Origin of the sequence: Pseudomonas sp. TMP9 (genome assembly GCF_037943105.1) — a bacterium.
Taxonomy (GTDB): Bacteria; Pseudomonadota; Gammaproteobacteria; order Pseudomonadales; family Pseudomonadaceae; genus Aquipseudomonas.
This window is the reverse complement of the sequence record NZ_CP149803.1, coordinates 3,059,232-3,174,574: the sequence shown is the minus strand read 5'-3', so window position 1 is coordinate 3,174,574 and position 115,343 is coordinate 3,059,232. Positions and strand designations below refer to the sequence as shown.

Below are 115,343 nucleotides of genomic sequence, written 5' to 3'. Positions count from 1 at the left end.
CGCAAGCTGTTTATCGACGATACCGCTGGCATCTCGCCCTCAGAGATGCGTGCGCGCACGCGGCGCTTGGCTCGCGAGCACGGCGAGATCGGCATGATCATGGTCGACTATCTGCAATTGATGCAGATCCCCGGTTCCAGCAGCGACAGCCGAGTGAACGAGATTTCTGAAATCTCCCGCTCGCTAAAGGCCTTGGCCAAAGAATTCAATTGCCCCGTGGTGGCGCTGTCGCAGCTGAACCGCGGCCTCGAGCAGCGCCCGAACAAACGCCCAATCAACTCTGACTTGCGTGAGTCCGGGGCTATCGAGCAAGACGCCGACATCATCATGTTCGTGTACCGGGATGAGGTGTATCACCCGGAAACCGAATACAAGGGCGTTGCCGAGATCATCATCGGCAAACAGCGTAATGGCCCGATCGGCACCACGCGTTTGGCCTTCTTGGGCAAGTATTCGCGATTCGAAAATCTGGCGCCGGGCAGCTATCAGTTCGACGAAGACTAACGTTGCGCCATGGCGCGCTTTTTACCGCGCCAGATCAATAAAAACGGGCAGCCAGTGGTTAAACTGGCCGCCCGTTTTTTTAGGATATTGCTCCCATGCGCCCGCTTGTTGCCACGATTGATTTGTCTGCGATTGCTCACAACTATGCCGTGGCCAAGCGCTGTGCGCCGGGGCGGCAGGCATTTGCGGTGGTCAAGGCAAACGCCTATGGGCACGGCGTGCGTGAGGTGGTGACGGCCCTGCATGATGTGGCCGATGGCTTTGCCGTGGCCAGCTTGGAAGAAGCCGCAGAGGTCCGGGCTTTGCACGGTGAGGCGCGAATTTTGCTGCTGGAAGGGTGCTTTGCAGCAGATGAATATCAGTTTGCCGCGCAGCTGGGCCTGGATGTGGTGGTACACACTGCGCTGCAGGCCCAACAGCTTCTCGCCGCCACGTTGCGCCGGCCTTTAGCCGTCTGGTTGAAGCTTGACAGCGGCATGCATCGGCTAGGTTTCAATGCCGCCGCGTTGCGCGATTGGTTCGGGCATTTGCACGGTGCCGCGCACGTCGGCGAGCTGAATCTACTCAGCCACTTTGCCTGCGCCGATGAGCGCGGCAGTGACGTCAGCGAAGGCCAACTTGAGCAGTTTCTTGATCTGTTGGATTTAGATTTCGCCCAGCGTTCGCTGGCCAACTCAGCGGCGATACTGACCATTCCGGCGGCGCATATGGATTGGTTGCGCCCCGGCATTATGCTCTACGGAGCCACGCCTTTTGCTGACTTGGGCGTCGAAGAGCTGGGTTTGCGCCCGGCCATGAGCCTGACGGCGCAACTGATCGCGTGTCGCGATATCGACGTTGGTGACGCGGTCGGCTATGGCGGTGCTTGGCGCGCCGCGCGACCGTCGCGTATTGGTACGGTCAGTTGTGGTTATGCCGATGGTTACCCACGGCATGCGCCCGCAGGTACACCGGTTATTGTGCGGGGGCAGCGCGTGGCGCTGGTTGGGCGAGTGTCCATGGACATGCTGACGGTTGATCTGACCGATGTGCCTGAGGCGACCGAAGGCGATGCCGTTGAATTATGGGGCGCGCAATTGCCAGTGGATGAGGTGGCGCAGGCCGCCGGCACCATCGGCTATGAATTGCTGAGCAAGGTCACCGCACGCGTGCCGCGCCGCTATCGAACGGGCTGAAGCAGGGCGCTTATGGCCCGAAATCAGTAAGGCGAGAGGCGTATGGGGTGGAGTGTATTTCAGCCATAAAACCCAGCGTTTGAGTCGGGTTTGGTTAAATTTTGTGCTATATTCCGCGGCCGCGATTTACCCTCCCTGTTCGCTACCGCCGGTCACTTTCCATGTCCATGCAAGCCGCCAAGCCGTTATTCGATTATCCAAAGTACTGGGCCGAGTGTTTCGGGCCTGCACCTTTCCTGCCGATGAGCCGGGAAGAGATGGATCAGCTTGGCTGGGACAGCTGCGACATCATCATCGTTACCGGTGATGCCTATGTTGATCATCCGTCTTTCGGCATGGCGATTATTGGCCGGCTACTGGAGTCGCAAGGCTTTCGCGTGGGCATTATCGCCCAGCCGAACTGGCAGTCGAAAGACGACTTTATGAAGCTCGGCGAGCCGAACCTGTTCTTCGGTGTGGCGGCCGGCAACATGGACTCGATGATCAACCGCTACACCGCCGATAAAAAAATCCGTTCGGATGATGCCTACACCCCTGGCGGTATGGCCGGTAAGCGCCCTGATCGCGCCAGCCTGGTGTACAGCCAGCGCTGTAAAGAAGCCTATAAAAACGTGCCGATTGTGCTGGGCGGTATCGAAGCGTCGTTGCGCCGCATCGCTCATTACGATTACTGGCAGGACAAAGTGCGCAACTCGATCCTGATCGACGCCAGCGCCGACATCCTGCTCTATGGCAACGCCGAGCGGGCCATTGTCGAAGTCGCTCAACGCTTGTCCTACGGCCATAAGATCGAAGACATCACCGACGTGCGTGGCACGGTCTTTATCCGCCGTGATACGCCGCAAGGCTGGTACGAAGTCGATTCCACGCGTATCGATCGACCGGGCAAGGTCGACAAGATCATCAACCCGTACGTGAATACCCAAGACACCGAAGCCTGCGCCATTGAACAGAACAAGGCTCCGGTGGAAGACCCGAACGAGCCGCAGGTTGTGCAGTTGCTCGACAGTCCGCGAATGACCCGCGACAAAACGGTAATCCGCCTGCCGTCGATGGAAAAAGTACGCGCCGACGCGGTGCTGTATGCCCACGCTAACCGTGTACTGCACCTGGAAACCAACCCAGGCAACGCCCGTGCGCTGGTGCAAAAACACGGCGACGTGGATGTGTGGTTCAATCCGCCGCCCATCCCCATGAGCACCGAAGAGATGGATTACGTGTTCGGCATGCCCTACGCGCGCGTTCCGCACCCGGTGTATGGCAAAGAGAAAATCCCGGCTTACGACATGATTCGCTTCTCGGTGAACATCATGCGCGGCTGCTTCGGTGGCTGTACCTTCTGTTCGATCACTGAGCACGAAGGCCGCATTATCCAGAACCGTTCGGAAGAGTCGATCATCCGCGAGATCGAAGAAATCCGCGACAAGGTGCCAGGGTTTACCGGGGTGATTTCCGACCTCGGCGGGCCAACCGCGAACATGTACCGCATTGCCTGCAAGAGCCCGGAAATTGAATCGGCGTGCCGTAAGCCGTCCTGCGTGTTCCCCGGCATCTGCCCGAACCTGAACACCGATCACTCGGCCTTGATTCAGCTCTATCGCAGCGCTCGCGCGTTGCCGGGCGTGAAGAAAATTCTGATTGCCTCTGGCCTGCGTTACGACCTGGCGGTTGAGTCGCCGGAGTATGTCAAGGAGCTGGTCACCCACCATGTCGGCGGCTACCTGAAAATCGCCCCGGAGCACACCGAGGAAGGCCCGCTGAATCAGATGATGAAGCCGGGCATTGGTAGCTACGACAAGTTCAAGCGTATGTTCGAGAAGTACTCCAAAGAAGCGGGTAAAGAGCAGTACCTGATCCCGTACTTTATCGCGGCGCATCCGGGCACCACGGATGAGGACATGATGAACCTCGCCTTGTGGCTGAAAAGCAGCGGCTTTCGCGCTGATCAGGTGCAGGCCTTCTACCCCTCGCCGATGGCTACTGCCACCGCCATGTACCACTCGGGCAAGAACCCGCTGCGCAAGGTCAGCTATAAGAGCGACAGCGTGGCCATCGTCAAAAGCGAAGAGCAGCGTCGTCTGCACAAGGCGTTCTTGCGATACCACGATCCCAAAGGCTGGCCGATGCTGCGCGAAGCGCTGACTCGGATGGGCCGCGCCGACTTGATCGGGCCGGGCAAGAACCAGCTGATTCCGCTGCACCAACCGGCTACCGAGGGTTACCAGAGCGCGCGTCGGAAGAACTCGACGCCAGCGGGCAGCAAAAAAGTTGCCGGTGCCGCTGCTGCTAAGAGTAAGCCGATGCTAACCCAGCACACCGGCTTGCCGCCGCGGGACACCGGCGCGGCGGCCGGCAACCCTTGGGACAAGCGCGAGCAAGCCAAGGCCGCCGCTCAAGTGCGTAATCAACAGGCGGCTAAAGAACGTTCTGACGCCGCGAAAGGCAAAGGCAAGAAGCCGGTGAAGAAGCCGGCTGTACCGCGCTGATTTTGCGCAGATAAAAACGCCAGCGTTGAGCTGGCGTTTTTTATGGTGCAGATAAGGGCTGCGGATCAACTGTGTAGGGTGGATGACGCCGTTCTCATCCACCACAGTGCAGCTGATGGCGGATGGATACAACGTCATCCACCCTACGGCTTAATAACTGCCGTAACGCTTCATCGCCTCAATAGCCAAGCCGCTGCCGATGCTGCCGAAGGTGTTGCCTTCAACGTGGCGGGCATTGGGTAGCATCGCCGCGACGCTCTGGCGCAATGCGGGAATGCCACTGGAGCCGCCGGTAAAGAACACGGTATCGATCTGCTCAATGCCAACGCCGGCATCGCTGAGCAGCTGCGTGACGCTGGCATGTATGCGCTGTAGCAGCGGTTCGATGGCGTCTTCAAACAGCGCGCGGGTCAACTCGGCGACCAACCCCGACTCAAGACGGCCGAGGTCGATGGGGCGAGCATCCTGCTCGGTGAGGGCGATCTTGCTGTCTTCAACTTGCATGGCCAGCCAGTGACCATCGCGGCGCTCGATCAGCTGGAATAAGCGGTCGATGCCGGTGGGGTCGATGATGTCGTAGCGCATGCTTTGCAGCTGGCGTTGCGATTGCGCGGAATAGACCGCATTGATGGTGTGCCAGGTGGCCAAATTGAGGTGCGTACTGGTGGGCATCGGCGCGGCGCTTTTCATCCGGCTGCCATAGCCAAACAGCGGCATCACTCCGGCCAGCGATAGCTGCTTGTCAAAATCAGTACCGCCGATATGCACGCCCCCGGTGGCGAGAATATCGGTGTGGCGGTCAGCTAAGTTGCGCCGTTCCGGGGCCAGGCGCACCAGGGAGAAGTCCGAGGTGCCGCCGCCGATATCGACGATCAGCACCAGTTCTTCCCGGCTGATGCCCGACTCATAGTCAAACGCAGCGGCAATGGGTTCGTATTGGAATGACACGTCCTTAAAACCGAGCTTATGCGCCACTGCCACCAGGGTGTTTTGTGCCTCCAAGTCTGCGATCGGATCATCGTCAACGAAGAACACCGGCCGACCCAGCACCACGTCTTCAAACGGCCGGCCGGAGGTGGCCTCGGCACGCTTTTTCAGCTCGCCTATATAAAAGCCTAGCAGGTCTTTGAAGGGCAGGGCGCTGCCCAGCACCGTGGTTTCGCTTTTCAGTAGCTTTGAGCCGAGCAGGCTTTTCAGCGAGCGCATCAGGCGGCCTTCGTACCCCTCTAGGTATTCCTGCAGGGCCAGACGACCGTAAACGGGGCGGCGTTCTTCCATATTGAAAAACACCACTGAGGGCAGGGTGATCTTACCGTCTTCTAGGGGGATCAGCGGGTCGACGCCCGGCCGCAGCCAGCCGACAGTGGAGTTGGAGGTGCCGAAGTCGATGCCGCAGGCGCGGGCTGGAGTGGTGAGGGTCATGCGGCGCGCTGTTCCTGAAAAGTTACCGGGGGTTGTGGCCGTTTAAGAGCACCGCTCTTAAGCGCTTGCGCATAAAGGACCGAGCAGCAAAAACGGCCGCGCATTCTATGCGAGTGCGCGGCGTAATGCTGCTGCAGATATCTGCAGGGTTGGGTGTTTTAGTGCGGGGTGGCGCTGTTGCTGTCTTTATGGCGGCTCTGCCACTGCGTCCATTCGAAACCCAGCACTATCAGCAGGGACAGGGCTAACGGCAGCAGCAGGTAAAAGCCGCGAAAGACGATCAGTGCCGCGAGGACGTCTGCTGTCGGTAATTCGGGCATGGCCGCCAGAAAGGTCACTTCGAGTACGCCTAAGCCGCCGGGCGCGTGGGATAAAAGCGCCAGTGAGAACGAGGCCAGGAATACGCCGAACACCACGAAGTACCCCGGGTTATGTTCCGTCGGCAGGGCGAAGTAAATGATCGCTGCCGCACAGGCCAGCTCAATCGGCCCGGCTAGCAGCTGCCGGCCGACAATTCGCAGTCGTGGGTATTCAATATGCAGCTTGCCCCAATGCAAGGGTTTAAATTGCCGCCAAGAGCCCAGCACGTAGAGCGCCACCAACACCAGCAGGAGCGCACCGATCGTCTCTGATACCCGTGGGCTGACATCGGCGACGCGATGAATCAGCTGCGGCTCTAGCAGCAACACGCAGCCGCTGGCGAGCAGGGTGCCGAGGGCAAAGGTAAAGGAGCAGAAGACGATCAGGATGCCGATTTCCGCTGGCGTCATGCCCCTGCTGCGGTAGGCGCGGTAGCGCACCAGTGCGCCAGAGAACACCGACGCGCCAATATTGTGCGCCAGTGCGTAGGTGGTGAAGGCGCACAGGCTGACAAAGCGCCAAGGGATCTGTTTACCCAAATGCGCCAAGGCAATGCGGTCATACCATGCCAGGGCAGCATAAGCGCCCAAGGTTGCACCGGCCGCGAGTAACCAATGCAGGCGTGTAATGGCGCCCAGGCTGTCAGCGATTTCATCCAGAGAAATCGTGCGCACTTGCTGGTAGAGCAAGTAGCCCGACAGTCCAACGGCGCACAGGCCCACCAGGGTCCAGATCAGCTCACTTCTTTTCATAACGGCTGCAGCACCACGGTGATCACTCCTTCGTTCTGGGGTTGGGCTTGTGCGCGGCCTGGGCGGTGGCGGCGCAGTATCGCGGAGGCCTGGCAGATGCTCAACCTTTGCGCGCGCCCAGCGCCCTGAGCGTACCAATGCGGTGCCTGTCGCCGCCGTGCTTGCTTAGGCCCAGTTGAGGGTCAACGCAGCCAGCAGCGCGTAACGGGCTGTTTTCGCCAAACCGACGATCAACAGGAAAATCCATAGGCGTTCGCGCATCACCCCCGCCACCAAGGTCAGTGGGTCACCGATAATCGGCACCCAGCTGAGCAGTAACGACCAGCGGCCATAGCGGGCGTAACCGCGCTGCGCTTGCTGCAGGCGCGCGGCACTGACCGGGAACCATGTTTTATGGCGAAAGTGTTCAAGGTAGCGGCCGAGCAACCAGTTAAGCAGCGCGCCGAGAATATTACCGACGCTGGCCACCGCCAGCAGTGCCCAAGGCGAATAAGCCTGGCTGAGAAGTAAGGCTACCAGCACGCTTTCCGATTGCAGCGGCAGCAGTGTGGCGGCGCCTAGGGCCGAGATAAACAGACTCAGATAAGCTGAAAAGGTCAGCATCGGTTGGCGGCTGGGCGGCGCTGTTTAGGGCTGTTTTTCGTGCTCAGCATTGGCCATCACATCTTCCAGCTTAAGGCCTGTGAGGCCGTGGATGGTGCGCCACAGGTAATAGAAGAGGCCCATCAGCATGATCATCGACGGGATCGCGATCATTGGATAGCTGAGCAGATTCATCCGCCCCAGTTCAGCATTGAAGGCCTCGCTGCCGGCCGGGCTGATCACAATCCACTTGGCCAGCGCGTAATTCATCGCCGAGGAAAAGAAGAACGTGCCACTGAGCAAGTAAGTGGCCCTGAGCAGGCGCGCCTCGAATTGCTCGGTGTTGCCGGCTTGTTCCAAGCGCTGGTGAATCTTGTCTACGTTAAGCACGTTTTTGTTGAACAACATAGTGCGGATCAGCGGGTAGCGCGTGTAGGTTGAGACCAGCACGGCGATGCCGATTACCCCTGGAATTGCGGCCTCTTTAATCGCCAGCCACTGATTGTCCAGCTTAAGCAGGCCGATGCCGCCGGTAAGCAGCACGCTGACCAAGCCAAGCAGGGCGATAAAGTTGAATTTGCGGTACTTGAGCAGCTCAAAGCTGCCCCAACCCAGCGGGAACGCTAAGGCCAGCATCAGCGCGCCGTCAGCACCGAGCTTGGCTTCACTGCTGAGCTTCATCAAAATCACAGAGGGAATCACGATGCTGACTAGCAAATCGATCAGCGGGCGAGGTTTGTGCGTGGCCTGAGTGCTTGGCGTGGTATCGGTCATGGTATTCAAGGTGCGGGAATGAGGCGCGATCATCGCCTGCTTGGGCGGCGGCTACCAGCCCGGCCGTCGTCTGGAGTGTGAAAAAGTATGAGTGATGGGTCGACTGGGTCTTCACGCTGTGGGCGAAGTCAGCCTGTTGCCGTTTTGCAAAAAAACAGCGTGGGCCGTTGCAGGGGCGTAAGTCGCGCTGCAAGGCCTGCTAATCTGGCGCCTGTTGCGGGTTGCCACCCGCCATTTGATTGAGTCTGGTCATGCCCACACCGCGTTCTGCCTTGCTTGATCTTGCCGCACGCGCTCAGTTGTTCGCGCATCTGGCCGCGATGGAAAAGGCCGGTGTGCCGGTTGAGCGGGCGTTGCTCAGCCTGCAGTTGCCGAAAAGGGCACGCGCCGCACTGGCCGGCCTGCACACACAGATCGCCGCAGGCAGCAATATCGCCAGCGCCGGATTGCGCAGCGGGTTGTTCAGCCAGCTGGATGGCAGCGTGTTGCGCGCCGCCCAAGCCAGTGGTTGCCTGGCCACGGTCTATCAGCGTCTGGCCCAGCGTTACACGCGGCAGGCCCGTCAGGCCGCCACCGTGAAATCACGCCTGCTGTTGCCGGCTGTCGTGTTGCTGTTAGCCCTTTTTATTCAGCCGCTGCCGGCGCTGGTGGGTGGCCAGTTAAGCATTGCCGGTTATCTATGGGGCGTGCTGGCGCCGCTGCTGGTGCTGAGTTCGCTCTATGGTGTGGGGCGCAAGCTTTATCTGCGGCGCGCTGACGCGACAAGCAGTCGCGCTTCATTCCTAGATGATTGGCTGGCAAGGCTGCCGGTGTTCGGCCCGGCGCTGCAAAGGCGCAGCGTGCGTGATTTTTTCGACAGCCTTGGGCTGATGCTGGAAGCCGGCATGCCCATGCTGGAGGCCCTTCCTAAAGCCTGCGCAGTGATCAGCGATGCACCGCTGCGCCAGCGCTTCAGTCGCGTGCAACAGGCCATTCAGCATGGCCAGTCCTTGGCTGAGGCATTGGCGACACTGGACTTTCCTGGGCACGGCTTGGCACTTGGCTTGATCCGCACGGGCGAGGCCAGCGGCACCCTGCCGGCCAGTTTGCTCAACTATGCCAAGGTAGAAACCCAGAAGCTGGATAGCCTGACTGAGCAACTGGCCACCTGGATTCCGCGTTTACTCTATGTTGCGGTGATGCTGTGGGTGGCTTATGGGCTGCTCACGGGCGCGGGCTTTGGCCCGCGGTTGCCGGCTGAATTAGGTTGATACACGCCCAAGCGGCCGCAGGCAGTGAAGGTGGGCGTATGGTCGCTGGCTGATTTTGTAGTTTTACTACATATTTGCACGCCTAAAGCCTACTCCTGACTGATGGTGCATTCCCATGCAAAGAGCCTCGCATCACGACCTTCGCGCGCTTCTCGGGTCAAATAGCTGCTATCACACGGCCTCTGTGTTTGATCCGATGGCGGCGCGCATCGCTGCCGATCTCGGTTTTGAGGTGGGCATTTTGGGTGGTTCTGTAGCTTCACTACAAGTTCTGGCGGCCCCAGACTTCGCGTTGATTACCCTGAGCGAGTTTGTTGAGCAGGCTACCCGAATTGGCCGTGTAAGCCGCCTGCCGGTCATTGCGGATGCTGACCACGGCTACGGTAACGCGCTGAATGTGATGCGCACGGTGGTCGAGTTAGAGCGTGCCGGGATCGCTGCACTGACCATTGAAGACACCTTATTGCCGGCGCAGTTTGGGCGCAAATCCACCGACCTGATCAGCATCGACGAGGGCGTCGGCAAAATTCGCGCAGCACTGGAGGCGCGGGTCGATCCGGATTTGGCGATTATCGCGCGCACCCATGCCGGCGTGTTGGAGGCCAGCGAGCTGATTCGTCGTATTCAGGCATATCAAACAGCCGGTGCCGACGCGATTTGCCTGGTTGGCGTCGAAGACTTTGACCATCTGCAGCAATTTGCAGCGGCGCTGAGCATCCCGCTGATGTTGGTCACCTACGGCAACCCCAAGCTGCGTGATAACGCGCGCTTAGCGAGCCTGGGTGTGCGCATTGTGGTCAACGGCCACGCGGCCTATTTCGCCGCGATCAAAGCCACCTATGACTGCCTGCGCGAGCAGCGCGGCGCCCAACTCTGCGACCTCAATGCCACCGAACTGACCCACACGTACACCCAGCCCGAGGATTACATCGTTTGGGCCCGCGAATTTATGGAGGTTAAGGAATAAATAGCGCGACCTGTGGGCTTGAGATGCGCCGGGCGTGCGCTTATGCGGAGCCTTCCAGACTGAGTCGGATCGGGAGAAGGCCAACTTCGGCGGCTAAACCGGCGGGCCGCAAGGGCACCCAGTCACGTTAGCCAATGTGCTTGCCTACTGCACATTGAACCCTGCGCTGCATGAATAGCGCAGCTACTATGCTGAGTATGTGTACCTCTGGGCGGTCTGATCGCTATGTCCTTTATATCTGCACGAAGTGGCTTATTGGCTGTGTGCTTGGTGTTGCTCTACGGGCAGCTCTGCTTCGCTGTTGAGTTGCGCCTGTACACCGAGGAAAACCCACCGCTGAATATCAGTCGTGCCGGTCAGGTGAGTGGTTTTTCCACGGAGATCATCAAGGAGTTGGCGATCCGCACGGGGGATAGTACAGATATTGAGCTAGGACCCTGGACGCGCGGCTATGCCAAGGCACAAGTTGATGCCAATGCGGTCGTTTTTACCACCGCGCGCATTCCAGCCCGTGAAAAGTTGTTTCAGTGGGTAGGGCCCCTTACCCACACGCGCAGTCGCTTCTACACGCTCAAGAGCTCTGGCATTCGTATCACCAGCCTTGAAGAGGCGGCGGCTGCTGGGGTGTTAGTCCTGCCGCGTCAGTGGTACAGCTACGAGTACCTGCAGACTAAGGGCTTCAATAATATCTACACGGTGACCGCTCCGGACATAATGATGCAAATGTTCAGTGCTGGACGAGCCGATGTGCTGGCGGTCAGTGAGATGGCCTTACCCGGAATGCTGGCCATGGTGGGCATGACGCCGGAGCAGGTCGAGCCTCAGTTCGTTTTTCTCCAGCACCAGTCTTATCTAGCGTTTTCCCTGAAGACTGACCCGCAAGTGGTCGAGCGCTGGCAGCGCGCCCTTGATGAGACCAAACGCGACGGCAGCTTTACCTCGACTTTCCAGCACTGGTTTCCCGGCCAGCAGGTGCCGGATGAGTTACTGCAGATCGAGGTAGGTCGTTAGCCGGGTCATCCCCGTGGCTTTGCTAAAAGAGGAAATAGCGCTGCGCCATCGGCAGCACCTCGGCGGGTTCGCACCAGAGCAGCTGGCCATCGGCTTTAACCTGATAGTTCTGCGCGTCGACCTCGATGTTCGGCAGGTAATCGTTGTGGATCAAATCGCTCTTTTTTAAGGTGCGGCAGCCTTTGACCACGCCAATTTTCTTCTGCAAGCCCAGCTGCTCAGGCACGCCGGCGTCAAATGCAGCTTGGCTGATAAAGGTGAAGCAGGTGGCGTGACGGCTGCCACCGTAGCTGGCAAACATCGGTCGGTAATGCACCGGCTGCGGGGTGGGGATCGAGGCGTTGGCGTCGCCCATCAGGCTGGCGGCAATCGCGCCCCCTTTCAAAATCAGCGTCGGTTTCACGCCAAAGAATGCCGGGCGCCAGAGCACTAAATCCGCCCATTTACCCACTTCAATCGAGCCGACTTCGTGGCTGATGCCGTGAGTGATGGCTGGGTTGATGGTGTACTTGGCGATGTAGCGTTTAACCCGGAAGTTGCTGTTGCCGGGGCCATCGCCTTCCAGCGGGCCGCGTTGTTTGTGCATCTTGTCGGCGGTCTGCCAGGTGCGGGTGATCACCTCGCCGACACGGCCCATGGCCTGGCTGTCGGAGCTGATCATGCTGAACGCGCCGAGGTCATGCAGGATGTCCTCGGCGGCGATGGTTTCACGGCGGATGCGGCTTTCGGCAAAGGCCACGTCCTCGGCGATGCTTGGGTCGAGGTGATGGCAGACCATAAGCATGTCCAGGTGTTCGTCGATGGTGTTCTTGGTGAACGGCCGGGTCGGGTTGGTCGAGCTGGGCAGCACGTTGGGGAAGCCGCAGGCCTTGATGATGTCTGGCGCGTGACCGCCACCGGCGCCTTCGGTGTGGTAGGTGTGGATGGTGCGGCCCTTGAACGCGCCGAGGGTGGTTTCGACGAAGCCGGATTCATTCAGCGTGTCGGTGTGAATCGCCACCTGCACATCAAATTGGTCGGCTACATTCAGGCAATTATCGATAGCCGCCGGGGTGGTGCCCCAGTCTTCATGCAGCTTGAGGCCGATGGCGCCAGCCTTAACCTGCTCGATCAAAGGCTCTGGCAAAGAGGCGTTGCCCTTGCCGGTAAAGCCCATGTTCATCGGGAAGGCATCGGCGGCCTGCAGCATGCGCGCCATGTGCCAAGGGCCGGAGGTGCAAGTGGTGGCGTTGGTGCCGGTGGCCGGTCCCGTACCGCCACCGATCATGGTGGTGACGCCGCTCATCAACGCCTCTTCGATCTGTTGTGGGCAGATAAAGTGGATATGGCTGTCGATGCCGCCAGCGGTGAGGATCATGCCTTCACCGGCGATCACTTCAGTGCCGGCGCCGATGGCGATGGTCACGTCGGGTTGGATGTCCGGGTTGCCAGCCTTACCGATGGCGGCGATGCGGCCGTCTTTGAGGCCTACGTCAGCTTTGACGATGCCCCAGTGGTCGATGATCAGCGCGTTGGTGATCAGGGTGTCGACCACATCCGCGGCGCAGAGTTGGCCTTGGCCCATGCCGTCGCGGATCACTTTGCCGCCGCCGAATTTCACTTCCTCGCCGTAGGTGGTGAAGTCTTTTTCCACCTCGATCCACAACTCGGTATCGGCCAGGCGCACTTTATCGCCGACGGTGGGGCCGAACATATCGGCATAGGCTTGGCGGGAGATTTTCATGCTGTGAGTCCTGTCCGTAGGATGGGTTAGACGCAACGCGGCGTAACCCATCAATGCTTGGTTCGGTTTTGGCGATGGGTATCGCTTGCTCCACCCATCCTACCCAGGCTGTTCGTGGCGCTCACTTTCGCGGGCAAGCCCGCTCCTACAGGTGAACGCATTTCCATTTGGGCGGGTTTAATCCAACTTGCCCATTACGCGCCCGGCAAAGCCGAACACGCGGCGGTGGCCAGCCAGGTCGACCAACTCCACCTCGCGGCTCTGCCCGGGCTCGAAGCGCACCGCGGTGCCGGCTGGGATATTCAGGCGCATGCCGCGCGTGGCAGCGCGGTCGAAGGTCAGCGCGTCGTTGCTTTCAAAAAAATGGTAGTGCGAGCCGACCTGAATCGGCCGGTCACCGCTGTTGGCCACCGTCAGTGTGTGGGTGCGGCGTCCGACGTTGAGCTCGATGTCGCCGTCCTGGATCTGGTATTCACCGGGGATCATTGCGCTATTGCTCCAGCATCAATTGCATAAAGGTCAGATCAAGCCAACGGCCAAATTTGCGACCGACTTGCGGCATCTGGCCGGTGGTGACAAAGCCTGCGCGCTGGTGCAGGCGGATCGAGGCGCTGTTGCCGCTCTCGATGGCCGCGACCATGACGTGCAGGCCTGCCTGCTTTGCGCGCTCGATCAGTGCGTGCATCAATTGTGGGCCCAGGCCCTGGCCGCGTTGGTCACTGCGCACATACACCGAGTGTTCGACGGTGTGACGAAAGCCCTCGATGGCGCGCCAGGTGCCATAGCTAGCGTAACCAAGTACCTCCCCCGCGTCGCTACGAGACACCAATACCGGGAAGCCCGCGGCGGTTCGCTCGGCTAGCCAGGCCTGACGGTTGGCTAAGTCGACTTGGGTTTCGTTCCAGATGGCTGTGGTGGCTTCAACCGCCTCGTTGTAAATGGCCAGGATGGCGGGCAGGTCGGCGTGAGTGGCGTCATAAATAGGCATGCTGATTACGCAATGGGTTGGTGGACGGTGACCAGCTTGGTGCCATCCGGGAAGGTGGCTTCAACCTGGATATCCGGGATCATTTCCGGGATGCCTTGCATCACTTGGTCGCGGCTCAGCAGTGTGGTGCCGAAGTGCATCAGGTCGGCCACGGTCTGGCCGTCGCGAGCGCCTTCGAGTAGAGCGGCCGAGATGTAGGCGATGGCTTCCGGGTAGTTGAGTTTCACCCCTCGCGCCAAGCGGCGCTCGGCCACCAGGCCAGCGGTGAAGATCAGCAGTTTGTCTTTTTCGCGGGGCGTTAGGTCCATCAGTCAGGTACTCCAGATTCTTGGGGGGACGGTATCGCGTCCGAGCAATTCAGGGCGCAATAAGCGCCAAAGTTCGATTAGCCAGTCGCGGGCATGCAGCGCTTCACTGGCTAGGCAACGGGCCACCAGCAGGCCCGGTAGTTGAGTTAGGTTGCCGCGTACCGGTGTGGTCAGATTGCGGCAGCGTTCCAGCAATTCGCTGTCGATTTCGCCAGTGATCAGCAGGGTGGCGAAAACCGGTTTGCCGTCCAGGCCGATGGGCGAATCGAGCAAGCCATCGCCGCCGACTACACGCTGGCGTTCATGCCAGAGCAACTGGCCGTCGCGGCGGATATTCAGTTCGGCTTGGAAGTGGCCAGCATCGAAGCGTTCGCCACTGGCTGGGCGGCCGAGAGCGACGGTATCCCAATAGAGCAGCTTGGCATCGCCGAACAGTGCAATCTCGGTGCTCAGTTCAGCCTGGGCGGCGGCGTAGACGATGGTTTCTTGCGGCAGCCATTCCAGGGTGGCGCCGGCTTCGACACGCAGCCGGAGGTGCTGATAGGCCGGGCCGGCCGCACGGTACCACTTGGCTGCACCGGGGCTTGTCAGCTGGGCCCAGGCGTTGGCGCCGACCGTGGCCGAGATATCCAGACGGTCACCACCGGCGATGCCACCTGGCGGGTGCACGATAATGTGCTGGCATACCTCGGGACCTTCGGCATACAGATGCTTTTGCACCCGCAGCGGGCCTTTATGGCGACGTAGGGTCGGGCGGGTGGCATCGCCATCGCGGCCATAGCCCAGCTCCAGCTCGGCGTGCCAGCTGGGGGTAAATACGGAGACGGGTACGGATGCGTTCATAGGGTCTTATCGTAGGGTGGATGACGCTTTACCCATCCACCAGCGGTTTGCTAAGTGGTGGATGAGCTGCGCGTCATCCACCCTACAGTGCGTTTCATATGGCCACCAGGCCACGCACGCCATCCGCTTCCATGGTCTCGCCACGACCTTGCTGGACGATTTCGCCGCGGCTCATCACCAGGTACTGGTCGGCCAGCTCGGCGGCAAAGTCATAGAACTGCTCGACCAGTAGGATGGCCATATCGCCGCGCTCGGCGAGTTTTTTGATCACCACACCGATCTCTTTGATCACCGAAGGCTGGATGCCTTCGGTGGGCTCGTCGAGGATCAGCAGGCGCGGCTGGCTGGCCAGTGCACGGCCGATGGCCAGCTGTTGCTGCTGGCCGCCGGAGAGGTCGCCGCCACGGCGGTGTTTCATCTCGCGCAGCACCGGGAACAGCTCGTAAATAAACTCTGGCACCACCTTTGCGTCGTTACCGGGAAAGCGAGACAGGCCCATGAGCAGGTTTTCTTCCACGGTCAGGCGACCGAAGATTTCCCGGCCTTGCGGCACGTAGGCGATGCCGGCGTGTACGCGCTGGTGCGGCTTGAATGCGGTGATGGGCTTGCCTTCCCAGTTCACCGCGCCCTCTTTGGCCGGGATCAAGCCCATCAGGCATTTCAGCAGGGTGGTCTTACCCACGCCGTTGCGGCCGAGCAGGCAGGTGACTTCGCCGACTTTGGCCTCGAACGACAGCCCCCGCAGGATATGGCTGCCGCCGTAGTATTGATGCAGTTGTTGGACTTGCAGCATGGTTGTGTCCTTGTAGGGTGGATCGGGGCGCGTAGCTCACGCTTTACCGATCCACGGGGTGGCCATCCACCGTGCAGTGTCTGTGGTGGATGAAAAAAGCGTCATCCACCCTACGTTCTAGCGGCCTAGGTACACCTCAATCACCCGTTCATCGGCCTGCACCTGTTCCAGCGAGCCTTCGGCCAGCACGCTGCCCTGGTGCAGCACGGTGACGTGGTCGGCGATGGAGCCAACAAAGCCCATGTCGTGCTCGACCACCATCAGCGAGTGCTTGCGTGCCAGCGACTTGAACAGCTCGGCAGTGAACTCGGTTTCGGCGTCGGTCATGCCTGCTACTGGCTCATCGAGCAGCAGCAGTTGCGGGTCTTGCACCAGCAGCATGCCGATCTCGAGAAACTGCTTCTGCCCGTGCGAGAGCAACCCGGCAGGGCGTGAGCGCGAGGCATCGAGCTTGATCGTCTGCAGCACTTCATCGATACGGTCGCGCTGCTCGCCGGTCAGTTTTGCGCGCAGGCTGGCCCATACCGATTTGTTGGTTTTCTGCGCCAGTTCAAGGTTTTCAAATACGCTGAGCGCCTCAAATACCGTCGGTTTTTGGAACTTGCGGCCAATGCCGGACTGGGCGATTTCCACCTCGCTCATTTGCGTCAAATCGAGGGTTTCGCCGAAGTAGGCCACGCCATTATCCGGGCGAGTTTTACCGGTGATCACGTCCATCATGGTGGTCTTGCCGGCACCGTTGGGGCCGATGATGCAGCGCAGTTCGCCGACGCCGATATACAGCGTCAGGTTGGTTAGTGCTTTGAAGCCATCGAAGCTGACGTTGATGTCTTCCAAGGTCAGGATGGTGCCGTGGCGCACGTTGAGCCCCTTGGTTGCCAGGGTGCTGGCACCAATTGCATCGCGGCCGCTGCCGGCGGGATCGAAGGCGGGCTCGAGCATCAGTTCGGGTGTCGCAGTGGCTCTCATTGTTCTTTGCCCTTTTTCAGAAGGCCGATCACGCCATTGGGCAAGAACAGCGTCACGATAATGAATAAGAAGCCCAAGGCGAACAGCCAGTACTCGGGGAAGGCCACGGTGAACCAGCTCTTCATGCCGTTGACCAAGCCTGCGCCGAGTAGCGGGCCGATCAGCGTGCCGCGCCCGCCCAACGCGACCCAGACGGCGGCTTCGATGGAGTTGGTCGGCGACATTTCGCTGGGGTTGATGATGCCCACCTGCGGCACATAGAGCGCACCCGCAAGGCCGCAGAGCACTGCGCTGAGCACCCAGATAAACAGCTTGTAGCCGCGCGGGTCGTAGCCGCAGAACATCAGACGGTTTTCTGCATCACGCAGGGCGGTGAGCACCCGGCCGAATTTGCTGCGGGCAAGCCGCCAGCCCAGATACAGGCTGGCGACCAGCAGCAGTACGGTGGCGAGAAACAGCGCCGCGCGGGTGTGCGTTGAGGTGATGTCGAACCCCAAAATTGTTCTGAAATTGGTAAAGCCGTTGTTGCCACCAAAGCCGGTTTCGTTGCGGAAGAACAACAGCATGCCGGCGAAGGTCAGCGCCTGGGTCATGATCGAGAAGTACACACCTTTGATCCGCGAGCGGAAGGCGAAGAAGCCGAATACCAGCGCCAGTAGGCCAGGGGCTAGCACCACCAAGCACATGGCCCAGAGGAAGTTATCGGTGCCGTACCAGTACCAGGGCAGCTCAGTCCAAGCGAGGAAGCTCATAAACGCGGGTAGGCCGTCGCCCGCTGCTTCGCGCATCAGGTACATGCCCATGGCATAACCGCCGAGGGCGAAGAACAGGCCATGACCGAGTGACAGCAGGCCGGCGTAACCCCAGACCAGATCGAGCGCCAGGGCGACAATGCAGTAGCAGAGGATTTTGCCGACCAAGGTCAGGGTGTAGGCCGAGACATGCAGGGCGTTGTCGGCTGGCAACAGGTGCAGCAGCGGCATGGCCAGCAGCACGGCGAGCACCAGCAGGCCGAGGCCGATTGATACCTGCGGGCCAAGCTTGGCGCTGGCGCGTGCCAGCAGCGTTTGATTGATTGCACTCATCAGTCGATCACCCGTCCTTTCAAAGCAAACAGACCTTGCGGGCGTTTCTGAATAAACAGAATGATCAGCGCGAGGATGAGGATTTTGCCGAGCACGGCACCGATCTGCGGTTCGAGAATTTTGTTGGCGATACCTAAGCCGAAGGCGGCCATGACGCTACCGGCGAGTTGACCAACGCCGCCAAGCACGACCACCAGAAACGAGTCGATGATGTAGCTCTGGCCGAGGTCCGGGCCGACGTTGCCGATCTGGCTCAGGGCCACGCCGCCAAGGCCAGCGATACCGGAGCCAAGGCCGAAGGCAAGCATATCCACCCGGCCGGTGGGCACGCCGCAGCAGGCGGCCATGTTGCGGTTCTGTGTAACCGCACGCACGTTAAGGCCGAGGCGGGTTTTGTTCAGCAGCAGCCAGGTCAGCAGCACCACAAACAGGGCGAAGCCGATGATGACGATGCGGTTGTACGGCAGCACCAGGTTGGGCAGCACCTGAATGCCGCCGGACAGCCAGTAAGGGTTGGCCACCTCAACGTTCTGCGCACCAAAGGTCACCCGTACCAGTTGGATCAAGATCAGGCTGATGCCCCACGTGGCCAGCAGGGTTTCCAGCGGGCGGCCGTAAAGATGGCGGATCACCGTACGCTCCAAGGCCATGCCGATGGTGGCGGTGACGAGAAATGCCACCGGCAGCGCCACCAGCGGATAGAGGGCAATCGCCTCCGGGGCGAAGCGCTGGAACATGACCTGCACCATGCAGGTGGAGTAGGCACCGAGCATCAGCATCTCGCCGTGAGCCATGTTGATGACGCCGAGCAGGCCAAAGGTGATGGCCAGACCGAGGGCGGCCAGCAACAGAATCGAGCCGAGTGACAGGCCGCTGAATGCCTGGCCGAGCAGTTCGCCGATCAGCAGTTTGCGTTTGACTTGCGCCAGGCTGGTTTCGGCGGCGGTGCGTACACCAGCATCGCTTTCCACGGCGGGGTCGAGCAGGGTTTCCAGGCGGGTGCGGGCCAGTGGGTCGCCGGTTTCACCGAGCAGGCGAACGGCTGCCAGGCGCACGGCCGGGTCGCTATCAACCAGTTGCAGGTTGGCCAGGGCCAGCGTCAGGGCGTCGCGCACGCCATCGTCGGTTTCGCTGGCGACTTGGGCGTTGAGCAGTTGCAGTTGCGCCGGTTTGGCACTCTTCTGCAGTTGCTTGGCAGCGGCCAGGCGCAGTGCCGGGTCTTCGCCGAGCAGTTGGTGGCTGGCCAGTGCGGTGGCGGTCAGGCCGCGCAGGCGGTTATTCAGGCGCAGCTTCTTGGGTGTTTCGACAGGCTGCACGTCGCCTTCGGCAGGTTGATACGCGCCATCTATTTCAATAAAGGCGTTTTTCGCGCTGTCGGCTGCGACGCGGCCTTGTTGCAGGGCTTCAATCAACGGCAGGCGCGCCGCATCGGGCGCAGCGGACCAGCGTTCCAGCAGGCTGGCCTGCTTGGCTGGGTTAGCGGCGACAAAGTCTTGGGCATCACCGGCGTGCACGGCCAACGGCAGCAGCAACAGCAGGCTCAGTAGAGTTCGGGTAAGGGCAGTGGACATGGGCGTTCCTTGGCGTAGCCCGGATGCAATCCGGGAGCGGTCTTCCCGGATTGCATCCGGGCTACAGCGACCTTCCCCGCCTTCACGGGTCGCCCACGCCCTCTCCCGCAAGCGGGAGAGGGGCGGTAAACGCGTGCTGCGCTATCAGCACATTCAGGGGGGGAGGGCTTTTTGCCTTAGTTCGACTTCACCGCGTAATCCGGCTTCTTGTCGTTGCCTTCGATGTACGGGCTCCATGGCTGCGCACGGACTGGCCCTTCTGTCTGCCAGACCACCGAGAACTGACCGTCTTCCTGTACTTCACCAATCATTACGGGCTTGTGCAGGTGATGGTTGGTTTTGTCCATGGTCAGAGTGAAGCCACTGGGCGCGGCAAAGGTCTGCCCGGCCATGGCCTCGCGCACCTTATCGACATCGGTGGTGCCGGCTTTTTCAACGGCTTGCGCCCACATGTGGATGCCTACGTAAGTGGCTTCCATCGGGTCATTGGTGACCACGGTATCGGCGTTCGGCAGCTTCTTGGCTTGGGCGTAGGCTTTCCAATCGGCGACGAACTTGGTGTTGACCGGGTTCTCGACCGACTGGAAGTAGTTCCAGGCGGCCAACTGGCCGACCAGCGGTTTGGTGTCGATACCGCGCAGTTCTTCTTCACCGACCGAGAAGGCCACCACTGGAATGTCGGTGGCTTCGATGCCCTGGTTGGCCAGTTCTTTGTAGAACGGTACGTTGGAGTCACCGTTGACAGTGGAGATCACCGCGGTTTTGCCGCCGGCGGAGAACTTCTTGATGTTGGCGACGATGGTTTGGTAATCGCTATGACCGAACGGGGTGTAGACCTCTTCGATGTCTTTATCAGCCACGCCTTTGCTGATCAGGAAGGCGCGCAGGATCTTGTTGGTGGTGCGCGGGTAAACGTAGTCAGTGCCGAGCAGGAAGTAGCGCTTGGCAGCGCCGCCGTCTTCGCTCATCAGGTACTCGACCGCTGGGATGGCTTGCTGGTTTGGCGCTGCACCGGTGTAGAACACGTTTGGCGACATCTCTTCGCCTTCGTACTGCACGGGGTAGAACAGCAGGCCGTTGAGTTCTTCATAGACCGGCAGGACGGATTTGCGCGACACCGAGGTCCAGCAGCCGAAGGTCACGGCGACTTTGTCCTGGGTCAGCAACTGACGACCACGTTCGGCGAACAGCGGCCAGTTGGACGCCGGGTCAACCACTACGGCTTCAAGTTGCTTGCCGAGCACGCCGCCTTTAGCGTTGATCTCGTCAATGGTCATCAACGCCATGTCTTTCAGCGAGGTTTCCGAGATGGCCATGGTGCCAGACAGCGAATGCAGCACACCCACCTTGATGGTTTCGGCGGCGTGCAGGGTCCAGCTCATGCCCATGGCGGCGATGGACGCGGACAGGGTAAAGGCCTTGATCAGATTGCGACGTTGCATGGTGCGATCTCCATTCACGAACTTAAGTGTTTGAGCTGCTGGTTTCTAATTGTTTATCTGGCAGTTGAAACAGGGTCGAGTCCTAAGGCTTCACCGCTGCGTCTGGCAGGCTGCGCTGACGCGCGTTATGCAACATATGCAGGGTGATGGTGTGCACTTGCGCCTTGCTGACCTCTACATGGGTCTTGAGCAATAGCTGTGCCTCTTTGCTTCGGCGCGACAAAATTGCCGCAAGTATTTGTCCATGTTCGGCATAAGTGGCCGCTACGCGTGGGCTCTGGGTGAAGTCCAGACGCCGGATAATGCGGATCTTCTCGCTCACTTCGGCGTGCAGGCGGGCCATTTCGCGGTTGCCCGCCGCCTCCACCAGCAAGCAATGAAAACGCTCATCTAGGCGCGAGACTTCGCGGCCATCCTGCAAACGTTGCTCGGGCCGCACCAACCAAGTGCGTTTTAGTTGTTCCAGTGCAGGCGATTGCTCATCCACAGGGCGTTCGCATAAGCGCCGCACAGCCTCCAGTTCGAGGACGATGCGCACCTCGTACAATTCCTCAAAATGAGCGAAGTCGAACGGCTTGACCTGCCAGCCGCTGCGGAAATACACCTGCAGATAGCCTTCACGTTCCAATCGATACAACGCCTGGCGCACGGGCGTGCGGCTAACCGCCATGCGCTCGGCGATCTCGCTTTCGGAGAAGCGATCACCGGGCAGCAGGCGAAACTCAAAGATGTCGTCTTTGAGCTGCAGGTAGATGCGCTCGGCGAAATTCTCCGGGCGTTCCTTACCGCTGCTGGGCGCGCCGCTCAGTTGCATGGGGGTCAGCCCTGCTGCTGGCTGGCAATGAATGCGCGCCAGCCGCCAAAGCTGGTGATGTCGCGCGCGCCGTGCAGGGCATACGGCTCACAGATAAAGCCTTTGACCCAGCGGCCATCAGCCAATTGCAGGTTGCCGATGCCCAGTGGTGCAGGGATTTCTGCGACAAACTCGCCAAAGCGCGCTTGGGGGATATCCCACAGCTCGACGATGATTGCCGCGCCATCCTCAGCCACCCGCGCCAGCCCCGGTTTGGGCGGCACGGTGCCGGGCAGTGCATACAGCCGATAGGTGGCGGCGCTGGTGGTTTGCTCCACCAGCACGGCGTCGCGGCTGGTCAGTTGAAAATTAAGTGGCATGCCGGTGAGGTGAGCGCCGACCACGGCTACGCGTACGCCACCCGGCGCAGGATCGTTGTTGGTCATCTGGCTAGGCAGCGCGCGGCCGGTTGCACCCAGCGGTAGGTTGAGTGCGTGCTGCCAGCGTTTGCCGAAAGCAGCCAGGGCCTGGTCGTGCCAAGCGGGGGCAATCAAGGTGATGCCGGCGGGCAGGCCGTCAGCGCGAAAGCCGGCTGGCAGGGCCAGGGCTGAGAGGTCGGCGAGGTTGGTGAAGTTGGTGTAGGTGCCGAACTGGCTGTTGAACAACACCGGTTCAACCTCCATCTCGGCGAGGCTGCGAATGGTCGGCGAGGTCGGCACCACCAATGCGTCGAAATCGGCGAGTACCTCGTTGATGGTGCGGCTCAGTTCGGCGCGAATGTATTCGGCCTTGTAAGCGTCGCAGGCGCTGTAGGTATGGCCATTATCGACGATGCCGCGTACCACCGGGTTGATATGCGCAGGATTGACGCCTTCCAGCGCCACCGTGCGCTCAGCTACCCAGCTGCCGTAATAGAGTTGGTCGGCCAGTTGCCGAAAGGGCGTGAAGTCGATTTCGCAGACCTCTGCACCCAGCGCGCGCAGTGTGTCCAGCGCCGCTGCATAGACCGCCTGATTCTGCGAGTCGCCAAAAAACGCGGGATTGCTCGGCACGGCTAAACGGGGCTTGGCCGGCATCCCAACCTTGGCGCTCATGGGGTTTTTACGGCTGTAGGGGTCGGTTGCATCATAGCCACCGGCAATCTGCGCGACGGTCAGGGCGTCGCTCACGGTCAGGGCGAATACTGAGATGCAATCGAGCGTCTTGCAGGCTGGCACCACGCCGCTAGTGGACAGCCAGCCTTTGCTCGGCTTGAGCCCAACAATATTGTTGAAGCCGGCGGGCACACGGCCTGAACCAGCGGTGTCGGTGCCCAGCGAGAACGGCACCAAGCCGCGCGCCACCACACTGGCCGAGCCGGAGCTGGAACCGCCGCTGACGTAATCTGGGTTAAAACTGTTGCGCACCGCGCCATGGGGTGAGCGGGTGCCGACCAGGCCGGTGGCGAACTGGTCGAGGTTGGTCTTGCCGATCAGAATGGCACCGGCTGCCCGCAGCTTTGCCACCACCGTGGCGTCGGCTGCCGCGCTGTAGGCAAACTCCGGGCAGGCGGCGGTGGTGGGCCAACCGGCGGCGTCGATATTGTCCTTGATGGCGAATGGCACGCCGTACAACGGCAGCTTACTCAGGTCGCCGCCTGCATCCCTCAATCGGGCGGCTAAACCATCGAGTTGCGTGCTCAGTTGAGCCTCATTGGCCAGAACAATCCAGGCGTTATCCGCGCAGGTTAGTTGATCAAGCAGGCTATGCAGCAGCTCGGCGGGCGATTGGCCGTCGCGGTAGGCCTGTTGCCAGTCGGCGAGGGTGAAGGCGATAGGGGCGTTAGGCATGCTCTGAATTCCATCTTGTATCCAAGTGATGGAATGTCTAGAGCAATGTCGGTGCCAGTTCTTTAAAGTGACTTATTTTCAAGTGGTTAGGTGATTTTTGAGGGCGCTGCGAGGGTTTGTGCACGCTGTTATGCACCGAGGCAGGGCTGCGTTGCATGCGGATGGTGCAAGGTTGTGGGGCGCCTGCAGCCCGGATGCAATCCGGGATAAACCGTGCCGACTGCAGACGCCTGCCCCGGATTTCATCCGAGCTACGGCCTCATTTTATGGACGGCAAGGTTAGGCAGTCGCAGCCGTCACGGTGGACGAAAACAGCGCCGTCCACCCTACGTGGTCACTCCGGGTTTTGCTCAGTTGTAGCCTGGATTAGCCGTAGGCGTAATCCGGGTTTCGCCATAGGGTCGCATCAGGCTTCACCCATTCAGCCTAGGGCATCAGAGGGCGAGGTAGTTCTTTACCCCGGTAAAAATGATCTGCGCGGCCAGGGCGCAGACGAACAGGCCCATGAGGCGGCTGACAATCTGCAAGCCCTGATCGCCGAGCAGGCGCTCAAACTGATTGGACAGATACAGCACGATGCCAACAGTCAAGCTGGCCAGGGCGATGCCCAGCACCGCCACAGCCTTGTCGCTCCAGTCGGGTTGGCTGGCACCCATCAGCAGCAACGCACCAATGGTGCCAGGGCCTACGGTGAGCGGGATGGTCAACGGCACGATGGAAACGTCTTGCTGCGCGTTATCGCTTTGCACCACCGACTTGCCTTGGGCCATGCCCAGCGCCGAGATAAACAGCACGCTGCCAGCACCGATGCGGAAGGCGTCAATGGTGATGCCGAACAGAGTGAAGATGTGTTTGCCGAACAGGTACAGCAAAACGCTGGAGATCAGTACCCCGAGTGCGACTTTCCAAGCCAGGCGCTTGCGCTCTTTGACCGTATAACCGCGGCTCAACCCAATAAAGCACGACAGCACAAAGAAGGGGCTATAGAGCACCAGCAGTTTCAGATACAGGCTAAATAGCGCATGCGCCATGACAAGACTCGTTTCGGTGAGAGAGGGTCGCAGGGTAAAAGCCTAGAGGCTGATGGGCAATCCCTACGGCGTGATCAGGATGGCAAGGCGTTGCGCTGAAGACGGATTTCCCGCTCGGCTACCCAATGCTCGACCAGCTCGCGCAGTTGCGACATTTCCACGGGTTTGGACATGTGCCCGTCCATGCCCGACAGGCGTGCGCGCTCTTTGTGCTCATGCAGGATATGCGCAGTAAGCGCCACCACTGGGGTGCGGGTGCGCTGTTCGGCGGCCTCCCAGGCGCGCAGTTGCTCAGTGGCGGAGAAACCATCAAGCACGGGCATTTCACAGTCCATCAGCACCAAATCATACTGCTGGGCTTTCATCGCATTGAGCGCTTCTTGGCCATTGCTGGCGGTGTCCGGTTGCAGGTTAAGTTTGCCGAGCATGCCACGGATTACTTTGGTGGAAATGCTGTTGTCCTCGGCCACCAGAATGCGGAAATCATCAGGGACATGCAGAGCCGCGCTCACCGGCAGTGGGGTGAACATCGGTGACTCACCTTTACCGCGCTGCGCCAACTCGTCGGCCAAGGTGGTTTTCAGCGTATAGCCGGCCACGGGCTTGGCCAGGATGCGTTTGATCCCGGCGTTGCGAGCGATGATCTTGCTGGGCGCATGGCTGATGCCGGTGAGCATGATCAGCAGAATGTCATGGTTGAGGTTGGCATCTTCTTTGATTCGCGCCGCCAACTGCATGCCGGTCATGCCGGGCATGTCTTGATCGAGCAGCACCGCATCGAAGAACTCGCGCAGGTGCGCCTTGGTGCGCAACAGGGCCATGGCTTCTTTGCCGGATGGCACCGCGCTAACCTGCATGCCCCAAGCGCTGCATTGCTGTACCAGCACTTTGCGACAGGTGTCGTTGTCATCCACCACCAGCAAGCGCATGCCTTGCAGGGAGGTATCGAAGTCGGTGAGGGGTTCCTCCAGGCGTGTGGCATCCAGCGGTAGGGTAAGCCACAGGGTGGAACCGCGATTGCTGTTTTGGATGCCAAATTCGCCGTCCATCAGGCGCACCAGTTGGCGCGCAATGACCAGGCCAAGCCGGCCGCCAAGTTTGGTCGCGGCGAGGAAGTCTTTGCTGTGCAACTCGGCATTTAGCAGGGCGTCGCGCTCGCTGGCGTCCAGCGGCTTACCGCTGTCTTGCACGGCAATGCGCAAGCGCGGCGCGTCTTGGCTCGTATCAAGGGCCACCACCAGCAGAATTTCACCTTCATCGGTTTGTTTGAAGGCGTTATCGAGCAGGCTCAGCAGGGTTTGGCGCAGGCGTGTAGGGTCGCCGCCGATCACCCGTGGCACTTGCGGCTGCATAAAACTGATCAGCTCAACTTTCTGTTGCTCGGCCTTGGCGCGGAAGATGTCCAAACAGTCTTCGATCAAGGCATTAAGGTCGAACTGCACATCGTCCAGCTCGATCTGCCCGGACTCCAACTTGGAGATGTCGAGGATCTCGTTGATCAGCGTCAGCAGCTCGTTACCGGAACTGTTGATGGTTTGCGCATAGTCACGCTGCTTGGCGGATAACGGGGTGCCGAGTAGCAGTTCGGCCATGCCCAGCACGCCATTCATCGGTGTGCGGATTTCATGGCTGATTTTGGCGAGAAACTCGGCCTTGGCCTTCAGCTCAGCCGAACTGGCGGCGAGGGTGCGGCTGAAAATAAATTGAGCCTGCATGATGCGCCGTTGCCGGTCGCTCAAGGCCATGCTGAGGATAAAGCTGCTAACCACTGTGACGGCCACCAAGGCATAGACCATCCACTCGGTGTGGACGGCCCAGTAACCGAAAAGAACCGGCAGCGCACAGATAAACGCCACACAAAAAATCAGCAACGCCAGGCTGAATAAGCGCGCGGGCGGGTAACCATGGCGCCAATGAGTCAGCGCCACCAGCAGGATGCTCAACGCCACAAGCGCATTCAACAGGTAAACCCACTGGTTGAACTGCAAGTGGGTAGCCGCCAACAGCGTCACGCAAACCAAGCCAAGCATCACCATTTCAGCCGTCAACAGATGCCTAAGGGGTGTGCTGGGGCAGACTTTTTTGAAGAAGCTGGCGGTAAATCCCAGTGCACAAATGGCCGTCAGTAACATCGCCAGGTTAGTGATTTGTGGCTGCAGGCTGTGCCATTCATTCAGCCACGGCGTGCTGATGCCCAGCAGGCTAACTACCGCGACCAACTGGCAGGCCTGAGTGGCTGCCAGCCATAAACCGCTCGCCGCGCGGGTGTAGGCATAGCGCACGAGGTTATAGATCACCACCATCATCAGGCAGCCCAGCAGCACACCAAGCAGTAGCGGTCGATTATCGTCTGCGGCCATGGCTTGTGCGCTTTGCAGGGTGATGCTCGGGCGCAGCGCATGTTCAGAGGCCACGCGCAGGAAGACATCCAGCGGTTGCTCGGCGATAGGCAGCGGCAAGAGAAAATCGCGGCTGGCCAATGGGCGGCTGCTAAAGGGTAGGTTGCTGCCGGTATGCGCTTGGTCCACCAGCGCGTCACCGCGCAGTACAAAAAGGTCCAGGTAGGCGAGGTACGGGGCGAAAATACGCAGCATCTGTGCGTCATTGCTGGCGGGCAGGCGTACATGCAGCCACAGCGCACTGCCGCCAGGGGTGTAGAGTTGGGTTAGGTCGGTGTTGCGAAACTGTGCCTGGCGCTCGGGGCTGCGCACATCATCGAGTTGCAGTTCGGCGCTTGGGTCGCTCAGGCTTGACCACGACACCACAGCCGCTTGAGCAGCGGCTGCAGTGAGCAGCATCAGCAGGGTGCTGACGAGCAGGTAGGTGGCAATCCTAAGCCGGCGCACATGAAGTCCTTTCAACATTGAGTGGCGAGATTATAGCCAAGCTGCCCGCCAGAGGCGTATGACAAAGGCGGCCAATTGGCCACCTTTGTAGCGTTTTGGCCACTATCGGTCTTTTATTTAGCTTGGTGTTCGCGGGCAATGGCTCGGTAGCCGATGTCGTTGCGGTAGAAACTGCCATCCCAGCGGATTTTCTCAGCCAGACGATAGGCTTGTTGTTGGGCCTCTTCAACGCTACGACCAATGGCGGTGGCGCACAGTACGCGACCACCGGCGGTCACAACCTGGCCCTCTTTTAGTGCAGTGCCGGCGTGGAAGACTTTGCCATCCAGTTGCGCCGCAGCGTCCAGGCCTTCGATCACATCGCCCTTGCTGTAATCAGCCGGGTAGCCGCCTGCGGCGATGACCACTCCCACCGTCGGGCGAGGGTCCCACGTGGCTTCGACCTTATCCAGCGCTTTGGCCAGTGCTGCTTCCACCAGCAACACCAAGCTGGACTCCAAGCGCAGCATGATCGGCTGGGTTTCTGGGTCGCCAAAGCGGCAGTTGAATTCGATCACCTTCGCTCGGCCGCTCTTGTCGATCATCAGCCCAGCATAGAGGAAGCCGGTGTAGACGTTACCCTCGCTGGCCATGCCGCGCACGGTTGGGTAAATCACTTCATCCATCACCCGCTGATGCACCTCAGCGGTGACCACCGGGGCTGGAGAATAGGCGCCCATACCGCCGGTGTTGGGGCCTGTATCAGCGTCGCCCACACGTTTGTGGTCCTGGCTGGTGGCCATCGGCAGCACGTTTTTGCCATCAACCATGACAATAAACGAGGCTTCTTCACCGTCGAGAAACTCTTCAATCACCACCCGCGAACCGGCTTCGCCAAAGGCATTGCCGGCGAGCATGTCGCGCACAGCGTCTTCGGCTTCAATGAGCGTCATGGCGACGATTACGCCTTTACCGGCGGCCAGGCCGTCGGCCTTGATCACAATGGGCGCGCCGACTTTTTGCAAGTAAGCCAGGGCCGGCTCAACTTCGGTGAAGTTCTGGTAGTCAGCCGTCGGGATGCCGTGGCGGGCGAGGAAGTCTTTGGTGAAAGCCTTGGACCCTTCCAACTGCGCGGCGGCGGCGGTGGGGCCGAACACATCCAGCTTGCGCGTGCGAAACAGATCAACCACCCCCGCCACCAGCGGCGCTTCCGGGCCGACGATGGTCAGCTGCACATTCTTTTTAGCAAAGTCAGCTAACGCTGCGATATCCAGCACGTCGATGGCGACGTTTTCGCACTTGGCTTCAGTGGCGGTGCCGGCGTTGCCGGGGGCCACGAAGACGGTGTCGACGCGCTTATCCTGCGCGACTTTCCAGGCCAGGGCGTGTTCACGACCGCCGCTGCCGATGATCAATACGTTCATGTCTCTCTCCCTCTGGAGGCGGGCCTGTGGCCCGATTGGTGGATAGATAAAGCGCTATCCACCCTACGAATGGGTGCGATGTAGGGTGGATGGCCGTAGCCATCCACCACGTCATCAATGGCGGAAATGACGCATGCCGGTGAATACCATCGCGATATTGGCCTCGTCGGCAGCGGCGATCACTTCCGCATCGCGCATCGAGCCGCCGGGTTGGATCACCGCGGTAATGCCATTGGCGGCGGCGTTGTCCAAACCGTCGCGGAACGGGAAGAAGGCGTCGGAGGCCATGACTGATCCCGCCACTTTCAAACCGGCATGCTCAGCCTTGATGGCGGCAATGCGCGCGGAGTTAACCCGGCTCATCTGGCCGGCACCGACGCCGATGGTCTGGCGGTTTTTGGCGTAGACGATGGCATTGGATTTGACGAACTTGGCCACTTTCCAGGCGAAGATCAGGTCGTGCACTTCCTGCTCGCTCGGGGCGCGCTGGGTGACGATTTTCAGCTCTTCTGCCTTGATCATGCCGATGTCGCGGCTCTGTACCAGCAGGCCGCCGTTGACCCGCTTGAGGTCCCAGCCGGCGCTGCGTTCGGCCGCCCATTCGCCGCATTCGAGCAGGCGTACGTTGGCTTTAGCCGCAACGATGGCGCGGGCCTCCAAGCTGATTTTCGGCGCGATAATCACTTCAACAAACTGGCGCTCGACGATGGCCTGGGCGGTGGCGCTGTCCAGTTCACGGTTGAAGGCGATGATGCCGCCAAACGCTGACTCGGTGTCGGTGGCGTAGGCCAGTTCATAGGCTTGGCGGATGCCGCCTTCGCTGTCCAAAGCCACGGCCACGCCGCACGGGTTAGCGTGCTTAACGATCACGCAGGCGGGCTTAACAAAGCTCTTCACACACTCCAGCGCGGCATCTGTGTCGGCCACGTTGTTGAACGACAGCTCTTTGCCTTGCAGCTGCACGGCAGTGGAAATACTGGCCTCACCTTTTAGGGCCTCGACATAGAACGCTGCGCTCTGGTGTGGGTTTTCGCCGTAGCGCATTTCTTGGGCTTTGACGAACTGGCTGTTGAAGGTCTGCGGGAAGGTGCCACGGTTTTCAGTGGACAGGCTTTCGGTCGTTTGGTCGATGGTGCCCAGGTAGTTGGCGATCATGCCGTCGTAGGCCGCGGTGTGTTCAAAAGCTTTGAGCATCAGGGCGAAGCGCTCGGCGTAAGTCAGGCCGCCCGCTTTCAGTGACTCAACGATACCGGTGTAATCGCCAGCGTTGACCACGATGGCCACGTCTTTGTGGTTCTTCGCGGCGGAGCGAACCATGGTTGGGCCGCCAATGTCGATGTTCTCAATAGCGTCCGGCAGGCTGCAGCCCGGCTTAGCTACAGTGGCGGCGAACGGGTAGAGGTTAACGGCGACCAGGTCGATCGGCTTGATGCCGTGCTCAGTCATGATGCCGTCATCGATACCGCGGCGACCGAGGATGCCGCCATGGATCATCGGGTGCAGGGTCTTCACTCGACCGTCCATCATTTCCGCGAAGCCGGTGTAGTCGGCCACTTCTACGGCAGCTACACCATTGTCTTTGAGCAGTTTGTAAGTGCCGCCCGTGGAGAGGATCTCCACATTCAGGGCGACGAGCTCGCGAGCAAACTCAAGGATGCCGGTCTTGTCGGACACACTGATCAAGGCACGGCGAACGGGGAGGCGGGTGGTCTGGTCGGTCATTTCAGAGTCCATCAGAGCTGAGGTGTCAGCAAAAAAATTACCAGCAAAAAAGGCGGCTTTGATGGGCCGCCCTTTTCGGGAGTTCGCGGTTACAGCAGATCGTATTGCTTGAGCTTTTTGCGCAGGGTGCCGCGATTCAAACCGAGCAGTTCGGAGGCTTTGGTCTGGTTACCCTTGACGTAGTTCATCACGGTCTCCAGCAGCGGCGCTTCCACTTCAGTGAGCACCAAGTTGTAGACGTCACAGACGTCCGCGCCCTCAAGATGGGCAAAGTAGTTGTGCAGCGCCTTCTCAACACTGCCGCGCAGGGTTTGCCCCTCTTCGCTAGGCGTATTCAGGTGCTGTTTTAAACTGCTGTTGTCACTCACGGGCGCCATCACACTTCCTAAAGTCTCGGTCAACATCGTCATGCGGCCACCCCTTCTCCATTGTTATGACGTTCGCTGAAAAACTCGCGAACGTTGGTGCACTGCGCGTCCGTACTGTCTATACGGTTGAACTGGGCGCGAAACTCCTTGGCGCCCGGCAAGGTTGCGAGATACCAGCTGACATGTTTGCGGGCAATGCGTACGCCCATAACATCGCCGTAGAAGGCGTGCAGTGCAGCCAGATGCTCAAGCAGAATACGTTCCACCTCATACAAGCTGGGTGCCGGTAGGTGTTCGCCGGTACGCAGAAAATGCTCAATTTCACGGAATATCCAAGGGCGGCCCTGCGCCGCGCGACCGATCAGCAGGCCATCAGCACCGGTGGCCGCGAGAACGGCTTTGGCCTTCTCGGGTGAGTCAATATCGCCATTGGCCAGCACCGGAATCGACACGGCCTGTTTAATCGCGGCAATGGTCTCGTACTCGGCCTCGCCCCTGTATAAATCAGCGCGGGTGCGGCCATGCACGGCTAACGCAACAATGCCGCTGTCTTCGGCGATCCTCGCCACGCTGATACCGTTCTTGTGTTCGCGGTCCCAGCCGGTGCGAATCTTCAGGGTCACCGGCACATCCACCGCGGCGACAACTGCCTGAAGAATCTCGCGCACCAGTTGCTCATCCTTCAGCAGGGCGGAGCCGGCAGCCTTGTTGCAGACTTTTTTTGCCGGGCAGCCCATGTTGATGTCGATGATCTGCGCGCCCAGCTCTACGTTACGTCTGGCTGCTTCGGCGAGCATCTCAGGGTCGCCACCGGCGATCTGCACCGAGCGCGGCTCGGGATCACCGCTGTGCATCATGCGCAGGCTCGATTTGCGGGTGTTCCACAAACGCACATCACTGGTGACCATTTCTGACACCACCAAGCCTGCGCCCATGCGTTTACACAGCTGACGAAAGGGCTGGTCAGTGACGCCCGCCATCGGGGCGAGAATCAGGGCGTTGGTCAATGTGTAAGGGCCGATGCGTAGCGCCGACATAGGGCTTCCCTGCTCAAGAGACCTGCTGTTGAACAAATAGGAGAGTGCTAAAAAGGGTGGGCATGATACCCGCTCTGAATGAGTGGATAAAGGCTGTTTTGAACAAATTATGAACAGTTGCGGGCTTATCGCGAAGGGTTTGGTTGTTGCGAAATTTCCAGCTATTAGCCCGCGCCGCGTTATTCCGGGGAGTGGAAACTCAGGCTGTAATTCACCGCTTGGGTGCCCGGATCGAGGATGTCCAAGGAGATATGGATCGGCGTTTGTGGCGGCATTTCTGCGTTACCCGCCAGCTCCCCGGCCAGGTATTCGCTGGGTTTAAAGCGGCGGCTGGCGAGCAGTTGGCCGTTGATATCGGCAAAGCGCATTTCCAGCAGCGGGAAAGGTTGCGAGAACGGCGCACGGTTGTAGAGGATGGCGTCGACGACCAGCGCACCGCTGAATTCGGGATGACTGCGTACCACCAGATTACTGCTTTTGACTTGGGCGATATCGACCTTGGACGGCAGCAGGCAGCCGACGCTCGGGCACAGTTGTTCAAACCACGGACGGTACTGATCTTGCCGGGCCAGCTCGTCGAAGTGATACATCACGTACTGCCCGGCCAAGGCCATCGCCCCGATTAGGTTCAGCAGGCCCCAGCCGATCCAGCGTCCCCAAGGTTTCTGCTGCGGCTGCCAGTCCAGTTGCAGCGGCTCATCATCCAGCTCAAACAGGTGTTCGTCACGCAATTCAGGTTCGGCGCGTAAGGCTTGTTTCGCTGTGGGCGGCTGGGCCTCTTCATCATCGTCACGCCGTGCGCTAAAAAGCTTAGGCTCGGCGTGCAGTGCAATGTGTTCGGCCTCAGGCTCTTGCCGGCGGCGGTCTATAACGTTGAACTGGTGCGCGGGCTCGTCAACGGGCTCGCTTATCGCAGCGGGAGCAGGTGCCAATATCGGTGCTGCCGGTGCACGTGTCGGTTGCACCTGTGGCGTCAGCGGTTGGTGTGGGGCGGTGCGGCTAGCGGCTGGCTTGGGCTGTTCATCCTGCAACAGGGCTTCTGCCCAGCGCTCGTCGAGCGGGTCGTGCTCGGCGGGCTCCGGTGCGAGAAAGCCTTCGTGGGTGTGAGTGGCGCTATCAATCGCTAAAAACTGTTTGGACAACTGCTGCTCTTGAGCGTCGAGCTTGGCCAGCTCTTCATCAAGGTTGAGGCTGTCGAGATCGAGGTCGTCATGAATCCACAGTGTGTCAGTGCTGGCGGGGACGGCTGGTATTGCTTGAGCGGCAACGGGAGTGACCGCTAGTGGCGCTGGCGATGTGCTCGGCAATGGCGCCGGTGCAGCGGCTGGTGCTGGCGGGGCGGTCAGCTGTTGGCCTTGCTCGCGCAGTTGTTGCGCGGCATTGAACACATGCAGGCAGGCTCCGCAGCGCACGGCACCATGGGCCGCGCCCAGCTGCGTAAGGCTCACGCGAAAGCTGGTACGGCAATGGGGGCACTGGGTGATGAAGCTCTGGATCATGCGGCAGTCCGGTTGAACAAGGCGGCTAGTCTAACGTAAGTGCTCGCTAATGCAGCAGGCTTGGAAGGCGCTGTGCTTAGCGGCGCACACCGCTGATGCGGACCCAGCCGTCTTTGTCAGCGGTCGGGTCGAGGGCAAAGGCCTGGTCATAGGCGGTGCGCACCTCTTCGGCTTGTTCGGCGAGGATGCCCGACAGCGCCAAGCGTCCGCCGGCTTTGACCAGTCCCGTGATCTGCGGCGCTAAGGCCACCAGCGGGCCGGCGAGAATATTGGCCACCACCACATCGGCCGGCTCCTGCGGCATGTGCTCGGGCAGGTAAAGCGGGAAGCGTGTGGGATCGATACCGTTACGCCCCGCGTTATCGCGCGAGGCTTCGATGGCTTGGATGTCGATATCAGTGCCGACGGCATGCGGTGCGCCGAGCAACAAGGCAGCAATGGCAAGGATGCCCGAGCCGCAGCCAAAGTCGATGACGTTACAACCCTGCAGGTTCTGGCTGTCCAGCCATTCCAGGCATAACGCGGTGGTCGGGTGGGTGCCGGTGCCAAAGGCCAGGCCCGGATCGAGCAACAGGTTGACGGCATCTGGCTCAGGCGCGGCGTGCCAGCTCGGCACGATCCACAGGCGTTGGCCAAAACGCATCGGTTGGAAGCCATCCATCCAGCTGCGCTCCCAGTCCTGATCAGCAATCACTTCGGCGTGGTGTTCCGGCAATTCGACGCCGGTGAGCAGTTGCAAGTGAGCAAACACCGCAGCGGCCTGCGTATCGGCCTCAAATAGTGCCAGCAGATGAGTGTGCGACCACAACGGCGTGGTGCCCAGGTCCGGCTCGAAGATGGGCTGGTCTTCGGCGTCCATAAAGGTTACTGAGACGGCGCCGACTTCGAGCAGCGCATCTTCGTAAGTTTCCGACTGCTCTGGGGTGATGGCGAGACGGACTTGTAACCAGGGCATGGGAAACCTCGTGAGCGTTGTGACGGGAGGGTGCAAATGGCCGCGCAGCTTACTTGATGCAGCGGTGCGGCGGCCACTGCCGAGCAGAAACGACAAGGGCTGCCGAATGGCAGCCCTTGTCTAGAGCCTATTTATGATCTGCTGTGCGTCGGGCCCTGCAGCGTTAAAAACAGGCTCTGATCGTGCTATGCCGCAGCTTAGTGCTTATCCATGCCCAGTTTTTTCTCCAGATAATGGATATTGATGCCGCCTTGGCAGAAGCCTTTGTCGCGAACCAGCATGCGGTGCAGCGGCACGTTAGTCTTGATGCCGTCGACGATGATCTCGTCCAGCGCGTTGCGCATCCGGGCCATGGCCTCGTCGCGGGTGGCGCCGTAGGTGATGATCTTGCCGATCAATGAGTCGTAGTGCGGCGGAACGGTGTAACCGCTGTACAGGTGCGAATCCACCCGCACACCGTTACCGCCCGGTGCATGGAAATGGCTGACTTTGCCGGGGCAGGGCATAAAGTTGTCCGGGTCTTCAGCGTTAATCCGGCATTCCAGCGAATGCCCGCGAATGACCACGTCACTCTGCTTGAACGACAGCTTGTTGCCAGCCGCGATGCTGAGCATCTCTTTAACGATGTCGATGCCCGTGACCATTTCCGTCACCGGATGCTCCACCTGCACGCGGGTGTTCATCTCGATAAAGTAGAAATTGCCGTCTTCGTAAAGGAACTCAAAGGTGCCAGCACCGCGATAGCCGATCTCGATGCACGCATCGACGCAGCGTTGCAGCACCTCAGCGCGGGCTTTTTCATTGATGCCCGGTGCCGGCGCTTCTTCCAGTACTTTCTGGTGGCGACGCTGCAGCGAGCAGTCGCGATCGCCCAGGTGGATGGCATTGCCTTGGCCGTCGGAAAGAATCTGCACTTCCACGTGGCGTGGGTTGCCGAGAAACTTTTCCAGATAGACCATCGGGTTGCCGAACACCGAACCGGCTTCGCTGCGAGTCAGCTTGGCTGATTTGATCAGGTCTTCTTCTTGGTAAACCACACGCATGCCGCGACCGCCGCCGCCGCCAGCGGCTTTGATGATCACCGGGTAGCCGACTTCACGGGCAATCTGCAGCGCTGTTTCTTCGTCTTCCGGTAGCGGGCCGTCGGAGCCGGGGACCACCGGCACGCCTGCGCGCTTCATGGCGTCTTTGGCGGAGACCTTGTCGCCCATCAAGCGGATGGTTTCAGCGGTTGGGCCGACAAAGGCAAAGCCTGAGTTTTCCACTTGTTCGGCGAAGTCAGCGTTTTCCGCGAGGAAGCCGTAACCTGGGTGAATGGCGGTCGCGCCGGTCACTTCAGCGGCGCTGATAATGGCCGGGATGTTCAAATATGACAGGGTGCCAGCCGCTGGGCCGATGCACACGGACTCATCTGCAAGGCCCAAGTGCATCAGGTCGCGGTCAGCAGTGGAGTGCACTGCAACGGTTTTGATGCCCAGCTCTTTGCAGGCGCGCAAAATGCGCAAGGCGATCTCGCCGCGGTTGGCGATCAGAACTTTTTCCAACATCGCTGGCTCTCCTCGGTTCAAACGATGGTGAACAGAGGCTGGTCGTATTCCACCGGCTGCCCGTTCTCACCCAAAATGGAGTCGATCACGCCGCTGGTTTCGGCCTCGATGTGGTTCATCATCTTCATTGCTTCAACGATGCAGAGGATGTCGCCTTTCTTCACGCTTTGTCCGACTTCAACAAAGTTACCGGTAGTCGGGCCGGACGCGCGGTAGAAGGTGCCGACCATCGGCGAGCGCACCACGGTGCCGTTCAGCTTGGCTGCAACCGGGGCAGCTGCTTCAGCAGCAACGGGCGCGGCAGCTGGAGCAGCGGGTGCAGGTGCTGGGGCGTACATTGGCTGTTGCATAAAGGCCGGCTGCTTGCTGTGCCGGCTGATGCGCACAGACTCTTCGCCTTCGCGAATCTCCAGTTCGTCGATGCCGGATTCTTCCAGCAGCTCGATCAGTTTTTTGACTTTACGAATATCCATAATGGTTCAACTCCCGGTAAGGTCAGGGGCGCTTAAGTTCAAGTTGTTCAAGTGCAGCCTCCAGGGCCAGCCGATAACCGCTGGCGCCAAGGCCGCAGATCACCCCTACAGCAACATCTGAAAAATAGGAGTGATGGCGGAAAGCTTCGCGTTTGTGCACGTTGGACAGGTGCACTTCGATGAATGGGATGCTCACTGCCAGCAATGCGTCACGTAATGCGACGCTGGTGTGAGTAAAAGCGGCCGGATTGATCAGAATAAAGTCGACGCCTTCGCTGTGTGCGGCGTGAATGCGCTCAATCAACTCATATTCGGCATTGCTCTGCAGGTACTGCAGATGATGCCCGGCCTCGCGCGCGCGACGCTCCAGATCCGTGTTGATCTGCTCCAGCGTCACTGCGCCGTAAACCCCCGGCTCGCGGGTGCCGAGCAAGTTGAGGTTGGGGCCGTGCAGTACCAGAAAGGTCGCCATGATTCTGAGTCCTTATTTTTTATTACTAGGACTATGCCGCGACAGCGCCGAGCTGTCCAGTTCTCGGCAGTAGTCGACATGATGGCCGCAGATTGCGTGAATTGGTGGGCCGCAGGGCCTAAAAGCGTTCGCGTGCTGTGGTCAGGCGGGCCGCGAAGGTCGCGGCGTCCACCTCGCCGACGACCCGCAGGTCTAGCCATTCGTCACCCTTGCCGTCAAACAGCTGAATGGCCGGTGGGCCAAACAGCTGGTAGCGGTCGAGCAGCGCGCGCTGAGCGGGGTTGCTTTCGGTGATGTCAAAACGCACCAGTTGAAAGTCGCTGAGCTGGCGGGCCACTTCGGTTGCAGGAAACACTTCACGCTCGATTACTTTGCAGCTGATGCACCAATCGGCGTACCAGTCGAGCAGCAGCGGGGTGCCATTGTTCTGCGCATTGCGCAGAGCAGCATCCAGTTCGGCGGGGGTGGTTACGGTTTGCCACTGGCTGGACTTCACCGCTGTGGCCTCTGCATTGCTAACCATTCGACCCAGTGGACGCAGCGGATCATCTTGGCCCTGCAACGCGCCGACCCAGGCCACCAAAGCAAAAACCAGAAATGGTAGGCCAAGCAGCTGCGCAAGTTTTTGGTGATGGGTTTTCGGTGTCAGCTCCAGTGCGCCGAGCCACAGCGCCACACCGGCAGCCAGTAAGCCCCACAGCGCCAAGCTAACCGGGCCGGGCACCACGCGCTCCAGCAGCCAGATGGCCACCGCCATCAGCAGCGCGCCAAAGAGGTTGCGCACCGCCACCATCCACGTTCCGGATTTCGGCAGAAGGGCGCCGCCGCCAACGGCAAACAGCACCAGCGGCGCGCCCATACCGAGGCCCAAGGCCAGTAATTTCAGACCGCCCCCTAGGGCATCGCCGCTGGCGCTGATGTACAGCAGTGCGCCGGCCAGCGGTGCGGAAACGCAAGGCGAAACCAGTACGCTAGACAGAACGCCAAGTGACGCGGCGCTGAGGACGGTGCCGCCTTTCAGGCGTTGGCTAAGGCGTTGCAGTGGGCCATCGATAGCCGCGGGCAGGCGCAGCTCAAGAAAGCCCAAGCTGGCCGCGCCGAACAGGGCGAAGAAGATCGCAAACGGCACCAGCACCCAGGGTGATTGCATGCGGGCTTGCAAGTTAAGTTCGGCACCGAACAGGCCCATCAGCGCGCCGAGGATGGCAAAGCTCAGCGCCATCGGCAGCACATAGGCCAGCGATAGCACCAGGCTGCGCATCCCGCCAGGTTGGCCGCGCAGCACTACGCCCGTGAGAATAGGCAGCATCGGCAATACGCACGGGGTGAATGTCAGCGCCAGGCCACCGAGGAAAAACAGCGCCAGGTCGGTCCAGCTCCAAGCGCTCGCGCCTTCAGCGCCGACGCCATTGGATGCCGCACCACCACCAATGGCCAGCACCTCGGTTTGCGGCGGGTAGCACAAGCCTTTGTCCGCGCAGCCTTGGTAGTTGACGCTGAGGTTAAAGGGGCGGTTGTCCGGGTTGTCGAGCGGTACCTCGACATCCAGCACCTCGTAATACACCTCTACATCGCCAAAGTATTCGTCGTGCTTGGCTTGGCCCGCGGGTAGAACCGCGTCGCCCAAGCGGATGTCCGCCGGCTCGCTGCTAAAGCTGAGCCGGTGGCGATACAGGTAATACCCTTCGGCGGCGACAAAGCGCAGTTTTACTGATTCGCCGGAACTGCTGATTAGGCTCAGCTTGAACGCCTCGCCCACCGGCAGGAACTCATTGCTGTTATTCAGTGCCGCACCTAGCTGGGCGGGGGCGGGCGGCTTATCGAACAGGTTGGCGCCGGCCGGCAATGCGACCAACAGCAAAAGCAGGCAGAGAAAACGGTGCATGGCGAACTCGTTATGCGAATGTCGCCGCATCATAGCGGGGCTAAGTCCCGCGCGCATGCCCAAGCCTGTAAACGGTTTTGTCTGCAGGCCAGATGGTGCGCGACATAGTGCCGCGGTTAGACCCTAAAGGCTTGTACGGCAGTGTTCAGCTGGCCACCGAGGTGCAGCAGTTGGACGCCCTGCTGGCGACCCTCGCCGATGCGTTGCAGATTGTCGCTGCCAAGCTGATGGATGCGTTCGCTGTGCCCGCGAATCTCGCTGACTGCGCCGCTCTGCTGTGCTGTGGCATCGGCAATGCGCTCGGCCATGCTGGCGATGGTACGGATCGCCATGACGATTTCATCCAGTGCGCCATCGGCGGCTTCGGCCTGGCTGGCGGTGGCTTCGGCGTGCTCGACCTGCGTGCGCATGGCCTGCACCGATTGCAGTGCGGCCTGTTGCAGGCGACCGATCAGTTCCTGAATTTGCGCTGTGGCGCCACTGGTGCGCTGCGACAGCGAGCGCACTTCATCGGCGACCACGGCAAAACCACGGCCCAGCTCGCCGGCCCGCGCCGCTTCGATGGCCGCATTCAGGGCCAATAGATTAGTCTGCTCGGCAATGCCGCGAATCACCGTCAGTACGTTGCCGATAGTCGCAGTTTCTTCAGCCAGGCGTTCGATTGCCTGGGCATTGCCCTGCACTTCATCGACCAGCGAATGCAGGCCGGCCAGGCTGTGGCCGATTACCTGCTGACCCTGTTCCAAGGCGCGGTTAGCATCGCGGCTAGCGTCAGCAGCCTGGCTGGCGTCCCCCGCCACTTGCTGAATAGTCGCTTGCAGTTCGCCGAGAGCGTCGCGGATCTGAGCGGTATCGCCGGCCTGGCGTTCAGCGCCGCTGTGCAAGCCGCCGCTGAGGTCGGCCAGGGTTCGGCTGGAACCAACCACGTGCTCCGCATGCTGGCGAATGGTGCCGACCAGATCGACCAAGTAGGCGCGCAGGCGATTGAGTGACGCTTCGATATCACTCAGCTCCTGGGTGTGCGAGCCGAGGTGGATGTCTGCGGCGAAATCGCCCCGAGCCCAGGCCGACAGTGCGGGTGCTAGATGCGTAAGGATGCGCGTCAAGCGGCGCTGGAGGGTGTCGATGATCAGCGCGATGAGCAAAATCACGCCAATCATCAGGCCAAGGATCAGCTGCACTTCGCTCTGGATGCGGCCGTGTTCGGCGCGTACTAAGGGTTCCAGCGCGGCCAGTGCTTGCTGCACCTGATCGATCTGTGTACGGGTGCTGTTGGCCAGCACGCTGCGCTGTTCGATCAGGCTGCGGGTGCGTTGCAGTTCGGCCGGGTAGCGGCTGATCAGGTTGGCCATGTCGCGTTTGAGAGCGATACCACGGTCTTCGGCTTGGCTGCTGTCGCTGCTGGCGTCCAGCCCCAGCAGATCGGCAAAGGCGTCACCAGACGACTGGCTGGCATCGGCTACGCCAAGCAGCGGCAGGTTGCTAAGCGCTTGCGCCTGTTTGCTCAGCCCTGCCAGCTCGCGCTCGACCTCGCTGGCCAGTTCGCTGCGGCCGCTGCGTACCAGCTTGTCGCGGGCATGGGCCAGGCGGGTGAGATGCCGTGCCGCGCTAAACAGCGGGCTTCGGTAATTGGCCGCGGCGCTGGCTGCGCCGCTGTCGGCGTATTGCGCGAGTTGCTCCAGCGCTGCGTCCATCTCGCGTTCTGCCTGCAGCAGCAGGCCTTGCGGGTCGGCGGAGAGCTTGCCGGCAGCCAGCAGCTGGTTGGCGCTGAAGGCTTTGAGTGCGACGAGGCTGGGGCGAAGGTTGGCGGCCAGTTGTGCGGGCAGCTCAGTCGTCGCCTGTTCGAGGCTGTCCAGCGATTTTAGGGCCGCGCTGTGGCGCAGGGCGTCGCCGCTATCCAGGTAGGCGTTGATGTTTTGTGCGGCTTCGCCCTGAAACTGCTGGGACAGGCTCAGGTAGCGCTCCATCAGCAAATAGGGGCGTTCCAGAGCGCGCTGAGACCACCACAGGGTGACGGCTAAGGCCGCGCAAACAGTGACCAGCAGCACGGTATTGAGGTTGGTAAATGATTTCAGGCGCATGAGGCTCGACCGATAACGAACGGTTCCGGCCGCCGACGCATGCGTCAAGGCGGCTACTAAGCGTCAGAACTTATTGCTTTTTCATGACCGTAATATGACGGAGCCGACTGCGTCACAGTTTTTTGCTGGGTTGCCTGCGGTGGCTAAGGCAGCAGAGCACGCACATTCAGTCGCCCTGATAGATCGCCACCTGATTTCGGCCGCCATGCTTGGCCACATACAGCGCGAGGTCAGCCTGTTGCGAGAGCAGTTTGCCGTCCAGTTGTGGCGCCAGCTCAGCGATGCCGCAACTGAAGGTGCAGGACAGGTCATGCGGTTGCGCCGAATACTGGATTTCCGCGAAACGCTGGCGGATTTCGTCGATAACTCGACGGGCTGATTCGGCGTCGGTGCCAGGCATAACCACGGCAAACTCTTCGCCGCCGTAACGACCGATATGGTCGCTCTTTCGCAGGCGTTGCTTGAGAAACAGCGCCAGGCTTTTGATCACCCGGTCGCCCATGGGATGGCCGTAGGTATCGTTGACCTTCTTGAAGAAGTCGATATCGATCATCGCAAAGCTCAGCGGCTGGCCGTCGCGTTCAGCACGAAAACGTGCGTCTTCGAGCAATTGCAGGGTATGCGTGTGGTTGTACAAACCGGTCAAGCTGTCACGCACCATGCGCGCCTTGAGGTTGCGCGCGCGGGAGGCGCGGTTGCGTACGGTGGCGATGAGGTGGCGTGGCTTGATCGGCTTAGTGAGAAAGTCGTCACCGCCTTCGCTCATGGCATCGAGTTGTTTGTCCAAGTCGTCTTCGGCCGACAGGTAGATGATCGGCACGCTGACATAGCGGTCGTTGTGGCGAATCACCTGAGCCAGTTCCGGGCCATCGCACTCGGGCATGTACATGTCGAGGATGATCAGGTCCGGCTGAAACTCCGCCAGGTTGCACATGGCTTGGATGGGCTCGGTCAAGGTGCGGGTGACGATGCCGGCACTGTTGAGTACGCGCTCGGTGTGCGTGGCCTGGGCCCGCGAGTCGTCGATGATCAACACCTTGTAAGGCTCATACTGCGAGACGTTGGTCAGTACTTCGATGCGCTCAAACAGGTTTGAGGCGTCTAGGCTGCCGGTGAAAAACTCCTGGCCGCCCGCGCGCACAGCCGATAAACGGGTCATGGTGTCGGTGTCTTCAGGGCTGAAGAACAACAACGGGATTGGATGTTCCAGGCCTTCTTGCACGCTCTTTGCCAGCAGCAGGCCGCAGCCAGGACCGGAAAAGTCGACTTCCATCAGTATCGCTGCTGGGTGGCGTTCGAGCATGGCGTTGCGGAAGGCATTGGCCGTGTCTAGGGCGATGGCGTTCATGCCGAAAAATTCCAAACGCTGCACCAGTTGCTCGGTGCGATCCGGATGCTGCAGTGCCAGATAAACGGGCTTGCGCAATGGCGGCAGTACAGTCTGCTCAAAACGATCGCCGTGGCGCAGGCCGGTGCGTGATAGGCGTTGCAGCAGTTGGTTAAGCTGGCTGATCAGCTCGCTGTTGAGGCGGCCTCGGTTATCGGCCACCAATTGCAAGCAGCTGACAATTTCTTGAGCCAGTTGGCTGTGCTCGGTTTGGTCGAAGCGCTCGGCATAGCGGTGCAGCAGTTGCGCCGCTTCGCGCAACTCAGTCATGCCGGTTTCATTCCACTCGCTGCGTTGCAAGCGTTGCCAAACTTCTAAGACCTGACGCGCCTGATTGATCACGCGCTGGGCGAAGTGCTGCTTGAGGCGGTCGCGGCTGGGGTCTTCTTGCTCGGTCATGGCCTGATTTCGCTGAATGCGGCGCGCGCCGCCGAGTAATGGCTTAATGCTGGCAATGTTACCACTGGCCATCACCCTTGCGAGCACCGTCGATCTATTGACGTCGGCCTTTTGTCGACGGCGTCGCAGATGCGCGACTGGGTCTATATGTGCTGAGCGTGTTGTTCGCTGCTGCCCAGCCGGCTGCGCTTCACTTATAGTGCAAGGCAATTGCGCAACCCTGCTCGCGGGTTGTGGTCGAATGGGCAGCGGCCGGTTATGCAGGCCGGTTGCGAACTCGCAATGTAGGTAAAAAAGGACACATGCCATGTTGGATTGGAAGAATCGAACTGCCGGCGCGCAACAGAGCACGGCAGGCTCAACCGCCACCTCTACTCGCGCATCCTCGGTAGGCTGGGTGCCGCGTACCGCCGGCGTCTTGCTGGCTATTTATGTGCTGCTGGCCGTGGTCGTGGGTTGGTACTGGAGCCAAGAGCCAGCTCAGTTTTCTGTGCAGCAGCGCGCCGAGGCGGCCGCTCAAGCACGTGGGCACAAGTTGGTGAACGGTTACACCACGGGTGAAACGCTCAAACAAGTGGCCAACACCTTGCTCAATAAGCCGGGTGGCTATCTGTCCAACGACCTCGCTCCGCCGGGCCTGTGGCTGGACAATATGCCGAGCTGGGAATTTGGCGTGCTGGTGCAGGTGCGTGATATGTCGCGTGCCATGCGTAAGGACTTCACCCGTTCGCAGTCGCAGTCCACCGAGGACCCGGATTTGGCCAAAGCCGAGCCGCGCTTCCACTTCGACAACAAGAGCTGGGCGCTGCCGGCTTCTGAGGCTGAATACGCCGAAGGCATCAAGTCGCTTGATCGCTACTTGGCGCGCTTATCCGACCCGAGCCGAACCGATGCGCAGTTCTACACCCGCGCCGACAACCTGAATAATTGGTTGGGCGATGCCGCAACGCGTTTGGGTTCGTTGTCGCAGCGCCTTTCAGCCAGCGTTGGCCAGGTTCGCTTAAACACCGCAGAAGTGGACCCAAGCCAAGCTGACAGCGTTTCGCAAGCCAACTTTGTCGAGGGCGCGGCCAACGAAACGCCTTGGATGCAGATCGACAACGTGTTCTATGAAGCCCGTGGTCAGGCCTGGGCGTTGGCGCATTTGCTGCGTGCCATTGAGGTGGACTTTGCCGATGTGCTGGCCAAGAAAAATGCCACCGTCAGCGTGCGGCAGATTATTCGCGAGCTGGAAGCCGCACAGGAACCACTGTGGAGCCCGATGATCCTTAACGGTAGCGGCTATGGCCTGCTGGCTAACCATTCGCTGGTGATGGCCAACTACATTTCGCGGGCCAATGCGGGCTTGATTGATTTACGCCAACTGCTGTCGCAGGGCTGATCGGTGCCCTGGACTGCGGCTGAGGTGGCGCACCGCGCTGCCTCTGACAGCGAACGCATCGCTTGGGTCGACGAAGATGACCTGCTGCTCGGCGGGGTGATGCGCAGCGAATTTCGCCAACGCCATTTACGTGGCCGAGGCACGTATATTTTGCTGTTTAACAGTGCCGGCTTGTTGTGCGTGCACCGGCGCACCCTGAGCAAAGCGCTGTACCCGGGCTACTGGGATATGGCGGCTGGCGGCATGGTGCTCGAAGACGAAAGCTACGCTGAATCGGCGGCTCGCGAGCTGGCGGAGGAACTGGGCATCTGCGATTGCGTGTTGGTTGAGCAGGCGCACTTTCGTTACGACGCCGCAGAAAGCCGGTTGTGGTGCAGGGTCTATTCGACGGTGTCTGATGCGCCGTTGGTGCTGCAACCGGAGGAAGTGCTGGAAGCGCGCTTTATTCCCATCGAAGAAGCCTTGGCCGAAGCTCAGCATTTGCCTTATTGCCCTGACTCGCTGGCCGCTTTGCAGCGTTATTTAGCGGCTATTGCGTAGGCTGGTTATCGCAGGCTCAACCTACGCTGTCCGCCTCATCCTACGGCCTTAACCAGTGGTGCTAACGCCACGCCGTGTAAGGCTTTGTGCAGGATAAGTGGACGCTTTGTTCGGCATCCTGCACAGCGTCGCCAATGCGCCGATTAATGGCGCATTTTTGCCCTTAGCAGCTGGGCTTTTTGCCGTTACACTGCGCCGCCTTCAAGCCTTGGTCGTGTCTCACCAAGGTGCGCTGCCCCTGCCAGAGTGGGGCCTTGCGGTCGACAGGCTTGCTCAGTCGACCAGTCGCTATCCTGACCCCTTCGAGGACAAACCGGTGGTCAAGAAAGCTTCCTCATTTGCCGCCCTCAGCGGCTTGGTGTACTCCACCGACAGCGGCCGGCATTGCCCGGACTGCAACCAGCCGGTGGGCGCTTGCACCTGCAAACAAACCCACATCCCTGACGGTGATGGTATCGCCCGCGTGCGCCGCGAAACCAAGGGCCGCGGCGGCAAAACAGTGACCAGCATCAGCGGCGTGCCGCTGGCCGAAGAGCCGCTGAAAGAGCTGGTCACGACGCTAAAAAAGCGCTGCGGCTGCGGCGGCTCGCTCAAAGATGGGGTCATCGAAATTCAAGGTGATCATGTCGAATTGCTAATCGCTGAACTGATCAAGCACGGCTTTAAAGCCAAGAAGTCCGGCGGCTGATCCATTTTTTTCTAAACGTGCTCGGCAGTTGCGTTGTCAATTGCCGGGTTATGGCCATTTCCAGACTTTAATTTGTACGCGCCTTGGCTATGCCAGGGCCATTATCGCCAGTAAGGGAGACTTCAATGTCTGCACGACGCACACGCAAAGATGACGGCAGCCAGTGGACCGTAGCGGACAGCCGCAGCGTTTATGGCATTCGCCATTGGGGCGCGGGCTATTTCGCGATCAGTGACAAGGGCCGTGTCGAAGTTCGCCCTAATGGCCCGCAAAGCACGCCAATCGACTTGTATGAACAGATCGATCAGCTGCGTTCCAGCGGCCTGTCACTGCCGCTGCTGGTGCGCTTCCCGGACATCCTGCAAGACCGCGTACGCCAGCTGACCGGGGCTTTCGACGCCAATATCGCCCGGCTTGAATACCAGAGCCCGTACACCGCGCTGTACCCAATCAAGGTTAACCAGCAGGAAGCGGTGGTGGAAAACATCATTGCCACCAAAGACGTTTCTATCGGTCTGGAGGCCGGCTCCAAGCCAGAGCTGATGGCTGTGCTGGCGCTGGCGCCGAAGGGTGGCACCATTGTCTGCAACGGTTACAAAGACCGTGAATTTATCAAGCTGGCGCTGATGGGGCAGAAGCTCGGTCACAACGTGTTTATCGTGATTGAGAAAGAGTCCGAAGTGCAGTTGGTGATCGAGGAGGCGGCCGACCTTAAGGTCTGTCCACAGATCGGCCTGCGCGTGCGCTTGTCTTCACTGGCATCCAGCAAATGGGCTGATACCGGCGGCGAGAAGTCCAAATTTGGCCTGTCGGCGGCGCAGTTGCTGTCGGTGGTTGAGCGCTTCCGCGCTGCCGATTTGGACCAAGGCATCCGTCTGCTGCATTTCCATATGGGTTCGCAGATCGCCAACCTGGCGGATTACCAGCACGGCTTTAAAGAGGCTATTCGCTATTACGGCGAGCTGCGCGGTCTCGGCTTGCCGGTTGACCACATCGACGTCGGCGGCGGCTTGGGCGTGGACTACGATGGCACCCATTCGCGCAACGACAGCTCGATCAACTACGACATGGACGATTACGCCGGTGTCGTGGTCGGCATGCTCAAAGAGTTCTGCGACGCTCAAGAGCTGCCGCACCCGCATATTTTCTCGGAAAGCGGCCGCTCGCTGACCGCCCACCACGCCGTGCTGGTGGTGCAGGTTACCGATGTGGAAAAGCATAACGACGCGATCCCTAAGATCGAGGACGTAACCGACCTGCCGGAAACGGTGCGTTATCTGGTTGAGCTGCTTGGCCCGACCGATATTGAGATGGTCACCGAGACTTACTGGCGCGCCACGCATTACATGAGCGATGTGGCCACCCAGTACGCCGATGGCAAGCTCAGCCTGACCGAGAAGGCCCTAGCCGAGCAGTGCTACTTTGCTGTGTGCCGGCGCCTGCACAACTCGCTGAAAGCCCGCCAGCGCTCGCACCGTCAAGTGCTGGATGAGCTGAACGACAAGCTGGCCGACAAGTACATCTGCAACTTCTCAGTATTCCAGAGCCTGCCGGACACGTGGGCGATTGGCCAAGTGCTGCCGATTCTGCCGCTCAATCGCTTAGACGAGGAGCCCATGCGTCGCGCGGTGCTGCAAGACTTGACCTGCGACTCTGACGGCAAAATCCGCCAGTACGTCGACGAGCAGAGCATCGAGACCAGCTTGCCGGTGCACGAGGTGCGTGAGGGTGAGGACTACTTGCTGGGCATCTTCCTGGTCGGCGCTTACCAGGAAATTCTCGGCGACATGCACAACCTGTTTGGTGATACCGATTCGGTCAACATCTACCAGAACCAAGATGGCAGCGTGTACCACGCCGGCATTGAAACCCACGACACCATCGAGGACATGCTGCGCTACGTGCACCTGTCGCCGGAGGAGTTGATGAACCACTACCGCGACAAAGTGGCCAGCGCCAAAATCACCCCGCGTGAGCGCACGCAATACCTTGATGCGCTGCGCCTGGGCCTGACCCGCTCGTCTTACTTGTCGTAATAGCCGCAGGCTGTATACAAAAGACCCTGCAGCGCAGGGTCTTTTGTCGTGTGCAGCGTGCCTCGTGCAGCGGCGCTGTTGGCAGGCTCGTGCGGTAAGCTGTCTCGAGTCAGCGGCGCGACAGGTTGTGAGTCCTATAAAACAGGCCGCCACCCAGTGTTTATGCCTGCATTTATGGCTCCGTTTGCTCGCCCAGTGCTGCTGAGGGTGGGCGCTTGGCACGGATTGACGTATAACGGGCGGCAGAGTCGACTTGGGCAACACAGGACCCCTAATTAAAGCTGATGAAGACGCCAAAACGTATTGAGCCTCTGGTTGAGGCCGGGCTGGTTGATGAAGTGGTTCGTCCACTGATGAGCGGTAAAGAAGCCGCAGTCTATGTGGTGCGCTGCGGCGATGAGCTGCGCTGCGCCAAGGTCTATAAGGAGGCCAACAAACGCAGTTTCCGTCAGGCCGCTGAATACCAAGAAGGCCGAAAGGTGCGTAACAGCCGTGACGCGCGGGCCATGGCCAAGGGCTCTAAGTACGGCCGCAAGGGCCAGGAAGATGCTTGGCAGAATGCCGAGGTGGCGGCTCTGTTTCGCTTGGCCAGTGCCGGTGTGCGGGTGCCTAAGCCGTATGACTTTCTTGAAGGCGTGTTGTTGATGGAGTTGGTCAATGACGGCGAAGGTGATGTTGCACCGCGCCTGAATGATGTTGACCTACACCCAGACGATGCCCGCGAATTTCATGCCTTTATGATTCGGGAAGTGGTGAAGATGCTCTGCGCCGGTCTGGTGCATGGCGACCTGTCTGAATTTAACGTGCTGCTCGGCCCCGAAGGCCCGGTCATTATCGACTTGCCACAGGCAGTGGATGCGGCAGGCAATAACCATGCATTCAAAATGCTTGAGCGGGATGTCGGCAACATGTCCGCCTACTTTGGGCAGTTTGCTCCAGAGTTGCGCTTTACCAAGTACGCCAAAGAAATGTGGGCGCTTTATGAGGCGGGCGAGCTGACCCCAGAAACGCCGTTGACGGGTGAGTTTGATGACCCAGAAGAAGCAGCCGATATCGACGCGGTGATGCGTGAAATCAAAGCCGCACTGGCCGATGAGGAACGCCGTCAGGCGCTGTTGAATGCCGACGATGCTCCAACAGGTGAAGAGCCGCCGCCGCCGTGGGCGCAATAAGTACAGTCGCTGGCTAGACCAAAATGCCGTTCACTGCAGCCGTGAACGGCATTTTTTATGAGCGCTCTATTGCGCTCAGTGGTGACGCCTAATGACGAGGCCTTAACGGTATCGAGGTAGGCTTGCAGCGTCAGTTCAGGTTTGCGTCGCTCAATTAGCCGGGTATTCGCGGATGACCTGATCGTCGCCGCGTTTATCCAAGCCAATTACTTGGTACGCATCGCGTACGTTGCCATATTCCATACCGGGCGAGCCGGTGGGCATGCCCGGCACGGCTGCGCCGATTAGATTGACCTGACTGCGTAACGTGAGGATGTCAGCGGCAGGTACATGGCCCTCGACGAACTTGCCGTCGATCACCCCGGTGTGGCAAGACGCCAGCCGCGGCGGGACGCCAAGGCGTTGCTTGACGGCGACCATGTCGGCCTCGACATGGTCGGTGACGGTAAAACCGTTGTCCTCCAAGTGGCTGATCCAGGCTTTGCAGCACCCGCAGTTGGCGTCTCGGTGCACGTCGATATTCAGCGGCTCGGCGGCAATGCTGAGGCTGCTGAACAGGCCGGCGAGAAAAAGTAGCTTACGCATGGCGATGGCTCCTGTTGAACGTGCGTGAAAGCATACCGGTCGACCCGCAGGTCAGCCACAGTCGATTTCCGAAATGCTCGGCTGGAGCTTATGCTGCATGCTCGATTTCCGGTTCAAGGTACTGTCCATGTTACTTGCACGCGTTGTTCTGATTATTCAGCTAGTGGCGTTGGCCGGGCTGGGCCTGGCTTATTTTATTCAGCCCCATCAAATGGCCAATCTCAGCGGTATGCTGCTGATGGCGCCTGCCGCTGCGACCGATATGCGCGCGTTCTATGGTGGTTTGCAGATTGGTCTGGCGGCGTTTATTGGCGTGTCGCTAAGCCGTCTGGACCTGACGCGCGCCGCCTTGACCCTGCTGGTACTGCTTTACAGTTCAATGGCGTTAGCGCGCATGGGCGGTTTGTGGCTCGACGGCGGCGCGCAGCAAACGTTCAACCTCTACGCGCTGCTGCTTGAGGTGGTGTCGGTCGTGCTGTGCTTCTGGGCGCTGCGCGGGCTGCCGCGCACCTAGCCCTGAATGAGTGCTTAGCGGCGCTCCAGCAACACGCCTGACTCCATGTGGTGGGTATAGGGGAACTGGTCGAACAGCGCGCAACGCGTCACTTTGTGGGTGTCGTTGAGTTGAGCGATGTTGGCGGCCAGTGTTTCTGGGTTGCAGGAGATATACAAAATGCGCTCAAAGCGCCGGGTTAGTTCGCAGGTGTCCGGGTCCATGCCAGCACGTGGTGGGTCGACGAACACGCCGCCGAAGTCATAACTTTTCAGCTCAATGCCGGCCAGGCGGCGGAATGGGCGCACCTCATTGAGTGCTTCGGTCAGCTCTTCAGCGGACAAGCGCACCAGGCTGACATTGTCTATGTGGTTGTCGGTCATGTTAGCCAGCGCGGCATTTACCGAGGTCTTGCTGATCTCGGTGGCCAGCACTTTACGCACGCGGGTGGCCAGCGGCAGGGTGAAATTGCCGTTGCCGCAATACAGCTCGAGCAAATCATCGTGGCGTTCGCCGAGGGCGTCATAGGCCCAGTTCAGCATCTTCTGGTTCACTTCACCATTGGGCTGGGTAAACGCGCCTTCGGGTTGGCGATAACTAAAGGTGCGGCCCGCGACGTTGAGTTTCTCTTCTACATAGTCCTTGCCGACCACCACGCGCTTGCCCTTGGAGCGGCCGATGATGCTCACCTGTAACTCAGCGGCGAGTTGCTCAGCGGCGGCTTGCCAGGCGTCGTCCAGCGGGCGGTGGTAGCACAGGGTAATCAGCGCGTCGCCAGCCAGGGTAGTGAGGAATTCGACCTGAAACAGCTTAAAACTCAGTGCGTTGCTGGTCTGCCACGCCGCTTTCAACTGCGGCATGAGCTGGTTGATCTGTACGCTGGCGATGGGGAAGTCTGTAAAAAAGATCGGAGTGCGGTTATCGCCGGTCTCGAACATGGCGTAGTGACGGTCTTCACCCTCGCGCCACAAGCGGAACTCGGCTCTTAGGCGGTAGTGCTCGCGTGGCGACTCGAATACCTCGGGTGCCGGGGCGTTGAACGGCGCCAGCAGCTCGATCAGGCGCTGCTGCTTGTCGGCAAGCTGGGCGGCGTAGCGAGCGGGATCGAACAGGGAGCGGCTCATGCAAGACTCTTTTCAAAAAAAGGAGGGTATCAGGCGAAGTACGCCAGTTTGACCACAAACAGGGCTGACAGCACCACCAGTGCGACATTCAGGTCGCGCCAGCGGCCAGCCAGCAATTTGATTAGCGTCCAGGCGATAAAGCCGAAGGCAATGCCGTTGGCAATCGAGAAGGTCAGGGGCATGGCGAGGGCCGCGACGACCACAGGCGCGGCAACACTCAGGTCATCCCAATCGATTTGCGCCAAGCTGCTCATCATCAGCACGGCGACAAACAGCAGGGCCGGTGCCGTGGCGAAGGCCGGTACAGAACCTGCCAGCGGGGCGAAGAACAGGCTCAGCAAAAATAGCGCCGCCACCACGCATGCGGTCAGGCCGGTACGGCCACCTGCGCTGATACCCGCAGCGGATTCGATATAGCTGGTGGTGGTTGAGGTGCCCAGTGCGGCGCCGGCCATGGTTGCGGTGCTGTCGGCCAGCAGGGCGCGGCCAAGCTTGGGCATTTTGCCGTCTTTGTCGAGCAGGTTGGCTTTTTGTGCGACGCCGACCAGGGTGCCGGATGTGTCAAACAGGTCAACGAAGAGGAAGGCGAAAATCACGCTGAGCAGGCCGATATCCAGCGCGCCCATGATGTCCAGTTGCAGCAGCGTCGGCATCAGCGACGGCGGCATCGAAACCACGCCATTGAGTTGCGACAGGCCGAGCAGGATCGACAGGCCGGTCACCAGCAAAATACCGATCATCACCGCGCCCGTCACACGGCGGTAAGCCAATGCAGCAATCACGAAGAAGCCCATGCAGGCCAGCAGCGGGCCACCCTGGGTCAGGTCGCCGAGGCCGACCAGCGTGGCCGGGTTGTCCACCACAATGCCGGCATTTTTCAGTGCGATGATCGCCAGGAATAGGCCAATACCGGCGGCAATGCCGGCGCGCAGTTCCATGGGGATGCTGTTGATGATCCACTCACGAATCTTGAAGATCGACAGCAAAAAGAAGATCACCCCAGAGAGGAAGACTGCCCCCAATGCCACCTGCCAGGTGTGGCCCATGGTCAGCACCACGGTGTAAGTGAAGAAAGCATTCAGGCCCATGCCGGGTGCCAGAGCAATCGGGTAGTTGGCAACCAAGCCCATTACGGCCGAGCCGATGGCCGCTGCCAGACAAGTGGCGACAAATACCGCGCCTTTGTCCATGCCGGTTTCGGCGAGCATGTTGGGGTTGACGAAGAGGATGTAAGCCATCGTCAGGAAGGTGGTCAGCCCCGCCAGCATCTCGGTGCGCACCGTGGTGTTGTGGGCCTTGAGTTGGAACAATCTTTCCAGCATGCGGAGCTCCCCAATGACGGCGTTTTAGGCCGTGTGTATGCAAATTGAAAGCAAAGCACAGGCGCACAGTTGTGCATGGTTTGCCGGTGCTCTAGAAAAGCCGCGCACTATATCAGCTCGCTTGGGTGCGGTGAATTTATGACCGACCAGACAGTTTGCCTGCGGCGCAGTTAAGTGCTGCCCGCGCGCTTTTTATGCGGGTGTTGACTGATTTATTCAGGCAAAAAGAAGCCCGCCAATGGGCGGGCTCCTTATCGGTTAGCGCGGGGTATCAGTTGCCGTAAACCGGGAACTTGGCGCAGACCGCTTTGACTTGCTCGCGAATGCGCGCTTCAACGGCCTCATCACCCAAGTTGGCGAGGATCTCGCAAATCCAGCCGGCCAGTGCGCGGCACTCATCTTCCTTGAAGCCACGCGTGGTCACGGCGGGGGTGCCGATACGCAGGCCGGAAGTGACGAATGGCGAGCGTGGGTCGTTCGGCACGCTGTTTTTGTTCACGGTGATAAAAGCGCGACCCAGGGCGGCGTCGGCGTCTTTACCGGTGATGTCTTGCTTGATCAGCGAGAGCAGGAACAGGTGGTTCTTGGTGCCGCCGGAGATCACATCAAAACCGTTTTCAATAAACACACTGGCCATGGCCTGGGCGTTCTTGATCACTTGTTCTTGATAGGTCTTGAACTCAGGCTGCATGGCTTCCTTGAAGCACACCGCTTTACCGGCGATCACGTGCTCCAGTGGGCCGCCTTGGCCACCTGGGAATACGGCAGAGTTGAATTTCTTCTCCAACGCTTCATTAGCGCGGGCCAAGATCAGGCCGCCACGCGGACCACGCAAGGTTTTGTGCGTAGTGGTGGTGACCACGTCAGCGAACGGCACTGGGTTCGGGTACACGCCTGCCGCCACTAAGCCGGCCACATGCGCCATATCAACCAGCAGGTAGGCGCCGACTTTGTCAGCAATGGCGCGGAAACGTGGGAAATCGAGGATCTGCGAGTAAGCGCTGAAACCGGCGATAATCATCTTCGGCTGGTGTTCAACCGCCAAGCGCTCGACTTCGTCGTAGTCAATCAAGCCGGTGACGGTATCGATACCGTACTGCACGGCGTTATACACCTTGCCGGAGAAGCTGACGCTGGCGCCGTGGGTCAGGTGGCCGCCGTGGGCCAGGCTCATGCCGAGTACGGTATCGCCAGCGTTAAGCAAGGCCAAGTAGACCGCGCTGTTAGCTTGGCTGCCAGAGTGCGGCTGGACGTTGGCATAGTCGGCGCCGAACAGTTCTTTGGCGCGGTCGATGGCCAGTTGCTCAACGATGTCGACGTATTCGCAACCGCCGTAGTAACGCTTGCCCGGATAGCCTTCGGCGTACTTGTTGGTCAGTACCGAGCCTTGAGCTTCCATCACCGCTGGGCTGGTGTAGTTTTCCGAGGCGATCAGCTCGATGTGATGTTCCTGGCGCTGGGCTTCTTGCTCCATCGCGGCAAACAATTCGGCGTCATAACGGGCAAGAGTCAAATCACGGCTGAACATAGCATTCCCCTGAGAAAAATCAGCTGGGCGGTAGAAAGAGGGTGCAAATTCTAACCCATTCGAGACGAACAGGCACATGAAGCGTGATCATCCGTTGGGTGCGTGCAGTTCATGCACCGCTCATGCTTTAGCCGCTGCCTGCCACGCCGCTGTGCGGGTCGCGCCGCCTAAAAATGCACGGTTGCGGCTTATTGCCGCAGTCGCTCATTTATTCAACCGGCAGGGTTTAGCTCAGCATAAACAGTGCGGTGCCGGTGAACAGCGCAGTGAATTGGTGCGCCGGCATTGGCCGGCCCAGCAGGAAGCCCTGTACTTCATCGCAGTCGTGACCGCGCAGAAAGTCCAACTGGGCTAAGGTTTCCACGCCTTCGGCGATCACCGTGAGGTTTAAGCTGTGGGCCATGGCAATAATGGCGCGGGCGATCTGGCCGTCTTGTTCGCCGTGGGGCAGGCCGTCGACAAAGCTGCGGTCGATTTTAAGCACGTCGATGGGGAACTGCTTGAGGTAGTTTAGCGAGCTGTAACCGGTGCCGAAATCATCAATGGCGATAAATACTCCGAGCTCCTTCAGGCTGCTGAGGGTGTGCATGGCATTGGCCACGTCTTCCATCAGGATACTTTCAGTCAGCTCCAGCTCCAGGCAGCCGGCTGAGATGCCGCTGAGTTCAAGTATTTGCGCAATTCGTTGGTGCAAGTCGCCTTCGGCAAACTGGCGGGCCGAGAGGTTGACTGAAATCTTTGGTACGCGAATATTGGCTTCTTGCCACTCGGCCAGCTGGCGGCAGGCTTCGCGCAGCACCCAGTCACCGACCTGCACCACCAGGCCAAGCTCTTCCAGTACCGGAATAAAATCATTCGGTGGCACGAGCCCGCGCTGCGGGTGCTGCCAGCGCAGCAGTGCTTCGGCGCCAGTCAGGCGTTTGCCGTCACCGGAGAATTGCGGTTGGTAATACAGACGGAACTCGTTCTGCTCAAGGGCATGGCGCAGGTCGCTTTCCAGCTCCAGGCGCTCTAAGGCGCTGGCGTTCATGTCGGCCTGGTAAAACTGGAAGTTATTCTTGCCACGTTCTTTGGCGTGGTACATCGCCGTGTCGGCGTTCTTCATTAATTGACTCAGCTCGTTACCGTCTTGCGGGCTTAGGGCAATGCCGATACTGGCGGTGACGAAGAACTCGCGACCTTCAAGAATAAACGCCTGTTGCAGGCTGCTGAGAATCTGCTCGCCAACGTGAATGGCTCGGGTCAGTGCGCCATCTCGCGCCGCCTGCGAGCGCAGCAGCAAGGTGAACTCATCGCCGCCCATGCGCGCCACGGTGTCGTCACTGTCGACGCAGGCGCTTAGGCGCATGGCTACTTCTTTAAGCATGCGATCGCCCGCCGCGTGACCCAGCGAGTCGTTAATCGGTTTGAAGCGGTCAAGGTCGAGGAACATCAAGGCCACCCATTCCTGATGCCGCTCGCCATGTTGCAGGGCGCTGTGCAGCCGGTCCTGGAATAGCGTGCGGTTAGGCAGTTGGGTCAGTGCGTCGTAATAGGCCAGGCGGTGAATACGTTGCTCGCTGGCCTTGCGCTCACTGATGTCGCTGAAAAAGCCGACGTAGCTGACCAGGTCGCCTTCATCATCTTTAACTGCGGTAATGCCAACCCAGGCCGGGAATGTCTCGCCGCTTTTACGCTTGAGCCATACCTCGCCTTCCCAGCTGCCTTGCTGGTTGAGCTGCTTGATGACAAAAGCCAAGTGGCTGGCCTGCTGGGTGTCGGCGGTGAGTATGCTCGGCAGTTGGTCAAGGATTTGCTGCGAGCTGTAGCCGCTGACGCGGCTGAATGCATTGTTGACCTGGACAATGTAGCCGGCCGGGTCGGTGACCAGAATGGCCGCCGTGGAATGTTCGAACACCGTAGCGGCCATGCGCAGGTCTTTTTCTGCGCGGCGTTGTTGGCTGATGTCGCGGCCGACACCGAGTAAGCCTTCGAAGCGCCCGCTGTCATCCCACATCGGCACCAAACGCAGTTCCACGGGGATTTTCTGACCATCGGCGCGCAGCGCGTCAAACACAAACAGTTGCGGCAAAAATTGCGCGCGTAATTCGGCCAGCCGCTGCGGGTCGCCAAGGGCATTGCGCACGCGGGTGAGCAGGGCGTAGAAGCCGACCAGTTGCCGTGGGTTGGTGGCCAGGCTCTGGAAACCATTGTTCAGGGCCCATTCACTGTCATAGCCAAGCACCGGCATGACGGAGGGGCTGACATAGTTGAGTTGCAGGTAACTGTCGGTGGAGAAAATCACGTCACTGATGCTTTCCGCCAGCAGGCGGTAGCGCTGCTCGCTGGTGCGTAGCGATTCGCTGCGGGTGATCTGCTCGGTGATGTCCTTGGCCACGCCAATCAGCCGGCTGACCCGGCCTTTGTCATCGCGCGCTAAGGCTTGTTCGCGGATATCAAACCAATGCCAGCTGCCGTCGCGGTGCCGCCAGCGCAGCTCGAACTGCATCAGCAGGCCATTGCCGAGCACTTGTTGGATAGTGCGCATGCGCTGGTACAACTCAGCATCGTCGGGGTGCAACAGCTTTTCCCAAATGCGCTCGCCGAGCTGACGCATTTCTGCCTTGCTATAACCGAGCTGCGGGCCCAGATGGTTGTTGCTGTACATCACCCGCCTGTTGACGATGTCGTGCACATAAATGGTGTCGGGCACCGTGCTGACCACATCCGACCAAAAACGCTCACGTTCGATCAGTGAGGTTTCGATGCGTTTACGGTTGCTGATATCGCTGATGCTCAGGGTCACGGCATGCAGGTCGTCAGCATTCTCGGGTAGGCGCAATAACAGCCAAAGATAGCGCTCGTGGCCTTGCGGAGTGCTGACGCGGCGCTCTATTTCCAGCTGCCCGCTGCCCTTGAGCAGGGTGTTCAGCAGCTGCATACGAAAGCCTTTGGCGCGCAGTGGGCCGCTGTTAAATAAATGCTCCCAAGCCTGCGTGCTGGACTCAACACCCAGCAGCTGCAATGCCACCTGGTTGGTTTCGGTCAGGCGCATACGCTGGCAAAGTTCGCCATGCCGCTGCGGGTCGCTGTCCAGCCAGCGTTGCAGGCTGTTGATGTCGTGCAGCTGGTGCTCTTGCAGAAAGCGCTGCAGCTCGGTCAGATCGAGTACACACAGGGCCGTGCCGGTGCCGTCAAAGATGTCTTGGTAGCGTCGCCGGGTGTCTTGCAGCACTTGTGAGGCGCGCTGCTCCTCGGTGACATCGCGTAACACCCAGACAAAGCCGGTGCGTTTGTTGTCTTGGTTGAGATCGCTGCGGTTTATGTCATACAGGTGGGTGACGCCGTTATGCTGAATTTCTACAAGGTCAGGGCCCATATCATTGGGCAATACGCTGGTGTGCAGCAGCAGCGGGTCAAGGCGCGGCAGCAGCCTGAGCAGGTGCCAGTTGTGTGCCTCTTGGCTGCTTAGGCCAAACATGGCTTCGGCTTGTGGGTTGAGGTATCGCAGCTGACCTTTATTGTCGGTGACCAGCACACGCTCTTCGATGGCGGCCAAGACGCTGGCGGCTTGCTGCAGCGTGCGCCGTGACGCTCTGTTGAGAGCAAGCAGGCTGCGCTGTTCATGCAGTAAGCGATACAGCACCAGCAGCGTCAGCACCGCGCAGAGAATAAACAGCAGCAACTTGCTGGCCTGTTGCGGCAGTTGCTGGGCGCGCAGCTTGCGTTCATTAAACAGCGCACGCAGCTGCCAATCACTGCCCTTAAGTGGCGTTAGCAGCAGGGTCTGGTCAAGGTTCTCGGCCGTCACTGGCGGTGCAACCTTAGAGCCGCTGGAGCTTTTGGGCGCGTTACTACTAATTACTCGCTGCGCATTGCGATCTTCTAACAGCCACTGATAGGGGCTTTGATGGCGCTCTTGCAGCCAGCGGTTCAACGCGTTGTTGGTCATGCGCAGCACCCAGTAGCCGCTGTCGGCGCTGTCTGGGTTGTGCCGCAGCAGCAGGTAAATACGCCCGCTGTCGTTAGCACTGAAACTGAAGAAGAAACGCTCATCACGGCCGCGCTGCTGCAACTCATCAACGTAAAGTGCGTCTTCACTCGGGGCATGGCTGTCCGCGATGATGCGGCCTTGGCTATTTACCCAGGCCAGGCTAAGCAATGTAGGGAATACCCCGCGTAAGGTTTGCAGCAGCTCGTCGCCTGCCTCGTTGCTACTGGGCGGCAGCACGTGGGCGCGCAGCAGGGCACGGCCGGCATTGGCCTTGAGGTCCATGTTCAGTGCAAGGTGATTGGCCAGTTGAGTGCTAAAAGCCAGGCCCAGTTGACGCTGGTTGTCCAATAACTGTTGGGACTCTTGGCGCAGCTGCCACAGCAATAACGCCAACATACTCAGCACCAATACCACCAGTGCGCCCCGAATGGATTTGCGCAAGACTTTCGCCGGCGCGGCGCCGGGTATGTGCGAGGGAGTAGGGGGCATGGCAGTGGGCAAAGACGTACATCCTAGGGGTTAGCGGCTAGGGGGTGGTCCTTGACGCGCGCAGTGCAATTAGCGGCCAAGGTGGCCGCAAGCATGCCATAACCGTGGCAAAGTGCTAGCGGCGCTGACGAGCGTCGTTTGCCCTGTCTCCTGCATTCCGGTAGCTTTATCGCACGCGCGAGGGCTGCGTAAGCCTAGTGCGTTGGCATCGCCTGGTGGTTGCGTCCCCGCCGTGCAGGGCTGCCCTGCACGCATCAGTTGGCGACTCTCTTTCGTTTCAATCCACTCTCAAGGTCACCATGGCTCAATACGTTTACACCATGCATCGGCTCGGCAAAGTTGTGCCGCCGAAGCGGGAAATCCTCAAAAACATTTCCCTGTCGTTTTTCCCTGGCGCGAAGATCGGTGTACTAGGCCTCAACGGCTCAGGTAAATCCACCCTGCTGAAAATCATGGCCGGCGTTGATACCGAGTTCAACGGCGAAGCGCGGCCGATGCCGGAGCTGAATATAGGCTACCTGCCGCAGGAACCTCAGCTGGACCCCAGTAAAACCGTACGTGAAGTCGTCGAAGAGGCGGTGAGCCAGATCAAGGATGCTCAAGCGCGTCTGGATCAGGTGTACGCCGCTTACGCCGAGCCGGATGCTGACTTCGACAAGCTGGCGGCCGAGCAAGCCAAGCTTGAAGCCATTTTGCAGACCAGCGACGGTCACAACCTAGAGCGTCAACTGGAAGTCGCCGCCGACGCCCTGCGTCTGCCAGCCTGGGACGCTAAGATTGGCGTGCTCTCAGGTGGTGAGAAGCGCCGTGTAGCCTTGTGCCGCCTGCTGCTGTCGGCCCCGGACATGCTGCTGCTGGACGAGCCGACCAACCACTTGGACGCCGATTCAGTAGCCTGGCTGGAGCACTTCCTCCACGATTTCCCCGGCACCGTGGTCGCGATTACCCACGACCGGTACTTCTTGGATAACGTCGCCGGCTGGATTCTCGAACTCGACCGCGGCGCCGGTATTCCGTACGAGGGCAACTATTCCGGTTGGTTGGAGGCCAAGTCGAACCGTCTGGCCCAAGAGTCTAAGCAGCAGTCGGCCCATGAAAAAGCCATGAAGGAAGAGCTGGAGTGGGTGCGCAAAGGCGCCAAAGCCCGCCAGTCGAAGTCCAAGGCGCGTTTGCAGCGCTTCGAAGAAATGCAGTCGCAGGAATTCCAGAAACGCAGCGAAACCAACGAAATCTATATCCCGGTCGGCCCGCGTTTGGGCGACAAGGTCATTGATTTTGTCGGCGTCAGCAAAGGCTATGGCGATCGTGCGCTGATCGATAACTTGTCGTTCAGCATGCCCAAGGGCGCCATCGTCGGTGTGATCGGCGGTAACGGTGCCGGTAAGTCGACCCTGTTCCGCATGTTGATGGGCAAGGAGCAGCCGGACTCGGGCAGCATCGAAATCGGCGACACCGTGCAAATGGCCTGCGTTGATCAGAGCCGCGATGACCTCGACGGCAGCAAGAGCGTGTGGGAAGCCGTGTCTGGCGGCTCCGACATGATCAAAATCGGTAGCTATGAAGTGCCGTCGCGTACCTATGTGGGGCGCTTCAACTTCAAGGGTGGTGATCAGCAGAAGTTCGTCAAGGACCTCTCCGGTGGTGAGCGCGGTCGCTTGCACCTGGCGTTAACCTTGAAGGAAGGCGCTAACGTGCTGCTGCTCGATGAGCCGTCCAACGACCTCGACGTGGAGACTCTGCGTTCGCTGGAAGAGGCGCTGCTGGACTTCCCGGGCGCGGCGATCGTGATCTCTCACGATCGCTGGTTCCTTGATCGTGTGGCCACGCACATCCTGGCGTACGAAGATGACTCGCACATTGAGTTCTTCGAGGGTAACTACACCGAGTACGAAGCTGATCGGAAGAAGCGCCTAGGCGACGCCGCCGCGCAGCCGCATCGCGTGCGGTACAAGAAGCTGGCGCAGTAAGCCACGCGCAAATGCACAACGGAGCCTAGGGCTCCGTTGTGCTTTCTGGCAGGCGTACTCGCGGCTATGCGTTTTCGCAGTAGGTGGACTCAGTAGTGATACCAGCGCAGCGTAAGCATCACTTCATTTTCAGGCGACTGCATGTGGCTGAATTGGCGGCTGGCACTCATGCGCAGGCCGAGGTTCTCGCTGACTTCCCACTGCTGGTTGAGTGCCAGGCTGCGGCGCACTTCCCCTTGCTGAAAGTAGTCACCTTTGGCTTCCAGGCTGAGGTTGCCCAGCGCGTTAGTCCAGATCAGGCCGCTGTTGAAGCCGACAGCCGGTGCGATAAATGCGGCGAAGTCACTGTTGTGCTCAAGGCGCGCGGTGCCCATCGCATAGGCCAGCGTGTCCTCGCCTAACTGCCACGTACCTCCCGCGCCTCCGTTGACATGGCTGACCAGTTCACGGCGCTCACCTTGCCCGGGCACGCGCTCCAGACCGGCGGCAACCTGCCAAGACAGCGGCTGCAGTAAGCGGTTACGTGGCGTTAGTGAGCGGATCGTGGCCAAATCAAGGCGTTCGACCTGCCAATCGTTGTTCTCATACTGGCGCAGCTTCAGCTGCAGAATTTCGATTTGCGCACCCAGCGGGAAGCCCGCCAGATTGTCGTTGAGGTCGTGGTAGGCCATGCGCAGGCCGTATTCAGCAAAGCTGCGCTCGCCTCGGCTGCCGGCACCGAGTTGCCAAGTGCGCGATTGATGGCCATTTTCAGGCAGTTCCGGGCGCTCAACGGTGAGCGCGCCGGGTGGGTTGCGATTGATCGCCTTGAGTAGCTCAAAACTGCGTTTGGCTTGCGCGCTATCGCGCTCTGTACCTGTGGCGTGATAACGCACTAAACGGTAGGCGGCGTCCTGGATCAGCGCACGGCGTGGGCCGGGCAGACTAAGGAAGGCGCGATCATTCACCCGGTCAGTGTCATCGGCCAGGGCCAGCACCCACTCTTGCTCGGCTTCATCCAGTTGGCTGGCGCGGGCGAGCAGTTCTTTTTCCCGCGAAGGGCGGTAGTCGATCCGTTCGACCATGCCGGCTTGCTTGATGGCTCGCACTGTATCGGTAGGGATGGCGGTCAGTGGGAATTGTCCCGTCAGCGCCACGCCGGGACGGGCGATCTCTAGCAGCTCAAGCAAGCGGAACGAGCAGTTCTCGTCAAAGAAGAAATAATCAAAGCGTATCTGTTTGAGTTCCCATACGTGCTCAACCATGCGCGCGGTTTCAGCCGGTGTCAGGTTCAGTTGGTATTCCCACAGGTCGCGGTTCTCCAAGCGGCTGTACTCGGCCAATTTGGAGCGGTAGGACACCAGCGAAAAGAGCCCAGGGTAGCCGCCCATCAGGCCTTTCCAGGCATACAGCATGCTGTTGTCCATGCCTTCAATGTAGGCACCGAAATTTAGGGCGTAGCTGAGCAGGGCGGTGCCACTGGCATCCACGTCGGCCTGGTCAATGCGCAGCAAGGTATGGCCGAACATGGATGAAGGGCTGTTCAAATAGGCGGCGGGAAAGATAAGCACGGTTCGATGCGGTTTGATGTCATCGAACCAGCGTTGGTATTCGCTGCAGGTGGGCTGAGGTAGATCGCCCAGTTGCAATTGTTCGCGAAGCCAGCGGGTGCGCGCAGGGTAGACGCATTGCGGGTGGCTATCAGCGGTTGTAACCGGTTGGTAGAGCGCGTTCAGCGTAGCAGTGAGTTCGGCGGCGGGGTCGCTGTCACCATGTTCTGCCAGGAAAAAACCGCTGTCATCGACATAACTGCGCCATCCGCCAAATTTGCCGGTCTCGTAATGACCCAGTGCAATCCAATAAGGGTCGTTAGCCAGAGCATCAAGGGTTTGCGGCGATAGGGCCGGGGCTGCAAGCACGGGTGTGCAGGCTGCAAGGAACAGACACGTGAGCAAATGCTTGGGCATGGTCATCTACTGATTACGAGGACAAGCGCCCAGAGCGCTCGAGGTGACTGAAGGGGCTGTAAGCGTGTTGCCGGCTGCAAGCAGCCGGCAATGTGCGGCGGATCAGGCTGGCTGGGCGTACTTAGCCAGGCGGCTGTCGCGCTTAATAACAGCCAGGGTTGCGGCATGCATTTGCTCGCCGGTGACATCGGCTGAGCTGAAGATCTCACTGAAGTTTTTGTGAGTGATAGCGGCGAAGTGGGCGCGATCCTGCTCAGCTACGCCCAGCAGCACGGCGTAGGTGGTTAAGGCTTCGCCCTGGCCTTTGGCCATGTCTTCAGACAGTTCGTCGAGCATGCCATTGATAACCAGCAGCGAGCGGCCGCCGTAGGTCAATGCGCCATCGGTGGAGCAGCCATTGGTGCCCGAGGTCATGCCGAAGGTGGCGTTGCCTGAGGTGCCGTTAGTGGTGGAGGCAACAAAGTGCGAAGGCAGACCGCGCTGGCCTTCGAACAACATGTTGCCCCAACCGCAGCTTGGGCCGCCTGGTGCTTCGGCGAAGGCGGTAAGGGAGGTCATTGCGAGTAGGGAGCCGATCAGAATCCGTTTCATAATTATGTGCTCTTCAAGTGAGGGGTTGTCGACCAACTGCTTACTGGTCACAGCCTGAGCATTTTGCAATAGGCGCGCAGTGTCAAGGTTGTTACAAAAAAACAACTGCCAGTTGTGACGGCGTACTGCTTGCCTCGGCCCTGCCAATCGGCGTTGGCGCATGCCGCGTGAGGAGTGGATGCGCTCAAGGTGCCTGCACGATAATCGTGCTGACGAGCCGAGACCCTCAGGTTAAAACACCGCCTTGTGGGCGGTATTAATGACCGGTGCGGCCTGCAATGGTTTGTACCCGCGCGCTTTAGCTGACCTTTGCCCGGCATAAGCAGATGTGATGCCTTGCCAGTGCGCGCTGCGCAGCGCGAGAATAAGGCCAATTTTTCGCGGCACGTGCCGCCCGTTAAGGATTCTCAATGCCAGACTCTGTCGCAGCTCATTTGCGCTTGGCTCCTGAAGCCCTGACCCGTCCGTTTTCACCCGAACAATTTAATTTCACCAATACCGAAGAGCTGGAACCCTTTCGGGGTGTGCTGGGCCAAGAGCGCGCCGTTGAAGCGTTGCAGTTTGGTGTGGCGATGCCACGGCCGGGCTATAACGTATTTGTTATGGGTGAGCCCGGCACCGGGCGGTTCTCCTTTGTTAAACGTTACCTCAGCGCTGAAGCCAAGCGCCTGCAAACCCCGGCTGACCGGTTTTACATCAACCATTTTGATGAGCCGCGTGAGCCGCGCGCGCTGGAGTTGCCGCCGGGCAACGCGCCAGCGTTTTTGGCAGATATCAATGGCTTGATCGATAACCTACTGGCGACCTTCCCTGCGGTGTTCGAGCACCCCTCGTTCCAGCAGAAGAAGAACGCCATCGACCGCGCGTTCAATAAGCGTTACGACCATGCGCTGGATGTAATTGAACGTTTGTCGCTGGAAAAAAGCATTGCCCTGTACCGCGACAGCAGCAATATCGCCTTCACCCCTATGCTTGAAGGCAAGGCGCTGGATGAAGCTGAGTTTGCCCAGTTACCAGAGGTCGACCGTGAGCGTTTCCATGCGGATATCGCCACGCTGGAAGAGCGTCTGAACGAAGAGCTGGCCAGCCTGCCGCAGTGGAAGCGCGAATCCAGCAACCTGCTGCGTCAGCTCAATGAAGAAACCATCACTGTTGCCTTGCAACCGCTCCTCGCACCACTGTCGCAAAAGTATGCCGAGAACGCCGGCGTCTGCGCCTACCTGCAGGCGATGCAGGTCAACCTGCTGAAAACCGTGGTCGAGCAGTTGGTTGAGGTGGATAAAATCGATGCGCAAACACGCAAGCTACTGGAAGAGCAGTACTGCCCAAGCGTGGTGGTCGGCCATCACGCCCAAGGCGGCGCGCCGGTTGTGTTTGAGCCGCACCCGACCTACGACAATTTGTTTGGCCGCATTGAATACAACACCGACCAAGGCGCGCTCTACACCAGTTATCGCCAGTTGCGCCCCGGTGCGCTGCATCGAGCCAATGGCGGTTTTCTGATTCTTGAAGCAGAAAAGATGCTCAGCGAGCCGTTTGTCTGGGATGCACTCAAACGCGCCCTGCAATCGCGCCAGTTGAAGATGGAATCGCCGCTGGGTGATCTGGGTCGCGTCGCCACCGTGACCCTGACGCCGCAGATGATTCCACTGCACCTTAAGGTGGTGATCATCGGCTCGCGTCAGCTGTATTACACGCTGCAGGACCTTGATCCGGACTTCCAGGAAATGTTCCGCGTGCTGGTCGACTTCGATGAGGACATCCCGCTGGCTGACGACAGCCTAGAGCAGTTCGCCCAGTTACTCAAAACCCGCACCTCGGAAGAAGGCATGGCGCCGCTCACCGCGGCTGCTGTGGCGCGGGTGGCGACTTATAGCGCGCGGCTGGCTGAGCACCAAGGGCGTTTATCGGCGCGCATTGGTGATTTATTTCAGCTGGTCAGCGAGGCAGACTTTATCCGCAGCTTGGCCGGTGATGAAGTGACAGACGCCGGGCATATCGAGCGCGCACTCAAGGCCAAGGCCACCCGCACTGGGCGTGTGTCGGCGCGGATCATCGATGACATGTTGGCCGGGATCATCCTGATCGACACCGCCGGCGCGGCGGTGGGTAAATGTAATGGCCTGACCGTGCTGGAAGTGGGCGACTCAGCCTTCGGCGTGCCCGCGCGCATTTCCGCCACGGTGTATCCGGGCGGCAGCGGCATCGTTGACATTGAGCGTGAGGTCAACCTCGGTCAGCCGATCCACTCCAAGGGCGTGATGATTCTTACCGGCTACCTGGGCAGCCGCTATGCCCAAGAGTTCCCCTTGGAAATCTCCGCGAGCATTGCGCTGGAGCAGTCCTATGGCTACGTCGACGGCGACAGCGCGTCGCTGGGCGAGGTGTGCACGCTGATCTCGGCGTTATCACGTACACCGCTCAAGCAGTGTTTCGCCATCACCGGCTCAATCAATCAGTTCGGCGAAGTGCAGGCGGTTGGCGGGCTTAACGAGAAGATCGAGGGGTTCTTTCGGCTGTGTGAGGCCCGTGGCTTGACCGGCGAGCAGGGCGCAATCATCCCGCATTCCAACGTCACCACCCTGATGCTCGATGAGCGGGTGCTGCAGGCGGTTGGCGCTGGGCAGTTTCATATCTACGCCGTGCGTCATGTCGACGAGGCGCTGAGCTTGTTGGTCGGCGAGGATGCCGGTTCACCCAATGAGCAGGGCCAGTTCCCCGCAGGTAGCGTCAATGCGCGCGTGGTCGAGCGCCTGCGCGACATCGCCGCCATGGGCATGGACGACGACAAAGAAGAACCAAGCAAGGCAGAGCCGGTTGTTGCGCTCAAAGAGAAGAAGCCGCGGGCGAAAAAGCCCGCCGCCGAGTGACCGCTGTGCACGGAGTGTTCGTCCGCTGCTAAACCAGTCACTGAGCGCATCAGCCCGCTGCTTGCGCCGTGGGCCTGCGCTGTTTTAATCCACACAGTTATCCACAGGGTGCCGGTTGGCGGTTGGCTTCCCTGCGGCGGCTGTGCGGGTGTAGGCTCAAGGCCTGCTCACGAGAGGGTCGCTGCCATGCTGCGCTACCTTAATCTCACCCGTCACTGCTTGGGTTTGGACACGCGTATTGAATGCGCCGTGTTGCCGTTGGCCGGCAACAGCGGGTTCTGGACGTTGATCTGCGCGGCTGGCATGTCGGCCGCACAGCCTTCAGCGATTAAAACGCAAGGCCCATTCCACGGGGCTTACGCGGCGCAACGCATCCTTGTTGATATTGCTGAGAACTTGCGCGCTATGGGTTATGAACCTTGCGCGGATGTGCCGATTTGGCGGCTGCATATTCAGGCGCAATTACGCCGTTTAAACGCGCAGCGCGGTCACTCTGCTGCTCAAGGCCTGTTTCAGCCAGAAACCTAAGCCGCTGTTGGTCGCCTATTTGTGCGCTGTGCAGGTTCTCTGCGTTAGCGGCTGATTCACAGCCTGCGTATAAGGTTATCCACAGTGGTTGGGTGGCCAGTTAGGCGGTTAGCAAGCGATTCAATACGGGGTTGTTTGAGCGCCGGCGCTGAGTATACTCGCCGGCAATTTGCAACCCTGAGTAAGCCCTTATGGAACGCTTTATCGAAAATGCCATGTACGCCTCGCGTTGGCTGCTGGCGCCGATTTATTTTGGCCTTTCGCTTGGCCTGCTGGCCTTGGGCCTGAAGTTTTTTCAGGAGGTCTTTCATATTTTGCCCAACGTGTTTGCCATGTCCGAGGCCAACCTGATTTTGGTGATCCTGTCACTGGTCGACATGGCGCTGGTCGGTGGTCTGTTGGTGATGGTGATGCTGTCGGGTTATGAGAATTTCGTTTCTCAGCTGAATATCAGTGCAGGCACTGAAAAACTCAGCTGGCTTGGCAAAATGGATTCCAGTTCGCTGAAGATGAAAGTGGCCGCGTCCATCGTGGCAATTTCTTCAATCCATCTGCTCAAGGTGTTCATGGATGCCAAGAACATCCCTGAGAGCAAGCTGATGTGGTACGTGATTATTCACCTGACTTTTGTCGGTTCGGCGTTCGCCATGGGTTACTTGGATAAGCTGACCAAGCACGACGCCTAAACCGACTGCGCTTTACCGACCGCCCGGCCGTTGCAAAACGGACGGGCGGTTTGCGTTTTACCTTGTGTTTTGGTGATCTTGTACAAGAATTGTATTTGTACAATTTTATGTATAGCTTTGCGCGCCTGAGGTAATAACCATGAACTTACAAGACCTGTCGCAGCACGCCCATGCCGGGAATATCGAAGCCCTTAACCTGATCTCTATCGAGGGCGGTATCTACCTGCTGGAGGCGCATATGGGTGGCCGTGCTCATCCGCTCAGTGATGGCAACGGTAAAACCTTGCACCTGCGCTCAGTTGAGCACGCGCGCGATCTGCTGCGTGATATGCCGCGTATCCCGTTCCACTTGGTGCACGCCGTGGTGCACGACGAAATGTGCGGCATGCAAGACGGCACGCAAGATGTTTTGCGCGTGCCAATCTCCTTTAACTCTTCTTGGTAGTGATGTGACTGCAGCAGCCTCTCTATTTAAGCGTGCACTGGCCATCATCGATGTGCAGATCACCGGCCTGCACCCCGATAAAGACTGCATTTGGGAAGTGGCGGTGCTGCACATCGATAATGGCTGCGTAGTGGCTCGGCACGCATGGCTGCTAAACCCGGCCTGCGCTTTGCCCTCGCGTATTTCACGCGTGTCCGGGGTGCTGCCAGCCGAGCTGGCGGATCAACCGCGTTTTGTCGAGATTGCTGAGGCGCTGGCGCAGTGCCTAGAAGGCCGGGTTGTGGTCGGCCATAACTTGCGTGTCGCCCATGCTTTCTTGCGCCGTGGCTTTGCTCTGGCGGGGCAAACGGTGCGTTATCGCCAGTTGTGCACATTGCAGCTGGCCCGCGCTGCTTGGCCTGATTTGCCCTGCCACAGCCTTGATGCCTTGTGTGAGGGGCAGTCAATCAGTCGCTTTTTCCAGCATCGCGCCTTGCCCGACGCCGAAGCGGTCTGGCAATTGCTGTCGGCGCTGGTGGCGCAAGTGCCGGCAGATGCCTTGAACCTGCAAGTCGCAAGACAGCTGCGCAAAGCTGCCGTGCCGCGCTTTATGACGGCCGCGCGCCTGCAAGCATTGCCTGCCAGGCCAGGCGTTTATTATTTTTACGGTGAGAATCAGGCGTTGCTGTACATCGGCAAAAGCCGAAATCTGCGGCAACGCGTGCAGTCGCATTTTCAGAATGATCATCACAGCCGCCGCACCCTGCAAATGGCCCAGCAGGTGCGTGAGATTGGTGTGCAACCTACGGCCGGCGAATTGGGCGCGCTGCTGCTGGAATCCGCTGAAGTGAAACGGCTATTACCGTTGTACAACCGCCAACTGCGGCGCCAGCGCGACCTGCTGACATGGGCGCTGATGCCCGGCGTCAAAGGCCTGCAGCCTGAGTTGCAAATAGTTGGGCAGGGCGTTTTAGCTGACAGCAGCGTCGGCCTGTTCCGCTCGCGGCGGCAAGCGCAGGCCTGGTTGCGCAGCGAGGCCGCGCGCAACCAGTTATGCCTTAAATTGCTCGGCCTGGAAGGTGGCGAAGGCGCCTGTTTTGCCACGCAGCTGGGCGTGTGCCGCGGTGCCTGTTGCGGGCTTGAACCGCGCGAGGTGCACGATGCTCGCTTGCTCGCCGCCTGTGAACAATTACGTGTGGCCACCTGGCCGTGGTCGGGGCCGGTTGCTTGGGTCGAGCGCGATCTGGAGCAGGGGCTTTGCCAATGGCATGTGCTTGATCAGTGGCGACATGTGGCCACGGTTGACGACCCCAAGCTGATTGATGCAGCCCGCCAGCAGCCTGCGCAGGCATTCAGCCTTGACGCTTATCACATTCTACTTAGCCACTTACGGCGCTTCCCACAAACCGAGGTTGTTGTTTTATGAGTGCTCGCCGTCTTGCTTTAGTGCTGGGTGATCAGCTGTCTTTCGATTTACCCAGTTTGCAAGCGCTGGACCCGCAGCGCGATGCGGTGCTGCTCGCCGAGGTGGCAGCCGAAACCGACTATGTGCCGCACCATCCGCAGAAAATCGTGCTGATCTTCAGCGCCATGCGCCATTTTGCCCAAGCCCTGCGTGAGCGCGGTTGGCAGGTGCACTACGTTAAGCTGGATGATCCGCACAACAGCGGCTCGCTGCCGAGCGAGTTACAGCGTTGGGCGGCGCACCTGCAGGTTGACGAGGTGCACCTGACTGAGTGTGGCGAGTGGCGTTTGGAGCATGCGTTGCAAGCAAGCGAGCTGCCGATCACCTGGCACGCCGACAGTCGTTTTGTCTGCGCACGTGGTGAATTTGCCAGTTGGGCCGAGGGCCGTAAGCAACTGCGCATGGAGTTTTTCTACCGCGAGATGCGCCGCAAAACCGGCTTTTTGATGAACGGCGACGGCACCCCGGTAGGCGGTGCGTGGAACTTTGACGCAGAAAACCGCAAGGCCCTGCCTAAACACATCAAAGCGCCCATGACGGCACGCTTTCCGGCGGATGACATCACTGGCGAGGTGCTGGCGCTGGTGACTGAGCGCTTTAGTCATCACTACGGCAGCCTAGCCTCCTTTGATTACCCCGTTACCCATGCTGAAGCAGAGGCGCTTTGGCAGCATTTCCTTGAGTTTGCGCTGCCTGCCTTCGGTGACTATCAAGACGCCATGGCGTTGAATGAGCCGTTTTTGTTTCATGCGCGCATCGGTGCGGCGCTGAACATCGGCCTGCTGGATGTGCGCAAAATCTGTGCGGATGTTGAAGCGGCTTATTGGCAGGGACGTGTGCCCTTAAACGCCGCCGAAGGGTTTATCCGCCAGTTGATTGGCTGGCGTGAATACGTGCGCGGCATTTACTGGATGCACATGCCGGAGTACGCCGAGCGCAACACATTTGGCAATACCCGGCCGTTACCTGAGTTTTACTGGACCGGCAAAACCCGCATGAAGTGCATGAGCCAAGCCATCGGCCAAACCCTGGAGCATGCCTACGCCCACCATATTCAGCGGTTGATGGTCACCGGTAACTTCGCCCTGCTGGCCGGTATTCAGCCCAGCCAAGTCTGTGATTGGTATTTGGCGGTGTATATGGATGCTTTCGATTGGGTCGAGTTGCCCAACACCTTGGGTATGGTGATGCATGCTGATGGCGGCTATTTGGGTTCCAAGCCTTACTGCGCCAGTGGTCAGTACATCAAGCGGATGTCCAATTACTGCGGCGATTGCGCCTACAAAGTGACCGAAAGCGTGGGTGAGCAAGCGTGCCCGTTCAATGCGCTGTATTGGCATTTTTTGATGCGCCACCGTGAGCAGTTGGCTGGCAACCACCGTCTAGGCATGATTTATCGAGGGTTGGACAAAATGACCGAGGCCAAACAGCAGGGGCTCTGGCAGCGTGGCGAGCAACTATTAGCTCGCCTAGATGCGGGTGAAGCGCTGTGAAGAAAGCCGATTTACCGGTCAAGGTTTGCCAGGTGTGTGCTCTGCCCTTCACCTGGCGTAAGAAGTGGGCGCGTTGCTGGGATGAGGTGAAGTATTGCTCGGAGCGCTGTAGGCGCAACCGCGTGGCGGGCGGTTAGGGCGGCGAGGGGCTTTGTGCTAGGCTGGCCGACCTTTTTTAGCCTCAAGCGGAGCCGCGCTATGTCCGATATCAATCTCTCGACTGACCAAACCCGTGTCAGCTACGGCATTGGTCGCCAACTGGGTGGCCAGCTGCGTGACAACCCGCCACCGGGCGTGAGCCTAGACGCGATCCTCGCGGGCCTGACTGACGCGTTTAATGGTCTGCCAAGCCGCGTTAGCGAAGATGAGCTGTCAGCCAGCTTCAAAGTCATTCGCGACATCATGCAAGCCGAAGCGCAGGCCAAGGCCGAAGAAGCGGCAGGCGCTGGCTTGGCTTTCCTCGCTGAAAACGCCACGCGCGACGGCATTACCGTGCTGGCTTCCGGCCTGCAGTACGAAGTGCTGAGCAGCGGCAGCGGCGCCATGCCAACTCGCGAAGACACCATTCGTGCGCATTACCACGGCACCCTGATCGACGGCAGCGTATTCGACAGCTCCTACGATCGTGGCGAGCCCGCCGAGTTTCCGGTTGGCGGCGTCATTGCCGGTTGGACCGAAGCCCTGCAGCTGATGAATGCCGGTAGTAAATGGCGTCTGTATGTGCCGAGCGAACTGGCCTATGGCGAGCAAGGCGTTGGCAGCATCCCGCCGCACAGCGTGCTGGTGTTTGACGTAGAGCTGCTGGACGTTCTCTAAGCCGCTTGCCTGAGGCGGATGGCGATGTTTATCCGCCTCAGAATAAGCCTGATCACCTTGTAGCCCGGATGCCATCCGCGGTTGTTTATGACGTCTTAAAGATGTCCCGGATTGCCGCCGGGCTGCACCTGCGGGCTACAAGGGTCGGCTGCTGTTTTTGTCTTCACGGGCGCAACGCCCGGGCATAGCAATACAAAAACAGATTGCGCACTAATTCTTTCAGCACCAATGGCTCGCTGGAGTTCAGCTCGTGAATATCCAGCTCACCCTGGTTGCGCAGCTCATCCAGAGCGTCTTCGTTGAACACTGCGCACACCTCACCGGTGTTGCGATTGAGAATGCGCAGATAGGGCTGCGGACGATCCAGCCAAGCGTCGATCAGGTAAGTCATGGTTCATCTTCCTTTTGAATGGTTAGATGAGAATAATTCTTATTACATTTATAGCAAGAATTAATCGCTACCTTTTGTCGTGCAGCCAGTTATGTCGAGGCGAGTGAGCGCTTTTGCGCGTTTTTTTAAAAACGCAGGCCATAAAAAACCCGTCACATGGACGGGGTTTTGGGTGTGGCCTTAGCGGCTAGTGCGTGCGCGCTACGGCAAAGCGGCTCAACTCGACCAACGCATCGCGGTAGGCGCTGGCGGGCAGCGTATCTAGGCACGCAATTGCGCGCTCTGCATAGTCGCGGGCTTGCTTCGCGGTGTAGTCCAGCGCGCCGGCTGCTTCGACGGCATTGCGGATGCTCTCTAAGTCCTCGATACCGCCTTTCTGGATTGCCTGACGTACCAAGGCTGCTTGTTCAGGGGTGCCTTCGCGCATGGCGTAAATCAGCGGCAGAGTGGGTTTACCTTCAGCTAAGTCATCGCCCACATTCTTACCCAGAGTGCTGGCGTCGCCGCGATAATCGAGCAGGTCGTCAACCAGCTGGAAGGCCACGCCCAGATGATCGCCAAAGGTGCGCAAGGCCTCGGTCTGTTCGGCGTTGGCCCCGGCCAATGCGGCGGCGCTATGGGTTGACGCCTCGAAGAGCATCGCGGTTTTGCCGCGGATGACCTCCATATAAGTCTCTTCCGTGGTGCTGGCGTCACGGATCTTCGACAGCTGCAGCACTTCGCCTTCAGCAATAACGCGGGTGGCCCTAGAGAGGATCTTCATGACTGGCATGGAGCCGAGCTCGACCATCATTTCGAACGAGCGGGAATACAGGAAGTCGCCCACCAGAACGCTTGGCGCGTTGCCCCACTGCGCGTTGGCGGTGCTGCGACCGCGGCGCATGTCGGACATGTCGACCACATCGTCGTGCAGCAAGGTGGCGGTGTGCAGGAACTCGATAGTGGCCGCCAATAAGCGCAGCTTGTCGCCATCAAGGCCAAGGGCTTTGCCGCTGAGTAGGACCAGTAGCGGGCGCAGGCGTTTACCGCCAGCGGAGATAATGTAGTCGCCGATTTTCTCAACCAGCGGTACGCGCGATACCAGCTGGGCGCGAATGATGCCGTCGACGGCGGTAAAATCTTCCGCCACCACGCTATAGAACGCCTGGGGTTGCATCGCTTACACCTGCTGTTCATGGGTTGCGCGGCATGCTAGGTGGCAGGGTAGGGGCTGTCAAGGTAACTGGCTTGGCTGTTAGTGTCGGGGCCTTGCGTCATGCGGGGGGCTTGCGTACAATCGCGCACCCTGAACTTCCCCCTGGGTATTTCCCTGCCTTACGCAATTGCAAGGGCGTCTTTTAGGCCCCAAGCAGCCATGCCAGCCGACACTTATTCCTATAAAGCGCTGGGTGAGCAGGATTAACGGAGATTTACCATGTACGCAGTAATTGTTACCGGTGGCAAACAGTACAAAGTCACTGAAGGCGAATTCCTCAAAATCGAAAAGCTCGAGCTGGCCATTGGCGAAGCTGTGACTTTCGACCGTGTTCTGCTGATCGGCAATGGCGACGATATTAAAATCGGCGCCCCAGTTGTTGAAGGTGCCAACGTTGTAGCTGAAGTGATCGCTCAAGGCCGTCACGACAAGGTCACCATCATCAAGTTTCGTCGTCGTAAGCACCACATGAAGCGCCAGGGCCACCGTCAGTGGTACACCGAGATCAAAATCACCGGTATTCAGGCCTGATTCGTTTCGGTCTAATCCCCTTATAGGAGTATTGAACTCATGGCACACAAAAAAGCTGGCGGTAGTACCCGCAACGGTCGCGATTCAGAAGCTAAACGCCTTGGCGTGAAGATGTATGGCGGCCAGAAAATCATTCCTGGCAACATCATCGTGCGTCAGCGCGGCACCCAGTTCCACGCGGGTTACGGCGTTGGTATGGGTAAAGATCACACCCTCTTCGCTAAAATCGAAGGCGTGATCAAGTTTGAAGTAAAAGGCGCGTTCAACCGCCGTTACGTGAGCGTCGTTGCGGCTTAATTGCGCGACTGCTGGGAAAGCCCCGTCCTTGCGACGGGGCTTTTTTATTGGCTCGCCATCTATGGCAGCAACCCTGCGGGCCGTCGCAAGCGACGTTAGAAAACGCTCCGGGCGTTTTTTTTGTTTCTGTATTCTTGGGGTTCTTGCCAAACTGCCCTGGGTGCTAGCGTTCGATTTGAATGCAGGTCAATTTTGCAAGAACCTAGATTTTTTCGTTTTGGATAACCCGCCTTGTTGCGGGAGGCGTACCTATGAAATTCGTCGATGAAGTATCGATTTCGGTAAAGGCCGGTGACGGCGGTAACGGCATGATGGCTTTTCGTCGTGAAAAGTTCATCGAGAAGGGCGGCCCCAACGGTGGCGATGGTGGCGACGGTGGTTCGGTTTATATCGAGGCCTACGCCAATCTCAATACCTTGGTGGACTACCGCTACACCCGTCGTTTCCAGGCGCAAAATGGTGAGAAGGGCGGCAGTACCGACTGCACCGGTGCTAAGGGTGAAGATACGATCCTGCCGGTGCCCATTGGCACCACCGTGATTGATGCCGGTACTCAAGAAGTGATTGGTGACTTGACTCGCGCCGGCCAGCGGTTGCTGGTCGCACATGGTGGTTGGCACGGTTTGGGCAACACCCGCTTCAAGTCCAGCACCAACCGAGCACCACGACAGACCACGCCGGGTAAGCCGGGCGAGGCCCGCGACCTCAAGCTGGAGTTGAAGGTGCTGGCGGACGTTGGCTTGCTCGGGTTGCCAAATGCTGGCAAGAGCACCCTTATTCGCTCGATATCAGCAGCCAAGCCAAAAGTCGCGGATTATCCGTTCACTACCTTGATCCCTAATCTGGGTGTGGTCAGTGTTGATCGCTATAAGAGTTTTGTGGTCGCCGATATTCCAGGGCTGATCGAAGGCGCTTCCGATGGTGCGGGTTTGGGTATTCGCTTCCTCAAGCATTTGTCGCGCACTCGGTTGTTGCTGCACCTGGTGGACATGGCGCCGCTGGATCTGACTGATCCGGCTGAGTCCGCGGCGACCATCATTGATGAGTTGACCAAATTCAGCCCGTCACTGGCCGAGCGCGAGCGCTGGTTGGTATTGAACAAAGCCGACCAGATTCTTGATGAGGAGCAAGCGGCGCGTATTGCTGAAATCGTCGCGCGGATCGAGTGGGAAGGCCCTGTGTACGTGATTTCTGCCTTGGCCCGCGAAGGGACTGAGCAGCTGTGTTATGACATCATGGATTTTCTTGAGGCGCGTGCTGAGCGCATTCAGGAAAACCCAGAATACGCCGCTGAGCTGGCTGAGCTGGATACCCGCATCGAAGATGAAGCGCGCGCCCAGTTGCAGGCGCTGGATGACAAGCGTGCGCTGCGTCGTACCGGGGTTCGTCCAGTGGGCGAGGTCGAGGAAGACGACAGCTTCTGGGATGAGGAAGATGAAGAGGATGGCCCGGAAGTCATTTACGTCCGGGATTAAGCACATGCAGAAACGCCGCTTAATTGCGGCGTTTTTGTAATCACAGGTCGCGGCTAAGGTTGGAAGATCATGCGTGACAAGGTAACCGGTGCGCAGCGCTGGGTGGTGAAGATTGGTAGTGCCTTGCTGACCGCCGATGGTCGTGGTCTTGATCGCGCCGCTATGGCCATATGGGTCAAGCAGATGGTGGCGCTGCGTGAGCAGGGTGTTGAGTTGGTGTTGGTGTCCTCCGGCGCAGTGGCGGCCGGGATGAGCAAGCTTGGTTGGGCCGCGCGGCCGAGTGCCATGCATGAGCTGCAGGCGGCGGCAGCAATTGGTCAGATGGTGCTGATCCAGGCATGGGAGTCGAGCTTTGCTGAGCATGGTCGGCGTACCGCGCAAATTTTGCTGACCCATGATGACCTGTCGGACCGTAAGCGCTACCTGAATGCGCGCAGTACGCTGCGCACGCTGGTCGATCTGGATGTGGTGCCGGTAATCAATGAGAACGACACCGTGGTCACCGACGAGATCCGCTTTGGTGATAACGACACCTTGGCGGCGTTAGTGGCGAACTTGGTCGAAGCTGATCTGCTGGTCATCCTCACTGATCGCGATGGTATGTATAACGCCGACCCGCGGCACAACCCGGGTGCTGAGTTGATTTATGAGGCGCGCGCCGATGATCCGGCGCTGGATGCTGTGGCGGGTGGTGTCGGTGGTGCGCTGGGCCGTGGCGGTATGCAAACCAAGCTGCGTGCGGCGCGCCTGGCAGCGCGTTCGGGTGCGCATACGGTGATTGTTGGTGGTGCTATCGAGCAGGTGCTGGCGCGGCTTAAAGAGGGTGAGCGCCTAGGTACGTTGCTGATGCCTGAGCGCGGCATGCTGGCGGCGCGCAAGCAATGGCTGGCCGGGCATCTGCAGACGCGCGGGACCCTCGTTTTGGATGATGGTGCGGTTAAAGCACTGGCAGCCGGGACTAAGAGTTTGCTACCGGTGGGAGTAAAGGCTGTGCAGGGGAGCTTCCGCCGCGGCGAAATGGTGGTCTGTGTCGCGGCAGATGGCCGCGAGATTGCCCGTGGCCTGGCTAATTACAGCGCCCTCGAGGCGCAAAAGATCATTGGTCAGCCGTCGGATGCGATTGAGCGGCTGCTGGGCTATGTTGATGAGCCCGAGTTGGTGCATCGGGATAATTTGATTCTGGTGTAAGGGAGAGCTGATGCGAATCGTAAAGGGATTATTGAGTGCGCTTGCGCTGCTGCCTGCGTTAGCGGCGGCTGATTCAATCGGTGAGGTGTCGACGGTCTTTAAATTGGTCGGGCCAAACGACAAGATCGTGGTTGAGGCGTTCGATGATCCGAAGGTAGCAGGTGTGACGTGCTACCTGTCGCGGGCCAAGACCGGTGGGGTCAAAGGTGGCCTTGGCTTAGCTGAAGATCGCGCTGAGGCCTCAATCGCCTGTCGCCAGGTTGGGCCGATCAGCTTTCTTGATAAGCTCAAGGAGGGTGAGGTGGTCTTCCGTGAGCGCACCTCATTGGTATTCAAGACCATGCAGGTGGTGCGGTTCTTTGATCAGAAGCGCAATACCTTGGTTTATCTGGTCTACAGCGATCGAGTCATTGAAGGTAGCCCGCAAAATGCGGTGACCGCGATTCCGATTTTGCCCTGGCCAGAAAAACCCTAAGTAAAAAGCCAGACGCGATTCGCAATGCTGTTGATTTGAGGGCGTGTGCTTTTTGCTCTCCTCTTTCATTTATGGGAGAGGGTTGAGGTATCGTGATATTGCCAGATACCCCTTTTCCACCCCATAGAGGGCAGAGCGCATCCGGATGTGGCTAAAGTGAACAGGCTTACGACGCGGTTCGGGCTTGCTCTTGCATGTAGGTTGGCATTCTTTGCTCGGTACTTGGCCTGGCTACAAGGTGGTTTTCTACGGGCAACAAAAAACCGGCTGTTAAGCCGGTTTTTTTACATCTAACGATTGGCGCTTGCAGCTTATGCAGCGGTAGCTTGTGCCAATGCTTTGATGTGGCCGTTCAGGCGGCTCTTATGACGAGCTGCTTTGTTCTTGTGGATGATGCCTTTGTCGGCCATGCGGTCGATTACAGGCACAGCCAGGGTGTAGGCGGTCGCTGCAAGAGCGGCATCTTTGGCGTCGATAGCCTTGATTACGTTCTTGATGTAAGTACGGACCATCGAGCGCTGGCTGGCGTTATGGCTACGACGCTTCTCAGCCTGTTTTGCGCGTTTTTTGGCAGAAGGTGTATTGGCCACCGTCAAGCTCCTCGAAAAAATTCTGGGGGTTACAAACAAATAAGGCCGCGAATCATGCCGATATGAGGGCGTGCTGTCAACCCCGTAGGCTTTTTCCTGTGCTGGCCTGACCAGTGGCCGGGCGCTACACTCGACGCCTTTGCGCGGCGACGGTTTGTCCGCGGCTGTGCTTGTTTGCGGAAATCGAATTATTACATGAATTTGCTCAAGTCGTTGGCCGCTGTCAGCTCCATGACCCTGCTTTCGCGTGTACTGGGTTTTGTGCGTGACACCATTATTGCTCGCACCTTCGGTGCTGGCGTGGCTTCGGACGCCTTTGTGGTGGCGTTTAAGCTGCCCAATCTGCTGCGCCGTATTTTTGCCGAGGGTGCGTTTTCCCAAGCGTTTGTGCCGATTCTGGCTGAATATAAAACTCAGCAGGGCGATGAGGCGACGCGCACGTTCCTGGCTTATGTCACCGGTCTGCTGACGTTGGTGCTGGCGCTGGTGACTTTTATCGGCATTCTTGCAGCGCCTTGGATCGTTTGGGCCTCCGCGCCGGGTTTTGCGGATGAGGCTGAGCGCTTTGAGCTGACCACCGACCTGCTGCGCATCACCTTCCCTTATATTTTGCTGATCTCGCTGTCATCGCTGGCGGGGGCGGTGCTCAATACGTGGAACCGGTTTTCGGTGCCGGCGTTTGTGCCGACCCTGCTGAACATCAGCATGATTGTCTTTGCGCTATTCCTGACGCCCTATTTTGACCCGCCCATCATGGCGCTGGGCTGGGCGGTGCTGGTGGGTGGCCTGGCACAGCTACTGTTTCAGCTGCCGCACCTGCACAAGATCGGCATGTTGGTGCTGCCCCGTCTGAACCTTAAAGACACCGGTGTTTGGCGGGTGATGAAGCAAATGGGTCCGGCGATTTTCGGGGTGTCTGTCAGTCAGATTTCGCTGATCATCAACACCATCTTCGCGTCTTTTCTGGTCGCAGGCTCCGTGTCTTGGATGTACTACGCCGACCGGTTAATGGAGCTGCCGGCCGGTGTGCTCGGCGTCGCATTGGGGACGATTCTGCTACCGGCCTTGTCGAAAACCCATGCCGGAGCCAGTCGCGAAGACTACTCCAAGCTGCTCGATTGGGGTTTGCGCCTGTGTCTGGTGCTGGCGCTGCCCAGTGCCGTGGCGTTGGCGATTATTTCAGAGCCGCTGATCGTCTCGCTGTTCCAGTACGGCAAGTTCACCGCTGCGGATACGTTGATGACCCAGCGCGCCTTGATTGCTTATTCGCTGGGGTTGGTTGGGATTATTTTGGTAAAAATCCTCGCGCCGGCGTTTTACGCTCAACAAAACATTAAAACGCCGGTGCGCATCGGGCTGGTGACGTTGCTGGCCACTCAAGTGATGAACGTCTTGTTTGTTTTCGTCATTCCCTTGGCTCACGCCGGCCTGGCGCTGGCTATCGGCTTGGCGGCTTGTCTGAATGCGGGGCTGCTGTATTGGCAGCTGCGCAAACGCGGGATGTTTACCCCTCAGCCCGGTTGGACACTGTTTGCCGGCAAGCTACTGCTGGCGTTGTTGGTGATGGTGGCAGCGTTGTTGTTGAGCATGCAGCACCTGCCAGCCTGGGCAGATGGCAGCATGCTCTGGCGCCTGCTGCGCCTTGGCGGCCTGGTTGGTGTGGGGCTGCTCAGCTATTTCGCGGTGTTGGCGCTGCTGGGCTTTCGCTTACGGGACTTTGCCCGGCGCAGCGCGCTGTAAAACCAGCTGATTTGCCGCCTGTTGTCTGCTGCCCGGTGTGCGTATAATCGGCCACTTTATGAGCAAGAAGCGCGTTATGCAGCTGGTTCGAGGCCTACACAATCTGCGGCCCCAGCATCGGGGCTGTGTCGCCACCATCGGGAATTTCGACGGCGTCCATCGTGGACACCAGGCCATCTTGGCGCGTCTGCGTGAGCGCTCTGCCGAGCTGGGCGTGCCCAGTTGCGTGTTGATTTTCGAGCCGCAACCGCGTGAATTCTTTGCCCCGGATACCGCTCCCGCACGGTTGGCACGTTTGCGCGACAAGCTCGCGCTGCTGGCCGCCGAGGGTGTTGATCGGGTGCTGTGCCTGAGCTTCAACCGTCGTCTGCGTGAGCTAAGTGCTGCCGAATTCGTGCAGCGCGCGCTGGTCGATGGCTTGGGCGTGCAGCACCTAGAAGTGGGTGATGACTTTCGCTTTGGCTGCGACCGCGCCGGTGACTTTGCCTTTCTGGCGAATGCTGGCGAACGTGAAGGTTTCACGGTTGAAGCCGCCACCACCGTTGAATTGGACGGTATTCGGGTCAGCAGTACACGGGTGCGTGAAGCCCTGGATGCGGGTGATTTTGCCTTGGCGCAGCACCTGCTTGGGCGGCCCTTTCAGATCGCCGGTCGGGTTCTGCATGGGCAGAAATTGGGGCGTCAGCTGAATGCCCCGACCGCCAATGTACAACTCAAGCGCAAGCGCGTGCCGCTTAAGGGCGTCTACTTGGTCAGCACAGAAATTGACGGCCAGTTCTGGCCGGGCGTTGCCAACATCGGCGTGCGCCCCAGTGTTGCCGGTGATGGCAGTGCTCACCTAGAAGTACACGTGTTGGACTTTGCCGGTGACTTGTATGGCCGGCGTTTGACAGTGGCCTTCCACCGCAAGCTGCGTGATGAACAGCGTTTCGCCTCCCTCGAGGCACTGAAGACGGCGATTGCTGCCGATATTGCCGCCGCCCGTGCCCATTGGTGCACTTAATCAACTAGCGCCAACCGCTTAGAAGAGCCAGACATGACCGATTACAAAGCCACGCTAAATCTGCCTGATACCCAATTCCCGATGAAGGCGGGTCTGCCGCAGCGCGAGCCGCAGATTCTGCAGCGCTGGAATGACATGGGCCTCTATCAGAAGCTGCGCGCCCAGGGCGAAGGCCGGCCGAAGTTCGTTCTGCACGACGGCCCGCCCTACGCCAACGGCAGCATTCACATCGGTCACGCGGTCAATAAAATCCTCAAAGACATCATCACCCGTTCAAAAACCCTGTCCGGCTACGATGCCCCTTACGTGCCAGGCTGGGATTGTCATGGCCTGCCGATTGAGCACAAGGTCGAAACCACCTTCGGCAAGAATCAGCCGTCCGACCTGACCCGCGAGCGCTGCCGCACCTATGCCGGTGAGCAGATCGAAGGGCAGAAAGCTGACTTTATTCGCCTCGGTGTGCTGGGCGATTGGGACAATCCGTACAAGACTATGGACTTCGCCAACGAAGCCGGCGAGATCCGTGCGTTGGCTGAGATGGTCAAGCAAGGTTTCGTGTTCAAAGGCCTGAAGCCAGTGAACTGGTGCTTCGATTGTGGTTCGGCGCTGGCTGAGGCGGAAGTCGAGTATCAGGACAAAAAGTCCGATGCCATTGATGTCGCCTTTGTGGTCGAAGATGCCGACAAGCTGGCCGCCGCATTTGGTCTGGCCAGCTTGCCTAAGGCTGCCTCCATCGTGATCTGGACCACCACGCCGTGGACCATTCCCGCTAACCAAGCCCTGAACGTTCACCCGGAATTCACTTACGCCTTGGTCGACACCGGTGAGCGCCTGCTGCTGATGGCTGAAGAGTTGGTCGAAAGCTGCTTGGCCCGTTACGGCCTGCAAGGTGACGTGATCGCCACTGCACAAGGCGCCGCGCTGGAGCTAATCCGCTTCCGTCATCCGTTTTACCCGCGTTTTTCGCCGGTGTATCTGGCCGAATACGTTGAGTTAGGCGCCGGCACGGGCGTGGTGCATTCAGCCCCAGCCTATGGCGAAGACGACTTCCGTTCCTGCAAAGGCTACGGCATGAGCAACGATGACATTCTCAGCCCGGTGCAGAGCAACGGCGTGTATGTCAGCGATCTGCCGTTCTTTGGTGGCCAGTTTATCTGGAAGGCCAACCCGGCAATCGTCGCCAAGCTGGAGGAAGTCGGTGCCCTGCTTAAATACCAAGCCATCCAGCACAGCTACATGCACTGCTGGCGGCACAAGACCCCGCTGATCTACCGCGCCACGGCGCAGTGGTTTGTCGGTATGGACCGTCAGCCCAATGAGGGTGCCACCCTGCGTGAGCGTGCGCTGGGCGCCATTGAGCAGACTCATTTCGTCCCGGCATGGGGCCAGGCGCGTTTGCACGGCATGATTGCTGGGAGGCCGGACTGGTGCATCTCACGTCAGCGCAATTGGGGCGTGCCGATTCCATTCTTTCTGCACAAAGCCACGGGTGAACTGCACCCGCATACCGCCGAGTTGATGGAGGCGGTGGCCAAGCGGGTCGAGCAGCAAGGGATTGAAGCTTGGTTCAAACTCGATGCTGCTGAGTTGCTGGGCGATGAAGCCGCCGATTACGACAAAATCAGCGACACCCTAGACGTCTGGTTTGACTCCGGCACCACCCACTGGCACGTATTGCGTGGCTCACACCCACTCGGGCACGCTGCGGGTCCGCGCGCTGATCTGTACCTGGAAGGCTCCGACCAACACCGCGGCTGGTTTCATTCGTCCTTGCTGACCGGTGCAGCCATCGACGGCCATGCGCCCTACAAAGAGCTGCTGACCCATGGCTTTGTGGTCGATGAAAACGGCCGCAAAATGTCCAAATCGATGGGCAATGTGGTCGCGCCGCAAGAAGTAAACGACAGCTTGGGCGCTGATATTTTACGCCTGTGGGTGTCTTCCACCGACTACTCCGGTGAGATGGCTGTATCTAAAGTCATTCTGCAGCGCAGTGCCGACTCTTACCGGCGTATCCGTAATACCGCGCGCTTCCTGCTCTCCAACCTCAGTGGTTTCGACCCGACGCAGCATCTGCTGCCGGTGGATGACATGCTGGCGTTGGACCGTTGGGCGGTTGATCGCGCCTTGCTTCTGCAGCGCGAGATCGAAGAAGCCTACGACAGTTATCGCTTCTGGAACGTTTACCAGAAGGTGCACAACTTCTGCGTCCAGGAGTTGGGCGGTTTCTACCTCGACATCATCAAAGACCGTCAGTACACCACCGCAGCGGACAGCGTGGCACGCCGTTCCTGTCAGACGGCGATGTTCCATATCGCCGAAGCCTTGGTGCGCTGGATCGCTCCGGTGTTGTCTTTCACCGCTGATGAGTTCTGGCAATACCTGCCAGGCGCGCGTAATGAATCGGTGATGCTCAATGGCTGGTATCAGGGCCTGAGCGAACTGCCGCAAGACTTTGAGCTGAGTCGCGAGTTTTGGGAGCGCGTCATGGCGGTCAAGGTCGCGGTGAACAAAGAAATGGAAAACCTGCGAGCAGCCAAGGCTATTGGCGGCAACCTGCAGGCCGAAGTGACCTTGTATGCCGAAGACAGCTTGATCGCTGACCTAAACAAACTGGGCAACGAGCTGCGCTTTGTACTGATCACCTCCACCGCCAGCCTAGCGCCGCTCAGCAGCGCGCCAAGTGATGCGGTAGAAACCGACGTGGCCGGGCTCAAACTGAAAGTGCTGAAGTCGGGCCACGTTAAGTGCGCCCGTTGCTGGCACCACCGGGAAGATGTTGGGGTAAACCCAGCGCACCCGGAAATCTGCGGCCGCTGTGTGGACAATATCGAAGGTGCAGGCGAGGTGCGTCACTATGCTTAATTGCTGTTGGTCGCCCTTCTCTTTGCAGCATCGGAATCTTGGCAAAGGGTCAACTGCGCTGCAAAAGGACGCCTGTTTATGAGTGCACGTTTCGGCAAACTGACTTGGCTTTGGCTGAGCTTGGGCATATTTGTGGTCGATCAGGCCACTAAGTTTTGGTTCGACAACAACCTGACTATGTACCAGCAAATCATCATCATTCCTGACTACTTCAGCTGGACGTTGGCCTACAACACCGGCGCGGCGTTTAGCTTTTTAGCCGATGCGGCAGGCTGGCAGCGCTGGTTTTTTGCAGCCGTTGCCACTGTCGTCAGCGTGGTGCTGGTGGTGTGGCTCAAGCGCCTGAAGCCAGGCGAAACCTGGTTGGCGCTGGCGCTGGCACTGGTGCTCGGCGGCGCGTTAGGTAATCTGGTTGACCGCGTGGTGTTTGGCCACGTGGTTGACTTCATCCTGCTGCACTGGCACCAGCAATGGTATTTCCCCGCCTTTAACGTGGCGGATATGGCGATTACGTGTGGCGCCATCTTGCTGGCGCTGGATATGTTTAAAAGCGAAAACTCCGGAGAAAAAGCCCATGACTGACGTACGAATCGGCCCGGACAAGGAAGTCACCCTGCATTTCGCCCTCAAGCTCGACAACGGCGATGTAGTTGACAGCACCTTCGATAAAAATCCAGCCACCTTTAAAGTAGGCGACGGCAACCTGCTGCCTGGCTTCGAGCAGGCCATTTATGGCCTTAAGGCCGGTGACAAACGCAGCCTGGAAATCAGCCCAGAGCAGGGCTTTGGTCAAGGCAACCCGCAGAATCTTCAGGTGATGCCGCGCAGCCAGTTTCAGGATATGGAGCTCTCGGAAGGCCTGCTGGTGATCTTCAATGACGCCGCCAACACCGAGCTACCCGGTGTAGTCAAAATCTTCGACGACAGCCAAGTCACCATCGACTTCAACCATCCACTGGCCGGCAAAACGCTGAGTTTCGATGTGGAAATCATCGAGGTTAAAGCGCTCTGATCTGTAGCCCGGATGAAGTCCGGGAGAACGCCAATCCCTTTCCCGGATTCCATCCGGGCTACGTAAAGCGGCAGCGTTGTCCGCTCCCGCTTTAAGCTTGTCCCTGAACGACCGCGTGTCGAGGCTCTTATGCATATCAAACTCGCCAACCCTCGTGGTTTCTGTGCCGGTGTAGACCGTGCCATCGAAATCGTTAACCGCGCACTTGAAGTATTCGGCCCGCCGATTTATGTGCGCCATGAAGTCGTGCATAACAAGTTTGTGGTGGAAGACCTGCGTTCCCGTGGTGCGGTATTCGTCGAAGAACTGGACCAAGTGCCCGATGACGTGATTCTCATCTTCAGCGCCCATGGCGTGTCGCAAGCCGTGCGCACAGAGGCCGAGCGCCGTGGTTTGAAGGTCTTTGACGCCACCTGTCCGCTGGTCACCAAGGTGCATATGGAAGTGGTGCGTTACAGCCGCGAGGGGCGCGAATGCATCCTCATCGGCCATGAAGGTCACCCGGAAGTCGAAGGCACCATGGGCCAATACGACGTCAGTAATGGCGGCACTATCTATTTGGTCGAAGACGAAGCCGATGTGGCTGCACTGCAGGTGCGTAACCCCGAGCTGCTGGCGTTTGTTACCCAAACCACGCTGTCGATGGACGACACCAGCAAGGTCATCGACGCCCTGCGCGCCAAATACCCCGCCATCGGTGGCCCGCGTAAAGACGATATTTGCTACGCCACGCAAAACCGCCAAGACGCCGTCAAACAGCTCGCCGCCGATTGCGACGTATTGCTGGTAGTAGGCAGCCCCAACAGCTCCAACTCAAACCGCCTGCGTGAACTGGCCGAACGCATGGGCACGCCGGCCTACTTGATTGACGGCGCGCAAGACCTCAAGCAAGAGTGGTTTGCTGGCGTTAGCGGCATCGGCATCACCGCCGGCGCTTCTGCCCCGGAAGTGCTGGTGCAAAGCGTGATTAAACAGTTGGGCGAGTGGGGCGCCAGTAACGCGCAAGAGCTGGAAGGGCGGCCCGAGAATGTAACGTTCTCGATGCCGAAGGAGCTGCGAGTAAAGCAGGTGTAAAAATAAAAAAGGTCGGCAATAGCCGACCTTTTTGATTACGGCAGTTGATTACCAACAGCGGTCAACGTCGGTTGCCCCTTTGGTGCCGCGGCTATCCAATGTTAGGTTGCCGCACTCGTTATCTTGCAATTGAGGCCCTGCACGAGTGGCTGTTAACGTTACGCAACGAGCAATAGTGCTACCGCCACATGCGGCAGCAGTTATGTTGTAACGACGGTCATCGGACGGGACAGCCGCATCGGCTGCCACACCATAAACCAAGCCACCAACACCTAAGTTGGTCACATAGGTCTGGTTTTGTGAGTAGAAGCGCTCCTGTGCCTGCAGTATCTCCATTAGTTTTGCCTGGCCGTCAGCACGGCCAGAGCGCAGAACATAGTTCTGATAACTGGGATAAGCGATAGCAGCAAGGATGCCAATAATCGCTATCACAATCATCAGTTCAATGAGGCTGAAGCCTTGTTGCTTCATCAATTTTCTCTCCAGTAAGTCGCTTTAACTGCATCTCCGGCTCGGCAGATTTCGGCGCCGTCTACGCAATCGTTACGCAGAATTTCAGTGCCTATAAGTACTGTGGGCTTACCCTCGGAGAGAATAACCGATGGGGTTGGAGGAATGCCTGAGCGTTTTAGGTCAAAGCTGCGTACTGGGGTCTTGGTACCATCAGCGGCTGTTTCAGTATACAAAGCGCTTGCGTCGATCAAGCTGAGTGCGTAGCCGCGGCCCCGGCCTACGTCTGAACCGCAGGTGGAAACAGCTTGGCCGCGAGGGCTGAACGTACTAAACAGTACGGCACCACGGAAGGAGATCGAAGAAGAAAGAACCTTCTCACCCTTAGGCAGTTTCAGATAGAAGCCTTTACTGGCTGCAAGCAGATTAGTATTTGGGGTATAGCTGTTACCCGGTGTCAGCTTGGCGTATTCAGCGTCGATTTTGCTGCGCAGGTCGGGTAAGCCCGTTGCTAAGTTCGACGCATTGTCCAGTGCTTGATCAATCAAATACTGGTAGGCGTCGAAGTAAGTTGGGGAAGCTATTTTTGTTTGCAGTTCTGTAAGTTGAGTCGTTGAAAGCAGTGTGCCTGAAACAGTGTAGGGTTTTGCGGCTATTGCATCTGCATCACTCTGTAATGCTGCGCCGGAGGCAACTAGCGCTGCTTGCTCAGATAGCAAAATGGTAATCTGATTCACAATAGTTTGGCTGTTGAGCGCAGCAGCTTTAAGTGACGTAGCGTTGGCAGCATCGTCACGGGCAAGAAGCTCTGCGTAATCGATTCCGGCCACAGTAGGCATAGCCGTGATATCAACATCAGTCTGCATAGCTAGTAAAGCGGGCTTAATGACATCCGCAGTGGCTCCCGGTAAGTCGAGAGCTGTCTTGATTGCGGCGAGCAATGAATCCAACTTGCTTGGTGTGCCTGCATTGAGAGCAGTTCGTAGATTAAGGGAAGCTATATTATTAGTTGTATATGTTTCGCGCAGCAGCTGCAGATTAGCTTCGAGTGCCGGCAAGTTATTATCATCGAAATTAGGATCTGCTTTTTGGCTGGCGATAAAGTTTTCTTGAGTTTTTACAAGTGCGAATCCATCATCCAGTATTTTCTGCAAGTTAGTTAATTCTGCATACTCAATCGCTAATTCATTGCGCACCATTAAGAGATCTGCAGTGTTGGTGCCAACTTCAGGCAGGCCTGACGCGTCCAGATACAGCTGTTGCAGTTGCGCCAACACTATTTGAGCTTTCTCAAGGCTGCTCTGCAGTGTGCTTTGCTGCTGTAGATTCTCGTTATTATCGAGAATATAGGGAGCATCATTAAGGATGTCATCGATTTGTTTTTGCCGCTCGTTGGCATCACTCAATGCTTGGGAGGCTCCGTTTTGCTTAGCGGTGTGGTTAGAGCTGACTTTATAGTCAACAAAATTTTGGCGTGCAGTATCAACTGTGTTGTTGAGTGCCTGCATTTGCCCTTCAAGTGTTTGTATATTTGCTTGGATAGTCGCTGTATCTGTTGCGCTAAGATCAAAACCAGTGACGTTGGTCAGATCAGACTCGGTGATGGTGGTATAGGCGCTGGGTGTGTTGAATACATTGCTGTCACGCAACACGTAGAAGCGATCATTGGTGTCTGTATTAAGTGGGCTTTCACGGAAGCCTGAGCCAATAGAAACTGTGAAGTAGGTCTTGCCGCCACGCTCACGGATGAGGGCTACGTCAGGTGAGCCGAAGAAGCGGCGGTTATCCGCAGCGGTGGCTCCACCAAGTTGGGCAATACGGCCGCCAGTGGCAAAAGTAGGGCCAATGCCGGTGTTGGCATTGTTGATGTCAAAGCGGAAGATTTGGCCACCCAAGTCAGAAGCGTAAACGATGTCAGCTAAGCCATCACCATTGATATCAACAATTGTAGGGTCAGCCGGCATGCTGTTGGTCATGGTTGCAATTTTAAGATTAGCCCCGGTATCGCTGCTGCTCCCTGCGCGCCACAGCAGTTTGCCGGTTTCTGCATCAGCCATATAAAGTGCGTTACCGATGCTGTCCGCTTTTGGAACGTTAGTACCGATGGTGTCGTGATTCTTGTCGTAGCCACCGCTAAAGATTAGTACCTTAGTCTTTGCGTTATTGATATTCACGTCAGCCAGTTTAGGTGCCGAGAAAGTCATACCTAACTTTTCAAAGCCTGGGGTTGGTGCAGCGGCGTAAGCACCTTTGATCATCCATTTAAAGGCCGGTGCATTGATAGCGCTGACATCCAGGGCATAGTAATTGCTGCCGCCTCGACGCATTCCAGCGTAGAGCGTTACTTTTTCAACTGTGCGGCTTTTATTTGTAATGTCAGCAGCGGTAGGTTCCCGGTATTTAGTCCATAGATTGATTTGGCCATCCATGCCGTACTTTTTGCTATTGGAGCCTTTTGCATTAGTCAGATAGGCCCCAGGGTTGGGTAGGAGCTCTTTAGGAATAAACGCAAATTTTTCGTCACCAGTTTTAGGGTCAATTGCATGGATAAAGCCCTCGTTGGAGCCAAAGAACATGTACAGCTGTTCGGGTGAGGTCAGCGGCGCACTGGTTACGCGACTAAGGTCCTCGTCGGTCACGTATGCAACTAACTTTGGCTCGTTATGCAGGACGTCGGCAATAGCCAAGCGGTTAGTGTTATCAATATTCTTGCCTCGCGCCCAACTAATGAACTGATCCTTTTGGGTGTTGCTAGTGGCGCCCAGCATAGTATTGGTGAGCAAACTATTAGCTGTAGTTAATTTGTAATTATTAGCATTGAGGCTTATAGAACCTGTGACGCCAGCTGCAGCCGTGGCAGTTCTGTCGGCACCTGTCCAAGTAAAGATATTACGTGTATCAGGATTGAGCAGGCGGCCTGCCACTCCACCTTTGGCAACATCGCTGCCATCAGGTGTAGCTGACCAGAAACTGGAGGCACTGTTGCTGAAGAAGCCGGTGCTGTTGTCAATGGCGGCATTATTGTTCTGGTCGACAATCAACGGACTGCCGTTAATATCTTGACCCAGCTTGTAACGTTTGACGTTACCCGGCCAATTGGCACCTTCTGCCGGGCGAAAAAGCGCGTAATAAAGATCGTTGCGAAAGCCTAAGTTGTTAAAGGCGCTCACTGCTACGCTGGGGGCAGCGAATGAGGTATTTTCCGCTGTAATGTCAACAATAATGGCTTTCAGAGCTTCTGTCAGACCGGATACATTATCTGCCGTGTAGTATCGGCCCCCACCTGCTGCTGCTGCATTTTGGAGTAAGGGAAGATTGACGGCGAAACCTACAAAGTGGGAAGTGACTGTTTGGCTTCGGTTCGTTGGATCAGAAAAAGGCGCAGGCGCTGGGAAGAGATCCTGATTAGCCATGTATTCGGCGAGATGTGGCAAGCACTGACCATTACTATTACCGCAACTAGAAGCTGGGTAAAGGGTGTTTTTACTAGTGACCAGTGTCTTTACTGCTGAATTAGAGCCTACGTCGACGGTGGGTTCACCATCAGTTACATAAATAATGTGCGACTTCTGACAGCTGTGTTCTATCGGCGAAATATATTTGTCACCGCTTCTAGATGACGCAACACTCTTATCCCCCCATACTCGGTTTTGCCCCACCATATAACGGTAGGCTTCGTAGTAGGTTTCCAGCATTGGTGTATTACCGCTTGCAGGTATATCGTCTACGGTATCCTGCATAGAGTCAGCGTTCGTGGTTGTTAGGCGTCGAACGGGGCTTAGGATATACCCGCCGTCGTTACCATCGAAGCGCATAAAGCCAACGTTTACATCCTCCTTTGCCTTTAAATCATTTAGCAAATTGTTCACTACACTTCGCATTACTTGGTTGCGGGTTCTATTTGTATTGCTAGGAGGTATAGCGCTGTTCGCGACCCTACTCCCCATTGACCCGGAGGAGTCGAGGATGAAAAGAATGTTTGGACGTACCTGCTGGTCAGCGGGTAAGTCTCTTGGTACGTATATCTCAGTGTCATCAGCCAAGGCGGTGTTAAAGGTAATAACACCGTAGAGAAAGGCGCTGATGCCTATGGCGACTGGTTTTAGTTTGAACATGGTCTTTCTCCAGTCTTAGTACATGGAAAATTTTAGGATATTATTTGGCGCTTGGTCGGTCACTGTTATAGCACCGGCCCAGTCGACTTTAGTCGCCAGCTCACTCATGGGGCGTAACTGGCCATTAATTTCCAATTCAGCGCCGGGATCGATGATCATGTTAGTGGCCGGACAATCTTGGCAGGTGTAGGCCAAGACACGACCGAGGCCTGAATCATTTGGGCTCCAGTTGACGATCAGGCGCTCCATTTCAATGATTCGAATCAAGGGTTCGGAGTCATTTTTATCTTGGGCAAAACTACTGAAACTTAGCAGTAGGCAGAACAAGGAAAAGTAGATGCGTATATTCATGATTATTTGCTCACTTATTGTTCTGGAATGTGATGCCCTGAGACTGCCAGGAGTAGGTCCCGCTTTCGAGTTCTGCTCGCGCGTTCATTTCAAAATCGATGCATATAAAGCGTTCAACGCTGGAGCCGTCATCGCAGGGTTTTTCTTGGGTGTAACGCACGGTATTTGAGGCTGCAAGTGTTCCAGTAATGGGGGTAACAGCTTGAGCAAGGCGTGAAGTTTTGGGCAGCATCGGCAGAGCGGTAAGATTAGCGCTAGTTTCTGCTGGCTGATTTATCGCCAGCAGAAGTGGAGCCCGGTTTGCAAGATTGGTATTGAAAGCTAACAACTGCGCGCGCAGTTCATTTTGTGCCTGCTGGAATACTTGATTACGGAACTGGCTATTGCTGGCCATGCGTTCCTCAAAAGTAGAAAAGCGCATGGCAGTTACGCCAGCGATCGTTAATACCAGCAAGAAAACCAGAGCCACAATTAACGTGGCACCCTTCTGTGTGCGAGATTGTGTGTGCAGGTTGCGCATGGTTCGCCTCAAAAGGTGTTCTTCAGCTGAATGGTGGTGCTAAAAATTTGCCGGGCCCGGTTATCTGTAAATGTGATCGGGGCAGCATCAAGCAGCACAAAGTTTCGCCCGGCAGGTGCCGGCGTTAAGGTATTGATTGAATTGGCTAGCACGGCAATGCGCACTGCTTTTACGTTATTCCAGTTGGTAACTTGGTCGGCTGATATGTACTGGTTGGCGCTTCTAGCATCACCGCTGGTGTTAATGCCGTAGAGGACCTGCAGGCTATCCACCCCAGATATCAATTCTTGCGCTGAGGGGCCTGAGGTCCAACTGCCTGTCGTATCATTAAATTTATAAGCACGACATCCTAGTGCTGCAGGTGCTGTGGCTGTTGCAGGGATGATTGAGTAATGGTTTATCACCATCATGTTGTTTTCAGTAATAGTGTTGCCTAAGCAATCGCGCCGCGCTGCGTCAGTAATCGGGGGTTGAAAAACAAATGCCACGCTATCAGGGTCATTACCGCTACCTGAGCTTGTGCAGAGCTCAGTTGGGATAGTGCTTGGTAGGCCTGAACATGATGGGCGGACTAAGGCTAGCGGCTTACCACCCTCAAAAACTGGTTCCACATAGCCAGCTAATCGTGCGCTGCGTGCAATAAACTCAAGAGCGAAACGACCGTTTTCCTGCAGTCTGCCCATGGCTTCGTTGGCAGCATAGGTTTGCCGGCTGGATAGAAAAACTTGGACAACCCCGGTCATCAGCAGTAAACCCAGAGCCATTGCAACCATCAACTCGACAAGAGAAAGACCGAGCTGGGTGCGCCGCATCTTTGCGAATGTGTGAATGTTCATCGGCGCACCTCAAAAGCGGGGATGCCAGGTGCAAAGGTATTTTTGCCCGCGCGGCCGAGCCAGAAACCTTGCAGGGTGAGGGTGTTTCCTGCGGCTACGGCGCTCAGGGTTATATTGTTGTCAGGCGCAGTAACAAAGTCGCGGCTTGTAAAACGCGCATTAATTGTATTCGACGCCAAATCCGCATAACTGCACTGGGCTTCCCAGCGGTCAAAAGCAGCCATTTCGGCAGCGGTACAGTTCGTTGCGGTGACTCTCGCTGAGGTCGCAGGGTCGTAATAATCCGCACAGCGATTTGCTGGAGCATTGGCGCAATTGGGTGCGGCAGCGTATTGAGCTGCAGTGCCAGCAGGATTGGCGCGAATACGCTCGGCAATATCCTGCAATATCCAAGTGGACTGAGAGCGCTGAGCGCTGTCGCTCGAACCTTGCAGAGCATTGAGTTGCAGCGCGGCTAAACCAAGCATGCCTACCGTAAAGATCAGTAGGGTAATTAGGACTTCGATCAAGGAGCTGCCGGTTTGTTGTGAGCTAGTAATGTGCATGAGCAGTCTCTTCCTAATCAGGAGCATGCCGCGTCACGAGTGACTGGGCGAATGCTGGGGCGACCTTGGCGATTGATGTCAATGCAGCGAGCATCGGTAGAGGCAGTTTTCAACTTGGCCGAGGTGATTTTGAAGTCTCTGCTCACGCAGCTCCCGCAAGTCCCGTCGCGTTGAAAAATCAGTCGATTGGCGCCTGTCTGTAGAAAATTACTATTAACCGCAACCCCGCTTCTGGTTTGGAAGCTGCGCAGACGGTTAGCACTTAAGCAATTAGCCATACTGTCCGCCGGGCCAACACACCAGCCATCAGCCCAGCCTGCGGCAGCATTAGTTGCAGGTAATACGGCAATTTCACGGTTGAGCTTGACCGCTTCAGAGCGAGCGAACGTAAGTGCAAGCATTAACTCGCTAGCCTGACCGCTAACTTTTTGGCGTACGACAAAATCACCCATAGCGGGTACTGCCAAACCCAGTATCACGCCCAAGATGGCGACTGTGATCATCAGCTCAATCAGGGTGAATCCTTTACTTCTTAGCATGACGGGTCTCTTTGTGATTCTTTGTTGGTTATGTTCCTTGTACGAGCCTCTCTACTCAAGCCAGCTTTGATGGCTGGCTTTATTGGCTGGCCGAGTGGTCTGTTTTCGCTTTCCCAATCGTTGATAAATGTTGAATCGTTGATCGCGGCGGTCAGGGGCAGCGTGCTCCTTCCTTTGACGTTTTCACGCGGCCCTGACGGTTGATCACCATTGTGCCGCTGCGTGCAGTGGGGCTGGAGGGACAAATACTCATGGTGCCGTTGCTGACGAACGTTACGCCTTGGTTGCTGAAGTGGATCGAGTTGTTTGGCAGCATGCCGCGCCAATTTAGCCTGATGCTTTCGGGTACATAAATTGTACTGAAAACATTTTCTCCAGCGTCAAGCTCGCGGTTGCCGTTAGTGTCAATAAAGCTACTGATGCTTCCGCTCCAGCTTTGCTGGCATTTACCCTCTTCTGTCAGCGGGCATAGGGTGACTCGATGTTGGCTGGTCATTGCCAGGTAGCGGGCTTTATAAGTCATGCTGAACAGTTCAGATTGCAGACTTTGCAATTTTTGCTGCTCGTGCCAGACGGAGAGCGCTGGGGTTGCAATACCCATTAGTAGGGCAAGGAGGGCGAGGGTAATGAGTAATTCAAGCAGGCTGTAGCCATGTATTTTGTAGCGTCTCATCCTGAGTACCTAATGGGGCTGTCCTTGAAGTTTTTTAGAGTAGAACAAAATCTGAATTATCCCAGTTGAGATGGAGCGCTTAGTTTTGCTTGATGTAATCGTTGCGGGTGGTGGCGTGTTGGGTCTGCTGACAGCTAGTAATCTTGCTGTTGCCGGGTGCCAAGTAACTTTGATTGAGTCTGGCTGTCTTGGCCAAGAATCCTCTTGGGCTGGCGGTGGCATTGTTTCGCCGCTTTACCCGTGGCGTTACAGCGCTGCTGTTACAGCGTTGGCGCATTGGTCGCAGGATTTTTATCCGCGTTTGGCTGAGCAGTTATTGGCGCAAACGCAGATTGATCCTGAGGTGTATGTCACTGGGCTTTATTGGCTGGACCTTGACGATGAAGCTGAGGCGCTGGCTTGGGCGCAGCGGCAGGGGCGGGCCCTTCAATCCGTCGATATAGCGAGTGTGCGGCGTGCAGTGCCGGCGCTGGCAGAAGGGTTTGGCCGGGCGGTGCAGATGGCGGATGTGGCCAATGTGCGTAATCCGCGCTTGGTTAAAGCGTTGCGGGCGGCGCTGCAGCAGATGCCCAATGTCACCGTGCATGAGCACTGTGCGGTCAGTGGTTTTATTCGCGAGGGTGGGCGTATCACGGGTGTGCACACCGCGCAGGGTGATATGCAGGCTGATCAGGTGGTGCTTGCGGCAGGGGCTTGGAGCGGTGAGTTGATGGCGACCCTTGGCATAGAGCTGCCCGTGGTGCCGGTAAAGGGGCAGATGATTTTGTACAAGTGCGCCGAGGATTTTTTGCCCGCCATGGTGCTGGCCAAGGGGCGTTATGCGATTCCGCGTCGTGACGGCCATATTTTGATTGGCAGCACGCTTGAGCATGCAGGTTTTGATAAAACGCCTACCCGCGAGGCGCTCGCCAGCTTGCAGGCTTCGGCGGTTGAGCTGTTGCCGGCACTGGCCGATGCAGATGTGGTGGGGCATTGGGCGGGCTTACGGCCGGGCTCGCCTGAAGGCATCCCGTTTATCGGGCCGGTGCCCGGGCATGACGGGTTGTGGCTGAATTGTGGGCATTACCGCAATGGCTTGGTGTTGGCGCCGGCATCCTGCCAATTACTGGCGGACTTAATGCTGGGCCGTGAGCCGATTGTTGACCCAGCGCCTTATGCGCCGGCGGGCAGGTTAAGCCCCTCTCCCTAGCCCTCTCCCCAGGGGGGCGAGGGGATTAGTCGGTTGTTGGTTCAGGAGCGGTGTGTGAGGTACACAGAGTGGGACTGCTTGTAGTGGTCTTGTTTACACTTTCTTTAGCCTTCTCCCAGGTGAAGCGAGGAGAGGGGATAGAGGTGCTGCTCAATCAATGCCGAGTTTTTTCAGGCGATAGCGCATCGAGCGGAAGCTTAGGCCTAGGCGTTGCGCGGCGGCGGTGCGGTTCCAGCGGGTTTCCTCCAGCGCCTGCATGATCAATTTACGCTCGATGGCTTCTAGGTGGTCTTCTAAATTGTCGACCTGTGCGAGGCTGGTTTCGCCGCTTTCATTGGTGGGGCTGCAATCGGCTAAGCGGAGGTCGCTGGCGCTGATGCGGTCGTCTTCACACAGGGTATAGGCACGCTCGAGCATGTTCTCCAGCTCGCGCACGTTGCCGGGGAAGCGGTAGCTCTTGAGCTTTTCCAGTGCCTCTTCATCCAGCTTGGCGGCGCTTATGCCGGTGCCTTCGGCCAGGCGCTTGAGCATGCTGTCGGCGAGTAGGGCGATGTCTTCACGGCGCTCGCGCAGGGCAGGCACGCGCAGTTCAATGACGTTAAGGCGGTAGTAAAGGTCTTGGCGGAAGCGCTCAGCGGCGACTTCTGCGGCCAAGTCTTTATGGGTGGCGCAGAGGATGCGCACATCGACGATGACTTCCTGTTGGCCGCCCACCGTGCGCACGGCTTTTTCCTGGATGGCGCGTAGCAGTTTGACCTGCATCGGCAGTGGCAGATCGGCGACCTCATCAAGGAACAGCGTGCCGCCATTGGCTGCCTGGAACAGGCCTTGTTTGTCTTCGATGGCGCCGGTAAAGCTGCCTTTTTTGTGGCCGAAAAACTCACTTTCCATCAACTCGGTCGGAATGGCGCCGCAGTTGACCGGCACAAACGGTTGTTCGCCGCGCGAGCCTTGTTCGTGGATCAGGCGAGCCACCAGTTCCTTGCCGCTGCCGGACTCGCCGCTGATATACACCGGGGCTTGGCTGCGAGCCAGTTTGAGGATTTGTTTGCGCAAGGTCTTCATCGGTGGCGATTCGCCAAGCAGGCGGCTGTCCACTGGCAGCTCTTCGCCATCGGCGCTGCGCAGGCGCAGAGCGGCGGCGACAAGTTCGCGCAAGCGTGTGAGGTCGACGGGCTTGGTTAGGAAGTCGAATGCGCCGGCTTTTAAGGCGTTGATGGCGGTGTCGAGGCTGCCATAGGCGGTGATCATTGCCACCGGCACCTGCGGATGGCGTTGCAAGATGTGCTGCACCAACTCCAGGCCAGTGCCGTCGGGCAGGCGCATGTCGGTCAGGCACAGATCAAACGGCTCTTTGGCCAGCCATTCGCGGGCTTCTTTGACGTTGCGTGCGCTGCGGGTGTCGATTTTCATTCGGCCTAGGGTGATTTCCAGGAGTTCGCGAATATCGGGTTCGTCATCGACGATCAGGGCTCTCTGGCGGGTCATGGTCAGCTCAGTTTGCGCGGGTGGGCGAAGGTGATGCGCAGGCAGCTGCCGCCACCTTCGCGCACTTTATAGTCGAGGCGGGCTTGGTTGCTCTCGCACAGTTCGCGAGACAAATACAGGCCCAGGCCAGTGCCTTTGGTTTCAGTGGTGTAGAAGGGCTCAAAGATGTGATGCAGTTGATCGTCGGCAATCCCTGGGCCGTCATCCAGCACCTCAAGCACCGGTAATTCGCTGTCTCGATCGCGGAACAGTTTCAGCCAGACCTGCCCCTGTTTGTTCTTTTGCGCGCTGTAGCGCAGGCCATTTTCCACGAGGTTGCTGAGTACTTGGGTGAGCTGGTGCGGGTCCATACGGGTTTGGATGCTACCGCTGCTGGTTTCCAGGTGCAGTGTATGGTTGGGCGCGGCGCGGGTACGGAACTCGCTGGCAAAACGGTGCAGCCAGTATTTTAAATCGAGCAATTGCGGCTCGGCTTGGCGCCGCCGTGACAGTTGCAGGACGTTCTCGATCACCATATTCATGCGCTGCGAGTGATCTTGAATGATTTGCGCCAAGCGCAGGTCTGCCCCGGCTAATTCTTCCGACTCTTGCAGCAGCTGCGCGGCGTGACTGATGGCGCCCAGCGGGTTGCGAATCTCGTGGGCGATGCCGGCCGTCAAGCGACCTAACGAGGCGAGCTTGAGTTGCTGTGCCTGTTGGGCGATTTGCGAGATGTCATCTAGGAAAATCAGCGTGTGTTTGCGCTCGCCGCGCTGCAGGGCGATAAAGCTCGGCTGCAACACGCGCCCGTCTGGTTCGGCTTGCAGGCTGGCAGGGCGCAGGCTTGGGTTGTATAGCCACTGCTGCATGCGTTTGATCAATTGCGGGCAATGCGGGTCAAGGATTTTCCCGGTTAGGTCGGCATGCCCAAGTAGGTGGTTGGCGCCTTGGTTGGCCAGCAGCACGCGATGCACTTCATCCAGCACCAGAATGCCGGTGCGCATGCGCTGCAATATCAACGCGTTCAACGCTTCTAGGTTGGCGACATCGGCGGCACGCTGCTCGGCCAAGCGTTCGCTGGTTTGCACGCGGCGGGTCAGGCCCTGCACAAACAGGGCTGCCGCAAAACACAGCGCGCCAAACGCCCCCACTTGCACGTATTGGGCGGAAGCGCCTGGCCGGCTGAGGCTGAGGTAGAAGGTCAGGTAGATCATGCCAATGGCGGCAACGGCTGCAATCAGCAAGCCGATGCGGCCACGCAAGAGAATATTGGCGATCGCCACGGCCACGATTAACAAGTTGCCGATGCCGCTGGGCGTGCCGCCGGCGGCGTAGAACAGGCCGGAGAGCAGCACCACATCCACCAACGCCAAGCTAAACACCTGCGCCAGACGTTTGGGTTGACGCAGGGTGACGATGACTAAAACGTTGAGCACCAGGTACAACCAACTGCCGTTACGAAACAGCGTCGGGTGGGCCATTTCCAATAATTCGGTGTCGAGGTTGCTGGATACCAACAACACCAAGGTAATGCCGATAATCAGCCGGTACAGGTGGTAGAGCCGCAAAACCCGCCAGCTTTGTTCCCCGCTGAGGGCGAACTCAGTCCCCACTGGAGTGTGGGCCTTGCTCTAAGTGCGCTTGGCTGCAAAACCAGCGTTCATCTTTAACCAGCGCCAGGTCGCGGGGCACGTGGGTGCCGCACTGCTCGCAGCGCACCATCGGCGTGGGGTTTGTGCGGTCGGTGGGTTTGTTGCTGCGAGGGGCGGTTGGCTGAGTAAAACGCCGCCATAACCAAAACGCGGCAGCGATGATGGCAACCAACAACAGTAAGCGGAACAGGCCCATGGCGATCTCTTCTTATCAGTAGGCTGGCAGTTTAGCTAACCCGCCTGCACGCGCCCAGCGCTGAACGTGTTGCCAACGATGTAGGCGAATTATGTGGCAGCAGGAGCAGTTTTGGCGGCGATGTTTCTAATTAAGCGTTATTCACCTGCCCGCATGTATAGGTCGCTGATCGTCAGCCCAAACGCGCCCCAGAAAAAAGGGAGGCTTTATCGCCTCCCTCTTTTATGCGTATTGATGATTTAGTCGAATAAGCCAAAGGTCAGGTAGCTGAACCACGAGCGGTTCGACTCTTGCTGCACTTCGCCGGCTTTTAGCTCATCTGGGATCTGCTCTTCAGCATCTTCGTATTGGCGAATCACGTCTTGGCTGGCGCGGGTTTCGCCCGGTGGCAGCGGTGTGTCGGTTTCGATCAGGCCCAATGTGGCTTTGGCCATCCAGGAGCGCGTGTCGGCTTCTTCTTCGCGGGGCACGAACTGACCGTCGACCAAGCTTGGGTGATCCGGGTAGTTGAGCTTGAGGGTTTCCAGGCTGGTGGCCGCTAGGTCATCCAGGGTCAGGCGCTGATAAGCCTCAGTCATAACGGCCAAGCCATCGCCTACAGCCGGCGTTTCTTGGAAGTTTTCCACCACATAACGACCGCGGTTTGCAGCAGCCACGTAAGCGTTGCGAGTCAGGTAGTAGTGCGCCACATGAATTTCATAGGCGGCCAGCAGGTTGCGCAGGTAAATCATGCGCTGCTTGGCATCCGGCGAGTAACGGCTGGTGGGGAAACGGCTGGTGAGCTGAGCGAACTCGTTGTAAGAGTCGCGGGCGGCGCCAGGGTCACGCTTGGTCATGTCCAGCGGGACGAAGCGCGCAATCAGGCCGCGGTCTTGGTCGAACGAGGCAAGGCCCTTGAGGTAGTAGGCGTAGTCAACGTTGGCGTGCTGTGGGTGCAGGCGAATAAAACGGTCAGCTGCAGATTTTGCGGCTTCCGGCTCAACGTTTTTGTAGTAGGCGTAAATCAGTTCCAGCTGGGCTTGCTCGGCATAGCGCCCGAACGGGTAGCGCGACTCCAGTGCCTTGAGCTTGGCCACTGCGGCGGTGTAGCTATTGTTGTCCAGGTCGGCTTGCGCCTGCTGGTACAGCTCGGTCTCGCTCAGGTTTTCGTCGACCACCTCTTTTGATGAGCAGGCGGCAGTGAGGGCGAGGATTACGATCAGCAGCAGGTGTTTCACTTGCATGGCGGCTTGCGTCCCTGTGACGGCGGCTGTCTTGAGCAAAGCCGTCCTGTTATGATGAGCGCCCCCGATACACCTGGGGCAAAGACGCCGTATTTAACCACAAGCGTGTAGCCGAAACCAAAGGCTATGCCCCCGCCGTTGCCGAGCATGCCCTCTATTAATAAGCAGATCATTGAACTGAACGCCGAGGTGCCCTATGACATGGGCGGTCAACGCCTCGATCAAGTCGCCGCACTCCTGTTCGCCGAGCACTCGCGCTCGCGCCTGTCTGCCTGGATTAAAGAGGGTTTACTGACCGTCGATGGCGGTGTATTTCGTCCGCGTGACATTGTCCACGGCGGCTCGCTGCTGGCGCTCAAGGCTAAGCAGGAAGCCCAAGGCGAGTGGATTGCCCAAGACATTGCGTTGAATATCGTCTACGAAGATGAATTCATACTGGTTATCGATAAGCCTGCAGGCTTAGTCGTGCACCCGGCTGCCGGGCATGCCGATGGCACGCTGCTTAACGCGTTGCTGCATCATGTCCCCGACATCATTAATGTGCCGCGGGCGGGTATCGTCCATCGTTTGGACAAGGACACCACCGGTTTGATGGTGGTGGCCAAGACCATCGAAGCGCAGACCCGCCTGGTCGATCAGCTGCAAAAACGCACCGTTAGCCGTATTTATGAGTGCATCTCGATTGGTGTAATTACCGCTGGCGGCAAGATCAATGCGCCGATCGGCCGCAGTTCCTCGCAGCGCCAGCGCATGGCCGTCAGCGATGGCGGAAAGCCTGCGGTCAGCCACTACCGCGTGTTGGAACGCTACCGCTCGCATACCCATGTGCGGGTCAAGCTGGAAACGGGTCGTACTCACCAGATTCGTGTGCACATGAGTCATATCGGTTATCCGTTGGTGGGCGACCCAGTCTACGGCGGTCGTTTCCGCATTCCGCCTGCGGCTAATCCAAGCATGGTGCAGACGCTTAAAGAGTTTCCGCGTCAGGCCTTGCATGCGCGTTTCCTGGAGTTGGACCATCCGATTACGGGTGCGCGGATGAAATGGCAGTCGCCATTGCCGGATGACTTCGTTTGGTTGCTGACGCTGCTGCGCCAGGACCGTGAAGCTTTTATTGGTTAATAAGAGTTGGCTAACAAGAGCGGGGTGACAGCATGCACGACTGGTTGACTCCGCAATGGCCTGCGCCGGCCAAAGTAAAAACCTGCGTCACCACCCGCAGTGGTGGTATCAGCGCTGCGCCGTACGACAGTTTTAACCTCGGCGAGCATGTTGGCGATGACCCGAAAGCGGTTGTCAAAAACCGTCAGCGGTTGGTCAGCTTGCTGGGCTGTAAGCCGGCTTGGTTGAAGCAAGTGCATGGTGTGGCGGTGGTTGAGGCTGACCCTGCGCACGTGCTGGAAGCGGATGCCAGCTGGACTCACAAGCCGAACATAGCCTGTACGGTAATGACGGCAGATTGCTTGCCTGTGCTCTTTTGTGACCGCGCTGGCACCCGTGTTGCGGCGGCTCATGCCGGATGGCGTGGCCTAGCTGCAGGCGTGCTGGAAGCGACGCTGGCTAAGCTGGCGGTGCCGGCCGATCAAGTGTTGGTCTGGTTAGGGCCGGCGATTGGGCCGCAGGCGTTTGAGGTGGGTGCGGAGGTGCGTGAGGCCTTTGTAGCGCAGCATGCACAAACGGCAGGTGCATTCCAACCGAGTAGCCATGCCGATAAATACATGGCTGATATTTACCAGTTGGCGCGTATTCGTCTGGCTGCCTGTGGTATCGAAGCCGTTTATGGCGGTGATTTTTGTACCGTCACTGACCCGCGTTTCTTTTCCTATCGCCGCTCGGCGCAAACAGGTCGCTTTGCTAGCCTGATCTGGCTCGGCAACTGAGCCTTCAAACCAGCGCAGCCCTGTGCGGGCTTACGCTTTACTGATCCTCATCAACGCTGCGCGGCTTGAAACGCGCACAATTGGCCTCATCTATTCTTCATCACGCAGGCTTTTTGTTTGGGGGCGATTCAGTGTGCCGGCCTGCTTCCATCACCATGAGGGTTGATTGTTTATGCGCATTGATCGTTTAACCAGCAAGTTGCAGCTCGCGCTCTCGGATGCGCAATCGTTGGCCGTTGGCCTTGACCATGCCGCCATTGAGCCGCTGCACCTGATGCAGTCGTTGCTTGAGCAGCAGGGTGGCTCGATCAAGCCGCTGCTGATGCAGGTCGGTTTCGACGTCAACAGCTTGCGCGAGGCCTTCGGCAAAGAATTGGATCAACTGGGTAAAATCCAGAACCCCTCCGGTGATGTCAATCTGTCTCAAGACCTCGCGCGCTTGCTCAATCAGGCTGACCGTCTGTCGCAGCAAAAAGGTGATCAGTTTATCTCCAGCGAGCTGGTGCTCTTGGCCGCGATGGATGACAGCACCAAGCTGGGCAAGCTGCTGCTGGGCCAAGGGGTCAGCCGTAAAGCATTGGAAAATGCCGTGAGCAACCTGCGCGGCGGCGATGCAGTGAATGACCCTAATGTCGAAGAAAATCGCCAAGCGTTGGATAAGTACACCGTCGACCTGACCAAGCGCGCCGAAGAAGGCAAGCTGGACCCGGTGATCGGCCGCGATGATGAAATCCGCCGCACCATTCAGGTGTTGCAGCGCCGCACCAAGAACAACCCGGTACTGATCGGTGAGCCGGGCGTGGGTAAAACCGCGATTGCTGAGGGCTTAGCCCAGCGCATCGTTAATGGTGAAGTGCCGGATGGCCTGCGCGACAAGCGCGTGTTATCGCTGGACATGGGCACGTTGATCGCTGGAGCCAAGTTCCGTGGTGAATTTGAGGAACGCTTGAAAGCGGTGCTCAATGAGTTGGGCAAGCAGGAAGGTCGGATCATCCTGTTTATCGACGAGCTGCACACCATGGTCGGCGCCGGTAAAGGCGAGGGCTCGATGGATGCCGGCAATATGCTCAAGCCGGCGCTGGCCCGTGGCGAGCTGCACTGCGTGGGTGCGACCACGCTCAATGAGTACCGCCAGTACATCGAGAAAGATGCCGCGTTGGAACGACGCTTCCAAAAAGTGCTGGTCGATGAGCCAAGCGAAGAAGACACCATCGCCATCCTGCGCGGCTTAAAGGAGCGCTATGAGGTGCACCACAAGGTGGCGATTACTGATGGTGCGATTATCGCAGCGGCCAAACTGTCGCACCGCTACATCACTGACCGCCAGCTGCCAGATAAAGCCATCGACCTGATCGACGAAGCGGCCAGTCGTATTCGCATGGAAATCGACTCCAAGCCCGAAGTGCTTGATCGTCTTGAGCGCCGTTTGATTCAGCTTAAGGTGGAAGCGCAAGCGCTGAAGAAGGAAGACGACGAAGCCGCGATAAAGCGTTTGGCCAAGCTCAACGAAGACATTGCCCGTTTAGAGCGCGAATACGCCGACTTGGAAGAAATCTGGAAAGCGGAAAAAGCCGAGGTGCAGGGCTCTGCGCAGATTCAGCAAAAGATCGAGCAGTCGCGCCAAGAGCTTGAAGCGGCGCGGCGCAAAGGTGACCTCAATCGCATGGCCGAATTGCAGTATGGGGTGATCCCAGACTTGGAGCGCAGCCTGCAAATGGTCGACCAGCACGGTAAAAAAGACAATCAACTGCTGCGCAGCAAGGTCACTGAGGAAGAGATTGCCGAGGTGGTGTCGAAGTGGACCGGCATCCCCGTGAGCAAGATGCTGGAAGGTGAGCGCGACAAGCTGCTGAAAATGGAGGGCCTGTTGCACGAGCGCGTGATCGGTCAGGAAGAGGCCGTGGTTGCGGTATCCAATGCCGTGCGCCGTTCACGTGCGGGCTTGTCGGACCCGAACCGGCCGAGTGGCTCGTTCCTCTTTCTTGGCCCAACCGGGGTAGGTAAGACCGAGCTGTGTAAGGCGCTGGCTGAGTTTCTCTTCGACACCGAAGAGGCGCTGGTGCGCATTGATATGTCCGAATTTATGGAGAAGCACTCTGTGGCGCGCTTGATCGGTGCGCCGCCCGGCTATGTGGGTTACGAAGAAGGCGGTTACCTGACCGAAGCCGTGCGGCGCAAACCCTATTCGGTGATCCTGCTGGATGAGGTGGAAAAAGCTCACCCGGATGTCTTTAACGTGCTGCTGCAGGTGCTGGAGGATGGTCGCCTGACGGACAGCCATGGCCGCACCGTAGACTTTAAGAACACCGTGATCGTAATGACCTCCAACTTGGGTTCTGCGCAGATTCAAGAGTTGGTGGGTGATCGCGAGGCGCAGCGCGCCGCAGTGATGGACGCAGTCGGCACGCATTTCCGGCCGGAATTTATCAACCGCATTGATGAGGTGGTGATCTTCGAGCCGCTGGCCCGTGATCAAATTGCCGGTATTGCGCACATCCAATTAGGTCGCCTGCGCGAGCGGTTGGCTGAGCGCGAGTTGAGCCTGGAGTTGTCCACTGAAGCATTGGATAAGCTGGTTGCCGTCGGATACGACCCGGTTTATGGCGCTCGTCCGCTTAAGCGTGCGTTACAGCGCTGGGTTGAAAATCCTCTGGCCCAGTTGATTCTGGCGGGCAAGTTCGCCCCCGGCAGTTGCGTAACGGGCACGGTTGAGAACGATGAAATCGTTTTTAGCTAAACGGCGTTAGCCACAGCAGCGCCCTAAATAAAACACCCCGGTTTAACTCGCGCTAACCGGGGTGTTTTTTAGGGGCTATGCAATTGTCTGCGCGTGAGTCATGCGGCGCGGTCACCTGACGCGTGCGGCGCAGCAATTAGTAGGGCGGTTTAGGCGCATGGTCACGTTCTACCTATTGCCGCTTGCCCCGCTGCACCGCAACTCACACACGTTGTGCGGGCCAATCACTGCTTTACCGGTTACGCCGCTCAGGTATTGCCCAGTTACTCCATCAGTTCACTCTTGCGAGTAGAGCCTACGCTGGCCGCCTCACTTAACAAAAGCGGCCACCGAGCGCATGGCCTGGTTGCTGCCCTGATTAAAGATGCTTAAGCAGCACGTCCAGCGCCGCTGCTTGATCCTCAGCCAGGTCAATAATATGGAAACCCGCCCAGCAATGCTGGCCATCAGCCCCCGGGCGGCTCCACAAGCAGTCAGCCCCGAGGGTTATTTCGCTCACGCCCTCAATCGGCTGTTGGCTGACCAAGCGGCACTCCACCAGCTCGTCTGCGGGCAGTGGCGTATCGCTGAACAGCATAAAACCATCATCAGAAAGGTCGACGACGCGGCCTAGGCGTTGCCCAGTGCGTAAATCGAAAACTTCCAGCTGCAGGTCGGCGCTATGCCGGTTATGCAGACGACGTTCGTCATCCATTGCTATTCCTTATTCTTAGGTTTCAGCGGTGCGCCCGGTAAAGCGCTGCAGCACGCGATAAATAGCGGTAAGGGCGCGGTCCACTAATGGCGCGCCTCGTTCAGGGGTCACGATGCGCGCCAGCCCTTGTTCCATTTCACTGGCCAACTGGGTGAGTGGTTTGATCGCCACGCGCTGGCCACTTTGGTCGACAAACATATAATTGCGGGTTGTTGGGCTGAACCACGACAGCTTGAGCGTGCGCACCTGTTCGCCTGTGACGAACTCAAACCAAGTGCCGAACTCAATGTGCCCAAGTTCTTTGACCAAAGCCTGCGCCCGCGCCGAGAGCGTTGCTTCGCGCGGTGCCAAAGTGGCCAGCGCAGCGTCTTCACCCAGCATGGCGGCCAGTTGGCTTTCAGGCAGGTTAGGTTTGAGTTTGGCTGCCACCTGCGGTTGTTTGGCCTGCACGGCATATTGGCAGGCCACCATGTCCTGCAGCAGGCGACGAATGCCGTCTTCGTGGTAGCCGCCGAGCAACTCCAGGCCTTTGCGCATGTCTTCAAGCAGCGGCACGCGCAACTTTTGCAGGCGTTCACGGCCGGCCTCATCAAGCACGGTGCCACTCCAAGCCAGTTGCTCGGCCACCTCGCAGTCGCGTTGCCATTCAGGGCTGCGCTCACCATTGCGCAAAAGCACGAATACCAGCACATCGGCCCAAGTCAGTTCGAGAAAATTACGGATAATGGCCGGTGGCTGGCGATTGTTCAGGCAGTTAGCGATCACCTCGACCGCGTGCTGGCGTGCACCAAGCAGCTTGTCGCGCCCTTTAGCGGCTTCAACCGCGCGGCGCTCGCGCAGTTCAACCTTGTGCCTGAGCGTGGTGACGAATTCATTGAATTCATCCAGCAGGCTTTCAAACAGCTGCAAATCACCGGAAAAATCATGGATGACGCCTTCGACCACCCAGTGCATTTTGGCCAGTAACCCGCGCTCATCACCTTCACCGCCATACAGCACGCCGGCTTGGGCCATGCTGTTGAGCAGGCGACGTGCGGGGTGATGGTGTTGGGTGAACAGCGCTTTATCCTGCAGCGCCACCTTTAAGTAGGGCGTGTGCAGATGCGACAGCGTGGTTTTACAGCTATCGGGCAGGTTGTCGTCGTCCAGAATAAAGTCGAAGAGCATGCCGACTAAATCGATTACATCCGCTTCTTGATCCGAGACTTTTTGCTGGCCTGGCAGCTCGCTATGAGCTTCCAGTTGCTGCTGCAGATCGGCTTTAAGGCCCTCTACTTGCTGTGGGCTGTGCAGGCGTTGCGACAGGTCACTGGCCGACTGCTGCTGCATGCGGTTGAGTGCGTCGAGCAGGGCAGAAGCGCTGTAGGTGCTGGTCGCCTCGCGGGGGGTAAAGCTGGCAATGCTGCGGGTGCCGCCCAGTAAGGGGGCATCCACATCACGCTGGCGATGTTCGCCCAGCAGAGCGGCGAGATTACCCAGCAATTCCAATGGGTCATTCGGTGGTGGGCCGTTTAGGTCAGTAATGCCGGGTGGCTCGCTATTACCGATATTGCTGCTATAACCCGTCTGCCCGGCGAAGTGCGCGTGTCCGCTCGGCTGTGCAGCGCCGTTGTTGGTGTTGCCAGTTCTTTGTGCGTTGCTGTGCGCTGCCGTCTCAGTCTGTTGCTCTACCGTTTGCTCGGCGGCTGTTGTCTTCGGCCGCTCGGGTTGCTTGTTGCGCTGCGCGGTGTACTTAAGGTTGGGCAGTACGCCTGCATCGATCAGGCGCTGATTAAGCGCGGCGTAGATGCTGTCCAGGCTCTGCATGACATGGGTGTCAAACAACGTATAGAGGATGACCTTTATACGCAGCGGGAACGGGCAGGGGGCTAGGGCGTCCCGAAACGGCTGAGCAATCATCTGCGGGCCGAAAGGATTAATGTCCTCACCGAGCTTTTGCCCGTTATTGAGCAATGCCAGGCGCTGCTCCAAAGCAAATAAAGGTTGTGCGCAACGGGCCTTAACCCGGCTGACCATATTGATGACCTGCAGGCTCTCTTCATAATCCTCGTTTTGCACCAGCGCCATGTGCTCGGCGTCGAGGGTGCTGGTGACTGGAGCCGGCTTGAGCTTACCGTCGAGGAAGTCAGAGAAGCTTTGCGCGATTTGTTGGTGGTAGCTGCGCTCTATAAGAGGGCGCTGTTTGCGGATCTCACGCATGTTGTCGAAAAACAGCGTTTGCACCTGATTATTTTCGGCTTTCTCGGCGCACTCAAACAGCTCGTCGTCGACTTTAGCGAAGACCTCAATCAGCTGTTCGGCTAAGCGATTCATCACCAGCTTGCGGCAGCTTTGCACCAGCTCACCGAAGCGCGGTTGGATGCCGCGACTGGCAAGTGTCTGCGCAGAAGAGGGTGGGTTTGGTGGGGTGCCTTGGTTACTCATCGACTTTCCTGGCTGAGGCCTTACGGCTGGTGCGTCCTGCAGTGAACACAAACAGTGTGAAGATATAGCAGCCTGTCATACCGCTGCAAATCATTGTACTAAAAGCAATTTAAGGGGTTGACAGGTGAGCGCGAAAACGTAGAATAGCGCGCCTCAGATACGGGAAACGAATTAACAAGCGGCTCCAATATCTGAGAAAGGAAGCAAGTAGTTCCGCGATAGCTCAGTCGGTAGAGCAAATGACTGTTAATCATTGGGTCCCAGGTTCGAGTCCTGGTCGCGGAGCCAATCTTTCATCGGGGTATAGCGCAGCCCGGTAGCGCGCCTGCTTTGGGAGCAGGATGTCGGGAGTTCGAATCCCCCTACCCCGACCATTTTAGGGTCGTTAGCTCAGTTGGTAGAGCAGTTGGCTTTTAACCAATTGGTCGTAGGTTCGAATCCCACACGACCCACCATTTCAAGTCTGCTTGAAAGTAAAAAACCCGCCTAGTGCGGGTTTTTTATTGCCTGCGTTTTATCCGGCCAGTGCTCACGGTGTCGGTGGACAAGGCAGCGCCTTGTCCACGCGAGCCTTAATGCAGTTTCAGGCGTGGCTCTGTGCTTCTGCCAATCCGGTCGCCGAGTATCATCAGCAACGTGCGGGTTACACCATAAAGTGCGATTTGGTGCATGCGATAAAGTGAGACATAGAACATCCTGGCCAGCCAGCCTTCAAGCATGACGCTGCCAGTCAGGTTACCCATTAAGTTGCCCACCGCCGAAAACGTCGACAGCGAAATCAACGAGCCGTAATCGCGGTAGCGGTATTCCGTCAGGGGCTTACCTTCAATATGCAGTTTTAGGGATTTAGCCAGCAGGGAGGCCTGTTGATGCGCCGCTTGCGCGCGCGGCGGTACGTTGCGACCTTCGCTGCCGGGTTGTGGGCAGGCCGCACAGTCGCCAAAGGCGAAGATGTTATCGTCCAAGGTGGTTTGCAGGGTCAGTCGCACATGTAACTGGTTGATGCGATTACTTTCCAGGCCGTCCATCTCCTTGAGAAAGTCTGGCGCGCGGATGCCCGCTGCCCAGACTTTCAGCGTGGCTGGGATAACCTGGCCTTGCGCGGTATGCAACGCTTCGCGGGTTACCTGGCTGACGGCTGCGTCGGTGAGTACGGTAACGCCGAGCTTTTCCAGCGTCTTGCGCACGGGTTGGCTGATACGCTCCGGCAATGCCGGCAACACGCGCGGGCCAGCCTCGATCAACGTGATGCGCATGTTTTTTGGGCTGATACTGTCCAGTCCATAGGCGGCCAATTCGCGCGCGGCATGATGCAACTCGGCCGCTAGCTCGACGCCTGTGGCGCCGGCACCGACGATAGCCACGTCGATCAACTCGGTGGCTTCGCTCTGGCTGGCGTGGGCGCGCATGTAATGATTGAGCAATTGATGGTGAAAGCGCTCCGCCTGCTCGCGGGTATCAAGAAACAAGCAATGCTCGGCAGCGCCGGGGGTACCAAAGTCGTTGGTGGTGCTGCCCACCGCGATGACCAAGCTGTCATAACTCAACTCGCGCGCGGGCACCAAAACCTGGCCATGCTCATCTAAAGTGGCGGATAGGCTGACGCGCTGTTGCGCGCGGTTGAGGTCGCACATCCGTCCCAGCTGGAATTCAAAGTGATTCCACTTGGCTTGCGCCACGTAGTTCAATTCGTCGCCCGAGGAGTTCAGCGAGCCGGCCGCCACTTCGTGCAGCAGCGGTTTCCAGATATGTGTCAGGTTGGCATCGACCAATGTGATTTTAGCGTGGCCACGCTTGCCCAGTGTTCTACCCAGGCGGGTAGCCAGCTCCAGTCCGCCGGCACCGCCGCCGACAATTACGATTTTGTGAGGCATCAGACACGCTCATAAGGCTTTTAAGAAAACAGGGTGAGTGGTTCTGGGCGAGCGCTAAGCAGCTCATAGCACCAGTCGACTCAGCAGGCGGCTCAGCAGACCCAAGCTAATCGTGGTGAGCATGATGATCAGCAACAGCCGCCACACCTTGAACGGCTGGCGTTCAACCTGATGTTGCGGAGCGCTGAGGTATTGCTCGACACGTTTTTGATCATCAGGGTTCAGGCGACTGGACATGCGTGCCTCGAATAAAGGAGCCGCTTAGCGGCTGAGAGTAGGCGTATTTTAGCTGCGCAGCTTACAGCGGCTCAACGCGCAGGGTGTCGTTGAGGCGAATAATGCCGCTGTGCAGCACCCGTGCGTTAATTCCGCCGTGGCCGCGCATGGCCTGAAAGGTGCCGGTGCCAAGGCGCTCTTCCAGCTTAGCGCAAGGTTGGCACCAACCTGTGGTTTCCAGAATCGCCTGGCCGAGGCGAAAGCGCCGGCCCTTAAGGCTGAACAGGTTAATGCCACTGATCGCGATATTGCGGCGTAACTCGGCAGGTGTGATGGGCTGGTCATCCGCGCGGCCCATCAGGGCGCTGATTACTGCCAAGTGTTCCCACTGAATTAACGTGACTTGTCGGGCATTGCTCGGGCCTGGGCGGCTGTGGTCGCCTGTCAGGCCGGCTTCGCGGCGCACTTCGACAGCGTCCAACTCAAGCATCGCCGCGCGTGACGCTGGGCGAACGCCAATCCACCGCACGCAGCCTTGTTGCGGTACAGCCGACAGCAGTTCATGCGGGGCTCTCATAGGCTGACACCCACATCAAACAGCACGGAGCGGCCGAGGTTATTGCGCAAGAAATCTGGCGCGTCGGTGTGGGCGAAGAGCACGCGAGCAAACGTTGGTCCGATCAGCGACAACGACCGCCAGCCCTGCCGGAGAAACTCAGTCGGTGGTGGGAAGTGGCTGTTGAAATCTGGCACGGCGCGTTTCAAGTTGACGTAAGCCAGCAGGTCCAGCTCGCCCAAGTCGAGGCCGCGCTCCTTGTAGTTATGAGCTTTCTTGCGCAGGGTGGGCGTCAGCCGCTGCTGCAACTCGGCCACAGCGATGCGCTTGGGCTTAGCTTCACGTCGCACTAACTGGCTGAGGGAAAACGCGCTGCGCCGCCGCTCCACTTCCGCGCGCCATTCATCATTTAGACGGCGGCCCTCGTCGAGGACGAAGAACACCTCAAAGCTGGCGTCGCGGAACAACACGTCAGGCGGCTCATGGCCAGCGGCGCTGAACTCATCTAACCGATGGCTCACATTCAAGGCCTGCAGCAGGCGCTGGCAAACCCAGCGCTCGCGCTCCCATTTACGGGCATTGGAGAGGAAGGCGTTGGCTTGTTCGGCTTGGTGCGTCAGCAGGCGCAGGTAATCAGAGTCATCCATGCCGCCCAGCTTAGCCTGCGCGGTTGGCTTGTTGGTACCCCTCGGCGAGGCTTGTTTCAGGCTTTTTAACGATGGCTTGGGCGGAGGGGGTGGCAGCGGTTGTAGACTGGTTGCGTCTGCCACGATTGCATGAGGTTGTTCTAGATGATCGCCGCACACTTGCTGTCTTCCACCAGTCAGATAGTCGGCTGGCTGATTTATGTGCCGCTGCTGTGTTGGGCCATCTGGCGAACCCCATGGGTCGAGCTGGCCAGCGATGTGCGCCGCCAGCACTTGCTCGGCGGTACGGCGGTCGCGTTGTTTGTGCTGTGGTTGGTGCGCCGCGATTTCGACTCGGGCCTGTCTTATCACTTTATCGGCATGACGGCCGTGACCTTGTTACTGGACTGGCCGCTGGCCATGCTGGTGGGCCTGATCGCCCAGCTGGGTTTACTTGCACTGGGTAAGCATGACCTTGCTGCGCTGGGTATTAATGGTGTGTTGTTGGTGGTGATCCCCGTGTGGGTGACCGAAGCCTGCGCGCTTTGGGTTGAGAAGAAAAAACCGAGCAATCTATTCGTTTACATCTTTTTCAATGGCTTCTTTGCAGCAGCACTGGCGACATTACTGTGTATCGTTGCGGCCTTCGCCCTGCTGTGGATGGATGGCTTATTCCCCATGCCGCCCTGGCTGGAAGATTTTATCGGCTACCTCTGGCTGGTGATTTTCCCCGAGGCATTTATCAACGGCATGCTGGTGACGGCGTTGGTGGTGTTTTATCCAGACTGGCTGGAAACCTTCAACCGCACGCGCTATCTCGCCGCGCCCTGGAAGGATGATGATCCGCAGCGCTGATGGCGCAACCTTCAGCACCTCGATTGGCTTATCAGGGTTGATCCAGATCAACCCGGGCCAGTTGCTTTGCGCCATCGTTCACGCATCAGTCTGGAGGGCAGGATATGAGCGTACACCAGTGGGCAAGACATGCAGTCGAGCAGAATTTGCAGGGCATCGACGCGGAGGGCTTTGATCAAGCCATGGCATTGCGGGCACTGCTTAGCGCGGTGATAGAACGCAGCCGCGCTGGGCGAAGTACAGCAGACTTGGCTGCAGAGCTGCAGTTCATCGCCGAAAATCTGGATGAAGAGCGTGATTACAGCTTTATGCGGCCTTGATTTGGCAGCGCCGTGTTGGGCTTCGGCGCCGCTCAGCGAACGAGGCATGTGCTCTGCGCTGCTAGTGCTCGCGCGGCGGTAGTTCGCCAGAGAATAGATCGTCTTCCAGTGGGTTGCCGGCAATCGCGTGCTCTTCCGAGGCCCAAGCACCGAGGTCAACCAGCTTGCAACGTTCCGAGCAGAAGGGTCGGCTCGGGCTTTGCGGGCCCCACTCGACGGGCGCGTTGCAAGTCGGGCAAGGGATTAAGGTGGGCGTGCTCATGCTTGGCCTCCGCGTAATGTCAGATAAAAGGTGTGCAGCCGTTCCACTTCAGCTTGCAGTCCGTGCAGGCCTTGGTCGTTAAGCAATACATCCTGTGCATGGCGCAGGCGCTCTTCGCGGCTGGCTTGGGCCTGGAGAATAGCCTGCACTTGATCGCTGGAGCTTTGGTCGCGGGCCATGGTGCGCTCTAGTTGCAGGTGCTCGGGCGCGTCCACCACCAGTATGCGCTGCGTCAGTCGGTACTGGCCGGACTCAATCAGCAGCGGCGACACCAAAATGGCATAGGGCGACTCGGCGCGCGCCAGGTACTGGATGATTTCCTGACCGATCAGCGGGTGTAGCAACGCCTCCAGCCAGCGCCGCTCAGCCGCATCGGCAAACACTCTGTGGCGCAATGCTGTGCGATCAAGTTGGCCATCGGCCTGCAACACCTCTGCGCCAAAGTGCTCGACGATTTTTGCCAGCGCTGGCTTGCCAGGTTCAACCACCCAGCGCGCAGCATGATCGGCGTCGACCAGATGCACGCCGAGGTCGATAAAGTGCTGAGCAACAGCACTCTTACCGCTGCCAATGCCGCCAGTAAGGCCAAGAATCCAGGGTTTTGTACTCAAGGTGCGGGCTCGCGTCGGTCATTCAAAGGCGCGATTGTAGGGCGGATTCAGCAGTGAAGCGAACACTCCGCCACTAGCCCATCACGTAGGATGGATTAGCCGCAGGCGTAATCCGTCAGCGCCGCGCAGTCGTAGCCCGGATGCAATCCGGGAAATAACAAGACAATCCCCGGATTGCATCCGGGCTACGGCGTTTTAAAGTCCAGGCAACGTCGCCCGGCGCCATGCCACCAATATGCGCGGCAAACGACGCAAGCTCCTTCGGCGATTGCATCCTACAAATCCGCACTCCGCCTCCACCCCATTACGTAGGATGGATTAGCCGTAGGCGTAATCCGTCAGCACCGCGCAGTCGTAGCCCGGATGCAATCCGGGAAACAGCAAGGCAATCCCCGGATTGCATCCGGGCTACAGCGTTCTAGAAACCAGCTATCTGCAGGTAGCTGGTGGTGATTTGCTCGCCCCAGAGCAGGGCAATCCAGCCGGCTATAGCTAGGTAGGGGCCGAAGGGGATGGGCGCGCTGGTTTCGGCGTTGCGCAGGCGGAGCATAATCAGGCCTAGTACCGCACCGACAATTGAGGACAGCAGGATGGTCAGCGGCAAGACCTGCCAGCCGCCCCACGCGCCCAGCATGGCCAGTAGTTTGAAGTCGCCATAACCCATGCCTTCCTTGCCCGTCACCAGCTTAAACAGCCAATACACCGACCATAAGCTCAGGTAACCCGCAACCGCGCCCCAGAGTGCATTTTCCAAGCTGGTAAACAAACCAAAGCTATTGGCAATCAAACCAAGCCACAGCAGCGGCAATACCAATGAGTCCGGCAACACTTGATGATCAACATCGATCAAGCTCATCGCCAGCAAACCCCAAGTCAGCACCAGCATCGCGCCGGCCTGCCAGGTAAAACCGAAATGCCAGGCGATATAAGCCGATAGCACACCGCAGGTCAGCTCAACCAGCGGGTATCGCAGGCTGATCGGCGCTTTGCAGCTGGCGCATTTGCCGCGCAAAAACAGATAACTGATAACCGGGATATTTTCCCATGGCTTTATTTCGTGGGCGCAGTGTGGGCACTGCGAATTAGGCAGTACTAAGTTGAATATTTCAGACTGGGTTTCGCCAGGTAATTCCAATATCTCACGGGCCTGCTCGCGCCAATCGCGTTGCATCATTTTCGGCAGGCGATAAATCACCACATTGAGGAAGCTGCCGACCAGCAAGCCGATTAGCAGCGCGCATAAAACAAAGGCCAGCACATGGCTGGCCAAAAAGTCGATGACGGACATAAGTTAAACAACAGCACCCAGTTGGAAGATAGGCAGGTACATGGCAATGATCAGGCCGCCGACCAGCACGCCGAGCACTGACATAATCAGCGGTTCCATAAGGCTGGTCAAACCGTCCACAGCGTTATCCACCTCAGCCTCATAATAGCTGGCGACTTTGTCCAGCATCATGTCCAGCGCGCCGGACTCTTCACCAATGGCAGTCATCTGGATGGCCATTGAAGGGAATACTGCCGTGCTGCGCATGGAGAAGTTCAGCTGCATACCGGCGCTGACATCTTGCTTGATTTTATTCACAGCATTCTTAAACACGATATTACCAGTGGCGCCGGCTACAGAATCCAGCGCTTCTACCAGCGGCACACCGGCGGCGAAGGTGGTGGCCAGGGTGCGGGCATACCGAGCAACAGATGACTTGTAGATGATGTCACCGACAATCGGCGCTTTCAGTGCCGTGCGGTCGAGCCAGTTACGGAGTTTTTCCGAGCGTTTCTTGGTCTCAACAAAAGTAAAACCTACAGCGAAGAAACCAACCAGAATGATAAACCACCATTTTTGAAGCCCTTGAGAAATACCGATTACAAACTGCGTAAAGGCCGGCAGTTCAGCGCCAAAGTTAGCAAATACCGACTCGAATTGCGGCACCACTTTGATCAGCAAAATAGCCGACACAATCACCGCCACCAATACTACTGCGATGGGGTAATTCATCGCTTTTTTGATTTTTGACTTGAGTGCTTCGGTCTTTTCTTTGTAGGTTGCAACGCGATCCAGTAGGTTTTCCAGTGCGCCTGCTTGCTCGCCGGCATCGACCAAGTTGCAAAATAGATCATCAAAATATTCAGGTCGAGTTCGCAGGGAGGCCGCAAAGCTATTACCGGCTGCTACATGCTGTTTGATGTCATCCACCAGCTTGCGCATGTTCGGGTTGTCCACACCCTCGGCAATAATGTCAAAGGACTGCAGCAGCGGTACGCCAGCCTTCATCATCGTGGCCATTTGCCGGGCAAACAGCGCAATGTCCATGGGTTTAATCTTTTTCCCCGCGCTGAACAGCGAGGCAGACTTTTTGCGGACCTTGGTTGGGTTAATGCCCTGCTTACGCAGCTGCGCTTTGACCAAGGCGGGGTTCTGGCCGCTGACTTCACCTTTTATTTTGGCACCCTGCTTGTTGGTGCCTTCCCAGGCAAAGGTGCTGGTTTTTAGTGCTTTAACAGCCATCAGTTAGTCCTTTGTCACTCGGTTCACTTCAGCGAGGCTGGTCACGCCTTGCATGGCCTTCAGCAAGGCTGAGGTTCGCAGGTCATTAAAGCCGTCTTTGCGCATCTGGATGGAGATATCAATCGAGTTGCCTTCTTCCATGATAATCCGTTGCAGGGCAGGCGTGTTTTTAACCACTTCATAAATTCCGACACGGCCTTTGTAACCGCCGTTGCAATTTTCGCAGCCCACCGGCTCGTAAATTTTAAAGGTGCCGATCTTGTCTTCCGGGAAGCCTTCCTCTAACAGGGCCTCGCGGGGGATCTGGATTTCCTTCTTGCAGCTGCTGCACAGCTTGCGCGCCAAACGTTGGGCGATGATCAGATTCACCGAGGTGGCGATGTTAAACGACGGTACGCCCATATTGCGCAGGCGGGTCAGGGTTTCTGCGGCGCTGTTGGTGTGCAGGGTCGACATCACCATGTGTCCGGTTTGTGCGGCCTTGATGGCAATAGAGGCGGTATCCAGGTCACGAATCTCCCCGACCATGATGATGTCCGGGTCTTGCCGTAGGAAGGATTTCAGTGCGGCGGTAAAGTCCATGCCCTGCTTGGGGTTGACGTTGACCTGGTTAATGCCCTCGAGGTTGATCTCCACAGGGTCTTCCGCCGTGGAGATATTCACGTCCGTGGTGTTGAGAATATTCAAGCCGGTGTACAGCGATACGGTTTTGCCGGAGCCGGTGGGGCCCGTGACCAAAATCATGCCCTGCGGTTGCTTGAGTGCGGCCATGTAAAGCGCTTTTTGCGACTCTTCATAACCCAGCGCATCAATGCCCATCTGTGCGCTGGCGGAATCGAGAATCCGCATGACGATCTTTTCGCCCCACAGCGTTGGGCAGGTGCTGACGCGAAAGTCGATGGATTTAGTTTTCGAGATGCGCATCTTGATGCGCCCATCCTGCGGCCTGCGCCGCTCGGAAATATCCAAGCCGGCCATTACTTTCAAGCGCGCAGAGATGCGTGGCGAGAGCTGGATGGGTGGGCGGGCGATTTCTTGCAAAATACCATCGGTGCGAAAGCGCACCCGGTAGGTCTTCTCATAAGGCTCAAAGTGCAGGTCGGAGGAGCCTTTTTTGATGGCGTCGAGCAGCATCTTATTTACAAAGCGCACCACCGGCGCGTCATCGGCGGAGTTGCCGTCGCCCGTAACTTCCTTGTCATCACTGACGGCCTCAACATCTAGGCCGTCTAAATCAACGTCTGCCAAGTCCTCCATACCGCTGCCGGTGGAATCAAAAAATTTCTCGATGGCGTCACCGAGTTTGTCATCCTCGACCAGAATCGACTCGGTGTTCAT

Annotated in this window: 100 protein-coding genes and 3 tRNA genes (2 of these 103 cut by a window edge); 41 read left to right on the top strand and 62 right to left on the bottom strand. The window is 58.4% G+C overall.

Annotated elements, in window-relative coordinates:
* The 3 genes from dnaB to WF513_RS15020 form a co-directional block, all read left to right on the top strand.
* Window positions 1–504, top strand: partial view of a replicative DNA helicase gene (gene dnaB / locus WF513_RS15030; protein WP_339080197.1) — the end only. Its footprint begins 891 nt before the window's first position; 504 of the gene's 1,395 nt are visible here — the last part of the coding sequence; its start codon lies beyond the left edge, outside the window; the stop codon is at window positions 502–504.
* A gap of 95 nt (window positions 505–599) precedes the next feature.
* Window positions 600–1,679, top strand: coding sequence for an alanine racemase (gene alr / locus WF513_RS15025; protein ID WP_339080196.1), 1,080 nt, complete (start codon window positions 600–602; stop codon window positions 1,677–1,679).
* Between the two features lie 167 nt (window positions 1,680–1,846).
* Window positions 1,847–4,165: a YgiQ family radical SAM protein gene (locus WF513_RS15020; protein WP_339083609.1), complete on the top strand. Its 2,319-nt coding sequence runs from the start codon at window positions 1,847–1,849 to the stop codon at window positions 4,163–4,165.
* A 150-nt stretch (window positions 4,166–4,315) separates the two neighbouring features.
* Here WF513_RS15020 and WF513_RS15015 read toward each other — a convergent pair whose 3' ends face one another.
* The 4 genes from WF513_RS15015 to WF513_RS15000 form a co-directional block, all read right to left on the bottom strand.
* Window positions 4,316–5,587 carry an Hsp70 family protein gene (locus tag WF513_RS15015; RefSeq protein ID WP_339080195.1) on the bottom strand — a complete coding sequence of 424 codons (1,272 nt, stop codon included), beginning with the start codon at window positions 5,585–5,587 and terminating at the stop codon, window positions 4,316–4,318.
* A 158-nt stretch (window positions 5,588–5,745) separates the two neighbouring features.
* Window positions 5,746–6,699 (bottom strand): YbhN family protein, encoded by a 954-nt coding sequence (locus WF513_RS15010; RefSeq protein ID WP_339080193.1) that lies wholly within the window; start codon window positions 6,697–6,699, stop codon window positions 5,746–5,748.
* A gap of 165 nt (window positions 6,700–6,864) precedes the next feature.
* Complete coding sequence (locus WF513_RS15005) at window positions 6,865–7,302, bottom strand: YqaA family protein (protein ID WP_339080192.1); 438 nt, start codon at window positions 7,300–7,302, stop codon at window positions 6,865–6,867.
* A gap of 24 nt (window positions 7,303–7,326) precedes the next feature.
* Window positions 7,327–8,055, bottom strand: a complete 729-nt coding sequence (locus WF513_RS15000) for a VC0807 family protein (RefSeq protein WP_339080191.1) — start codon at window positions 8,053–8,055, stop codon at window positions 7,327–7,329.
* Window positions 8,056–8,306: 251 nt separating this feature from the next.
* On the opposite strand from WF513_RS15000, the gene WF513_RS14995 reads away from it, so the two are divergent.
* From WF513_RS14995 to WF513_RS14985, 3 genes are all read left to right on the top strand, one after another.
* The gene (locus WF513_RS14995) at window positions 8,307–9,305 is read left to right on the top strand and encodes a type II secretion system F family protein (RefSeq protein WP_339080189.1); all 999 of its coding nucleotides are present in this window, start codon (window positions 8,307–8,309) and stop codon (window positions 9,303–9,305) included.
* Window positions 9,306–9,420: 115 nt separating this feature from the next.
* Window positions 9,421–10,272, top strand: a complete 852-nt coding sequence (locus WF513_RS14990) for an oxaloacetate decarboxylase (RefSeq protein ID WP_339080188.1) — start codon at window positions 9,421–9,423, stop codon at window positions 10,270–10,272.
* A gap of 225 nt (window positions 10,273–10,497) precedes the next feature.
* Complete coding sequence (locus tag WF513_RS14985) at window positions 10,498–11,283, top strand: ABC transporter substrate-binding protein (RefSeq protein WP_339080186.1); 786 nt, start codon at window positions 10,498–10,500, stop codon at window positions 11,281–11,283.
* A 22-nt stretch (window positions 11,284–11,305) separates the two neighbouring features.
* On the opposite strand, the gene ureC is transcribed toward WF513_RS14985, so the two are convergent.
* From ureC to WF513_RS14855, 26 genes are all read right to left on the bottom strand, one after another.
* Window positions 11,306–13,006: an urease subunit alpha gene (gene ureC / locus WF513_RS14980; protein ID WP_339080185.1), complete on the bottom strand. Its 1,701-nt coding sequence runs from the start codon at window positions 13,004–13,006 to the stop codon at window positions 11,306–11,308.
* 177 nt (window positions 13,007–13,183) lie between these two features.
* On the bottom strand, window positions 13,184–13,492 hold the full coding sequence (locus WF513_RS14975) for an urease subunit beta (protein WP_339080183.1): 309 nt from the start codon (window positions 13,490–13,492) through the stop codon (window positions 13,184–13,186).
* Window positions 13,493–13,496: 4 nt separating this feature from the next.
* Window positions 13,497–14,000, bottom strand: a complete 504-nt coding sequence (locus WF513_RS14970; protein WP_339083607.1) for an N-acetyltransferase family protein — start codon at window positions 13,998–14,000, stop codon at window positions 13,497–13,499.
* Window positions 14,000–14,302: an urease subunit gamma gene (locus WF513_RS14965; protein ID WP_339080182.1), complete on the bottom strand. Its 303-nt coding sequence runs from the start codon at window positions 14,300–14,302 to the stop codon at window positions 14,000–14,002. Before WF513_RS14965 ends, WF513_RS14970 begins: the two co-directional genes overlap by 1 nt.
* A 3-nt stretch (window positions 14,303–14,305) precedes the next feature.
* The gene (locus WF513_RS14960; protein ID WP_339080180.1) at window positions 14,306–15,145 is read right to left on the bottom strand and encodes an urease accessory protein UreD; all 840 of its coding nucleotides are present in this window, start codon (window positions 15,143–15,145) and stop codon (window positions 14,306–14,308) included.
* A 94-nt stretch (window positions 15,146–15,239) separates the two neighbouring features.
* Window positions 15,240–15,938, bottom strand: a complete 699-nt coding sequence (urtE, locus tag WF513_RS14955) for an urea ABC transporter ATP-binding subunit UrtE (protein ID WP_339080179.1) — start codon at window positions 15,936–15,938, stop codon at window positions 15,240–15,242.
* A 117-nt stretch (window positions 15,939–16,055) separates the two neighbouring features.
* Window positions 16,056–16,907, bottom strand: coding sequence for an urea ABC transporter ATP-binding protein UrtD (gene urtD / locus WF513_RS14950; RefSeq protein WP_339080178.1), 852 nt, complete (start codon window positions 16,905–16,907; stop codon window positions 16,056–16,058).
* Window positions 16,904–17,992 (bottom strand): urea ABC transporter permease subunit UrtC, encoded by a 1,089-nt coding sequence (gene urtC, locus WF513_RS14945; protein ID WP_339080177.1) that lies wholly within the window; start codon window positions 17,990–17,992, stop codon window positions 16,904–16,906. The genes urtD and urtC overlap by 4 nt, the downstream gene beginning before the upstream one ends.
* Entirely contained in the window at window positions 17,992–19,563 is a 1,572-nt protein-coding gene (gene urtB, locus WF513_RS14940; protein ID WP_339080176.1) for an urea ABC transporter permease subunit UrtB, read from the bottom strand. The genes urtC and urtB overlap by 1 nt, the downstream gene beginning before the upstream one ends.
* 176 nt (window positions 19,564–19,739) lie before the next feature.
* Window positions 19,740–21,005 (bottom strand): urea ABC transporter substrate-binding protein, encoded by a 1,266-nt coding sequence (gene urtA / locus WF513_RS14935; protein ID WP_339080175.1) that lies wholly within the window; start codon window positions 21,003–21,005, stop codon window positions 19,740–19,742.
* A gap of 82 nt (window positions 21,006–21,087) precedes the next feature.
* Window positions 21,088–21,819, bottom strand: coding sequence for a GntR family transcriptional regulator (locus tag WF513_RS14930; RefSeq protein ID WP_339080174.1), 732 nt, complete (start codon window positions 21,817–21,819; stop codon window positions 21,088–21,090).
* A gap of 5 nt (window positions 21,820–21,824) precedes the next feature.
* Window positions 21,825–23,627 (bottom strand): allophanate hydrolase, encoded by a 1,803-nt coding sequence (atzF, locus tag WF513_RS14925; RefSeq protein WP_339080173.1) that lies wholly within the window; start codon window positions 23,625–23,627, stop codon window positions 21,825–21,827.
* Between the two features lie 434 nt (window positions 23,628–24,061).
* Complete coding sequence (locus tag WF513_RS14920) at window positions 24,062–24,658, bottom strand: MarC family protein (protein WP_339080172.1); 597 nt, start codon at window positions 24,656–24,658, stop codon at window positions 24,062–24,064.
* 74 nt (window positions 24,659–24,732) lie between these two features.
* Window positions 24,733–27,504, bottom strand: coding sequence for a response regulator (locus WF513_RS14915; protein WP_339080171.1), 2,772 nt, complete (start codon window positions 27,502–27,504; stop codon window positions 24,733–24,735).
* Window positions 27,505–27,617: 113 nt separating this feature from the next.
* Window positions 27,618–28,907: a phosphoribosylamine--glycine ligase gene (purD, locus tag WF513_RS14910; RefSeq protein ID WP_339080170.1), complete on the bottom strand. Its 1,290-nt coding sequence runs from the start codon at window positions 28,905–28,907 to the stop codon at window positions 27,618–27,620.
* Window positions 28,908–29,021: 114 nt separating this feature from the next.
* Window positions 29,022–30,629 (bottom strand): bifunctional phosphoribosylaminoimidazolecarboxamide formyltransferase/IMP cyclohydrolase, encoded by a 1,608-nt coding sequence (gene purH, locus WF513_RS14905; protein WP_339080169.1) that lies wholly within the window; start codon window positions 30,627–30,629, stop codon window positions 29,022–29,024.
* 89 nt (window positions 30,630–30,718) lie between these two features.
* Window positions 30,719–31,039: a DNA-binding transcriptional regulator Fis gene (gene fis / locus WF513_RS14900; RefSeq protein WP_339080168.1), complete on the bottom strand. Its 321-nt coding sequence runs from the start codon at window positions 31,037–31,039 to the stop codon at window positions 30,719–30,721.
* Window positions 31,036–32,034: a tRNA dihydrouridine synthase DusB gene (dusB, locus tag WF513_RS14895; protein ID WP_339080167.1), complete on the bottom strand. Its 999-nt coding sequence runs from the start codon at window positions 32,032–32,034 to the stop codon at window positions 31,036–31,038. The genes fis and dusB overlap by 4 nt, the downstream gene beginning before the upstream one ends.
* Before the next feature lie 179 nt (window positions 32,035–32,213).
* A complete protein-coding gene (locus tag WF513_RS14890) occupies window positions 32,214–33,533 on the bottom strand; it encodes a DUF3426 domain-containing protein (protein WP_339080166.1) in 1,320 nt (439 codons plus the stop codon).
* Window positions 33,534–33,609: 76 nt separating this feature from the next.
* Window positions 33,610–34,488, bottom strand: coding sequence for a 50S ribosomal protein L11 methyltransferase (prmA, locus tag WF513_RS14885; RefSeq protein WP_339080165.1), 879 nt, complete (start codon window positions 34,486–34,488; stop codon window positions 33,610–33,612).
* A 197-nt stretch (window positions 34,489–34,685) separates the two neighbouring features.
* Window positions 34,686–36,035, bottom strand: a complete 1,350-nt coding sequence (gene accC / locus WF513_RS14880; RefSeq protein WP_339080164.1) for an acetyl-CoA carboxylase biotin carboxylase subunit — start codon at window positions 36,033–36,035, stop codon at window positions 34,686–34,688.
* A 17-nt stretch (window positions 36,036–36,052) separates the two neighbouring features.
* On the bottom strand, window positions 36,053–36,508 hold the full coding sequence (accB, locus tag WF513_RS14875) for an acetyl-CoA carboxylase biotin carboxyl carrier protein (RefSeq protein ID WP_339080163.1): 456 nt from the start codon (window positions 36,506–36,508) through the stop codon (window positions 36,053–36,055).
* Window positions 36,509–36,530: 22 nt separating this feature from the next.
* The gene (gene aroQ, locus WF513_RS14870) at window positions 36,531–36,980 is read right to left on the bottom strand and encodes a type II 3-dehydroquinate dehydratase (protein WP_339080162.1); all 450 of its coding nucleotides are present in this window, start codon (window positions 36,978–36,980) and stop codon (window positions 36,531–36,533) included.
* A 118-nt stretch (window positions 36,981–37,098) separates the two neighbouring features.
* Entirely contained in the window at window positions 37,099–38,865 is a 1,767-nt protein-coding gene (locus tag WF513_RS14865; protein ID WP_339080161.1) for a protein-disulfide reductase DsbD, read from the bottom strand.
* A 116-nt stretch (window positions 38,866–38,981) separates the two neighbouring features.
* Window positions 38,982–40,946, bottom strand: a complete 1,965-nt coding sequence (locus WF513_RS14860; RefSeq protein WP_339080160.1) for a methyl-accepting chemotaxis protein — start codon at window positions 40,944–40,946, stop codon at window positions 38,982–38,984.
* 166 nt (window positions 40,947–41,112) lie between these two features.
* A complete protein-coding gene (locus tag WF513_RS14855; protein ID WP_339083605.1) occupies window positions 41,113–42,732 on the bottom strand; it encodes a PleD family two-component system response regulator in 1,620 nt (539 codons plus the stop codon).
* Window positions 42,733–43,039: 307 nt separating this feature from the next.
* Between WF513_RS14855 and WF513_RS14850 the strand changes: the two genes are divergently transcribed.
* From WF513_RS14850 to WF513_RS14830, 5 genes are all read left to right on the top strand, one after another.
* Window positions 43,040–44,113 carry a DUF2333 family protein gene (locus WF513_RS14850; protein ID WP_339080159.1) on the top strand — a complete coding sequence of 358 codons (1,074 nt, stop codon included), beginning with the start codon at window positions 43,040–43,042 and terminating at the stop codon, window positions 44,111–44,113.
* Window positions 44,114–44,116: 3 nt separating this feature from the next.
* Window positions 44,117–44,653 carry an NUDIX hydrolase gene (locus tag WF513_RS14845; RefSeq protein ID WP_339080158.1) on the top strand — a complete coding sequence of 179 codons (537 nt, stop codon included), beginning with the start codon at window positions 44,117–44,119 and terminating at the stop codon, window positions 44,651–44,653.
* A 316-nt stretch (window positions 44,654–44,969) separates the two neighbouring features.
* A complete protein-coding gene (locus WF513_RS14840) occupies window positions 44,970–45,341 on the top strand; it encodes a translation initiation factor Sui1 (RefSeq protein WP_339083603.1) in 372 nt (123 codons plus the stop codon).
* 125 nt (window positions 45,342–45,466) lie between these two features.
* Window positions 45,467–47,377, top strand: a complete 1,911-nt coding sequence (gene speA / locus WF513_RS14835) for an arginine decarboxylase (protein WP_339080157.1) — start codon at window positions 45,467–45,469, stop codon at window positions 47,375–47,377.
* A gap of 284 nt (window positions 47,378–47,661) precedes the next feature.
* A complete protein-coding gene (locus WF513_RS14830; RefSeq protein WP_339080156.1) occupies window positions 47,662–48,549 on the top strand; it encodes a PA4780 family RIO1-like protein kinase in 888 nt (295 codons plus the stop codon).
* 150 nt (window positions 48,550–48,699) lie between these two features.
* Here the strand turns inward: WF513_RS14830 and WF513_RS14825 are convergent, their stop codons facing one another.
* Window positions 48,700–49,134 (bottom strand): DUF411 domain-containing protein, encoded by a 435-nt coding sequence (locus WF513_RS14825; RefSeq protein WP_339080155.1) that lies wholly within the window; start codon window positions 49,132–49,134, stop codon window positions 48,700–48,702.
* 127 nt (window positions 49,135–49,261) lie between these two features.
* Between WF513_RS14825 and WF513_RS14820 the strand changes: the two genes are divergently transcribed.
* A complete protein-coding gene (locus tag WF513_RS14820; RefSeq protein WP_339080154.1) occupies window positions 49,262–49,648 on the top strand; it encodes a DUF4345 family protein in 387 nt (128 codons plus the stop codon).
* Window positions 49,649–49,662: 14 nt separating this feature from the next.
* Here the strand turns inward: WF513_RS14820 and trmA are convergent, their stop codons facing one another.
* From trmA to WF513_RS14800, 4 genes are all read right to left on the bottom strand, one after another.
* Window positions 49,663–50,751: a tRNA (uridine(54)-C5)-methyltransferase TrmA gene (gene trmA, locus WF513_RS14815; protein ID WP_339080153.1), complete on the bottom strand. Its 1,089-nt coding sequence runs from the start codon at window positions 50,749–50,751 to the stop codon at window positions 49,663–49,665.
* 29 nt (window positions 50,752–50,780) lie between these two features.
* Complete coding sequence (locus WF513_RS14810; RefSeq protein WP_339080152.1) at window positions 50,781–52,073, bottom strand: NCS2 family permease; 1,293 nt, start codon at window positions 52,071–52,073, stop codon at window positions 50,781–50,783.
* 271 nt (window positions 52,074–52,344) lie between these two features.
* Window positions 52,345–53,601 carry a serine hydroxymethyltransferase gene (gene glyA / locus WF513_RS14805; RefSeq protein ID WP_339080151.1) on the bottom strand — a complete coding sequence of 419 codons (1,257 nt, stop codon included), beginning with the start codon at window positions 53,599–53,601 and terminating at the stop codon, window positions 52,345–52,347.
* 226 nt (window positions 53,602–53,827) lie between these two features.
* Complete coding sequence (locus WF513_RS14800; protein WP_339083601.1) at window positions 53,828–57,970, bottom strand: EAL domain-containing protein; 4,143 nt, start codon at window positions 57,968–57,970, stop codon at window positions 53,828–53,830.
* A 392-nt stretch (window positions 57,971–58,362) separates the two neighbouring features.
* On the opposite strand from WF513_RS14800, the gene ettA reads away from it, so the two are divergent.
* Window positions 58,363–60,030 carry an energy-dependent translational throttle protein EttA gene (ettA, locus tag WF513_RS14795; RefSeq protein ID WP_339080150.1) on the top strand — a complete coding sequence of 556 codons (1,668 nt, stop codon included), beginning with the start codon at window positions 58,363–58,365 and terminating at the stop codon, window positions 60,028–60,030.
* An 89-nt stretch (window positions 60,031–60,119) separates the two neighbouring features.
* On the opposite strand, the gene WF513_RS14790 is transcribed toward ettA, so the two are convergent.
* Both WF513_RS14790 and WF513_RS14785 read right to left on the bottom strand, forming a co-directional pair.
* A complete protein-coding gene (locus WF513_RS14790; protein WP_339080149.1) occupies window positions 60,120–61,976 on the bottom strand; it encodes a DUF4105 domain-containing protein in 1,857 nt (618 codons plus the stop codon).
* Between the two features lie 102 nt (window positions 61,977–62,078).
* The gene (locus tag WF513_RS14785; RefSeq protein WP_339080148.1) at window positions 62,079–62,567 is read right to left on the bottom strand and encodes a DUF3015 domain-containing protein; all 489 of its coding nucleotides are present in this window, start codon (window positions 62,565–62,567) and stop codon (window positions 62,079–62,081) included.
* Window positions 62,568–62,977: 410 nt separating this feature from the next.
* On the opposite strand from WF513_RS14785, the gene WF513_RS14780 reads away from it, so the two are divergent.
* The 8 genes from WF513_RS14780 (at window position 62,978) to WF513_RS14745 (ending at window position 70,849) form a co-directional block, all read left to right on the top strand.
* Complete coding sequence (locus WF513_RS14780) at window positions 62,978–65,437, top strand: AAA family ATPase (RefSeq protein WP_339080147.1); 2,460 nt, start codon at window positions 62,978–62,980, stop codon at window positions 65,435–65,437.
* A 186-nt stretch (window positions 65,438–65,623) separates the two neighbouring features.
* The gene (locus tag WF513_RS14775; RefSeq protein ID WP_339080146.1) at window positions 65,624–65,965 is read left to right on the top strand and encodes a hypothetical protein; all 342 of its coding nucleotides are present in this window, start codon (window positions 65,624–65,626) and stop codon (window positions 65,963–65,965) included.
* A gap of 191 nt (window positions 65,966–66,156) precedes the next feature.
* Complete coding sequence (locus WF513_RS14770) at window positions 66,157–66,651, top strand: TIGR00645 family protein (RefSeq protein WP_339080145.1); 495 nt, start codon at window positions 66,157–66,159, stop codon at window positions 66,649–66,651.
* A gap of 139 nt (window positions 66,652–66,790) precedes the next feature.
* The gene (locus tag WF513_RS14765; protein ID WP_339080144.1) at window positions 66,791–67,096 is read left to right on the top strand and encodes a DUF6482 family protein; all 306 of its coding nucleotides are present in this window, start codon (window positions 66,791–66,793) and stop codon (window positions 67,094–67,096) included.
* 4 nt (window positions 67,097–67,100) lie between these two features.
* Entirely contained in the window at window positions 67,101–68,501 is a 1,401-nt protein-coding gene (locus tag WF513_RS14760) for an exonuclease domain-containing protein (RefSeq protein WP_339080143.1), read from the top strand.
* A complete protein-coding gene (locus WF513_RS14755; RefSeq protein WP_339080142.1) occupies window positions 68,498–70,033 on the top strand; it encodes a cryptochrome/photolyase family protein in 1,536 nt (511 codons plus the stop codon). The genes WF513_RS14760 and WF513_RS14755 overlap by 4 nt, the downstream gene beginning before the upstream one ends.
* Window positions 70,030–70,170, top strand: a complete 141-nt coding sequence (locus tag WF513_RS14750; RefSeq protein ID WP_339080141.1) for a DUF2256 domain-containing protein — start codon at window positions 70,030–70,032, stop codon at window positions 70,168–70,170. The genes WF513_RS14755 and WF513_RS14750 overlap by 4 nt, the downstream gene beginning before the upstream one ends.
* Window positions 70,171–70,231: 61 nt before the next feature.
* Window positions 70,232–70,849, top strand: coding sequence for an FKBP-type peptidyl-prolyl cis-trans isomerase (locus WF513_RS14745; protein ID WP_339080140.1), 618 nt, complete (start codon window positions 70,232–70,234; stop codon window positions 70,847–70,849).
* A gap of 163 nt (window positions 70,850–71,012) precedes the next feature.
* Here WF513_RS14745 and WF513_RS14740 read toward each other — a convergent pair whose 3' ends face one another.
* A complete protein-coding gene (locus WF513_RS14740) occupies window positions 71,013–71,240 on the bottom strand; it encodes a hypothetical protein (protein ID WP_339080139.1) in 228 nt (75 codons plus the stop codon).
* Window positions 71,241–71,427: 187 nt separating this feature from the next.
* Window positions 71,428–72,396: a polyprenyl synthetase family protein gene (locus tag WF513_RS14735; protein ID WP_339080138.1), complete on the bottom strand. Its 969-nt coding sequence runs from the start codon at window positions 72,394–72,396 to the stop codon at window positions 71,428–71,430.
* Between the two features lie 258 nt (window positions 72,397–72,654).
* Here WF513_RS14735 and rplU point away from each other — a divergent pair, with 258 nt between their 5' ends.
* From rplU to WF513_RS14710, 5 genes are all read left to right on the top strand, one after another.
* A complete protein-coding gene (gene rplU / locus WF513_RS14730) occupies window positions 72,655–72,966 on the top strand; it encodes a 50S ribosomal protein L21 (RefSeq protein WP_339080137.1) in 312 nt (103 codons plus the stop codon).
* Between the two features lie 39 nt (window positions 72,967–73,005).
* The gene (gene rpmA / locus WF513_RS14725; protein WP_003176049.1) at window positions 73,006–73,263 is read left to right on the top strand and encodes a 50S ribosomal protein L27; all 258 of its coding nucleotides are present in this window, start codon (window positions 73,006–73,008) and stop codon (window positions 73,261–73,263) included.
* 251 nt (window positions 73,264–73,514) lie between these two features.
* A complete protein-coding gene (gene cgtA / locus WF513_RS14720; RefSeq protein WP_339080136.1) occupies window positions 73,515–74,738 on the top strand; it encodes an Obg family GTPase CgtA in 1,224 nt (407 codons plus the stop codon).
* A 69-nt stretch (window positions 74,739–74,807) separates the two neighbouring features.
* The gene (proB, locus tag WF513_RS14715) at window positions 74,808–75,926 is read left to right on the top strand and encodes a glutamate 5-kinase (RefSeq protein WP_339080135.1); all 1,119 of its coding nucleotides are present in this window, start codon (window positions 74,808–74,810) and stop codon (window positions 75,924–75,926) included.
* 10 nt (window positions 75,927–75,936) lie between these two features.
* Window positions 75,937–76,401, top strand: a complete 465-nt coding sequence (locus tag WF513_RS14710) for a CreA family protein (RefSeq protein ID WP_339080134.1) — start codon at window positions 75,937–75,939, stop codon at window positions 76,399–76,401.
* A 311-nt stretch (window positions 76,402–76,712) separates the two neighbouring features.
* On the opposite strand, the gene rpsT is transcribed toward WF513_RS14710, so the two are convergent.
* Window positions 76,713–76,991 (bottom strand): 30S ribosomal protein S20, encoded by a 279-nt coding sequence (gene rpsT / locus WF513_RS14705; RefSeq protein ID WP_339080133.1) that lies wholly within the window; start codon window positions 76,989–76,991, stop codon window positions 76,713–76,715.
* A gap of 195 nt (window positions 76,992–77,186) precedes the next feature.
* On the opposite strand from rpsT, the gene murJ reads away from it, so the two are divergent.
* The 6 genes from murJ (at window position 77,187) to ispH (ending at window position 84,685) form a co-directional block, all read left to right on the top strand.
* A complete protein-coding gene (gene murJ, locus WF513_RS14700; RefSeq protein ID WP_339080132.1) occupies window positions 77,187–78,731 on the top strand; it encodes a murein biosynthesis integral membrane protein MurJ in 1,545 nt (514 codons plus the stop codon).
* Between the two features lie 76 nt (window positions 78,732–78,807).
* Complete coding sequence (gene ribF / locus WF513_RS14695; RefSeq protein WP_339080131.1) at window positions 78,808–79,734, top strand: bifunctional riboflavin kinase/FAD synthetase; 927 nt, start codon at window positions 78,808–78,810, stop codon at window positions 79,732–79,734.
* A 33-nt stretch (window positions 79,735–79,767) separates the two neighbouring features.
* The gene (gene ileS, locus WF513_RS14690; protein ID WP_339080130.1) at window positions 79,768–82,599 is read left to right on the top strand and encodes an isoleucine--tRNA ligase; all 2,832 of its coding nucleotides are present in this window, start codon (window positions 79,768–79,770) and stop codon (window positions 82,597–82,599) included.
* A gap of 78 nt (window positions 82,600–82,677) precedes the next feature.
* Window positions 82,678–83,181 (top strand): signal peptidase II, encoded by a 504-nt coding sequence (gene lspA, locus WF513_RS14685; protein ID WP_339080129.1) that lies wholly within the window; start codon window positions 82,678–82,680, stop codon window positions 83,179–83,181.
* The gene (locus WF513_RS14680) at window positions 83,174–83,611 is read left to right on the top strand and encodes a peptidylprolyl isomerase (protein ID WP_339080128.1); all 438 of its coding nucleotides are present in this window, start codon (window positions 83,174–83,176) and stop codon (window positions 83,609–83,611) included. The genes lspA and WF513_RS14680 overlap by 8 nt, the downstream gene beginning before the upstream one ends.
* Before the next feature lie 129 nt (window positions 83,612–83,740).
* Window positions 83,741–84,685, top strand: coding sequence for a 4-hydroxy-3-methylbut-2-enyl diphosphate reductase (gene ispH / locus WF513_RS14675; RefSeq protein WP_339080127.1), 945 nt, complete (start codon window positions 83,741–83,743; stop codon window positions 84,683–84,685).
* 48 nt (window positions 84,686–84,733) lie between these two features.
* Here ispH and WF513_RS14670 read toward each other — a convergent pair whose 3' ends face one another.
* From WF513_RS14670 to WF513_RS14640, 7 genes are all read right to left on the bottom strand, one after another.
* Window positions 84,734–85,156: a type IV pilin protein gene (locus WF513_RS14670; RefSeq protein ID WP_339080126.1), complete on the bottom strand. Its 423-nt coding sequence runs from the start codon at window positions 85,154–85,156 to the stop codon at window positions 84,734–84,736.
* Window positions 85,156–89,250: a PilC/PilY family type IV pilus protein gene (locus tag WF513_RS14665; protein ID WP_339080125.1), complete on the bottom strand. Its 4,095-nt coding sequence runs from the start codon at window positions 89,248–89,250 to the stop codon at window positions 85,156–85,158. Before WF513_RS14665 ends, WF513_RS14670 begins: the two co-directional genes overlap by 1 nt.
* Before the next feature lie 15 nt (window positions 89,251–89,265).
* Window positions 89,266–89,601, bottom strand: a complete 336-nt coding sequence (locus WF513_RS14660) for a hypothetical protein (protein WP_339080124.1) — start codon at window positions 89,599–89,601, stop codon at window positions 89,266–89,268.
* A gap of 10 nt (window positions 89,602–89,611) precedes the next feature.
* Window positions 89,612–90,121, bottom strand: coding sequence for a PilX N-terminal domain-containing pilus assembly protein (locus WF513_RS14655; RefSeq protein WP_339080123.1), 510 nt, complete (start codon window positions 90,119–90,121; stop codon window positions 89,612–89,614).
* A gap of 8 nt (window positions 90,122–90,129) precedes the next feature.
* The gene (locus WF513_RS14650; RefSeq protein ID WP_339080122.1) at window positions 90,130–90,957 is read right to left on the bottom strand and encodes a PilW family protein; all 828 of its coding nucleotides are present in this window, start codon (window positions 90,955–90,957) and stop codon (window positions 90,130–90,132) included.
* Window positions 90,954–91,529: a type IV pilus modification protein PilV gene (pilV, locus tag WF513_RS14645; protein ID WP_339080121.1), complete on the bottom strand. Its 576-nt coding sequence runs from the start codon at window positions 91,527–91,529 to the stop codon at window positions 90,954–90,956. The genes WF513_RS14650 and pilV overlap by 4 nt, the downstream gene beginning before the upstream one ends.
* A 663-nt stretch (window positions 91,530–92,192) precedes the next feature.
* Window positions 92,193–92,714 carry a GspH/FimT family protein gene (locus WF513_RS14640; protein WP_339080120.1) on the bottom strand — a complete coding sequence of 174 codons (522 nt, stop codon included), beginning with the start codon at window positions 92,712–92,714 and terminating at the stop codon, window positions 92,193–92,195.
* A gap of 70 nt (window positions 92,715–92,784) precedes the next feature.
* Here WF513_RS14640 and thiO point away from each other — a divergent pair, with 70 nt between their 5' ends.
* On the top strand, window positions 92,785–93,903 hold the full coding sequence (gene thiO / locus WF513_RS14635) for a glycine oxidase ThiO (RefSeq protein ID WP_339080119.1): 1,119 nt from the start codon (window positions 92,785–92,787) through the stop codon (window positions 93,901–93,903).
* Between the two features lie 150 nt (window positions 93,904–94,053).
* On the opposite strand, the gene WF513_RS14630 is transcribed toward thiO, so the two are convergent.
* From WF513_RS14630 to WF513_RS14615, 4 genes are all read right to left on the bottom strand, one after another.
* On the bottom strand, window positions 94,054–95,391 hold the full coding sequence (locus WF513_RS14630; protein WP_339080118.1) for a sigma-54 dependent transcriptional regulator: 1,338 nt from the start codon (window positions 95,389–95,391) through the stop codon (window positions 94,054–94,056).
* 2 nt (window positions 95,392–95,393) lie between these two features.
* Window positions 95,394–96,983: an ATP-binding protein gene (locus tag WF513_RS14625; RefSeq protein WP_339080117.1), complete on the bottom strand. Its 1,590-nt coding sequence runs from the start codon at window positions 96,981–96,983 to the stop codon at window positions 95,394–95,396.
* Window positions 96,973–97,218, bottom strand: coding sequence for a PP0621 family protein (locus WF513_RS14620; RefSeq protein WP_339080116.1), 246 nt, complete (start codon window positions 97,216–97,218; stop codon window positions 96,973–96,975). The genes WF513_RS14625 and WF513_RS14620 overlap by 11 nt, the downstream gene beginning before the upstream one ends.
* Before the next feature lie 239 nt (window positions 97,219–97,457).
* Window positions 97,458–98,441 carry an outer membrane protein assembly factor BamD gene (locus tag WF513_RS14615; RefSeq protein ID WP_339080115.1) on the bottom strand — a complete coding sequence of 328 codons (984 nt, stop codon included), beginning with the start codon at window positions 98,439–98,441 and terminating at the stop codon, window positions 97,458–97,460.
* Window positions 98,442–98,588: 147 nt separating this feature from the next.
* On the opposite strand from WF513_RS14615, the gene rluD reads away from it, so the two are divergent.
* From rluD to clpB, 3 genes are all read left to right on the top strand, one after another.
* Window positions 98,589–99,563: a 23S rRNA pseudouridine(1911/1915/1917) synthase RluD gene (rluD, locus tag WF513_RS14610; RefSeq protein ID WP_339080114.1), complete on the top strand. Its 975-nt coding sequence runs from the start codon at window positions 98,589–98,591 to the stop codon at window positions 99,561–99,563.
* A 32-nt stretch (window positions 99,564–99,595) separates the two neighbouring features.
* Window positions 99,596–100,321, top strand: a complete 726-nt coding sequence (gene pgeF, locus WF513_RS14605) for a peptidoglycan editing factor PgeF (protein ID WP_339080113.1) — start codon at window positions 99,596–99,598, stop codon at window positions 100,319–100,321.
* Window positions 100,322–100,493: 172 nt separating this feature from the next.
* Window positions 100,494–103,058 (top strand): ATP-dependent chaperone ClpB, encoded by a 2,565-nt coding sequence (gene clpB, locus WF513_RS14600; RefSeq protein ID WP_339080112.1) that lies wholly within the window; start codon window positions 100,494–100,496, stop codon window positions 103,056–103,058.
* Window positions 103,059–103,416: 358 nt separating this feature from the next.
* Here the strand turns inward: clpB and WF513_RS14595 are convergent, their stop codons facing one another.
* Both WF513_RS14595 and WF513_RS14590 read right to left on the bottom strand, forming a co-directional pair.
* A complete protein-coding gene (locus tag WF513_RS14595; RefSeq protein WP_339080111.1) occupies window positions 103,417–103,752 on the bottom strand; it encodes a PilZ domain-containing protein in 336 nt (111 codons plus the stop codon).
* Between the two features lie 15 nt (window positions 103,753–103,767).
* A complete protein-coding gene (locus tag WF513_RS14590; protein ID WP_339080110.1) occupies window positions 103,768–106,176 on the bottom strand; it encodes a DUF1631 domain-containing protein in 2,409 nt (802 codons plus the stop codon).
* Window positions 106,177–106,388: 212 nt separating this feature from the next.
* Between WF513_RS14590 and WF513_RS14585 the strand changes: the two genes are divergently transcribed.
* From WF513_RS14585 to WF513_RS14575, 3 genes are all read left to right on the top strand, one after another.
* Window positions 106,389–106,464: transfer RNA gene (locus WF513_RS14585), tRNA-Asn, on the top strand.
* 9 nt (window positions 106,465–106,473) lie between these two features.
* Window positions 106,474–106,550 (top strand) — tRNA-Pro (locus WF513_RS14580).
* A gap of 5 nt (window positions 106,551–106,555) precedes the next feature.
* Window positions 106,556–106,631 (top strand) — tRNA-Lys (locus WF513_RS14575).
* 117 nt (window positions 106,632–106,748) lie between these two features.
* Here WF513_RS14575 and WF513_RS14570 read toward each other — a convergent pair.
* The 4 genes from WF513_RS14570 to WF513_RS14555 form a co-directional block, all read right to left on the bottom strand.
* On the bottom strand, window positions 106,749–108,050 hold the full coding sequence (locus tag WF513_RS14570; RefSeq protein ID WP_339080109.1) for an NAD(P)/FAD-dependent oxidoreductase: 1,302 nt from the start codon (window positions 108,048–108,050) through the stop codon (window positions 106,749–106,751).
* Between the two features lie 63 nt (window positions 108,051–108,113).
* The gene (locus WF513_RS14565; protein WP_339080108.1) at window positions 108,114–108,287 is read right to left on the bottom strand and encodes a DUF3094 family protein; all 174 of its coding nucleotides are present in this window, start codon (window positions 108,285–108,287) and stop codon (window positions 108,114–108,116) included.
* A gap of 61 nt (window positions 108,288–108,348) precedes the next feature.
* Window positions 108,349–108,843, bottom strand: a complete 495-nt coding sequence (locus tag WF513_RS14560) for an MOSC domain-containing protein (RefSeq protein WP_339080107.1) — start codon at window positions 108,841–108,843, stop codon at window positions 108,349–108,351.
* Complete coding sequence (locus WF513_RS14555) at window positions 108,840–109,469, bottom strand: DUF1780 domain-containing protein (RefSeq protein ID WP_339080106.1); 630 nt, start codon at window positions 109,467–109,469, stop codon at window positions 108,840–108,842. The genes WF513_RS14560 and WF513_RS14555 overlap by 4 nt, the downstream gene beginning before the upstream one ends.
* Window positions 109,470–109,613: 144 nt before the next feature.
* Here WF513_RS14555 and WF513_RS14550 point away from each other — a divergent pair, with 144 nt between their 5' ends.
* Complete coding sequence (locus tag WF513_RS14550; protein WP_339080105.1) at window positions 109,614–110,303, top strand: energy-coupling factor ABC transporter permease; 690 nt, start codon at window positions 109,614–109,616, stop codon at window positions 110,301–110,303.
* A gap of 104 nt (window positions 110,304–110,407) precedes the next feature.
* Window positions 110,408–110,623 (top strand): hypothetical protein, encoded by a 216-nt coding sequence (locus tag WF513_RS14545; RefSeq protein ID WP_339080104.1) that lies wholly within the window; start codon window positions 110,408–110,410, stop codon window positions 110,621–110,623.
* A 61-nt stretch (window positions 110,624–110,684) separates the two neighbouring features.
* On the opposite strand, the gene yacG is transcribed toward WF513_RS14545, so the two are convergent.
* The 5 genes from yacG to pilB all read right to left on the bottom strand — a co-directional run.
* On the bottom strand, window positions 110,685–110,885 hold the full coding sequence (yacG, locus tag WF513_RS14540) for a DNA gyrase inhibitor YacG (protein WP_339080103.1): 201 nt from the start codon (window positions 110,883–110,885) through the stop codon (window positions 110,685–110,687).
* Window positions 110,882–111,496, bottom strand: a complete 615-nt coding sequence (coaE, locus tag WF513_RS14535) for a dephospho-CoA kinase (RefSeq protein ID WP_339080102.1) — start codon at window positions 111,494–111,496, stop codon at window positions 110,882–110,884. The genes yacG and coaE overlap by 4 nt, the downstream gene beginning before the upstream one ends.
* A gap of 418 nt (window positions 111,497–111,914) precedes the next feature.
* The gene (locus WF513_RS14530) at window positions 111,915–112,784 is read right to left on the bottom strand and encodes an A24 family peptidase (protein WP_339080101.1); all 870 of its coding nucleotides are present in this window, start codon (window positions 112,782–112,784) and stop codon (window positions 111,915–111,917) included.
* A gap of 3 nt (window positions 112,785–112,787) precedes the next feature.
* Complete coding sequence (locus WF513_RS14525) at window positions 112,788–114,005, bottom strand: type II secretion system F family protein (protein ID WP_339080100.1); 1,218 nt, start codon at window positions 114,003–114,005, stop codon at window positions 112,788–112,790.
* Between the two features lie 3 nt (window positions 114,006–114,008).
* Window positions 114,009–115,343: the 3' portion of a type IV-A pilus assembly ATPase PilB gene (gene pilB / locus WF513_RS14520; RefSeq protein WP_339080099.1), read on the bottom strand. 369 nt of this gene lie beyond the right edge of the window; 1,335 of the gene's 1,704 nt are visible here — the last part of the coding sequence; its start codon lies beyond the right edge, outside the window; its stop codon occupies window positions 114,009–114,011.

Coding starts and splice junctions, on each gene's coding strand:
- WF513_RS14570 (WP_339080109.1), bottom strand. CDS start 108,050: ATGCCTCACAAAATCGTAATTGTCGGCGGCGGTGCCGGCGGACTGGAG.
- WF513_RS14890 (WP_339080166.1), bottom strand. CDS start 33,533: ATGATCCAGAGCTTCATCACCCAGTGCCCCCATTGCCGTACCAGCTTT.
- WF513_RS14965 (WP_339080182.1), bottom strand. CDS start 14,302: ATGGACCTAACGCCCCGCGAAAAAGACAAACTGCTGATCTTCACCGCT.
- WF513_RS15020 (WP_339083609.1), top strand. CDS start 1,847: ATGCAAGCCGCCAAGCCGTTATTCGATTATCCAAAGTACTGGGCCGAG.
- speA (WP_339080157.1), top strand. CDS start 45,467: ATGTCTGCACGACGCACACGCAAAGATGACGGCAGCCAGTGGACCGTA.
- yacG (WP_339080103.1), bottom strand. CDS start 110,885: ATGAGCACGCCCACCTTAATCCCTTGCCCGACTTGCAACGCGCCCGTC.
- WF513_RS14765 (WP_339080144.1), top strand. CDS start 66,791: ATGAACTTACAAGACCTGTCGCAGCACGCCCATGCCGGGAATATCGAA.
- rplU (WP_339080137.1), top strand. CDS start 72,655: ATGTACGCAGTAATTGTTACCGGTGGCAAACAGTACAAAGTCACTGAA.
- WF513_RS14930 (WP_339080174.1), bottom strand. CDS start 21,819: ATGCAACTGAGCGGCGCGCCCAGCAGCGGTAAGGAACGCCCGGAGAAT.
- WF513_RS14995 (WP_339080189.1), top strand. CDS start 8,307: ATGCCCACACCGCGTTCTGCCTTGCTTGATCTTGCCGCACGCGCTCAG.
- pgeF (WP_339080113.1), top strand. CDS start 99,596: ATGCACGACTGGTTGACTCCGCAATGGCCTGCGCCGGCCAAAGTAAAA.
- WF513_RS14850 (WP_339080159.1), top strand. CDS start 43,040: ATGTTGGATTGGAAGAATCGAACTGCCGGCGCGCAACAGAGCACGGCA.
- WF513_RS14615 (WP_339080115.1), bottom strand. CDS start 98,441: ATGCAAGTGAAACACCTGCTGCTGATCGTAATCCTCGCCCTCACTGCC.
- lspA (WP_339080129.1), top strand. CDS start 82,678: ATGAGTGCACGTTTCGGCAAACTGACTTGGCTTTGGCTGAGCTTGGGC.
- WF513_RS14785 (WP_339080148.1), bottom strand. CDS start 62,567: ATGAAACGGATTCTGATCGGCTCCCTACTCGCAATGACCTCCCTTACC.
- WF513_RS14825 (WP_339080155.1), bottom strand. CDS start 49,134: ATGCGTAAGCTACTTTTTCTCGCCGGCCTGTTCAGCAGCCTCAGCATT.
- WF513_RS14770 (WP_339080145.1), top strand. CDS start 66,157: ATGGAACGCTTTATCGAAAATGCCATGTACGCCTCGCGTTGGCTGCTG.
- urtB (WP_339080176.1), bottom strand. CDS start 19,563: ATGTCCACTGCCCTTACCCGAACTCTACTGAGCCTGCTGTTGCTGCTG.
- WF513_RS14630 (WP_339080118.1), bottom strand. CDS start 95,391: ATGACCCGCCAGAGAGCCCTGATCGTCGATGACGAACCCGATATTCGC.
- WF513_RS14990 (WP_339080188.1), top strand. CDS start 9,421: ATGCAAAGAGCCTCGCATCACGACCTTCGCGCGCTTCTCGGGTCAAAT.
- urtC (WP_339080177.1), bottom strand. CDS start 17,992: ATGAGTGCAATCAATCAAACGCTGCTGGCACGCGCCAGCGCCAAGCTT.
- WF513_RS14595 (WP_339080111.1), bottom strand. CDS start 103,752: ATGGATGACGAACGTCGTCTGCATAACCGGCATAGCGCCGACCTGCAG.
- glyA (WP_339080151.1), bottom strand. CDS start 53,601: ATGTTCAGCCGTGATTTGACTCTTGCCCGTTATGACGCCGAATTGTTT.
- WF513_RS14590 (WP_339080110.1), bottom strand. CDS start 106,176: ATGAGTAACCAAGGCACCCCACCAAACCCACCCTCTTCTGCGCAGACA.
- pilV (WP_339080121.1), bottom strand. CDS start 91,529: ATGCTCCTGATTAGGAAGAGACTGCTCATGCACATTACTAGCTCACAA.
- proB (WP_339080135.1), top strand. CDS start 74,808: ATGCGTGACAAGGTAACCGGTGCGCAGCGCTGGGTGGTGAAGATTGGT.
- WF513_RS15000 (WP_339080191.1), bottom strand. CDS start 8,055: ATGACCGATACCACGCCAAGCACTCAGGCCACGCACAAACCTCGCCCG.
- WF513_RS14790 (WP_339080149.1), bottom strand. CDS start 61,976: ATGCCCAAGCATTTGCTCACGTGTCTGTTCCTTGCAGCCTGCACACCC.
- rpmA (WP_003176049.1), top strand. CDS start 73,006: ATGGCACACAAAAAAGCTGGCGGTAGTACCCGCAACGGTCGCGATTCA.
- WF513_RS14655 (WP_339080123.1), bottom strand. CDS start 90,121: ATGCGCAACCTGCACACACAATCTCGCACACAGAAGGGTGCCACGTTA.
- atzF (WP_339080173.1), bottom strand. CDS start 23,627: ATGCCTAACGCCCCTATCGCCTTCACCCTCGCCGACTGGCAACAGGCC.
- WF513_RS14525 (WP_339080100.1), bottom strand. CDS start 114,005: ATGGCTGTTAAAGCACTAAAAACCAGCACCTTTGCCTGGGAAGGCACC.
- WF513_RS14565 (WP_339080108.1), bottom strand. CDS start 108,287: ATGTCCAGTCGCCTGAACCCTGATGATCAAAAACGTGTCGAGCAATAC.
- urtA (WP_339080175.1), bottom strand. CDS start 21,005: ATGCAACGTCGCAATCTGATCAAGGCCTTTACCCTGTCCGCGTCCATC.
- WF513_RS14960 (WP_339080180.1), bottom strand. CDS start 15,145: ATGAACGCATCCGTACCCGTCTCCGTATTTACCCCCAGCTGGCACGCC.
- urtE (WP_339080179.1), bottom strand. CDS start 15,938: ATGCTGCAAGTCCAACAACTGCATCAATACTACGGCGGCAGCCATATC.
- WF513_RS14530 (WP_339080101.1), bottom strand. CDS start 112,784: ATGTCCGTCATCGACTTTTTGGCCAGCCATGTGCTGGCCTTTGTTTTA.
- dusB (WP_339080167.1), bottom strand. CDS start 32,034: ATGTCGGCGCTACGCATCGGCCCTTACACATTGACCAACGCCCTGATT.
- accB (WP_339080163.1), bottom strand. CDS start 36,508: ATGGATATTCGTAAAGTCAAAAAACTGATCGAGCTGCTGGAAGAATCC.
- rluD (WP_339080114.1), top strand. CDS start 98,589: ATGCCCTCTATTAATAAGCAGATCATTGAACTGAACGCCGAGGTGCCC.
- cgtA (WP_339080136.1), top strand. CDS start 73,515: ATGAAATTCGTCGATGAAGTATCGATTTCGGTAAAGGCCGGTGACGGC.
- WF513_RS14830 (WP_339080156.1), top strand. CDS start 47,662: ATGAAGACGCCAAAACGTATTGAGCCTCTGGTTGAGGCCGGGCTGGTT.
- urtD (WP_339080178.1), bottom strand. CDS start 16,907: ATGAGAGCCACTGCGACACCCGAACTGATGCTCGAGCCCGCCTTCGAT.
- ribF (WP_339080131.1), top strand. CDS start 78,808: ATGCAGCTGGTTCGAGGCCTACACAATCTGCGGCCCCAGCATCGGGGC.
- WF513_RS14860 (WP_339080160.1), bottom strand. CDS start 40,946: ATGCGCCTGAAATCATTTACCAACCTCAATACCGTGCTGCTGGTCACT.
- WF513_RS14555 (WP_339080106.1), bottom strand. CDS start 109,469: ATGGATGACTCTGATTACCTGCGCCTGCTGACGCACCAAGCCGAACAA.
- WF513_RS14620 (WP_339080116.1), bottom strand. CDS start 97,218: ATGGGCCTGTTCCGCTTACTGTTGTTGGTTGCCATCATCGCTGCCGCG.
- WF513_RS14560 (WP_339080107.1), bottom strand. CDS start 108,843: ATGAGAGCCCCGCATGAACTGCTGTCGGCTGTACCGCAACAAGGCTGC.
- ettA (WP_339080150.1), top strand. CDS start 58,363: ATGGCTCAATACGTTTACACCATGCATCGGCTCGGCAAAGTTGTGCCG.
- WF513_RS14735 (WP_339080138.1), bottom strand. CDS start 72,396: ATGCAACCCCAGGCGTTCTATAGCGTGGTGGCGGAAGATTTTACCGCC.
- ileS (WP_339080130.1), top strand. CDS start 79,768: ATGACCGATTACAAAGCCACGCTAAATCTGCCTGATACCCAATTCCCG.
- purH (WP_339080169.1), bottom strand. CDS start 30,629: ATGACCGACCAGACCACCCGCCTCCCCGTTCGCCGTGCCTTGATCAGT.
- prmA (WP_339080165.1), bottom strand. CDS start 34,488: ATGCCCTGGTTACAAGTCCGTCTCGCCATCACCCCAGAGCAGTCGGAA.
- thiO (WP_339080119.1), top strand. CDS start 92,785: ATGGAGCGCTTAGTTTTGCTTGATGTAATCGTTGCGGGTGGTGGCGTG.
- fis (WP_339080168.1), bottom strand. CDS start 31,039: ATGACGATGTTGACCGAGACTTTAGGAAGTGTGATGGCGCCCGTGAGT.
- WF513_RS14680 (WP_339080128.1), top strand. CDS start 83,174: ATGACTGACGTACGAATCGGCCCGGACAAGGAAGTCACCCTGCATTTC.
- WF513_RS14920 (WP_339080172.1), bottom strand. CDS start 24,658: ATGGCGCATGCGCTATTTAGCCTGTATCTGAAACTGCTGGTGCTCTAT.
- WF513_RS14810 (WP_339080152.1), bottom strand. CDS start 52,073: ATGCTGGAAAGATTGTTCCAACTCAAGGCCCACAACACCACGGTGCGC.
- trmA (WP_339080153.1), bottom strand. CDS start 50,751: ATGAGCCGCTCCCTGTTCGATCCCGCTCGCTACGCCGCCCAGCTTGCC.
- ureC (WP_339080185.1), bottom strand. CDS start 13,006: ATGAAAATCTCCCGCCAAGCCTATGCCGATATGTTCGGCCCCACCGTC.
- alr (WP_339080196.1), top strand. CDS start 600: ATGCGCCCGCTTGTTGCCACGATTGATTTGTCTGCGATTGCTCACAAC.
- WF513_RS14855 (WP_339083605.1), bottom strand. CDS start 42,732: ATGACCGAGCAAGAAGACCCCAGCCGCGACCGCCTCAAGCAGCACTTC.
- WF513_RS14745 (WP_339080140.1), top strand. CDS start 70,232: ATGTCCGATATCAATCTCTCGACTGACCAAACCCGTGTCAGCTACGGC.
- WF513_RS14985 (WP_339080186.1), top strand. CDS start 10,498: ATGTCCTTTATATCTGCACGAAGTGGCTTATTGGCTGTGTGCTTGGTG.
- WF513_RS14550 (WP_339080105.1), top strand. CDS start 109,614: ATGATCGCCGCACACTTGCTGTCTTCCACCAGTCAGATAGTCGGCTGG.
- clpB (WP_339080112.1), top strand. CDS start 100,494: ATGCGCATTGATCGTTTAACCAGCAAGTTGCAGCTCGCGCTCTCGGAT.
- WF513_RS14640 (WP_339080120.1), bottom strand. CDS start 92,714: ATGAGACGCTACAAAATACATGGCTACAGCCTGCTTGAATTACTCATT.
- WF513_RS15010 (WP_339080193.1), bottom strand. CDS start 6,699: ATGAAAAGAAGTGAGCTGATCTGGACCCTGGTGGGCCTGTGCGCCGTT.
- WF513_RS14975 (WP_339080183.1), bottom strand. CDS start 13,492: ATGATCCCCGGTGAATACCAGATCCAGGACGGCGACATCGAGCTCAAC.
- WF513_RS14660 (WP_339080124.1), bottom strand. CDS start 89,601: ATGAATATACGCATCTACTTTTCCTTGTTCTGCCTACTGCTAAGTTTC.
- WF513_RS14775 (WP_339080146.1), top strand. CDS start 65,624: ATGCTGCGCTACCTTAATCTCACCCGTCACTGCTTGGGTTTGGACACG.
- murJ (WP_339080132.1), top strand. CDS start 77,187: ATGAATTTGCTCAAGTCGTTGGCCGCTGTCAGCTCCATGACCCTGCTT.
- aroQ (WP_339080162.1), bottom strand. CDS start 36,980: ATGGCGACCTTTCTGGTACTGCACGGCCCCAACCTCAACTTGCTCGGC.
- WF513_RS15005 (WP_339080192.1), bottom strand. CDS start 7,302: ATGCTGACCTTTTCAGCTTATCTGAGTCTGTTTATCTCGGCCCTAGGC.
- WF513_RS14740 (WP_339080139.1), bottom strand. CDS start 71,240: ATGACTTACCTGATCGACGCTTGGCTGGATCGTCCGCAGCCCTATCTG.
- WF513_RS14865 (WP_339080161.1), bottom strand. CDS start 38,865: ATGCACCGTTTTCTCTGCCTGCTTTTGCTGTTGGTCGCATTGCCGGCC.
- WF513_RS14650 (WP_339080122.1), bottom strand. CDS start 90,957: ATGAACATTCACACATTCGCAAAGATGCGGCGCACCCAGCTCGGTCTT.
- WF513_RS14545 (WP_339080104.1), top strand. CDS start 110,408: ATGAGCGTACACCAGTGGGCAAGACATGCAGTCGAGCAGAATTTGCAG.
- WF513_RS14710 (WP_339080134.1), top strand. CDS start 75,937: ATGCGAATCGTAAAGGGATTATTGAGTGCGCTTGCGCTGCTGCCTGCG.
- WF513_RS14780 (WP_339080147.1), top strand. CDS start 62,978: ATGCCAGACTCTGTCGCAGCTCATTTGCGCTTGGCTCCTGAAGCCCTG.
- WF513_RS14800 (WP_339083601.1), bottom strand. CDS start 57,970: ATGTTGGCGTTATTGCTGTGGCAGCTGCGCCAAGAGTCCCAACAGTTA.
- WF513_RS14665 (WP_339080125.1), bottom strand. CDS start 89,250: ATGTTCAAACTAAAACCAGTCGCCATAGGCATCAGCGCCTTTCTCTAC.
- ispH (WP_339080127.1), top strand. CDS start 83,741: ATGCATATCAAACTCGCCAACCCTCGTGGTTTCTGTGCCGGTGTAGAC.
- WF513_RS14670 (WP_339080126.1), bottom strand. CDS start 85,156: ATGAAGCAACAAGGCTTCAGCCTCATTGAACTGATGATTGTGATAGCG.
- WF513_RS14820 (WP_339080154.1), top strand. CDS start 49,262: ATGTTACTTGCACGCGTTGTTCTGATTATTCAGCTAGTGGCGTTGGCC.
- accC (WP_339080164.1), bottom strand. CDS start 36,035: ATGTTGGAAAAAGTTCTGATCGCCAACCGCGGCGAGATCGCCTTGCGC.
- WF513_RS14755 (WP_339080142.1), top strand. CDS start 68,498: ATGAGTGCTCGCCGTCTTGCTTTAGTGCTGGGTGATCAGCTGTCTTTC.
- purD (WP_339080170.1), bottom strand. CDS start 28,907: ATGAACGTATTGATCATCGGCAGCGGCGGTCGTGAACACGCCCTGGCC.
- WF513_RS15015 (WP_339080195.1), bottom strand. CDS start 5,587: ATGACCCTCACCACTCCAGCCCGCGCCTGCGGCATCGACTTCGGCACC.